Raw genomic sequence first — 115,343 nt, 5'->3', positions numbered from 1 at the left:
ACTCCGTTGCATTCTGGGACAACCGTTGCACCCAGCACCTGGCCATCTGGGACTACTATCCACAATTGCGTTCGGGCTATCGCGTCCAAATTCAGGATGATCAATAAATACAGGGCTACGCCTGCCGTATCAAACTTGGCAAGCCCCGTTCGCGGGGCTTGCCAAGTTCCAGCGGCAAAAACTTAAAACTGGACGACCTCCCTCCACATAACTTCCCTCCACATAACTTCCCTCCACACAACTTCCCTTCAGCCACTTAATAGCGAGTGAGTTTTTCCTCCAACTGGCCACACAATAAGCATGCATCCCGTAGCGAGTATCTAACCCGCATAGTATTGCTTAGTTTCAAGCTGCGCTGACCAGCAGTGAAAACGGCCGATTTTCACTCAATTAAATTTTTTGCTCAACCAGGATGCGAGCTATAGAGAAACGCATATTTGCTTCCAGGAACACGTCCTTTCCGACCTCTTAAAGGAACCTCTGATTTTTTGCGACTCCGACATCGACCCGGCATCCGGAGATTGCTCACAAGATTCGTTACAGGTGGATATTCTAAAAATGTAAATAGCTAATACTATTTCAGTACGCATGTTGTAGATCGAAAACATCGACAACAACGCGAATAATGCGCACAACAGACAAGGTCTTTTTATGGCAGACCCAGACCCAAACGTCTGCACCAGGATCAGCTTTTCGCAACATATTCACAGACGTAAATACGCGCGTTGTTTTTTCTCACCCAGGTTGGGTTGCTAATCAGGAATTAAAATTACACCGTGCTGCCAACACAACGGCTAAACAAAAAAGTGGGGAATCAGTCACGTCGACCTTACCCCCAAAGCTACTAACTATCTCAATAATACGATCGACACCCACAACTAATAAGTCCGCTTTACAGGACCAGGCTGAACTTGAAGTACTTGTTATCGCCTGATGTGCGAAAAAAATTTCACAGTTGCGGTTGGCAGCTGCACCTTAAGTCATAGACACAGGACCGCCACGGCGGCGTTGCGAATAGGGCCGTAGTGTGAGCAACATGATTACTGCAAAGACGCAAATCGGAATGCCGAGCATTAAAATAGACTGATAAGAGCCCGATGCATCAAACACCACGCCGAAAGCAAGTGGCCCTAATCCCATCGCCACCATGACTGCGGAAAACAGCACACTAAACACTTCGGCAAATGATCGCAGACCAAAATAGCGACTGGTCAGATACGCCAGCATATCCACCTCAGCTCCCAAGCTGCCCCCCAGTAAAATGGCAGCACAATAGAGTGTCCAGAACGGTAGGGGCAACAGGAAAATAGCAATGCCCAGTGCCGACAACGAGAAGAAAATAAAGGCGATTACACGAGCGTCATGCCGGTCGACCAAGAACCCGATCATCAATCGTCCAGCAAATGCAGCGGCACCAAAAGCGGAAGCCAACTGGGCAGCTTTAGACGCACTCACACCTCGATCCGTTAATAGAGGCACTAGGTGGGGAATTAAACCGTAAAGAACAAAAGCCAGCGCCATAAAAATGGTGACCAAACTCCAGAACTCGCGCTTAAAAATCGCCTCACGCAATGTATAACCCGACACTTGCTTAACAGCGCCATCAGTACCGGCTTCCTGTTCACTGTCATCAGTTTCGTGCGATGGCGACTCGCGCAACGCAAACGCCACCAGTGGCAAAGTCACGAGAAGAAGTATCACCCCTAAACCGATGTAGCCACCGCGCCAGCCGAAATGATTGACCAACACTTCTGTCAATATCGGTACATACGCGAAACCAAGACCGGTACCACTGCCCGCGATACCAATCGCCAAACCGCGCGACCGATCGAACCAGGTCGACAGCAGACGCATATACGGCACGCTGTTGGAGCCCACTGCAATCGTTCCAATCGCGATATAAATCGCAATAAACTGCCAGTACGACTGCATCAAAGGTGCAACAAGAAAACACAACGCCTGCAGCGCCACAGAGGGAATGAGTACCTTTTTAACACCGAACCGATCGATAAATCGGCCAATAACCGGCAGGGAAATCGCCGTGAACAACATCATCAACGACACCGCCAAACTGATACCTGTGCGGTCCCAGCCGAATTCACGGCTCAGCGGCTCAGAGAACAAACCAATCGACGCGAGGCAAAATGCCGCCGGACCACTGGATATCCCAAGTAAGCAAATAACAATAATAAACCACGCATGCGCGCCCCTTGCGTGATCCTGAGCAGGCGGCACCTCACGGGTGCCTCCTGCATCTTCACTATCGACATGAGTCATTACATCAGACATAGACCTAGAACCAGACTTTGTAGTTAACGCCAATTGTGCGCGGACGTGTGGTGTAAACGCGGTAGCCATCACCGGTTACACGCAGACCAATCTCAGGAATTTCGTCGGTGAGATTATCGATAAACATTCCCAGTTCCCAAGTATCGCGACGAATACCAGCGCGTGCAGACACCAAGTGATAGCTATGCAGCTCCTGATAATTACTGTCGTCCTCATTAAACGCCGTGTACGAATTACCGCGATAATTAAAATTGGTTGAGATAAAACCGTTGGAACCGAATTTGGGTAATTCAAATTCATATTGCACCTGACCGGAAAAAGCCACGCGTGCAGTGTAGGGCAGACGATCGCCGCTGTAGCCCGTCGTTTCCGCAGAATCTGGCAAGTCCTCAGCCAGTTTTGAATCGGTGTAGGTGATACCAATATTCCCGGTCCAGCCGTTGGAGAAATCCGCATTCAACATCGCTTCGACACCGTCCACCGTGCTTTCACCGGCGTTGGCGATGTACACAAACGTACCCTCAGGATCGGTAGCGGAAATCTGTTGACGCGACCAATCAATGTGGTAGAACGTTAACTCACCATAAAGGTGTTGGCCAAGGTAACTCTTAGCACCCACTTCGTAGTTCCACAACTCGTCCGAGTCATACTGCCCTGGAACCGTAATGCCGTACTGCGCAGCCGTGTCTGCGTTGTTGACACCGCCGGGGCGAAAACCAGAGGCCGCACGGGCGTAAAGTGTGGTGCTCTCGCTGAGCATGTAGGAAAGCGCCAAGTTGTAACTGACTTCGTCTTCAGTAATCTGCTCTTCCAACTGGACCACGTCGTCGGTTTGCACGGGAGAACTGGGGAATCGCAAGCCCTGGGTAGACACTCGCTTTTCGTCGATATCGGCTTCGTAATAACGCACACCAATAACACTGCTGAACCTGTCAGTAAAATCAATTGTGGTTTCGGCAAACGCAGCGAATTGATCGACTGTGCTGGAGCTCAAACCAGAGTTAATGTCGTCCATGGCAAAGCCCGACTCGACACAGTCTGCGTGAAAATTACAGGCGGCTTCGCCAGACTCCTGATCGGCGACCAGCGCAGCGTTACGCGCGTCCATTTCCTGACCGCCAAAAAACACACCCGATACCAATTGCACAGGACCGGCAAAATCCGAACTAAAACGGAACTCCGATGAGAACATTGAAAACTGTTGATCCTGGTGATAGGCCAGCCATGCGGGAATACCGAAAAATACCGCCGTAGGTGTACTGTCTCGAGACAAATACATATCGCGATCCAGGTAGGAACCGGTAGCAGTGAAGGTACCAAAATCCGCACTATAGTCAGCGACGACACTAAATAAATCGATTTCATCTTCAAAATTTTCAAGCGTAGGGGAAATATTGTTGTACGCGCCTTCGGAATACTCGTAGTACTGGGAATCCTCGGCTTCAGACTCCTGATGAATCACACTCGCCTTCACCACAAGATTCTCTGTCGGCTGTGCACCCACCAGCAGTTTGCCACCAGACACCGTCTGATCATTCACATTTTCATCGACATCCCCCGACTCAGAAACCTTATCGATATAACCACCGCCGAAATCACCCCATACAACACCGCGAACGGCAAGCTTATCTGTGACGATTGGCAGGTTCACCACGGCCTCACCGCGATAAAACGGATTTCCGTCAGAAACGCCCGCCGCTGAAAATGAAACACTTCCCTCAACATCGCTGAGATTGGCGTCGTTGGTAACGAGACGCAAAGTGCCGCTCATCGAACTGGCACCGAACAAAGTGCCCTGTGGGCCTTTCAGAATTTCCACCCGCTGTACGTCGTGCATCCCCAGATTGGGCTGGTTATCGCTGCCGCCGTCCAAACCAAGACCGGTGATAACTGCTTCATCGTAATAAAGGCCCACCGTAGGTTTGCCGGCGGAAGAAATGCCGCGAACAATAATCTGGTTGTCGCCAATACCGCGGTTGTTGATCTGAACAGAAGGGTCCATTCGAGACAGGCTTTCAACATCGAATGTTTGGGTCTGGGCGAGTTGGTCACCCTTCACAGCACTAATTGCCAAGGGCGTGTCCTGCTGAGACGTGGCACGCTTGGTGGCAGTAACCACCAGCTCCTCGATTTGCGTGCGGTGCGACCTATCCATTTGCTCGTCACTCGTCTCCGCCTGGGCGGAATGCATCGCTATCGCCTGAGCCAATATCGCGACACCGAATGATTTGGATTTCAAGTTGTTGAGACTAGTACTGTTGCGCTTGCATTTCATGTAAAGGCCTCCCAGAAGCCGTTGATTCTTGGGGGATGGTATACAGAATACAGGGCAACTTATGTGCCAGATGGCTGTGTATGAAAATGTCCTGGCATACTTTATGTTTGTATGACAATAATATTGTTATATATCAATATCGGAGGGCATTTTGTTTGATTCCAATCACTACCAGTCTAGTCACTGTACAAAATTTCTTAGGAGCCATATTTTGAGACACAACACTTTTCCAGGCACCACTTTAGTGCTTTTTTCCTATTTCAAAGGGGTTGCCTCAGTCGCATTTGCGCTACTGGCCGCCATAATGTTTAACCCGGCGGCAGCCCAATCCGTGGCTAAACTCGACAGCGCAATCACCGCAACAATGGATTGCGCTGCGCTGGTAAAAACCGATTTCACACACATACCTGGCGCACCGACATCCATTCTCGAGAGTACTATTATCGACGGACATAACCCGCCAGTTTGTGCGGTTAAAGGTGTGATTCAGCCCAACATTCAGTTCGAGATCCGGCTGCCGTTGAACGACTGGAACGGGCGTTATTTTCAGACTGGCTGCGGCGGCTTTTGCGGTCAGATCCGGATCAGTCACTGCAGTGACATGCTGGCCAATGGGTTCGTCGTTGGAGCCCACAATATGGGCCATGTGGGGCATTTCATTAAAGACCCAGTATGGGGCAGTGATGCGGCCGCGCGCGTCGATTACGGCGGTCGTTCTACGCATTTGATGTCGGTGGTGGCAAAAGCGGTCGCTACTCGCTTCTATGAAAAGTCGCCGGCGAAAAGCTACTACCGTGGATGTTCGACAGGCGGACGCGAAGGACTGACTCTAGCGCAGCGTTACCCTGAGGACTTCGACGGCATTGTTGCCGGTGACCCTGCATTCGCCGGACGACTAGGTGCGATCGCCAATAATTGGGACGCAAAGTTTTTGTTGCGCGACGACGGTAGCGAAGTGTTCGATAAGCCTGCGCTTTCAGTGCTGCATCAGGCAGTGCTGCAGGCCTGCGACGCAATAGATGGAGTGAAAGACGGCATTCTCATGGACCCGAGACAATGTGATTTCGATCCTGCCAGCATTCAATGTGACGACAACACCCGCGCCGGTTGCCTATCGGCCGAACAGGTCCATACCGCGAAGATGCTTTATCAGGGGCCCTTTAATAGCAAAGGTATCGCACTCATGCCCGGCGCCACCCCGTATGGCAGCGAGCCCTCCTGGAGCGGCGCAGGGCGTCGAACACTGGCGGAAGGCTATCTTCGCTTCCTGGCGTTCGAAACCAACCCGCCAGCCGACTACAATTACCGCTCGTTTAATTTCGATACCGATATCGCTAAGGTGGAGAAATCGGCAAAAATGTACGACCCGGTCGCCCCTTATGAAGACCCAGATCTCAGCGCGTTTGCCAGTCGCGGCGGTAAACTGATCGTCTACCACGGCTGGGCCGATGCCGGGGTATCCCCCATGGCGATGCTGGATTACTACGCACGGGTGACTCATAACCAGGGTGGCTTAGACGCGGTGCAAAACTGGTTTAGAGTATTTATGGTTCCTGGCATGTTCCATTGTCGTGGTGGCAATGCACCCAACACATTCAATTTCATGCCCCATATCATCGAGTGGGCTGAAAAGGGTAGCGCGCCACAATCTGTGCTCGCCACCCAGAGCGAAAATAACACCGTGGTGCGCACCCGCCCGCTTTACCCCTACCCCAGCTATGCCGAATACAAGGGTAAAGGCGATGTTAACAGTGCGGAAAACTGGCACAAGGCAACACCAACATCGGTACCAGACGATCGGCGAAGCTGGATCTGGGAAGCGAAATAAAAATATAGCTTATCGCGGGCGCACGCCTTAGTGCGCCCGCTAATAAATAAGATTCAGACGAGCGCTCCACACCCAGCGTTTAAGTGGTAACTTGCTGTCAGACAGAATACGTGGATATTCAAAATTAAGGAATCTCTCCCCCTCAGCAGCGCGACACAGCTAACCTGGCAATTAAATAGATGATTCCATCTATTTAATTGCGCGCCCTTGAAGTACTGGCGTAAATGTATGAATTTTCCAATACTTCAAGGGAATACAATGCCCTTCGGGCAATGGCTGTGTATCCATGCACCGCCTATTAACTTCGCAATTTTCATTGCCAGGTTAATCGAACCCCATACACACCAAAGAAAGCGCTAAAACCGAATGTAATTTCGAAAACAAGATAAAACAGAAAAAGCCAAAAAGCCAAAAAGCCAAAAAGCCAAAAAGCCAAAAAGCCAAAAAGCCAAAAAGAGTACCGCCAATCCAACAGAGTTTTTAACTATTTTAAAAAGCAGCCGGAAGCCCAAACAGTAGAAAAAGGAGCGCCCGTGAATGGTTCCGAGCGCTAAAGCGGTGGAGGAAATTGAAAAAGGTTTAGAGCTACACGCTAATTTAGAGATACACGGAAATTTAGAGTCACACGCTAATTTACGGTTACACAGTAAACTGAACGCCGGCCATGCCACTCGCCCAAAGCGGTATGGCTTCATAAAAAACAACCTCACCCTGGAGCCGGGGCAGCGCGGCGGCCAGGGTGATCCAAGCGTTAACTTCCAGTCCACCATTACCCGCTTGCGAAAGTATCTCTTTGTTGGTCAGCGTGTTGACCCGGCAGGGGACCTCGCCTAGCAATTGCCGCATGAAATTTCTGTCCCAGTCTTCGTTTACGTGCCCTTCCTCGGGCACACCAAGCCAGTGCGACAAACCACCACAGGCAAGTATCGCAATACGCTCCTCTGCCGCTCGATGTTTGCTTACATACTGTTGCAAGAGTTTACCCAACTGCCAACACTCTGTGGGTGTGGGTGAATCCGAATACACCGTATTGATATAAAGCGGCACCACCGGAATACTCCGCTGCGGATCGGTAATAGCTAAGGGAATCATGACCCCGTGATCTGGCCTGACATCATCCACCTGTGCAAGCGTCAGCCCACTGTTGCTACGTGCAACAAAATCGGCAAAACCTACGGCAAACTCGGAATGGCCACGAATTAATTCCGTGGGAATTCCCATGTCGCCATAAGGCTGCAGCGACGCAGCTGTCGCAATAGCCAGTGGCTTGGGGTCGCCAAGGTTAAAATTGTTGAGATGATCACTGCTAATTACAACCAGTACATCGGGTGAGCTGTCGCGAATAGCGCGACCAATTTCACGCATCCCCTGAAAAACCCGTTCCGCCTGTTCTTCAATATCTTTTGGCGTACCCAATACGTGCGACATCGCCGCAGCACACACTAACTTTCCCATTGCATTTACCGCCGATCAAAATAATAGCTGAGAGCAAAAAAAGGCATGGTCGGCCGCCCGGTCCAAATCAACCATTTAACGACATAATTGCCATGTACCCCTATGGCTGCCAGCGCATCACGTTCACTATTCAATAGCGCGGGGTAATGCTCTTCGGGAACCTGAAAGCGCGTAAACAATTGCTCTGGAGCCGACTTCAAAAGAGCCCGGTCCTCCGGCACAGAAATCAAGTGCTCGATCATTCGATGAATCGCCAGCGGCGACCCGACACTGGACTTCATTCGCTTGTCACCCGACTTAAAAAAAGCTGTACAGTCGAACAGAAATCTTCAGTCTGCTCGATCATCGCCCAGTGACCACAGTGCGGCATAATGTAGCCCCAACTATTGTCAAACAACTCCAGAAACCGATTCGCGCGAGCAATCGGCGATACTTTATCCTCTTTCCCATTGACCACGAGTACCGGTTGCTTGATGGTGCGCAACAATTCCTGATCGAAGTTGAGAGTACCTTTGCGGGTTTCCAAATTCACTGCCGCCAACGCTGCTTTGGTTGCCGGGTCCATCGTCAACTGATAGCGGTACTCCACCAGCTCTTCAGACGGTGTAAATGTGGGCGAAGCAAGACCGCCAATAACCCTACGCATACCCTCAACGGTAAAATCATAATTGAGGTTGTGCATCAGTTCGTTCGACGGACGCTCTGGAATCGGAAGCCCTGCGCTGCCCATCAATACCAGGCTGTTAGTGCGCGCGGGCTTGAGTAGAGTTGCGCCGATTGAAGCCGCCCCACCCATTGAATTTCCGATCAGGTTCACCTTCTCCAGTTTCATTACATCCAGAAAATCACTAAGATGCTGATTACGACCTGGCTGGTCGTAGGTAAAGGTTTCCGGGTCTGGCTTATCGGTTTTGCCAAAGCCAACCATGTCCACAGCAATAACGCGATAATCCTTGGCAAAGACAGGAATACAGTCACGCCAGTTACCATAACTGTCGGCACCCGCGCCGCCACCATGCACCAGCACGAGCACAGGCCCCTGCCCCACGTCATAATAATGGGTGCGAATATTGCCGACCTGAATAAATTGCGACTCAAATTGCATGCTGATCTCCACGATTTCAATTTGCTGAGAATGGCCAATCATCAACGCAAGTCTTTGCGCTTTTGAATACCGCGGTTTGCACGACTCGCCAAACGACGCCAGGCTAAAATACTACTGTCGGGCTCACATAACATTTCGTCCACCCAACCATAGTCGTCCTGATAAAACGGCTCGGTCACTTCCCGCGCCCAAATATCATCGCCATTGAATCCATCAAGGCCGTGGGGTTTCCAGGTCGTTTCGAAATTGTGGGCAAAATCGATGCGGTCTTCCTCGGTTTCCACTTTGCAACCGATAGTCTGCACATAAATATGTCGGGACTCATCAATAGGCACATACCACTCAAATTGCGTTAAGCCGGGAGCAGGAAAAGAATTCACCTTCAATACACCCGGAAGCCAAATAGAGGTTCCCACCGATGCGGAAGTGCCTTCCACGTTATTCGAGCGCGGACCGCGGATAACCACGTTGCCATCAATCAAGCCATCCCATATCGGGTTGTGTTTGGAAAAATCATCCTCCACGCCCTTTGGCCCCTCGGGATCTTCCACCAAGGTAATCGCGCCAGGCAAAGCCGTGTGACCGATTGGGAAGTTAAAGTCGCGGTAGTGTCGCAAGGTGGTATCTTTGTGAATAAAAATATGCAGCGTATCGAAACCGTTTTCAGCTCCCAGGCGCCAATTGGAATTAACGTCGCGATGTTTACCCAGCACCATCAAATCTTCATCGAGAAAACCCGGTGGTACATCCTGGGATAAAGGCGGCGTCGGCGACATATCGCCGATGAAAACAAAAATCAAACCCTGGGCTTCTTCCACAGGAAAGCTCTGAATTTTTCGCTTACCAATTAAGCGGCTGTCAGGTGCAGCGAGAATATTCACCAGTTCGCCCGTCTGGAAACGGTAGGTATAACCGTGGTACCAGCAAGTAATGGTATCTTTGGTGTAGCAGTCCGGCTTGCGGGAAAGCGGAACTCCGCGGTGCAGGCATCGATCGCGAATTGCATAGACTTTGCCGTCGATGCGACGCATGATCATTTGCTCGCCCAGTACGGTCACTGTCAGTATTTCACCTTCCGCCAGCTCTTTAGAGAATCGCACCGGATACCAATGGTTGCGAAAACCCAGTTTCGCTTCCACATAGCCACCCCAATCGCCGACCATTTTTACCACTTCTTCGTTGACACCTTCCGGCGTATCGTGCTCATCACTCATCTGCTTTTAACTCCAAAAAATAAATCGTTCGTACTTTCGGCATAAACCCATTAAGGGGTAAAGCGCACTTGCACATCACCTATACCCGCGATGCTCGCTTTAACTTCATCGCCCTGGCCAACACTGGACATAGGCCCCAGTGCGCCCGTAAGAATTATTTCGCCAGCCTTCAGCGGGCTGCCGACCTCAACCGCTTTACGCGCCAGCCAAACGGCAGCGTTGAGTGGCCCACCCAGGCAATCACGCCCCAGACCCGCAGAAACCTGCTCACCATTTTTCACCATCACCATTGGGCAATTGATCAGATCCAGATCATCGATTCGTCGCGCCGGACCACCCAGCACAACAGCACCTGCTGAGGCGTTGTCTGCAACGGTGTCGAAGATATTGATATCCCAATTGGCTATGCGGCTGTCGACAATTTCCAACGCAGGTATCACCCACTCAATGGCCGACAACAACTCCGCGTGAGTCACACAGTGCTGGGGGAGGTCTTTATTCAAAATCAGCGCAATCTCGGCTTCCACCCGCGGCTGCAGCAGGCTTGCCATAGAAACGGCCTCGCCAGTACCAAACACCATATCGGCAAACAAACGGCCAAAATCAGGCTCACTAACCCCGAGCTGCTGCTGCACTGCAGGTGAGGTCAAGCCTATTTTTCGCCCAACCGCCCGTCGACCGTCGTTCAGCCAGGCCAGCACCTGTGCGTTCTGCACCTCGTAAGCCTGTGCCAGGTCTCGCTCGGCGAACTGAGTGCGTACCGGTGCCACAGGGCCAGTTCGGTACGCCTCCAGGAGTTGCATTGCTGTAGATTCAATTTCAGTCATAGGTAACCCGTTTTTGCCTGCAAGTCTGGACATTGAAGGATCATCGTTTACGCACGCCTCAGGCGATCCATGCAGTAAAGAGTCGCTGTACCAGCGCCGTCATTAAACTCAACTTTATATGATTGTATGACAATAATTCAAGCAGTCAGAGTAAATTTCGCATCTGAAGTTCTGCCCCGAAAGAGAAAAACCCACTGAACGCCAGATCTCACGTATGCTGTAGCCCACTCCCTTTACGCGCAAACGGGAACCGTCATATACCTAAACACGCCAGAAAAAGCCGAACTTATTGCCCAATCAGGGCCGCCTTGAGTGCCTTACGACTAATTGAGTGGGGCTGCTACGGGAGAGTTGTGTCAGTCGTTCCGTCGGTGCGGTGAAGGGCGCAGTCTCACTAGCTGAGCCTTTCGGCCCGCTCCGTGACATACTGATGACTGTTACAACGCACCAAGGTTAGGAAACCACGGAGGTTCGGATGGTGTAGGTTCGAGGCAGCAGACACGTACCTGAATACGCGGAAAACCGGTGGACCCGGGACAAAGAACAGAAGCCGAGGCAACGCCTTACGGCAATAAACCTTCGCAGGATCATCAAAAAAAAACCGAATATCAGGCGGCGATTCGCGGAGAGTTTGAGTGCTTTCCATCACGCGTGCAGGAGTAGCGCATGATTAGTGGATGAATACGACAAGTGCTCCCCTTACACCAGGGGTATACCTATTCTAAAATTGACCGCACCGTCCACATCTCCGGTTTATGGGTTAGTTGGCGGCTTTTTTGAGTGTGTTTTATTCGACTGTTTCAGAAGTCAAAAGAGCAGCTAGCAGCCATAACGCTGACAACACGCTTGAACAGATCACCGGAAATATCCGGCCTTTCGGGTTGATCTTCTATTAACTTGGCAATGAAAATTGCGAAGTCAATAGGCTGGGCAGGGAAGCACCGCCATTGCCAGATGGGCAAGGTAAGCCGTTGAAATATTAAAAAAATTCACACATTTTCGTCAGTATTTTATGGGTGCACGATTAACAATTAAATAGATAGCATCATCTATTTAATCGCCGGGTTAATAGTATGCTCAGATAACACACTCGGGGTACCTATGGAATCCAAAACACGCACAATAATAACTCTGCTAACCTTCACATGCTTCTTGGTCGCATTTTATCTATTAGGCTACTGGCTGATATTTAGAACCGGCCAGGCAACGCCCTTGATACTATCTGTTGGCTTAGCGACTTTGGCCACATGCCTGGTGAGGCGCATCAGTATAGGCAGTCTTGGCTGGCATTGGGGAGAGTGGAAAGCCAAGTGGCAAAGCTACTTCACGCCCTTCGCGATCATCCTCGCAGCTTATCTAATAATCTGGCTCTCTGGTCTCGCCGGGTTCTACAATAGTGAATACCTCTCCGAACTTAAGGAAGACTACAATCTACCAGCTTGGAACGAACTCAATATTTTGTTATTTCACGTTATATTCGTGGCGACGATCAGCTTTTTTGTATCGCTCCCGTCCATTCTAGGGGAAGAAATAGGTTGGCGGGGCTTAGTTACCAGTGAACTTTCAAAAATCACCTCCTTTGGTGCTGTGGCACTTATCAGCGGAGTCGCCTGGTCAATTTTTCATTGGCCGCTAATCATTCGGGGATTGTACGGCAACGGCATAACCCCGCTGATCTATCAGCTGTTTATCTTTAGCCTGTTTATCGTATCAACCAGCGTAATAATGACCTACTATCGGCTAAAAACAGGGAGTGTGTGGACCGGTGTTATTTACCACGCAAGTTCAAATATATTTATACAAAAAGTGTTTACGCCCCTGACGGTGGAAACCAGCCGATCCGCCTGGTTTATCGATGAATTCGGAGCAATACCTGCTGTTGTTGCTTTTTGTTTAGCCCTCGTATTCTGGCGCAAAGGCAAGGCAGAACTAAGCACGTCAGCTGTATAAATTAGCAGGCACACAAAATATCAAAAATACAAAACAGCTATAATGGAAAATTTAAAGGGAGCAAAGATGAACCTCAGTTGTCATATTGATTTTGATGGTCGTTGTGAAGAAGCCTTTCATTTCTATGCTGAATATCTGGACGCCAAAATCGGATTGATAGTAAAAATCGCAGATTCACCACTTGCAAGCACTACCCCAGAAAACTGGCAAGGCAAAATTCTGCATGGCAATATTCACATTCAGGGAATCGACATCGCTGGCGCGGATGTACAACCAGATAGCTACGTTAAACCCCAGGGATTTAGTCTACTGCTTGGTTTGCAGAGCGAAGCGCAAGTAAAGTCCGTGTTTAATCAGTTATCATGTGGCGGAAAGGTAATTTTGCCACCGCAAAATACATTTTGGTCGCCTTGTTACGCTATAGTTATCGACCGCTTTAATGTACCTTGGAAACTTAACTGCGCAACCTGAGCGAGGAGCGCGCTATCCCGCCTGATTTGACAACGTAGACATGCGTAACTGACAGACAGCGATGAAAAAGCCAAGGGCTCGACCACTCCCACTATCATTCTAAAAACGTTCTTGATTCTCGTACCGCACCACACAACAGTACACAACACTACACAAAAGGGCTGGCTGGTGAAGATCACAAAGGAAAAACTCGTAAAAGCCGAGCGCGAAGGAATTATAACGAGCCGGCAAGTAGAAGACCTATATGCATTTTTTAACCGCGAATTTGAGAATACGCCTCAATTTACTTTTACTCACGTACTTTACTACCTCGGTGGCCTTGTCGCTATCGGTGCCATGACGCTGTTTATGACCTTGGGTTGGGAAACCTACGGTGGAGCCGGGATCGTTGTGATATCGGCGATATACGCATTTATTGGGTTGCTGCTGACCAATACGTTCTCGGCCCGTCAGCTTGTCATTCCGGCAGGTATTTGCGGTACGTTTGTGGTGTGTATTACACCGCTTGCTATCTACGGGCTCCAACAATGGCTTGGGGTCTGGCCCGACGAAAGTGTCTACCGGGACTATCATCGACAGGTAAAATGGCACTGGCTCTATATGGAACTGGGCACTCTCGCCGCAGGCGTTATTTTGGTCTGGCGACTTCAATATCCCTTCATGGTTATGCCCATCGCTGTGACCTTGTGGTACATGACAATGGATATTGCGGTAATAATTACTGGCGACGACTATTCCTGGGAATTGCGAAAAATTGTTTCGATGTATAGCGGGCTACTTATGCTCGGCCTGGCGTTTTGGATTGATATACGCTCCAAGCATAACGCCGACTACGCATTCTGGGTTTACTTATTTGGCGTAATAGCGTTTTGGGGAGGCTTATCACTGCAAAACTCAAGCAGTGAATGGTCCAAGTTTTTTTATTGCTGTACCAACCTGGCGATGATTGGCGTGGGCGCGCTACTGCTAAGACGGGTATTCGTTATATTCGGCGCTATCGGAATCTGTTTGTATCTCTCTCACCTGGCATCAGACGTGTTCAAAAACAGCTGGGGATTCCCAATATCATTAACATTGATTGGTTTAGGTGTTATCTACCTGGGCATTGTTTGGCAGAAGCACGAGAAAGCTATTACAGACAAGTGCCGGGTATTTTTGCCAACGCCTCTTAGAGAGCTACTGGAGTCCAGGCTTTAATTCGATTCATTCTTCAGCAAATTCACACCAACAGATATGGACTACATTATTTCAGCCGACGTGTACATCCAGCAGCTAAGTTTTGAACATACGCACGCGCTGTTCCGACTTACAGAAGCTAATCGCGACTACTTGCGAGAATGGTTGCCCTGGTTGGATACGATTCGATCCAGTGAGGATACGAGAAGTTATATTCGCTCCACTATCACAGAATCCAGCGCTGGCGGCGCTCCCAATTTTGCCGTTTTTTATAGGAGTCGGCTCTGCGGTGTTGCTGGTTTTCATCCCGTTGACAAGCATAACCGAACAAGCGCTATCGGCTATTGGCTCGCCGAAAAATATACCGGGCAAGGAATTATGACATCTGTGGTAAAAACGCTGCTCGACATCGGGTTCCAGCAGTACGCTTTAAATAAATTGGAAATACACTGTGCAGAAAATAACGCGCGAAGTCGCGCGATAGCGGAACGCCTTGGCTTTACCTATGAAGCGACTCTACGCGAGTGTGAATGGCTGTATTCCAAGTACGTAAACCACGCCATTTATTCTATGTTGGCAAGCGAATACGGCAGTGAATAGGGTTCGGCCCGACTGCCAGGCCATAGTACCCCCTGCTCCGTCAGGTTTCTCGCCCGAACCAAAATAAGCACTGCCACTGTCAAGTTCAGCAGTAACCCACCCCATATCAACAGCGCAATCGTAGAATCGGTAAGCCATCGCTCCCCGAAAAAAACGACCCTGGATATAACAACCAACCGTTATGTCGCAAGCACCGGCATCGCCAGATAGTGCTGTTCAGCGCCACAGCTCGCGTCACTGCCCACAGGCCGCAACATTAGATAGAATCGTAGTACGCCAAAAGCGATTACCGAAAGTCGCATGCTGGCTAACCATTCGGATACCACTGGTTAGCGTATTTTATGAAGCGCAACCTTGACCTGCCCCGATAAGGTTTAACATTCGCACAGGCTCACCATTCTTTTAGAGGCCCTATGAAAGTACTGTTAATATTAATCTGCGCAATTTCAGCTACCGCGACTGCCGCCGAGTTGAAGCCGTTTACTACCGATGGCTGTAGCCTTTTTCCAGATGGGGATACGAAAGACCATGTAAAGTGGATGGAGTGCTGTATTCGTCACGATTACGCTTACTGGAAAGGCGGCTCGGAAAACGAACGTATCCTAGCCGACGGACAGCTTCAGCGCTGCGTCGCTGATCTAGGCGAAGAAAACCTCTCCTATATTATGCATCTCGGAGTCCAACTGGGTGGAGCGCCCTATTTTCCTACCTGGTACCGCTGGGGCTATGGCTGGCCCTACATGCGCGGTTATAAAGAATTAAGTGGTGCAGAAAAAGCGCAAGTTAAAACCAGAATAATCCAACTGAATGAATTATTAACTGAATTTTTGACGGAAGAGAAATAATAGGAGTCGACTGGAATCGCATATTCGACTGAAACATCAGCCGCACGCTTGAGCCCAAATGGCTAACTAGAAAGCTGGTTCACTTTCTCCCAAAGCACCGTAAGCCAGAATATTAACTGATCCACCAGATCACCGTCGCGCAAGCGCTGGTCACTCGCGGACCACCCGGCAACAACGAGTTCAACGCAGCGCTGGTCAATTTGCGGGTGCCCCAGCGCAGCGTATTCCCAATCCAAAATCACTAAACCGGCGTCGGTTTCCAGTATATTATCCGGTATTAAATCGTGATGACTCAGCGTCGGCTCCCACGAAGGCAACGCCCGTTGCCACTGGCTACGAAACTTTTCGAGTGCCGCACCTTCAGCAAGCGTAAGCGGATGCCCTGCCCGCTTTAACTGTTGCAGGTAATTCTCCAGATACTGATAATAATCGCGAACAGGTACGCGTACCTGTTGGGACTGAATGCGCGCGAGCAGCTGTAATAATCGCTCTACCTTACGACCATCGCGCATGTCGGCGGCGGTCCAAACTCGGCCTTCCAAATAGGGGAGCAGTGCAAAACCAGACTGCCGATTGAAATAAAGAATGGGTGGTGTGCAAGCCAAGGGCCTTAACGCGTCTAAAATCGTGCGTTCAGATTCGCGATTAATACCCAACGCGTCGGCGTTGGTTGCATTTAGGCGCAACCGGTATTGCTCGCGACCGCATTGCAGCACATAGTTGCGATTGGTACGACCAGTGGTGAGTTCACAAACAATTGAGGGGACATCTGAAAGGGCAACAGGCCACTCACGCCAGGTGGCCAGTGCGCGCACTAAATGAGTGTTCACGACGCAGCGACACATTCGGTTTGTTGTTGCCACTGGCGATACCAGGTTACCGTGCCCACCACAATGAGCACCAGATAAACCACCATCAGCAGAGCAGCGCCATACAGCTCGCGGTCCCAATATAAAAACAAGGCAACGGAATCAATAACAAGCCAATACAACCAGTTTTCAAATATCTTGCGCGCAACCATAAAGGTAGTAATCACACTACCCCAAGTCGTAAAAGAGTCCAGGTAGGGCCAGGCAGCCTGGGTGTGCGACGTCAGCAAGTATCCACTTACCAGTGTAAGCAGTGCAATCCCGCCAATGGCAAGCGTGTGGGTGCGCAAAGGCCAGGTCGTAATAGGCAGTACCGGTACATCCCCTCGCCGTTGCCAACACCAGAAACCATAGGCCGCCATCGCCATGTAATACACGTTTAATACAGACTCCATTACCAGGGATACATCGAAAAACACCCACGCAAATAGCGCCGTGCTTAAAAACGCGCACGGCCAACACCAGATACTCTGACGCATCGCCAATATCAGGTAGGCCAAACCCAGTGCGACGGCTGCGAGTTCAGCTGCCGACTGTTGCAAAAAAGCGTGAAGCCCCTGTTGGAAAAACTCAACCACTATAGAGCCTCGTAGGAAGGCAGAAATTTAGCAACGAAGACACTGCGGCCAAACTGATTGTAACCCCAGGCAATAACCTCGTTAAGCATTGCCATTACAACGGGGTAATCGCCCATCACCACTGTTGCCGTCGGAAAGGTTTCAACTTTAATGTCGCTGTAGCTATTCAGTTTATCGATCACCTGTTTAATTGCGGCGATATGATCAGTTTGCTGCAAGGGGTAGTAGGTTAACTCAACACTAAGTTTCATAATCCAGGCTCCTTAAAATTCGTAGCTGATACTGGCACCCATAGTACGCGGCGCGCCTTTCTGGGTATACGGTTCGGGCGCGTAGCCATTACGCGGATCGTTGCCGTAGTCATGGCTGAAGTAAAACCCACGAGTTTCAACAGTTTCGTCGGTAATATTTTTAATCCACAGCGCCAGGGTCGCGGCACCAAGCGCATATTCAGCACGGGCGTTTAGCAATGTGTAGGCATCGCTTTGTTCGTTATGGCTTTCGGAAAAATAAAAGCTGTCTTTCCCTTCAACCTCCAAACGGAACATCAAACCCGCTGGCAACCGATAGTTTGCCGCTACAAAATATTGGGTTTTTGGCGCGTGGGCTTGCGGTCGTTGGCTCATATCGTAGCAGCGGCCATTGGCCAGATCAGAATCCACATGGCTGCAATTTAAATAGGTGTCATAACCGGTTTCGAGCAATGCGAGGGTACCGACAATTGACAACGCATCGGTAGCGTACCAGCGCAATTCGGTTTCCAGACCATAGTTTTCGCCACCGGGGGCATTATCAATTAAATCGACAAACTGCGTCGTGTTGTCGATTTGATAGGAACGCGACTGTTTTATTTGAATATCACTGCGTTCTTGATAAAACACGGCCGTGCTGAACTGCAGCGTGTTGTTCCAATGCGCTTTCCAACCCAGTTCATAGTTGTGCATGGTTTCGGTGTCGAATGTTTTATCGGCAGCGTTTAAGTCCGGATCTGGACTAAACCCCAGCACTTTGTAACCGCGCGATACCAACGCATAGACAAAATGGTTACTCGCTGCTTGATACTCAATAGCAATTTTGCCACCCCACAAATTGTCCTCCGGTGCAAACTGCTCATTCTGACTATCGCTAAAATCAGCGGTAAAGCGTTCTAAACGCGCACCGGTTATAAGGGTCAGCCGATCGCCCACGGGAATATCCAGCTGCCCGTAAACTGCAGTATTTTCGGTTTGGTAATCGCTGGAATAGGTAGAGATCTCAGGGGTCGCGACAGGCAGATAGGGATCGCCATCTGGGTCGTTATTAACGTAGGTCCGCAGTAAATCCACCGTTTGATCACGATGATACAGCCCCATCGCCCAGCGTACCCCTTGCTCTTCCGGCTTGGAGAGCAGGCGCAGGTCTATGGTGAGATTATCGTTATCACGTAAATAGTTATCGGTCGTGGAATATTGATAGTAAGCGCAGTCTGAGTCTATCGAGCAAATATCCCGGTAGGACCAATCTTCATCATACCCGTATTCAGTTTGGCTGTTTGCATAGCTCAATAATCCGGTAACATCGGCAAAGCTGAGACCTGTGTAGTCAGCTTTTAACGCATGAGCATGCGTTTCCTGACGGTCGTGGCCGGGTTCGTCGGATAGGGTTGTGCGGTTGTTATCCAGACTAAAGGCGTCGTAACCGTTATCGATATCGATGTAATAGCTGGTCAAGCTAAGACTCAACGTGCTCGAAATATCAAAACGCAAAAGGTTGCGCAGGTTTAACTCGTCGATATTATTGGTATCGTCGCGACCGAGATATGCATTCTCGATGTAGCCGTCACTCACATTGCGTTGCGCCGCCAATCGCCATCCGACATTTTCTGCCAGAGGCGCGTTGACCATGCCACTGACATCGTAGCTGCCGTAATTGCCAACACCGACGTTTATCCTCCCTTCGGTTGCATCCGCTGCGCCGTTACCGGTGACATTGATCATACCCGCTAACGCATTGGCTCCGTATAGTGTGCCCTGCGGGCCACGGAAAATTTCGACTTGTGCAGTATCCAGTGTGGCCACGCCAGTCGCCAGTCCAGTGAAGTCGATTCCATCGACGATTACCCCCACAGAAGGGTTCATCGGCGATTCAAACTGACTGCGTTCACCTATACCGCGAATCTGGATAAACCGGCCACGCGATGCGCCGGTCGAGAAGTTTACGTTGGGAGCTACATTCAATATATCTTCTAGATTTTTTGCATTGCGCTGAGCGATAGCATCCGCGCTGATAACACTAACACTGTTGGCCAGGGTGAGCTGATTGACCTGGCGCAGTTCACCGGTTACCAGGACTTCTTCCAATGCGGGGGGCGTGGCATAAACCACACCGGAAAGCAGGGACAAACACAGGGGAAAATACGAGCGATTCATTACAGGTCTTCCTAATAAATTTAACAGGAGACCCGGTAGTTTTCTAAGCGGGAAACTTCACTTACACAGAGGCAAATCCTATTCCTACGCCGGTACTAGCCGGATCAGGTTCAAAGGGTTCGGGTAATCCCGTCTCAGATTGCACCGTGCGACGGCCAATCACCCCTAAGGACAGCGCCATTGTACTATCAACGTCAATTGCTTCCAAATAATCCTGCGGGAGACTTATCCTGCCTCAAGGATCTTCCGGCCGCGGAACACGATTTACCGCACCGCAGCAAATCACCAGCCTGGGCTTAGCAATCTGCTTGGCACCCTCTTTTCGAGCACTTTTCATACATTTGGAGTCTAAGAACCCGGTAAACGCTATCTTTATTATTCCACCTCTCGATCAAACTCGCAGCCAGCCAAAGCTTGGCTATAGTTATATCGCGCAGCTTAAGCCCCAGGGCAGTATTAACCCTGTTATTCACGGCAAGGTTCAACCCCAGCTTTACCCCTCGAAGGAGGATGTTTGAGTTTTCAAAGCGGTGTTTCGAAAAGGCTCAATGCATCTGCATTTGCGCCACAGGCTCGCAGGGCGACTTTGACGATCCACGTGATTGCGTTTGCCGTCACCGTGACCTTTTCGCTACATCACCTGGTGTTCGACAGCCTGCTGATTGGCTGTTTTGCGACGCTCTCAGCCTTGGGCTGCAGTCTCTCCACTCTCGCCCTGTTTCACGGCAAACCGCGCGCTATCAACTATTACGTGTTCTTCCTATTTCAATACCTGGCGCTCACCGGTACTTGCTACCTGTACGGTCTGCGAGGCATTGTCCTTATTTACCCTATAACCGCGGCGCTGTTTTATATACTCACTTACAAACACGCCTACTTTTTAGCGCTCATATTTTTTGTTAGCGGAATGATTGCCTCCATCAATCATTTCCCGCTGGACATGCTATTGCGTATCAGTGTTGCGCTGCTTACCTCAATTATTATCTCAGGTGGATTCGCTTATGTGGTCGAACGCCAACGAGCGCGCCTGGCATACGATGCGAATCACGATGAGCTAACCCGGATACTCAATCGCAGGGGGTTTATTACCGAACTGGAAAAAAAAATTCGGGAGACCGCGGAGCGTCGACAGGAAATTGGATTGTTCTTTATCGACCTGAATAAGTTTAAGGCGATAAACGACAATTTCGGCCACCACGTTGGCGACGAAGTACTGCGTGTGTTCGCCCACCGGGTTTCCGGCACCTTACGTACGGAAATCAGCCGTGATCAACACCCTACCCCCTATTATTTTGGTCGTTTCTCTGGCGATGAATTCGTTATCGCTTACAGGTTGAAAAATAAAGCGCAGGCAACACCTATTGGAGAACGGCTACTGAGCGTGTGTAATTCGCCAATCAAAATTGGCGAGACAACTATCGAACTTAAAATCAGTGTGGGCGTGTGTTTCGCGTCGACAACCGGTTACGATGCGGATGCGCTAATCCGCAAGGCCGACGAAGGTATGTATGTTGCCAAAGCGCGCAATAGCGGTAGTGTTTATATATGTGACTAGTGTTTGAAGCTGCTTCACCTGGGTAACGGGGCCACAACAAGAGTCGCATGAACAAGAGTCACATAAACAAGAGTCGCATTGCGCGACGATCAAATGCGCATAACCCTTGTGTAGAAATACTTCGAACTTCAGGCGCCGCCGTCTACCTTTTGCAGATCTCAGTATTTCAGTCTCACTCCCAGCGAAGCGCTAAATTGGGTATCCGCAATTCCGCCTTCTGCGGAAGCTGCAGAGGGAAAGTAGTTCTCCTGATTAAGCAGGTTCTGAAAATTCAGATAAATTTCGTGCTGCTGTTTCGTGCTGTACCAGGTAAGCGTGAGATCCGTTCGCCAATAGTCGTCCAACCGCTCTGGGCTATCGACAAAAACCGTTACCGGCCCACTATAGGTATTAAAGTGCGCGCGATTGTGTAAATAGATGCGCGTGCGTACGCTTTTTAAATTGACCCCGACACCAATGTTCAGAATTGTTTCCGGGAACGCGATGTACTCCTGGTCATCCGTAACATCCCGGCTGCGAACATAAGAGCCGCCAGCATCAAACCGCAACGCTGGCCCCACATAATTCAACGACACCTCAATTCCAGTCGCTTCATTTTCGCCGGAATTTGAACGCGCCAACGGCGGCGAAGGTTCGGTGTTGGCAACCAACAAAATCGCATCCCGCCAGATGCTTTTAAACAAAACGAGATTTGCCCGATACCCCCTACTATGGCGCATGAACACAAGCTCGTAGGTATCAATTTTTTCCGCTGCCCCATTGGCCGGCCCGGCAAGGCTACTACCACTCATCTCCGCGGCCGTTGGCGGTCTAAAAGCATTGCCATAAAGTAGCTTTATCGCGGACGTTTTAGTGGGGTTAAATATAACTCCAGTGCGTGGCGAGAAATGAGCGCTTGCATCAGAATAGTAATCGTACCGCATCCCATACAGCAGTTGGATACGACTTTGCAACAAAGGGGTTTTCGCCTGAAAAATAGCACTGTTAACCCTGCGAAGCCTATCCTCCACCGGCTCTGGTGTTGATCCGTTTCTTGCCTCCAGCACTTTCATATAAGCAAACTCGTAGCCCACCAACCACTGGGTGGTGTCGGCACTTTGCGCGCTGGTAAGATGGATACGACTGCCCCCATGTAACTCTGCAAGGGTCGCGTCAGGAATAAACGAATTGCTACGCCGTTCAAAATTATCTCGCCAGACGTAGTTCTTAATATCGATTGTCATGGCATTATCGAGTTTCAATTTGAACCCTGCCGTGAGCATACCCACCTGGGTATCTATCTCACCAGTGTCATCAGGAAACATTACCGGGCCAGTTAGCCGACCAACACCCTGGAACTTGTTGAGATCCTGCCCCCGATAATAGAGCGCCACCTCTGATGACAATTGCTCGTCCTTCTGCGATTGCAGGCGCACAACTCCCATATAGCCATCATAATGGTTTTGGCGATAACTACTTGCTGTGTCGCCTGAGCCATCGGTGAAAAAGTATTTTTCATTTTGATCCCCCTGCCCGGAATAAGCCAGGCTGGCATTTAACCGCCAAGTATCCGAAACAGCGCGACTGATGCGCATACCAGTCTGTCTATAAGCGCTGCCACTAATTTCAGACTCAAGCGCCAGCTGGTCGGATGTGGCGGCAAAAGTGCGAAATGAGAGTACACCGTGAAAGGCATCGGCTCCGTACAAGGTGGATCCGGGCCCGCGGATCATTTCAATTCTATCTAAGGTGCCAAGCTGCAGCGCGTAGACATCGAACAAGCGTGACCCGAGGGTAAAGCTGTTGATGGGAACACCGTCCAAACGCATATTTATGCCGGTGTCAGAGGCAGCACTCGTGTAGCCTCGAATTGCAAGCGCTGAGTTGCCAAAAAAGCTGGGGGATTCCAGTAAACCTGGATAGGCATTGATTGCCTGCTGGAGTGTTTTTGCTCCACGCCGTTCGAAATTGGCACGCGTAATAATGTCTACCGTGGAGCCAACACCCAGTTCGCTTTCGCGTGAAAACGAGGCGATATCGGCCACTACCTTGAGCTCAATAAGCTCGGCGAGAGTCATAGCATAGAGATCGTCAGAGTTGGCGTCCGAAAAGGGATGCGCGGAGCAATACGAGGTGGTAAACGCTGCAATGGCGATATACCAGCTAAACGCACACAGGCAATCAAAAAATCGACGTGCCACCGCCCAGAATCTATCCATGTTCTATTCCGATTGCAGCTATACCGACGAGGTTTAAATAAACAGCAAGCTTATTACCTAGAAAGTGGATCAAATTTTCTATCGAATGCCCGCGTGGAATAACGTCTTTTATGTTACACCCTTTAAGGGTATACAAACACCGTTGAAATAACATCACCAAACAAAAGGCACGCAAAAGAAATTAAAAATGCCAAGAGTAGGTGTTTATTCTTTAAAATTTTCCTGACTACGCATCAGCAGACGTTATTTCAGATTATCACAACCGAGATTCCCAACCACCTCCTAGAGTAAAAAGGACCACCATCACAAAAACATCACGTTAATAGGAAAAAAGACATGGGAAGAAAGGACACACGTAGCGGATAGATCTGTAGCTTGCTAATGTTTTGCTACCTAATCTTTCCCGAATACTTATCGCCGAGATCGGTGTTTTGTACACAGGCCATTTCGCCGCAGCAACTCAAAATGCTTTACAAGCCGCATACACAATACCGATCTGTCTACAACCTGTTTCACAACAGAGAGAGTGCCGATTTTTTAATGCTCCCAGGAGACACCCCTATCACCCGTTTAAAGGCCCGGCAAAATGCAGCTTCCGAATGGTAGCCCAACTGATCCGCCAACTCTCCCATACTTATACCACTGTCAAGGAGTTTCGAGCGCGCTAACTGCATGCGCCAATGGGTAATGTAACGCTTCGCGGATTCACCCACCAATTCACTGAACCGCGCTGAAAAGCCAGAGCGGGAAAGCCCAACTTCTCGCGCCAAGGTGTCCACCGTCCAGTTCCGCTCGGGTTCCCGATGAATCGCAGCCAACGCACTGCCTATGTATTTGTCACGCAATGCGGCAAGCCAGCCAGCAGAGGTTTCTTCGGTAGCATCCAACCAGGCACGAATGGCTTGGATCACTAAAATATCGGCCAGATTCGCAATAATGGTTTGCCCGCCAGGCTTTTGTTCGCGCGCTTCTCTGGCGATAAAACGCAAGGTGGTTTGCAACCAGCTATCGACGTCTGTGTCCCAGCTATCGATATGCAGGTAGTCAGGTAAATGGGGGATCAGTTGTCGGCCCGTGAGCGGGTCGAAACTCATGACACAACAGGTGAGATGGGTCGAGGCTCCGCCACCACCGTAGTGCAGCTCTTCATAACGGTCAGTAATTCGTCGGATAGGAAGATCGAACAGCTTCGCCACCGGCGAGCCAGGCGCATCCATCACTCGATGACCGCGTCCGTGGGGCACCAGCACCAAGCTCCCTTGGCGCAGTAACACGGGCTCACCTCCTTCCACGTGCAGCCAGCACTGACCTTGGGTAATGATGTGAAACATCATCTTGCCTGGTAGTTCCGGCATCTCAACGCCCCATGGCGCGCTGAGGTAAGACTGCGCATAGAGACTGCCATCCATACGGAGTTGGTACAAAATCTCCCCCAAGGGGTCGCTTATTCGCGGGAAAGCGCCGTTTGCGATCACAAACACTCCTAATACATCATTCTGCCAACGAAATAGACGTTCTGCATAGTTTTATGGACATAATGGTATCATATATCCACCCATCAACACCGATAATGCTCCCCAGATTAAACAACACCTCACCCACAAGGAGCAAAGAATGAACGAGCAAACGATCCTGATTATTGGTAAATATGGTAAAACTGGCGCCCGTGTTGAAGCGAGCCTGCAACGCCAGGGGTACAATACGCGCGGTGTATCGCGCTCCACGCAACCCGCGTTCGACTGGCTGGACGAAAACACCTGGGCCAGCGCGCTGGCGGGCGTCACATCGGCTTATGTCACCTTCCAGCCCGACCTGGCCGTGCCCGGCGCCGATGAAATAATGCGTAACTTTGTTACCGCCGCGAAACGCGCTGGCGTGGCGCATCTAGTGTTGCTCTCCGGACGGGGCGAACCCGGCGCGCAGCGGGCAGAAGCGGTGATACAAAATAGTGGGCTTACCTGGAATGTTGTTCGAGCCAGTTGGTTTGCACAAAACTTCAGTGAGAATTTTATGCTCGAAGGCATCCAAAACGGTGCTCTGGTATTACCGGAGTGCAATACACCAGAGCCTTTTATCGACATTGACGACCTCGCTAACGTTGCCGTCGCGGCATTAACCCAACCAGAATTGCAAAACACCCTGTTCGAAGTGACGGGCCCCCGTTTGCTGACATTCGCGGAATGTATCAATGAAATATCGAACGCAACCGGCCGCAATATTCAATATTTGCCCGTACCCCTGGATACGTATATTGCAGGGATGCAGGAGATGGGCTTACCGGAAGAGTACCAATGGTTGCTAAACGAGCTATTCAGCGAAGTATTTGATGGTCGCAACCAATATATCGCGGATGGGGTGGAAAAAGCCCTTGGCCGCCCAGCAACAGATTTTAGTGACTATGTTAAAAAAACTGCCGCCAGCGGAGTTTGGAATTCAGCTGACAGTAAATCCGCCTAACCGAAAGGGCGGATGATAACTGGTCTGCGCAGTTAGCAACTGTTGTGCGTAAAGCAAGCGCAGTTGCTCAAAACATCCCGTCTTACCCACAAGAAACACCAACCAGCGCTATGCTCACGCGACCATGGCTCTGGTTGAATGACTGCAATACATCAACCAAATATACTTTTCCTGAGATTAAATACATTGCTTGAAGTTGTACAACCGCGTCACGCCAGATGCAGCCGCAACCAACTAGAAACTATCACATTAAATAATCCGTAAATTCGCAAACAGCCTGTTTTAGAGTGTAACGCTTAGGCTAAAATTACGCGCCAAATGACGCGTAAAATACAAGCGGCTTCAACGATATCTGGGATAAAGTAACGAAGCCAACACCTCAAAGGACAACACTATGGAAAAGAAAATCGAAGGCTCTTGCCTGTGTGGCAATGTTAAAATTTCCAGTGACGGTGAGCCACAAATGACGGCAGTTTGCCATTGTAAAAGCTGTCAAAAGCAAACCGGGACAGCTTTCTCCATTGTTGTCGGAGTTGCAGAACATTCGCTGCAGGTAGAGGGCGTGGAGTTCTTAGGCGAGTTCGCTGGCCAAGGGGATTCAGGTTCAAAAGTCTCCCGCAAATTCTGCAAAAATTGTGGTTCACCGGTTTTTTCTGTACTTGAAGCATTTCCCGGTGCCGCATTTATTAAAGCAGGCACTCTGGAAGATACATCCTGGTTAGCCCCCAATATGCATATGTGGTGTGATGCTTCGCAACCCTGGATTAGTTTTCCTGAAGATATTCCATGCTTTGCAAAGAATCCAGTGAGCGAATAGTTAAGCACTGGAACGGTAATATTTGCTCGCAATACGAACGTTGTGAAACCAATAAAATAAAACCGCCCCTCGATCCAGTTAGTGGGGCGGTTTCTTGCTTGCTACTGTTAATAGCTTGTAATAGCTTGGGCTAGTAAAAGGCGATGCTCCAGTCGTCTAAAATACCAACAGAGGTATCCGATCCAAAACACACTTTAAGACGCCAAACACCTTCACTATTAAACCCGGGAAATGCGAGCTTGTAGGTGTCAGATATATTCTTAGCGAACGCGGTTCCGCTCCAATCAAATTCACGAAGCACTACCTCTTCACCAAAAGGCGGTGCGAGCGAAATTTTAATTTCTTCGGGTGTTCGATGTTTAATTCTGACTTTTACCTCAACATCTGACGCTTCACCGGTGTAGTCAACCACCATGGGAACATCAAGCTCCTCGTGATAACAACCACCATCAGGAATACGATAATTTTGTTTATTCTCGTAATAATGTTCAGGGTTTTGTTTGAGCACTAAGTCTGCGACAACTTGGAGGTTCTCGACGTCCTCATTGGCGCGCACAAGAAAATACCACTTGCCCTGCCAAATCTCTTCCCCGGAAATACGACAGGTACTCTCGTTTTCTACGTCAGGTAAACCATAGGCGCAATAAGCACGTTTTTTAAGAACAGGAATAACTTTAAATTCAGCGCGTATCGTTAGATTTTCGACGTCATCCCCAATAACTTTAAAATCCAAATAATCTGCGGTAGGCGGTATGTTTGTCCAAAATATCATTTCCCCACCTTTAAACGCGCTCAGCCCCTGAAGCGGAACACCCGGTTCCAAAAAGCGTTCGCAGCCGCCGTGTTGCTCGATATAGTCCATAGCGCGCGATATGCGAATAAGTCCATGTCCGTAGCTCGTATCTTTGCCTGGTTCACCTAAATCGAAAGTCGATGCATCCAAAGCGAGACGTAATTGACCGCCGGTACAACCGGGATAGTTTGCCCACAACATAGCAATGGCCCCAGTTACATGGGCCGCTGCAATCGAAGTTCCACTCAATGTGGCATGATTATCCGATTCAACATAAACCGACCCCTCCTTGCCAAAGAAATAGGGTATATTTTTGTTGTCGATTCTATCCATGCTTAAAACGGGAACGTTGAGCCTTCCCAAAGGATCGAACAGCAACGGGGTTTGCAACGCCGGGTTGGCTTCGTTCGAATAAATCACAACGCCAGCCGCATTCGCATCGACACACGCCATCACATCGTTCCATTCCTGCTGGCTAATATTTTCCGGTGTCGCTTCACTACCTGCATGATTGACATAGGTTCGTTCTTTAAAGCAAATTTTTCCCGTCATATCGTTACAATGGTTAGTACCGTCTACCATTTCACAAAGCGTATAGGTTCCGGGAAATACGCCCTCAATATACGTTAAATCATTAATGTGTGCGGGGTCTCGAATAATGGGCAGTGGTACAACCGACCGATCTACTGTTTGCGGGCCTCTCTGACTCGTACTCACCAACAAACCCCCGATAGCACCATCGGCGGCAAGCACCGTTGATTTAACGCCTACGCCCGGAGCTGCAAGCTCAATTTGTGGATTGTGTTGCGCGAACGGGGCGATGCGATGATCTCTATCGACTGCGGTGACGGATATAACGTCATCATAGCCTGCGGGGTAGGACGTGCGGGAGCTCCCGTCATTGCCTGCCGCAGCAACCATCACCGCGCCTTTATCGCGGTAGTATCGAATCATACGCGCTTCAAAAGCTGTGGGCGCGCGCCCGCCAAATGACATATTCACCACCATTCGACGCCTCGCACTGTACAGCCTGTTATCTGAAACACAGGAATCTATAGCAGCCACGACTGATGAGCTATACGCCCACCCAGTATTGTCAAACGCATTAATAATTCGAAGCCTGATATGCCCTCCGGAGAGCACGCCCGCCTGTGGAGACGCTGTTGAAGCAATAACCCCAGCGATATGGGTGCCATGGGAGTTGGATGGTTCGTCCCACGCAACTTCATCTCCACTGGTATACGACGGGGAGCCGGAAGCCGTGTTATCGCTAAGGTCTGGGTGTGATGTGTCGTAACCGGAATCAATGATGCAAACAATTACGTTCTCCGCACCTTCATCACTGACCAGATTCGCTTGAATATCCCTGATGTTGTACAACACCTCCTGGCTAAAAAGCTGCCTGGGATTATCCGGCTCAACATATTCAATCGCCGGGTCCAAAGCCAGGCGCGCGAGCACTTGATCACTGGCTGACACGGAAACAACCCCAAGATGTGGATAGGACGCCTTAACTTCCGCACCAAACGCTGTCACAAGAGTATTCATACTGTCGGGCAACATGCCTTTACCGTGGGGAGTATCCCCCTCGGTTTTGAATTTAACAATGTAGCGCGGTTCGAGCGGCGAGCCCGACCACTTTTCAGACGAGAATGAATTGTTTGATAGCAGTAACAAAACTCCGGCTACTATATATGCGAAGTTAAGCGCGGCGCGTTTTCTTTTTAGATTAATTATTATCACTTTACCACCTCCATGCTTGTTTAAAGTGACAACAATATACGCCTACCACGCCGTCATTATGATGAAATTTACATCACTGTTAGTTATGACTTTACTTGGCGTTACTTCGATAACATATGAACTATTGCAGTAGTAAACGCTACGGTAAAAAATCACCTAATTACCGTATCAGCAGGCATATAAACACTTTAAGAACACTATGTGTCAACTGGAAGAACGTGCCTTTTTAGGTTAATGCGCGTTTCCATTGATGCGCATTTCCATAAAAAGGAGGGTCAAAGATAATAAAGCCGAAGTCAGTGTTAATAGAAAATTAAGCTTTCTGATAATCCACGATAGATTGTAGCGAAATAATTATTAAAACAAAAAAGCCCGCAAATCATCATAAAAATGCGATTTGCGGGCTTTATTTCTCTGTGATGCTAACAGACGTTTGCAGTTAACCTTGTAGTAGCTGCAACACCTGCTGCGGCTGTGCATTGGCCTGAGCCAGCATGGCTTGCGATGCTTGCTGGAGCACCTGCGAACGACTCAACTTAGACGTTTCAGAAGCGAAATCCGCATCGACAATCCGCGAGCGAGCGGCGGATGTTTTTTCGGAAATATTCGCCAGGTTACTCATGGTGAAATCGAGGCGGTTATTGATCGCACCCAAATCCGAGCGGGTGGAGTTAATTTGCTCTAAAGCCGTATCGATAATATCGATCGCTGCTTGCGCTCCCCGCGCTGTATCGATTTCAATTCCCGCAATTGAGCCGGTTCCCTCCGCCGCATTCATTTCCTGGAATCCAGTGATGGTTTCCACGTTCGCATTCACCGCACCATCGCCGTAACGAATTTGAATCGGCGACTGATCAGCAGCGCGCAGCCCTATTTGTGTCGTCGTTACTTCGTATGCGACCACACCGGTTTCATTGGACAGCTCATTAATCGCCGCGATAGTCAGGTCAACTTGCGCGGCCGCATCTGAGCCGGCTTCGATCGCGCCTATCGCGACATCATTGATAACAAGGTCGCCAGCATTGATCGCAGCGGTTGCGGTTACCGCAGTACCAATCCAGTTTTCGTTGTCATCCTGCATATTGAGACCCAGACCCTCTTGGATGGTCGCCGTCATGGCTGTACCGGCCTCAATTTTTACGCCGCGGTTTTCATTGCTGGTATCGGTGAACACCCAGGAAAAACTGGTAGTTGCGATACCACCTGTAGCAGACGACTGATCAGTGGTAATCGTTATCTGCGTTGCATTTTCCGCGGTTAAGACCAATTTCCCATCGGAATTAAGTTTCGCGGTAACCGCTGTACCTTCGTTAATGCGCGCAACTAAGTCGTCCATTGATGAGGTATCGGTAATAATATAATCCTGACTGTTGCCGTCGCCGTCCACCAAACTAAACGAAAAATTGGTGCCGGTGGGCAACACGCCATTACCGGCCGTGTCTGCAACTACAGAAACCAGCGTACTTACTTCAGCACCCTTGCCATCCAAATCGCTATTTAGAATTTCAAGCGCGTCGTTAACAGAAGTTGCCGCCGTGAGGCTACTAATTGCCACATCGTTTACTTCTAGCACGTTAGCCGCAATTGTTTGAATTAAACCCAGTGCCTGAGCCGGTGTTGCCGCCGTTAACGCTTCGCCAACATAATCGCCAGAATTGTTACCCAATGCGCTTGCGCTAAACCCTTGAATGGACAGATCGATAGTCTGATAGGCCTCTGAGCCTACCTGTAAAGAAACGTCGCTCAAGCTACCGTCCAGCAAAGGTTGACCATTAAAGGTGGTTGAACTGGCAATACGATCGACTTCCTCTTTCAGTTGCTGCACTTCCGCGTCCAGTGTGGAGCGGTCCAGATCGGAATAAATTCCGTTAGCAGACTGAATCGAGAGTTCACGCATACGCTGCAAAATATTGGTGACCTCATCCAGTGCGCCTTCAGCAGTCTGAATTAAGGATACCCCATCATTAGCGTTGCGAATCGCCTGATCGAGACCGCGAATCTGGGAAGTCTGTCGATTGGAAATTGCAAGGCCAGCGGCATCGTCGCGGGCATTGTTAATACGTTTTCCCGAAGCCAAACGCTCCATAGCCTGCGACATGTCGTTGCCAGATTTAACAAGTTGCCTTTGAGAATTTAACGCGGCAACGTTTGTGTTAATAACTAAAGGCATGTTTATTTCTCCTATTACGTAAGTCGCCAATCACCATGGAGGTGACAGCAGCAATAATTCTTGCTGTCACGGATATGGGCCAGCAGAGGATTACATTCAGGAAATTGCAACCAGTATGCCAAGTTAAAAAAACGGCTTTTTTATGGATTTTTTCGTCGCATCCGTCAATTAGGCTGCGTATTGCGGCAACTTTTGTCGGTGTGCGGAAAATCGGTTGCCGCTTATCGCCGTACCTATCGATCAGATACGTAAATCCTTCGCGCACAGACTTAAAACATTCTATCCACAAAACGAAATAAACCAGGAGCTGTTGACATCAAGCCAGCGGGAAATAATTTTCGAAGCACGCAAAAAACCAGCGGTACAACCGGCTGGTTTAACGGGTATTTAAAAAGTGCGGAAGTAACTTAAAGCTGTGAGAACAAATTGAGCTGGCTGACACGAATAAATGTCGACTGGGCAGCCTGAAGAATCATCGATTGCGCAGACAGTCGGGTTGTCGCCTCTGCGTAATCTAGATCACGCAACTCTCCCAGTACATCCCGGGTAACCAGTTCGGTATCCAGATGCAAATCACGGGTGCTCTCCAAAGTGTTGTAACGCGCTCCCAGCTTAGCGGTCACATCCAGAATACTGGTTTGCGCGTTTTTTAAATTATCGAGTGTAACGCCCACCATTTTATCCAATGACTCACGGGATTCATCAGAGCCATCGAAATGCTTCATGGCTTCGCTAAATCGCGCCAGGGTAGTCAGTACATCCTGCTTATTCGAAGAGTCGATAAACACACGGTCACCGGGTTTACCGGGGACACCATCCGCACTGGTGGATGAACCGTCAACTGTAAGCCCTGTCACCGCGTTTAAATTGCCGCTTCCGCCACCTAGCGTAATGGGAGCGCCACTGGCAACCTTAAACCCAGTCGCATCTACAGTAACACCCAACTCCGCAAGAATTTGCGCATTTCCATTCCCCGTTGAGTTCATTAGCGCTACAAAATCCGCCGCATTAGTCACCAGCCCATCCAGGGTAAGTGTTTCTGTTCGCCCACCTACTCGAATGGTGAAGGTTTCGTTAGCCGGTGGACTGAAATCATATGGATAAACTACGGCTCCCTGTGAGCCAAAATTGCGAGTCGATGGCAGCGCCGCCTCGCCGGAAACCGGATGCCCTGTTATCCGAAATCTGACACCGTTAACTTCTATATCGTTTCCGCCAATAAACGGCTGGTTCGCAACTACTATGCGGCCGGTGGTTCGTTCCGTAATCGTGTAATTCTTTCCCGCCGGCGATATTTGGTTATCCGAATTAAAGGTAACAACCATATCGCGGGGATAAAATTCATCGAAAGCTTCCTGGTCAATCACTTCACCAACAGATATCGCGATACCCGGCACCGATTTGTTCGCGCTGCTCGCGTAGGTGTGAATGGTGTTTTCGGCGCTTTCCACATCGACAAAAAGTTCTTTACCTGAATCGCTCGCCGCAATTGTGGTGTTATTCGCAATTTTCACATATTGCTGGCCTTCATCGCCGTTGTAGCGAAAGCCACTGGCCGCAGTACCCGAAAAAGGCTCTTGACCGCTTTTATAACCGCCAAAAATATAGTCGCCATTGGCATTCTGGCTATTCAATAAATTCAGCAACTCATCCAAGCGGGTATCGACTTCTGCCGCCAACGCATCGTATTCACTTTCAGAGAGCGTTGCGGTATTACCTGCTTGCACCGCCAGCTCCTGGATACGCTGTAACAGGTTGCCAACGCTGGTCATTGCTGACTCTTCTGCAACCAGGTTATTTTCAGCCAAATCGATATTTTTACGGTATTGATCGATATTCGCCAGGTCCGTTGTGAGCTGCATGATTTTTGTTGAAGCAACGGGGTCATCAGCCGGAGTTAGCACGCGAGCACCGGTGGAAAGCTGCTCTTGAGTGTGCACCATCTCTCGACTGGCGTCTGACATGCTCTTGTTGGCGATATTAAAAATTTGCAAAGATGAGATACGCATGATGGCTTGTCTTCACGAAAATATATCTATGGTATGCAGGCTAAGTTGCGTCAAAAAAGCAACTTTTTCTCAAGATTGCGAAAATCGTGCCGAATGTACAGCGAACGGTGACAAGCTTTAAAGGTGTGACAAAATGCTAAAAAGTATTAATTAATCGATCAAAGAGATCGCGGGCAACAGAAATGACCTGAGTGTTAGCGGAATACAATTGCTCAAAGCGGATTAAGTTTGCCGCCTCTTCATCGAGATTGACACCCGAGAGAGAGTCGCGCATTTGAGTCGTTTGGCTGAGCACCTGCTCTGCGGCTTCAGCATTTATTTTCGCAGCTGCAGCATCAATACCCACACTCTCGACCAGCGCGCCATAGCTCTCGGACAGGCTAGCCACACCACCGCCCACTAATTTGCCCGTGGCGAGGTTGACCAGGTCCATAGCATTGCGGCTGTCGGACGCCGCATCCCAATTAAAATCCAGCGTAAATGTATCGCCTGTGTCGGGAATTCCAGCGAGTTCAGCCTGTATTCCTACATAAGCGGACTTGGCGAAATCCGCAACCCGTGTATCGCCAAATATCATGCTTTCCGGTGGGAAGGTACCCAGGCTCATACCCTCTGCCAGGGTCACATCCAGACGACCGCCGACGGTCATTGCGGTGCCGATACCGTTGCCCGCACTGGTGAGTGCAATGTTCGGATTGTCGCCATCACTAATATCCACAGATTCACCCGCAGCGGCGGTCAGGGTAAATTGCAGATCGTCGCCTTCACTGGAGTGCACACGCAACTCTGCCTGACCTGTAATCGGATCAATCGCCGCTTGCGCATAAATTCCTGCCGCCGAAAGTTGTGGATCAGCGTTAATACGATCTGCAATATAGCTGTTAAATGCATCGGAATCAGTCTGTGGATCGGGAACCGCGTCAGCAAGCACTGGGTTACCGGAAGGGTCCGTCTCGTATTCGACCAGGTCACTACCGTTAATATTAAGTTGCAAGGGCGCTGCTTGGGTCAGCTTCAAATTACTTATTTCCATGTAATTAAATGCATTGGCCGAAACACCGGCGATGTTGTTCAATGCACTCGCCAGTTCTTTCACCGAGCCATTTTGATGCGTAAACAAACTTTGCGTTAACGGCGTGCCGCCGGCCATTTCCGCCGCCGTTGTGATGGTAATAGCTTCAGCCGGGTAGCCGTTGGTCATAAACCCGGTACCGGATGCGCCATTAATCCCGCCCACAGTCGTAAACGTTGCGCCTTCAATATTAAACCCAAGTAAATTGGACGCCTGTCCGGCGGGAGCGTTATCGCCGTTACCATCAGGGTCACTTGCGTAATTTTGCAGGGTTATATCACCGTAACCGGCGTGGTCTAACCGAAACGCCAAGGAACCGTTATCAGCCAGATATGCCGTGACACCACTGCCTTGCAACTGTGAATTCAGTTCTGCCAACAGACTGTTGTTATCCGCAATCGCCGCTCCGTCCACCAATATTGTACGAGTGCCATCCCAAGCTCCATCAGCGGTACCACTCACAACCACATCAAACGCAAATTGATTTGCAGAACCGCTAAAGTCCTGTACGGCAAAGTTGGGCGCATTTGCAATGGGGGGAGCCATGTGCAACGCAGCCTGTGTCGCTGGCTGCCTGCCGATCGGCAAACCAGTCATCTCGCCGTTGGCAGATACCCGGGTTGCTCCCGGGTCCGTCCCAAAAAGTGGATTGCTCATGCCCGGCACATAGCGCTGATTGCGAATGGGTGGATCGAGATCCACCGGATTACCTGGGTCTGAATTATCTAAAATATCGTAGCTGGTCGGAGAATTAAAACGAACGATAAGCGGTGGATTCATTGTGCCATCGTCACCGAATAACGGTAATGCATTGCCGTTTATATCGGTAAGTGATAAAACTTCGCCGGCGGAAATCACCCCGTTGCCCTGGTTGCTGATACTGGCATCGGTTACCAGCGGACTGCCAAATGCAATACTCTCGGCATTGACCAAAGCCGATCCAAAATCGCGACCACCGGTGTGCGTTGGCTGGAGCAGAAAATTATCACCATTTTGAAAGGTGCCACCGTCGAACATAAGTTCTAGGCCATCGAACTTCAGGCTAAAAGGAAACGAGCCGGGCATTAATCCGGTCGCCACTTCCTTGCCGTCACTCAACCGCTCCACTGTAATGACTCCGCCCCGCTCAATTTCGACGTGATAATCGCTGGTGGTCAGCTGAGAACTGTCCGCAATATTCAGCCGCATTTGACGATCATTGGGCATCGCATTATTGGAGTTGCCAATAACACGCCGCGCAGCGATTTGAGGGTCATTTACATCGTTAAAAAAATTCTCTCCAAAATTATTTTCGAGCGTCAGTCCCTGTTTATGCGCCTGATTAAAACTGTCCGCCATCACCAGGGCGATACGGCCAAATTCATTAAACACGTTTTGCAGAGTTTCGTCGCGAAATCTGAGCAACCCGCCTATTTCACCCCCCTGAACCAGGTCGGTAACCACCTCACTGCCCTGCTCACTTTTAAATACGGCATCCAGACGAGCGTAATTGTCATCTCCCGGCTGCAATGTCAGCTCACGTGCTTTAGCACCGACCACCAGATTTTGGCCGGAACCAAATACCACGTTAATCTGGTTCAATCCCTCTTCATACGTTTGGATGGGAACCAGCTCTGCCAACTGGCGCAACGCTTCGTCGCGTTTATCCAATAGATCGTTGGGCGGTGCGCCATTGCCAATAGCAGTAGCATCCGCAATGTTCAAATTAAACTCGGCGATATTAGCGACGAGCGCGTTCACTTGAGCGACCGCGGCTTTTAATGCCTCATCCACATTGTTCTCAATAGTTTGAAAGCGGTCGTACAGGGTATTAAAGCGGTCTGCGAGATTTTCCGATTCGCTCAAAATGAGCTGACGAGCGGGAATGGATGTCGGGTCGTCCTGTCCGTTTTGCATAGCGGCAAAGAAAGATTCAAATCCCGACGCAAGCCCGGTGGAGGTATCAGCTAAAAGGTTATCGAGCTGGCGCACGTAGTCGTAGTAAATATTCATGTCCGCGGCCAACGCACTGTCCTGCCGCAGCTGCTCAGAAACGAAGTCGTTGGCGAACCGTTCGATCTCCTGGATGTTTGCACCGGAACCGATGTAATGGCTACCGTTAAACGTCGCGGGGTTAGTCTCAATATTAACGCGCTGTCGGCTATACCCCTCTACTCCAGCGTTGGAAATATTGTGGCCCGTCGTACTAAGCGATGCCTGCGCGGCGCGCAGCCCGGTAATGCTGATCCCGAGGAGATTCGATGTCATAACGAGCCTCTTCCGTCCGGTTGTCCAAGCGACGCCAGCTCCGTTGCCACGCGTTCATGCGTGTGCATGATTTTTTCCGCATATGCGGGATCTGTGGCATAGCCGGCTTCTGCCAATTCCTCTATGTAGCGTTGACCGTCGGCACTGGCTGCCAACGCCTGCTGATAACGGGGGTTGTTCTTAATAAACGCAACGTAATCATCCACTGCTGCCGCCAGGGACTCATAACTGCGAAAGCGTGATTTTTGCGGTACAAAACTACTACCGTCAAATTCCAAGGAACGCAGCTCCACACTGTCGCCCTGCCATCGATCATCGGCCTTTATATTAAAAATATTGAATGTGCTGCGGCCGTCACTGTGGGCTAACACCGAGTTGCCCCAACCGGTTTCCAACGCAGACTGAGCGGCAAGCACGCTGACGGGAACATCCAGCTTGTCGGCAGCTTTTTGCACGGCAGGTAACACTGTGGCGACAAATTCTTCGGGCGACTGGCTCAAAGGTATACGCGTACCCGCCGAATCATTCGAGGTTGAAACACTTGACGTAGAAACATTGGGTGTTGAAACATTGGACGGAGGAACACCGGCGGCTGGGTTTGGTCTGATCGATCTTTTCAGTTCAGAAAGTGACGCTTCTCCGCCAACAGGCGCAAACTCTTTTTCATAGCGCCTCGCCATTTGGCGATACAGGGTATCCGCGATACCGATGCCACCATTGCGTTGTGACAGGGTGAGAGAAAGTTGCTGATCGTACATGTCGCGATAAAAATTGCTTTCCGAGCTGTTGAACATGCTGTCTTTTTCAAACACCGCGTTAGCGTCGCGCATACTTTTGAGCATCATGTTCAGAAACATGGATTCAAATTGCTCGGCAACCTTACGCAAAGCCTCGTCTTTATCTTCGGTGATTTTTAGCTTTTGTAAGCTATTCAGGTCGGTATAGGCATCGACGTTTTTTTGCAACAATGCCGGGTCCATGAAACGCGCTGAGTTTAAACTGTTCATCAGATCACCACGATCTCGGCTTTTAATGCACCGGCCTGCTTAAGCGCTTCGAGAATAGCCATTAAATCGCCGGGCGCAGCGCCCACCTCATTCACCGCCCGCACAATGTCATTCAGCGTTGGGCCTGGGCTAAACTCGAACATAGGTCCACTTTTCTCTTCGATAGAAACAGCACTATCGGGTACGACTACCGTCTCGCCTTCACCCAGCGGGTTGGGTTGGCTTATCTCTACACCTTCGCGCACGGTAACGGTAAGTGAACCGTGAGTGACGGCGACCGGGGCAACACGTACATGCTGGCCAACCACAATAGTGCCAGTGCGGGAATTAATAATAATTTTTGCGGCAGACTCTCCTGGGGTAACATCGATGTTTTCCAGTAGCGATAAATAATCGACGCGATGCGCCGGATTTTGCGGCGCCTGTACCGCGATTGATGCCGCGTCCATTGGCGTTGCCACACCGGGCCCAACCAGTTCGTTAATACTGTCGGCCACTCTTTTCGCCGTGGTGAAATCCGGGGTGTGCAGGTTGAAGACAATGCGATCGTTGCCACCGAACGCCGTCGGCACAGACCGCTCTACCATAGCGCCACCCGGCACGCGACCAACGCTGGGAACGTTGACCGTAATCCGCGAGCCGTCCTGCCCTTCGGCACCAAAGCCACCGACAATCAAATTGCCCTGCGCCACCGCATAGATCCGACCGTCGATCCCCTTGAGAGGAGTCAGTAACAACACGCCACCACGCAAGCTTTTGGCATTGGCGATGGAGGAAACGGTAACGTCAATTGCCTGACCGGGTTTGGAAAATGGTGGCAGCTCTGCATGTACCGCCACGGCCGCGACATTTTTTAATTGGAACCCTGCGCCCTCGGGAACGGTAATACCAAACTGCTTAAGCATGGTATTGAAGGACTGCGTAGTAAACGGCGTTTGGTTGGTTTGGTCGCCGGAACCATCGAGCCCCACGACCAAGCCGTACCCAACAAGCTGGTTCGTGCGCACACCTTCAACAGTGGTTATATCTTTAATCCGCTCGGCGACTGCCAAGCTGCAAAAAAAAGAAACGCAGATGCAGCCAAGAAAAAACAACCGGTTCAGGTAAGGGTACGACATTAGAAAGGCCACACTGGGTTGTGAAAGAAGCGTGTCAGCCATCCCATTTGCTGCGAGTCGGCGAACTCTCCTGTGCCCGAGTAGGTTATCCGAGCGTTGGCTAACTTGGTTGAGACCACCGTATTATCAGGCTCTACGTCGTCTGGGCGCACAAGGCCGCTCAACCGGATATACTCATTACCTTGATTAAGCGTAATCCACTTTTCGCCGCGAACCAGTAAGGTTCCGTTGGGATAAACATCCACCACAGTAACGGAAATATTGCCTGTTAGCTGATTACTCTGGTCCGCACCCGCTTCACCTTTGAATTCCTTCGCCGACGATAAGTCTGCGGTTAAACCCAAATTCCCTAGCCCTGGTACTGTACCAAAAACAACGGGGTCTCCGGCAGAGCCACCTACAGATACATCGTTGTTCTTTTTAAGATCCATATTGGAGGATTTTGAAGACGTGGTGCGCTCTTGCAATACCACATTGATAATGTCGCCAACACGGGTCGCTTTTCTATCGTTGAACAGGCTCATGGCCGTGCTTTCTGCAAACAGAGAACCGTTCTGCGGCATGTCCGGAGCGGGTTTTGGTTGCATCACGGGCGCGTAATAGGGATCGTCTGGTAGCGGTGGCTGACCCACACAACCGGCGAGGAGCCAGCCACCGAACAAAGCGGTAGCACACAAGCGCAATACGGCGGGCCAGTTACTCATAATGCAATGTCCTAACAAAAAAGGGCTACCAGTGTTTATCGGTTTCGCGTTACAGATTCTGCGTGACAAACTGCAGCATCTGATCCGCAGTGGAAACAATTTTTGAATTCATTTCGTAGGCGCGCTGGGTGGTTATCATGTTTACCATTTCTTCAACAATATCCACGTTTGAGTTTTCCAGCATACCCTGCTCTACTTGTCCCAAGCCGTTTTGCCCGGGAATTCCCTGAATAGGGTTACCACTTGCAGCCGTCTCGAGAAAGAGATTACCGCCAATCGCCTGCAGGCCAGCGGGGTTAACAAAATCAACGGTTTGAATGTTGCCCAGGATCGCGGGCGCTGCTACACCGGCAATTCTCGCGCTCACAGTTCCATCTGTACCAATGGTCACGCTCTCCGCATTATCAGGAATAGTGATGGCAGGTTGTAGCAACAAACCGGTTGGATCGACAATTTCGCCTTGGTTACTCAAATGAAACTGACCTGCCCGGGTGTAACCAATAGTGCCGTCTGGCTGCAAAATTTGAAAAAATCCGCGCCCATCAATGGCGACATCCAACGGCTGGTTGGTCACCTGCAGGCTGCCGTAATCGAACTGTTTTTGCGTGCCGACCACGCGCACCCCTGTACCCAACTGCAGGCCAGAAGGAAGTTGCGTGTCTTCCGTATTTTGTGCGCCTGGCTGTCGCTGAATTTGATAGAGCAGGTCTTCAAACACCGCACGATCACGCTTAAAGCCCACAGTCGACGCATTAGCTAAATTATTCGCAACAGTGGTTAATTTGGTATCTTGCGCGGCAAGACCCGTTTTACTGACATAAAGTGCGGCGTGCATTCTTCACCTCAACAACAGGGTTAAATCAAATTTCGTCGTTTAACTGGCAGGTTGCAACAGACGTGCCGATGCTTCGGAATCTTCTTTTACCGTCTGCATAATTTTTACCTGCATTTCGTATTGCCGAGCCAGACTCATTACACTCGTCAATTCATTCACAGCGTTAACGTTACTGCCTTCGACAAATCCGGAAATAATTCGCACGTTGCCATCAGCAGGCAGCTCACCCTGTGCATCATCAAGCAGATGGATTAAACCATCGATACCGCGCTGTATTGTATCCGTCGGCGGGTTGACCAATTTGATGCGATCAACCTGAACGGGCGCATCCACTCCCTGACCAAGCGCAATAACCGTAATACTGCCATCACCGGAAATTTCTACTTTTTCTGCCGCAGGGATCGCGATAGGCCCGCCGTTGCCGAGCACCGGCAATCCGTTGCCGGTGCGTAACATACCAAGCGCATCGATAAACAAGGAGCCGGCTCGGGTATAAGCTTCGCTACCATCCGGGCTTTGAACCGCTATAAAACCGTCACCTTCTACCGCCACATCTAAGTCGCGACCGGTCTCAACCAGGGGACCCTGACGGAAATCCGTCGCGGGTATCTCCTCAAGCGCGTAGGCACGGGTGGGGTGCCCCTCACCAAAATAAATCGGCATACTACGAGCTCGCGCAAAATCGGCTTTAAAACCAGTGGTATTTACGTTCGCAAGATTGTTAGCATGCACGGTCTGCGCGCGCATGTTGTGTTTTGCTCCGCTCATCGCTATGTAAAGTGCTTTATCCATTGATAATGCCTTGGCTACACATGAATTAAGGCCAAAAACTGCTGGAAAATTGGCAGCTTTGGCTATTAATGGTGAAAGAGCAATAACGATGCCAAATAAATGGACAGTATTAAACCTGGGTTTTTCAGCATGCTATGCGATATTGATCTACTATGTAGTTATATGTAATCAACCATTACACCCTTATGTGAAATATGAAATCGAGTACTCTTAAACTTATCTACAAATGCCGCGTTGCTATCACTTCGCTGGCGATAGTCACAGGACTTACCAGTCCTATTGCAAGCGCAGAGACCCTGCGCATGGTTAATGGCAACGATGGTGTTGCCGCTTATGCCAAAGGCGTATTAAAAATCGTCTTAAGCAAACTTCCAGAAAGTTACGACTGGGACGAAAGCACCGAAGCGAGCACCGAAGCGCGGGTTACCCAGATGCTGGCAGATAATGATCTGGACATAGTCTGGTACGCCACGACCAAGGATTTCGAGCAGCGCATGCGGCCAATTCGAATTCCACTTTACAAAGGTTTGTTCGGCTACCGTATTTTCATGATTAAGCAGGGAACCCAATCAAAGTTTGATGGTATAGAAACACTGACCGATTTAAATCGAATTTCTATGGGGCAAGGCCGCTTCTGGGCGGATGCAGATATTCTCGAGGCCAACGGCCTGAACGTCGTTAAAGTTACCAAATATGAAAGCCTGTTCTATATGCTGGACGGTGGCCGATTTGATGCCTTCCCGCGGGGTGTACATGAACCCTGGTACGAAATGCCTCGCTACCCCGATCTGGATTTAACCGTAGAAAAAAACTTAATGGTGTCTTATACCAACCCATTTTATTTTTTCGTAAATAAAGACAACACCGATCTTGCAGAAAAAATTGAACGCGGATTTCGCGAAGCTATTGCTGATGGCAGTTTCGACGATTATTTTTTCAACGACCCTACCGTAACCAATGTGCTAAAGAAAGCGAATCTGGCTGCGCGTACAGTTATCAACATACGCAACCCTCTGCTGCCATCAGGCACACCGGTTGATGACCCAACACTCTGGATAGATCCATCCAAGCTCTAAGGCGTTGCCAGGCATTGCCCTGATGCGATATTTTTGAGAGGGGCCGCAATGTTAAATTGCGGCCTTTTTTTGTACCCGGCGTATCCGTTCTTTGCGGGATCATAGAAAGTAGATTTCAATTCCACAAAACAGCAACGCCGTTACTTAAAATTCCGACCAGCATCCAATATAAACGAGAGGCTCTTTCATCGCGCTGCCCAGTTAGCTCAATTCACCTCCAATAAAATCTCAATACCGATTCCCTGGAATCATGTCGCCGATGCTAAAGACGACTTTCGTAACATGAGTGAGATTCAAGGTCAGTTAATGCTCGTAAGCACTCAAGCAATTAACGTCAGGCAGCACAAAGTCGGCTAAAAATGAAATAAACGAAATATATATTACGGCTAAATATGCGCGTGGTTTTTTTATTAAAGCTCTCACCGCAAAGCGGCGCTTGCAATTAGTAAATCGCCAAGGCGGTAACAGCAAAATAATTTGTGGGGGTAAACGAGGGGGGAAAACAGCCCCAAAGTCACAGCCGTTACCGGTGCGACTATGAGACCATAGACTAAATATACCGCTAATATAATTAGCGCAGATTGATGATGGTTTGTGTCACTTGATCCGCAGTTTCAATGGTTTTGGCAGACGCCTGGAAATTTCGCTGCGCAATGATTAATCGCACCAATTCTTCTGAGAGGTCGACATTGGATTCCTCCAATGCCCCAGACTGTATTGCTCCCAAAGCGCCGCTTTGCGGTGTGCCCACATTGGGGGGGCCAGACGCAAAACTTTCTGCCCACATAGTGTTACCAATGGGTTGTAAGCCCTGCTGATTGGTAAAATCCGCCAGCGCCACCTGTGCTAAAGGCTGACCTTCACCGTTGGTGTAACGCGCAAATATCACACCATTTTCATCAATGGCCAATCCGGACAGCCGGCCCGAAGCGTAGCCATCCTGATCCGTATCATCTACAGAAAAATCGGTTCCCGACTGACTGGTGCCCGCGAGTTCGATAACAAAGTTAGAGGAAGTTGGCGGCTCAGGTATAACAATACTGCCTCCAGCAAGTACATTTTGTGGCCCCATAGCGCCGGTGGGATTGCCCTGTTGATCAAGCACGACCCAGTTTGAAATCAGCATATCCTCAGTGAGAAGCTCATTGAGCGTGCCGTTCTCATTAAAGAAGACGTTGAAACTTGCCAAAGTCGGCTCGATGTTTGCGGGCGGTGGCAACGATGTATCAGGATCACCCACATTACGTCCATCAATTTGTACGTGCATCACCCAATGGTTCGGCGAGGTCGTAGGATCGTTGGGATCGTACTCCTGGCGAACAAAATACTGGGTCATAATGTGGCTCACCCCCAGGCTGTCGTACACATTCATACTGGTCGCGCTGTTGTAGGTGCCCTGGTCTGTTGGATCAAACGCATTCAGAGTAACGTCGGTGAATTCAGGATCTGCCGGGTCACTGGTAAACGGCTGAAAAATACCGACCGCGTCAGGTACAGCGTTTTGCATGCTGTAACCTTCATCCAGGGTCAGCTCGATGGAGCCTCCGACAACAATGGAGTTGTTATCCGCATCGTAATTGCCTGCGGATACCGGCGGCACCTGTAGAATTTGTGCTGGTGCTGCTTGATCACCGCGTACGGTGATTGAGTCGCCTGGATCTGTACTCGTAATACTGACCCGGATATCGTCGCCCACCGCGGACGTAATAACCAAAGCACCGCCAGATGGATCAAGTGCGGCGCTAATACCTGGCAGCGTTGAATTGGTTAAGCTGTTAATTTCTGCCTCCAGCGCCTGCAGAGAATCTCCGCTGAGCTGAACGCTGTTGAGTGTAACCGTGAGATTGTCGTTCGCGCTGTTTAGGTTCGACAGAGTGGCTGTTGTAGTTGCACTGGCAGAAATACCCTGAATTGCATTCATTTCTGAAGCGGTACGCGCGGCAGTAGCGCCGGCGAGCGCAGTGTAGGTAACGATATCACCATCGGGATCAACAAAATCCACGCTCTGTTGCGGGTAGCCGTTGTCTACGGCAGGTATTCCCGCGACCGACGTAGTTGCCGGGTTCAAACCAATCTGATTCATGTTGGCGGATGGGGTGTTAATTTGAATCTGCGATCCTTCCCCTTCCTGCAAGGCAGTAAACTCGATACCGTACACGCCCCCGCCATAATCCACGGCGTTAGCAACAACATCAATGGCCGTTTGTGGCAACGTGGGAGAGAAAATTTGCGAATTAATCACGCCAGTCAGGGTTCGCAAATCATTGAACGCGTTAATTGTTGCCGGTACGCCTTCGCCTATATCCAGATTTATACTGACAGTGCCATTTTTGCCCGACGAGGCACCAGAAAGCTGGATGTCGAATGTCATCGGGGTGGTGGCAAAATCATTGGCCAGCGGCAAGGTAAAGGTATTGCTAGTTAAATTAGTCGTGGTAGCGTCGCGTAGTCCTGCTTGGGTAACCCCAATAACATTACCTAGGGTAGTAAAACGCCGACCGGTAGATTGCAGTACGGGCTCTGTTGAGTCGAGGGTGAGTACGGATTCGACCAAGGTTGTTTGACGCGGTGGCAAATTACTCGTTTGAATTAAAATATCGTCTGAAATACCACTGATATTTCCTGTTGAGTCGGCCTGAAACCCTTGCAAGCGCGCACCCACGTTGTTAGTAACGTAGCCCTGATCATCCAACCCAAACGTACCCGCTCGAGAATAAACCGGCGTACCCTGATCACTTAATACAAAGAACCCATTGCCATTTATTGCCAGGTCCAATTCGTTTTGGGTGAACGCGACATTACCCTGTTTAAAATTTTGTGCAACGTCTTCCACTTGCACACCGCTACCAATCGCATTGGCTCCCGCGCCCAAAACTGACGTGGCGAACACATCGCCAAATTCTGCTCGCGATCGTTTAAAACCAATGGTTGACGCGTTGGCTATATTGTTGCCAGTGACGGTCAGATCCGTTGAAGCGGCGCGAATGCCGCTCAGCGCGGTGTTGAAAGGCATAACTCTCTCCTACTACTGGGTACTCTGCGGGAGTACTCGTTAGGCGTCGGACTCACGTCTGGCGCATTACATCTAAAGCCGCTTGGCTATTAATTTTGGGTGCTTTTTTACTCGTTAAACTGTTTTACTGAACCGATATCCACCGCACCAATTCCTGCAAGGTTCAGAACCAGCCCTCCGTTGGTACCAACGGTCACGCTGTTAACATTCGCGCTCACCGCGGTATCCAGCTGTGTGCTTTCTCCATCCAGTTGCGCGGTCACCTCGAAGCGGTAAAGCCCAGGCGGCACACCTTCTTCAGCAGAACTTTGCCAGTCGAGCAGTTCACCATTGACTTCGGCATTGAGCCCGTCCCAACGCACAACCATCTCGCCAGCAGGCTGTGAACCCAGCGGAATCTGTTCCACCAATGCGCCACTTTCCGAATAAATATTCATGTTCACAGAAGAGGTGCTGCTGGGAATTTCTACGCTGGTAGTCACCAGATCATTGGCTTGCAAATATGTTTGCTCTGCGGGCACGGTTACCGAGCGACCGACCAGCGTCGATGCCTGCAAGGCCTGGTTTGCCATAAAGTTATTGGTAAAACTATCAAAATTGTTATTTAACTTATCCAACGCTTCTACCGAACTGAACTGCGCGAGCTGGGCAATAAATTCGGTGTTTTCCTGTGGGCTTAACGGGTCCTGGTTTTCCATCTGCGTAATCATTAATTCCAAAAACGCACTTTGCCCCAACTCATTACTTTTGGGCTCCTCCTTGGTTTTATTCGCGATGGAATAGTCGCTGAGAGGATTGTTGTTTACGCTTGATACGTCATTCATTTATCGGAACTCCTCTCCGGCTATTGGCCAAGCGTCAATACACGCTGGACCATTTGTTTTGCCGAATTCATCACCTCTACGTTTACCTGGAACGAACGTGAGGCAGAAATCATGTTAGTCATTTCTTCAACCACGTTAACATTCGGATAGTAGACATAGCCGTCTTCATCCGCATTTGGGCTCTCCGGCTCATAGCGTGGCTGCAGCGGTGCCTGACTTTCAACTATGCCGTCCACCCTAACACCCACCGCGCTCTGGTCTTCGCTATAGAGTGCATCACCACCGTTTAACATGGCTGCCTGCACACTGGCGAACACCGGATGGCGACCTCGGTAGGTGGTATCTGCGCTGGCACTGGACGCCTCAGCGTTGGCGATATTACTGGCAGTTGTGTTCAAGCGAATACTCTGTGCGTTCATGCCAGAGCCTGCAACGTTAAAAATATTGGATAAGCTCATTACACTAACCTCATTCGCCCTTAATGGCCTTGCTCAAGCCTTTGAACTTGCTATTTAAAAACGTGAAACTGGCTTGGAATTCCAGATTATTTTTCATGAATTCGGCGTGCTCTACCTGTTCTTCAACGGTGTTGCCATCGATCGACGGCTGATTCGGAACACGGTACAACGCGTCTACACTACCCAATCCTTTTACTCCACCGCGAATATGCGCGTGCTGGGTAGTTTGCAAAGAGAAATCTCCGTTGCGACCAGTCATTTGTCGATCGAGTGCTTCTTGAAAGTTAAAATCGCGGGCCTTGTAGCCAGGAGTATCGGTGTTAGCAAGATTACTTGCGAGCATACCTGCGCGCTCACCACGCAAGCGCATAGCGGACTCGTGAATTCCCAATGCTTTCTCAAAAGTGATTGCCATGTTGTGTTAGCTCCAGCAGCGATACCGTGAATAACCATCTACTGAGCAAGCCTTGTGCCAAGCACTACAACTGCACTTAACGCATTGAATTATATGGAATTAATACGGAAGAACTAACCTAGACCCACGCTCCTGGCGGCAAGAGCGGCAAGGGTTGTCCGTGGGCGGCAGGGAGGGGAAATTACGGCGGCAGAGGGAACGGATGTAGCCAGAAATAACCGCGGCTAGATCGCGCGGTACACGACCCCTGGGTTACAGTGCACCATTTCAAATAAATCATTGGCGCCGGAGAGACTCTCGGACGAGCCGAGAAATAAATATCCTCCGGGTTTCATCGCACCGTGAATGCGGGTGAGAATATCTTTTTTCAATTCTGGCGAAAAATAGATAAGCACGTTACGGCAGAATACGATATCAAAGCGCCCCAACAAAACGAAAGATTCCTGCAAGTTGAGCGGCTTGAAACTGATACGCTGTTTAACCGTATTTTTAACCCGCCAGGTGTCGGTATCCGGCTGGTCGAAATAGGTCTTTAAGCGCTGCTCTGACAACCCGCGTGCGATTGACAAGCGGTCGTATTCGCCATTGCGGGCGTTTTCCAACACTTTACTCGATAAGTCTGTGGCGACGATTTCCAGCGGCAGCGACGAAAGTCCTAACTGAGAGCGAATAAACTCTTCCACCACAATGCTGAGCGAGTAGGGTTCCTGTCCAGAGGAGCATGCAGCGGACCAAATGCGGATTCGGTTGTTGGTTTTATTTTGTGTAAGTTCCGGCAACAACGTATTGCGAAAATATTCAAACGGGTACAGATCGCGAAACCAAAAAGTCTCGTTAGTGGTCATTGCATCAACCACTTTTTGGCGCAACTCTTTATTGACAGGGCTTTTTATTTTGGTGGTGAGTTCACCGAGGGTCTCGCATTGATAATCGATCATTATCCGGCGAATGCGGGTCGACACCAGGTATTGCTTATTATGCCCCAGGTCGATACCGGCAATTTTCTGGAGGTAATCACGAAAATCGTTAAATTCCCGTGAGTCCAGTTGTAACCGGCCAGAGTGATGGCTGTCTGAATTTGCTGTCATGATAGTCGGAACGCCTAGCGCGAACACTCAGGTCCGCGCCCTTATTGCTCAACTTTTTCACCTTCACCAGTAAGCTGAGCGATACGGAGATTCACCCGTTTCGCCAACTCATCGGGATGGAATTTAGCAAGGAAATCGTCCGCTCCAACCTTCTTCACCATGGCTTCGTTAAACACCCCACTTAGGGATGTATGCAGAATAACATGAAGATTTTTTAGTCGGCTGTTAGCGCGCAACTCGGCAGTAAAGGTGTAGCCATCCATTTCAGGCATTTCAATATCTGAAATCACCAGCAGTAATTCATGGTACGGATCTTTACCTTCAGAAAGCATTTCTTCGAGAAACTGCAAGGCTTCGCTACCGTCTTTTCTAAGGGTGGTTTTACACCCCAGCGACTGCATAACCTTTTGTATTTGCTTGCGGGCGATAGTCGAGTCATCCACGATAAGCACGTGTTTACACACCACAGTTTCGCGCTTGGAGTCCTCAATGACTTCGGCACTAACATCTTCTGGAAGAGGAGACACTTCCGCCAGAATTTTTTCTACGTCGATAATTTCTACTAATTTTCCTTCCACCTCGGTGACGGCGGTAAGGTAATTTTCTTTGCCTGCGCCACGGGGTGGTGGGTGAATATCACCCCAGTTCATGTTAACAATACGCTCCACACCGCGGACCAGGAAACCCTGAGTCGAGCGATTATATTCAGTAATAATAACAAAGCAATCTTCGATGTTTTCCAATGGTCGGTGACCAGTGGCCTGGCGCATATCCATAATGGGGATTGTTCCCCCACGGATGTGTGCAACCCCGCGAATCACCGGGTTGCGTTTGGGAATTTCACTGAGTGGCGGGCACTGTAAAACTTCCTTCACTTTAAAAACGTTTATACCGTATTTCTGTGCTCCGCCCAGATTAAATAACAACAACTCCAGTCGGTTTTGCCCTACTAATTGTGTCCGCTGGTTGACGCTGTCTAATACCCCTGCCATAGGTGGCCCTCTTAAATCATTTGGTCTAACGACACCCGGCGTCCGGCACAGGCTTTGCTATTACTCTGTCACTAAGCAAAAATTAACGTTGTTTCCCGGGTAAACGCCAAATTTTTGTCATTTTCGTGAGCAGACTCGACTTGGAACCCGCGCCAAGATTACTTACAGCATAGGACAAGAATAGCAATGCGACGCTTTTTTTTGAAAAGTAATAAGGCCGTAAAATCGGCTGGCCTGCGCGTTGTAAACCGGTGCCTCCTAGTCGTTGTCGGCATCGGAGTGATTTTCATTAGTCGCGCATTTGCGCAGCAAAATCTCATGGATATCAACCAATTACGCACTGAGGTCCAAAACTTTGCCAAGTCGGAATTAACACCGCTCTACCCTCACCTGGTGGTCGGCGACACCCTTAGAATTGAAGCAGGTAACCTCGATCCACGCCTGCAATTGCGCCCCTGTGACGGCAAACTGACGATGACCATGAACACACCCACAGCCAACGCGTCGAATATCAGCGTTAAAACACGCTGTACAGGAACGGCCCGCTGGACAATCTATGTGCCAGTCCAGGTCGAAACCTTCGAGGAAGTCGTGATTGCGGCGGGCGCCATAGGCCGCGGTGCACAGATTACCGCGGGCGATGTGGTGACCCAAAGAATGAACACCAGCCACCTTACAGGCGGCTATCTTCGTGACCCTGCGCGGGTCGTGGGGCTGGAAGCCAGGCGAATGCTCCGCCCCGGCGAGATCATCAAGCTCAATCAGGTCAAGGCGCCAGATGTGGTAAAAAAAGGCCAGACAGTGGTGCTCGAAGCGCGCTCCAGCGCGCTGCGCGTGGTTACCGAAGCCACGGCCCTCACCAACGGCGGAGTGGGCGAACAGATAAAAGTTCGCAACAATCGGTCGCAGAGAATAGTTGATGCGCAGGTTACCGGGCCTGGTACTGTGCGGGTGGCACACTGGTGATGTGCTGCGCACAAATTATTGCTAAAGTTTCAGGTGTGGTGGCCGATGTTACAGGTACAGCACATCATATTGGCGGTTCGTCCGCCAAACTAATACGTGGATACGCACATGGTCATTGATACTGGCAACAACTTGAATCCGGCATCTGGCGCGGCCTCCGGTTCTGCCAAAGCCCGCGCGACACCGACTGGACGCAATGCGCCGGCAGCGGAGTACAGTCCCGCGCCAGCTGCGCAAGATAGCGTCTCGCTGAGCCCCCAGGGACAAACCCTTGCCAAGCTTTCAACGGCACTTTCGCAGAGTCCGGACGTTGATCAGGACAAAGTCGCTGCAATACGCGCTGCTCTGGCTGAAGGGCGATACCAGGTCGATGCACAGGCCATCGCAGGTAAAATGCTCGAACAAGACGATTTACTTGGCTAGTGAGCGGCACTGGCCGCTTGCTTCTTCCCGGTTTGCCCCTCCGCCTGACTCAGGCATAAAAAATGCACTTTCCCATCATATGAACCCTGGCAGCCAGCCAAGCGACAAACTTTTGTCAGGTTGCCAGATTGCGGAATGATTTTCGAGCGAGTCCAGCTATGTTTCTTAACGCCAAACAAGTCCACAGCCAATTAAGCAGCGATATCGCCTCCTGCGAGACCTTACTCCATTTGTTGCAGGAAGAGCGTCAGGCTCTGGCAGAGCGAGACTTGGCCGCACTTGACACAATCATTGAAAAAAAATCGGAAGCGCTTTCCAATCTGGAAAGCAGCGCCAAGGTCCGCGCAAGCTGGGTAAAAACTTTTGTCGATAACCACAACCTTCAAGTCCATGATGCGAAAAGCATATGGGATGCATTGATCGAGGAAACAGCCCCAGCGATGCTTCAGACATGGCAGAAGCTCAAAGAACTCCAGCAAAAATGCAAACAGGAAAATGAGGTGAATGGGAAAATTATTGCCAGGAACCAGAAAACCTTTGCCCGTTTACTGGAGATTATGCGCGGCCAGACGGCGGCACCTAACTTGTATTCCTCGAGCGGTAAATCCACCGGCGGCGGCCTGTCAAATATTGTCGGCGAAGCCTGACAGCGGCTGAGCAAAGCCAATACAGCGGTGAATAAAAAAGGCCTGGGTATCGCTACCCAGGCCTTTTCAGTTTAAAGCGCGGTTACTGGATACTTACCAGATAACAACGCGGTCTTCTTCTGGCAGGTAATGTTCGTCGCCTTCTTTAACTCCAAACGCCTCGTAAAACGCTGCCACGTTTGGTACGACACCTTCAATGCGATAACGCGCAGGTGAATGCGGATCAGTTTTTACCTGGTCACGCAAAGCTTCATCGCGCGACTTGCCCAGGAACGCCTGTGCCGTGCCAAGGAAGAAACGCTGATCACCAGTAAGCCCGTCGATTACCGGCGCTTCTTTACCGTGTAGAGAACGCTTGTAGGCTTTGTAAGCGATAGAGGTGCCGGCCAGATCCCCGATGTTTTCGCCCTGAGTTAACTCACCGTTTACATGCAGGCCAGGCAGTGGTTCAAACGCGTCATACTGCTTAACCAGCTTGGCGGTAAGCTTTTCGAATGCGGCACGATCTTCATCAGTCCACCAGTTTTGCAGCTGGCCTTGGCCATTGAACTTGGAGCCCTGATCGTCGAAGCCGTGACCGATTTCATGACCGATTACCATCCCGATTGCACCGTAGTTCACTGCATCATCAGCAGCCATATTGAAAAACGGTGGCTGCAGGATGGCCGCAGGGAAATTAATCGTGTTTTGCATTGGGTGGTAGTATGCATTCACCACTTGTGGAGCCATACCCCACTCGCGACGGTCTGCAGGTTTGCCCAGCTTGTCGAGCTCGTACTGGTGATTCCAGCGGGTTGCACTGGCGACACTTTCTACCAGAGAGTCATTAACTACAGCGGTATCGTAGCTTTTCCAGGTGTCGGGGTAACCGATTTTTGGCAGAAAGTTTTCAAGTTTCTCGAGAGCTTTTTGCTTGGTGGTATCGCTCATCCAATCAATATTTTTTATCGAATCCCGGTAGGCATCCACCAGGTTGTCCACCAGTTCCATCATCCGCGCTTTATATTCTGGCGGGAAGTAATCTTTCACATAGATCTGTCCAACCAGTTCGCCAAAGCTCGCGTTCACCAGTGCGACACCACGCTGCCAGCGGGGCAGAGGCTCTTCCTGGCCACGCAGGGTTTTGTCGTAAAACGCAAAGTGAATCGCGTAGATGTCGTCGCTCAAGAGCGGCGCAGCATCAGCCAATAAACGCAATTTCAGGTAGTCGCGCCAAACATTCAGTGGAGTCTTGTTGATGGTGTTATTCAGAGAGGCGAAGTACTCGGGTTGAGCGGCAGTGACTTGTTTCTGATCCGCAACGCCGGCAGCATTCAGATAAACAGCCCAGTCAAAATCCGCCATTAAGGCAGCGAGATTATCCGTCGCGTATTTGTTGTCCCAGCGATCATACTGACGGTTTTCCACTGGACCACGCTGGTGCTGAGCAAGACGCTTCTCAAGTGAATAGGTCGCATCCGCTTTTGCGGAAGCCTGCTTGCCGGTGTAACCCAGTTTACCGAACATTGCGGTGAGGTAGGATTTATAAGCGGCAATATACTCTATGCCTTTATCGCTTTCGTCGTAGTAATAATCGCGGTTTGGCATGCCGAGGCCGCTCTGCACGATAAATACAACGTTCTGGGTCGGATCTTTAAAGTCCTCATTCACACCCAGACCAATAGGTGTTTCTGACTCAAGATAGGTGGATTCCCCGAGATAGCGAGCCAGATCTGTCTTGGATTTGATCGCATCAATCTTCGCGAGGTAAGGCTTCAATGGAGTAATGCCAGCGCTGTTCAGGGTATCGACATCCATAAAGTTGGCGAAAAGGCCACCCACTTTTTGATCGGCGCTGCCCTCTGCGGCACTTTCATTTGCCGCTGCGGTCTCAATAATACCGCGCACTTCAGCATCCACTTTATCGCGCAATGTGTAGAAGGTTCCAATACGTACCTTATCCGCGGGAATTTCCGTGGTCTTGATCCAGGATCCGTTAGCGTAATCATAAAATGCATCTTGTGGACGCACGCTGGTATCCATGTTGGTAAGGTCGATGCCGCTGACTTTCGAGTCCGGGATGTCCGCTTTCTGATTGCACGCCGATAGCGCCGCAATGAAAGCCAGTAAAACAATTTTCTTCATTAATGTCTCCAGAAGCGTGGGTAACAGGCTGATGTTACTCCGTATTGACTGTGGTAGCGGTGAACTTTTCACCAGGCCTTTTGGGCCCAACCCGAGTCTGACAACTATAACCCGAAATAGTTTTAAAACCCCAGTACCATGGGCTATCGCGATTTAGTCAGACATCGCAATTTTTTGCCCGTTGGGTTTGGTCTTTGGGTTTGGTATAGTTTCGCCGCTGCCGAGTCCCCATCGATTAACAGGATAAATCCCGCGCCTCCTAAGCGCGAGCTCCAGGTTCGAGTCCTGGTGGGGACGCCACCTACTCTGCGATGCTTTCGTTACGAAGATGGCCAGCAGTCCCCTCTACCAAACACCACGACCCTGCACATGAATCTTCTGCTGCTCGAAGCCCACCAGTTTCAATCCGCCACTGAGGCCACGCTGAGTGAGCGCCAAACCAGGCACATTCAACAAGTACTAAAGGCCAGAACCGGTAGTCTGCTGAAGGTTGGTGTGATAGACGGAAAGCTTGGCTACGGCTGTCTGCACCAAACCGACGGCGGATGGGGGCTGACGGATATTCAGCTGGAAACCGCACCACCCGCGCCACTACCACTGAGCCTGGTGCTGGCACTTCCCCGGCCACAGATGATCAAACGCATCCTGCAAACTGCTGCGTGTATGGGGGTTGCGAGAATTCACCTGTTGCAAACCGCAAAAGTGGAAAAGAGCTTCTGGCAATCCCCCGCGGTCACGGAATCAGCCATTCGCGAGCAACTGATACTTGGGCTTGAGCAAGCTGGCGCGACCCAGCTGCCACAGGTGGAAAAGCACTGCCGTTTCCGCCCATTCGCAGAGGACGCTTTGCCGGGCATAGCGGATGGTCACACCAAACTTATCGCGCATCCAGGAGACTACCCGGCGTGCCCGAGGCTAGCAAAAAACGAAACAGCAGTATTAGCAATCGGCCCCGAGGGCGGATTTACTGAAGGTGAAGTGAGTTATTTTCTTAATGAAGGGTTCGCAGCTTTTCAATTAGGTGCACGTATTCTCAAGGTGGAAACGGCGGTGCCGGTAACCCTGGCCAAGTTGTATTAGGACTGCTGAAAAGCCCCCACCACTCAGTGACTTGAACGATCAATACGTCCTACTGTGGAGCAATGACCTTCTTCTCGAGCATCAGCTCAAACGCATTGGGGTCGACAGGCCTGCTGGCCAGGTAGCCCTGGTAATAACGACAGCCGTACTGGGAGATCAGCTCAAGTTGGTCCTGAGTCTCAACACCCTCAGCAACAACCTCCAGACCCAGCATATTGCCCATAGCACTGATAGTTTCTACGAGCACACGATCGTTGCGATCAACTGTGATATCTCGGACAAAGCTTTGGTCGATTTTTAGGATAGATACGGGCAGCTTCTTTAAATAGCTGATCGAAGAGTAACCCGTACCAAAATCATCAAGCGCGAAGTTGATTCCCTGAGTCTGCAGGGTGGTCATCGTATTAATGGTTTCTTCCAGATTGTGAATCACGATTCCTTCGGTAATCTCCATCTCAAGCATCTCTGCCGAAAATTCGATGTCTCGCAGTGCGCGTTTCACGTCGTCAACAAATTGCGAGCTCCGGAACTGGCGCGGACTAATGTTGACACCCAAACGCATGTTGCGCGTCCAGAGCCCCATCCGCTGCCATTCTTTTACCTGCTGCAGTGAGCGCTCGATAACCCACATACCGACATCCACGATAAGCCCGGATGTTTCCAGCACGGGAATAAACACCGCAGGAGACACCGCACCACGCTCTGGATGATTCCAGCGCAATAAGGCTTCTGCACCGACTATTTCGCCAGTAAGCACATTAACCCTGGGCTGAAACTGTAAACTGAAAGCTTCCATTTCCAGCGCGCGGTGGAGGTCGCCTTCCATAACCAGCACATTGCGTGCTTTATCGGCCATGTATTTATTGAAGAACTGAATCGCATCGCGCCCCTGCTCTTTAACCTGATACATGGCAGTATCTGCAAAACGCAGCAACTCGTGCACCCCCGCTTCCTCGTCAGGGTAAATAACAATGCCCACACTGCAAGTAACATGCAGTTCGAGATCGTGATAATAATGTGGTTCGGACACGTGGGAACGAATTCGCTCGGCAATTTCTTCAGCTTTTAAAATCGCACCTGAGATATCCTCGCCAAGGTTCGTAAGCACTACCACGAACTCATCGCCACCAAGGCGCACCACGACATCGTTTTCGGAGGCTATCGCCATTAAACGTTGTGCGACATGCTTCAGTACGCCATCGCCAGCGGGGTGTCCCAATGAATCGTTGATATATTTGAACTGGTCCAGATCGATAAACAATAAGGCGCCGAAGAAGTTCTGACGATCGGATTTACGTATTTCTTCTTCAAGCCGCTCAACCAGATAACTCCGGTTGGGCAAATCAGTAAGCGCATCGTGATAAGCCATGTGTTCCATCTGCGCCTGCGCTTTTTTCAGTTCTGTAATATCCGACGAAACCACCAGTGCCACGACTTCATCATAAAATTCCATCGGCATCACATGCGTGTGCATACTGTGCTCTTCACCGCCCGCATTGAGCCATTTTTCTTCCCAGATTTGCGCGCTTAAGCGGGTGCTGATGACTTCGTTATCGAGTGCAATCACTTCCGCCGGGTCCGTCAAAAAATAACTGGCGAAATCGCTGATATGAGAGCCGCGCATGGCTTCCGGTGACGTGTTAAGAAAGTCCGCTAGCGCCTTATTGGCGAAAATATAGTGGCCGTCTTTGTTACGCGCCCCAACCCACACAGGCAAACTATCGATAATTTGGCGTACATGCTCTTCACTTTTGCGCAACACCACTTCGACGGCACGCCGCTTGGCAAGCGCCAGATCCACTGCGTCAAGTAACTGGTTGCCGCTGTTAACCAGTTGCTTCAATTCGTCGTCGCGGCGCAGGCCACGCAAAGACAATCGCTGCTCACCGGGGCTGCCCGGGTTAATTTGTTTAATCTGGCTGGCAATACTGATCAGTGGTTTAGTGAGCAGATAATGAAACGCGAAAAATAGTATCAGCACCAGAAAAAAGCTGCGGATCAAACCAATGCTGATAACCACGGCGGAATGCTTGTAGAACGACGCCAAGGCTGCGTCCATGTCTACCACAAAATTGATCAGGCCGTGATCATCCTGGCCAGGAATATAGAGCGGGGCACTGTGCACAACTAAGTGCTGCGTAATCTGCTTGGTTACCCAGACCGTGCTGCTATTTACCGGAATGCGCCGAGACTCGGCAATTTCATTGCCTAGCTCGTCCTCAATAGTCACTGCGACAATAAAGTCGAACCCCATAAGGCCCTCGGCGACCTCATTGGCTAACATGTTATCGAGCGTGTGGATAGCGCGCGCCGCAGGCGGCGTAGACACATCGGTTGCCAGCGCGATCAAATTATTGACATCTTTCGACTGCGCCTGAAAATCGATGTAAATCTGAACAGCACTCATCAACGAGCCGACCAAAAGAGCGACGATTACGCCGACCTTTGCCAGACGGAATGAAATACCTTGAAAAAAGCCCTGCACCGTATACCTTTCTATATAAACAAAACCCTGCCCACTAGCGTACTGTTGAGGCAAGGTCTCGGATGTGAAATGCGTGTTGTGGGTTTGTGTGAGGAGGCGGGATAAGCGCGCCAGGAACAGCGCGTAGCTGTCGTAGCTATAGCTGCAATTGCAGCCTTAGCGCACTGACCCGCAGACTGCACGCGGGAACCTCCTGCAGAGCGAAATCCGTACAGCAAAATATCCCTCGACATAACAATGGAAAAACCATTATCAGGCCAAGTACCAGCACAGTTTACCCAGGTGCCTGCGAACTAACGATCCGGCAGCACCTTTCGGATGACTTCCGCCAGCAGTGCTGCGGCTGTCGTGGCAGCAATCTAACCTCAAACACAGTGTGATACGCTCTCCTGATTCACAGCCCCGCCATTTTTGGGATCGTTGGCTCAGACCGGCATGAGCTAATTCCCTGATAGCCAGCGTATGGCATAGTGCCAAAGGTTCACAGACCCTTTTCTATTTCTTAAGCTTAGCTGCATTTATGGAATCTGGCACCCTAAAAAGTCATTCTTATAACCATCAACCAATATTGACTGCATTTATTATGTTAACGGCGTCGGTTGTATCTTCTGTAGTTGCCAGGTCAGACCATGAGAGAGGAGCGTCGTCTTCAATCGCGGCAGGCGCACTGCGGTCCAAGGTTAAATCCGTAAAATTAAACAACGCGTTGTCTGCCAACTGCGATGGCGAAACCCGCTGCAGCGCTGCGAAAATAGTTTCCACTCGGCCCGGGAACTGTTTATCCCAGCCGCGCAACATTTCTTTGATCACCTGCCGCTGTAAATTTTCCTGAGATCCGCACAGGTTGCACGGAATAATAGGGAATGCCCTTGCCTGTGCGAACGCCTCAAGATCCTCTTCCGGGCAATAAGCCAAGGGCCGAATAATAATATTTCGCTTGTCATCAGACCGCAGCTTAGGCGGCATGGCCTTGAGCCTGCCCGCATAAAACAAATTCAAAAACAGGGTTTCGACGATATCGTCCCGGTGATGCCCGAGTGCAATTTTGGTCGCGCCGATTTTTTCAGCAAAGCCGTAGAGTGTGCCGCGACGCAGGCGGGAACATAAACCACAAGTGGTTTTACCCTCCGGCACTACTGATTTCACAATACTGTAGGTATCGCGCTCAACGATATGGTATTCGATATCAAGGGTATCTAAATAGGCAGGCAACACGTGCTCCGGGAAGCCCGGTTGCTTTTGGTCCAGATTCACCGCCACCAACTCAAACTTCACCGGCGCAGTGCGCTGTAAGCTCAACAGTATGTCGAGCATACCGTAGGAATCTTTGCCACCCGACAGGCACACCATCACGCGATCCCCTTCTTCAATCATGTTGTAGTCGGCAATGGCGCGACCCACATGGCGGCGCAGGCGCTTCTGCAACTTGTTGAATTCGAGACGGTTCTTACGGGTGAGTTGATCCACGGTGGCTCCAGAGGTTCGAGCAGATACAGCGCTCGCTCATTATGCAGGTTCAAAAAAGGGCGGCCATTGTACGGTTTTTATCCACAAGTGTGAATCTCGTGGACAGGAAATTGCCGCCTGCTGATGTCAAAAAGTACTTACCTGGGGCAATGGGTTGCCGCCTGCAGCGCAATGTCACCTCGGCTGCCGCATGGGCCGTGATTGTGACGACCGGGCACAGGCTTTGCAATCTTCAGAATTGAGCGACATCAGGATTATGTAAGTTGTTATGTTGAAATTTCCCACCCTCAGAAAGAAAACCCCACCGCCACCGCCCCCGTACAAAACGGACTGGAAAGAGTGGGAGGCCGACCTCCTGGTACAGTGCGGACTAAAACGGCAGTTGGTGTCTGTCTACCACTCTGCCAGCGGCGAAACCCGGCAATCGTTCGTACACGGGTTTGACCTCGCCAGCGGGGAGCTTCTTCTTGATGGGCTCTACCCGAACACAGGCCAGCCACTGAATGAAGGTGAGCAGTGTTGGCTGCAAATTAACAGTGCTGCAGGCATCTACAACCTGCACGTGATGCTGCAGGAAATTCTCGGAGGCGATGCCCACCCACTTCTCAGCGTGCGCGTGCTGGAAAGCGGCTTAGTCACCAACCGTCGCTGGCGCAAGCGCGTGTATTTCGAGCGCGGACAAATGCCGCAGGTCTCAATTAAACTCGGGGGCTTTCCCGCGCTCCAGGGGCAAGTACTCAACCTCAGCCAACAAGGCGCAATGCTGGAAGTTTGCGGCGAAAATTTACGCGCATCCAGCCAGCTCGGGCGTACCTTACGCACCCGAATCGACTTTTCGCCCGGCTTCTGTCTCGAACTGCGCGCATCGCTCAAACAGTGCCGATTTACCCGCGAGCCCTATTGCCACAATCTGCTGCGAGTGCAATTTCAGCTTATGTCGGCGGATAATCGCGGTCTGTTGGATAACTACATAGATTCTCTAGCCTGACACAACACGGGTTACCTTCCCCCGGCGGACGCTACCCGGATGGCCTGTTAGAATAGTCGCCCTTTTCCCTGCAATACCCGATTGGCGACACCTGAGCTATGCAAAAGACACCTTACTCCCCCGCAGAATTACTGGCGCTCGACAAACAGCACGTGTGGCACCCTTACGCCTCAGTCCACTCAGACGTGCCGGTGTTTCCCGTGGCACGCTGCGAGGGTGTTGAAATTGTGCTTGCTACCGGGGAGCGTCTTATCGACGGCATGGCATCCTGGTGGAGCGCTATTCACGGCTACAATCACCCGACACTGAACGCCGCCCTAACCGAACAGATGGCAGATATGTCGCACGTAATGTTCGGCGGGCTCACCCATCAGCCTGCTGTTCACCTGTCAAAATTACTCGTGGACATCACACCAGGCGACCTCTCCCGAGTTTTCTTTAGCGACTCCGGCTCGGTTGCTGTGGAAGTTGCGCTCAAGATGGCACTGCAATTCTGGCAGGCCCAGGGTCAAGCCAACAAACAGCGCATTTTGAGCTTTCGCAACGGTTACCACGGCGACACTTTTGCGGCCATGTCTGTATGTGATCCAGTCACCGGCATGCACCGCCTTTTTGAGGGTGTGTTGGCAAAGCAGTTATTTGCTCCAGCACCACCCGCAGGCTTTAGCGAAGCACTGCCTCCAAATGCGCTTGACGATGTCGAGCAGCTCCTGGCGAGCCATCACGAAGAACTCGCCGCAGTCATTATTGAGCCAATCGTACAGGGGGCTGGAGGAATGCGGTTCTACTCCCCAGAATTTCTGGCCGGTTTACATGCCCTGTGCCGAAAGTACAACGTGTTGTTTATTGCTGACGAAATCGCCACCGGCCTGGGCCGTACAGGAAAATGGTTCGCCTGCGAGCACGCAGGCATTAGCCCCGACATTCTGTGCCTGGGTAAAACTTTAACTGCCGGGTATATCACACTCGCGGCGACGCTCTGTAACGACACCATCGCTGACATTATTTGCAGCGGGGATGCAGGCTGTTTTATGCATGGCCCGACTTATATGGGCAATCCGCTGGCTTGTGCAGTTGCCGCCCGCAATATTGAAATGCTCCAGCAATCCGACTGGCAACGGGAAGTCGCGCGGATAAGCGCCCAGCTAAGCGCAGGCCTCGCGCCCTGCCGTTCACTGCCGGGCGTTGTGGATGTGCGCGTGCTGGGAGCCATTGGCGTAATAGAATTGGCAGAGCCAGTGGATATGGCCCAGATAGAACCTGCGTTTGTAGAAGCCGGCATATGGTTACGCCCCTTCGGCAAGCTGGTGTACATGATGCCACCGTACATCATCACCGATGCGCAAATAGAAAAATTAACCTCGGCTACTTACAGCGTGCTCCAGGGGCAATTGCGACACCGATAGCGAAAACAAGAGCGAAACCGAAAGCAATACATAGCCAACTGGAACACACCGCGGCTTCAGGCTGGTATCAACTCTTACAAACTCCAGCGTTGAAGACTAACAGCGTTGAAGAATTGCAGCGCTAAAGCTAAATGCACAAATCGTACACCGCTGTAACCGAACGGCCCCCCAGGCTGTACTCCAATCGCGAGCACAAGCTGTGTAGCAGGTTAATACCACGCCCAAACGGCGTATCGTCATCGGCGCAGCGGGTTAACGTTTTATCGATATCGAAACCTTCGCCGCTATCGGTAATCACCAACTGCACTCGATTGGTCGCGCCGCGAATATAGCTGAAATCCAATTCGATAAACTGCCCACTAACCGCTGCAAGGCGCTCTTGTCTTTCACGGTAATAGGTTTCGAAACCGGCAGGGGTGTCTTTGAGATCGGAGGCAAGCCCCAGTACTCCGTGCTCCAACGAATTACTGTACAACTCACTCACAATGGTAAAAATTTTATCCTGATGTAATTCGATGCCGCGGATGCTGGCAACGAAGCCGAGAATTTCATCAACAATATTCACATTGCGCAAATCCTCGTCTTCGAGTCGCATATGCAGATGCCATGGAAAAGAATGCGCGCGATGAAATTCACTGCGCACATCCACTACGCTGCTGTCTGAGGTGCGGCGATGCACGAGCGGCCCGCCGGTCAGCTCGACAATGGAAAGATCATCCGATTGACCGCTATCGCGATGAAAGTCTTTAACCGATGCCGTTATTTTCGCAACCACATTGTCACCTCCAGCGGCAACCAGTCTCTCCAGCCGTTCAAGCCCGAATTCTTCGCCTTGCGGATTAACCGCTTCATTCACCCCATCGGTGTAAATATACAAACGCTCACCAGCATCAATTTCAAACAGCTGGGGCGTGTTATCAAATTCCGATTTGCTGAGAATACCCAATGGCATGTGCTGCGCCGCCACTTTAGCTACAGCGCCTGTGCCGGGCTTCACCCGCAAGACATCGTTCATGCCGCCAGACCAGACCGTACACTGGGTACCAGACGCATCAATAAACAACAGCGTCGCGCAACAAAACATACTGGTAGGCAAAAGTTCGGTGAGTCGCTCGTTGAGATCTTCAGCCAGCTGCGAGATGCTGGCCTGGCGTTCGGTCAAGCTGTAAAAAATTTCCGTCACCGGTAGAGAACCAATAGCCGCAGCCAATCCATGCCCGGTAAAATCGCCAACCATTAAATAATTGCCTCCGGCCGGCGAAGGGCCAGACAAAACGACATCGCCGTCAAACATGGAAACCGGAGAGGTGTAGTGTTGAATGTTTTCACAGAAGGTTTTGTTGCGGCGGCTGGAGTTCGCGAAAATGTGCTCCACAATCGCGTGCTCCCGGTTCATCACTTGCTGATGGTATCGCAAGGATTTGTGCGCGTCCTGTAAGGTTACATACAATGTTTGCGCGCGCGCGTGCGCATCTATTTTCGCCATAAGGACAGTTTCGTTCACAGGTTTCGGAACGAAATCATCGCCGCCGGCATCAAGGCAGCGCACAAGTATTTCGGTGTTATCCAGTGCGGTAACAAATATTATCGGAACAAAACGCTCTTCACTTTCCTGTTTAATCACTCGCGTTGCGGTGATGCCGTCCATCAGTGGCATGTTCACGTCCATCAAGATAAGATTTATGTCCATATCGGCCCGAAATAACTCACACGCCTGTATTCCGTCGGCGGCCTCGACACAGCTGTGCCCTTCGTCCTCCAAAATCATCAGCAGCAGCTCGCGATTTTGCGGGTAGTCGTCGACGACGAGTATCTTCATAGCGATCCTTCCAGGGTGAAGAGCTAGGGCCTGTTAAAACCTATTAACTAATCTCGAACTTTGTTTCAAAACGGGAAATTGCGAAAATTTTTCGAACCTGCTCGTTCGTCTTTACCAGGCGGATGCTCGTCTCCCGTGAGTCGAAATAACGCTTTGCATTAATCAGCATGCCAAGCGCAGAGCTGTCGATATAGCGGGTTTTAGCGAAGTCGATGACCAGAATTTTCCCTTCTACATTGATTAAACTCTCGTAACACTTGCGAAAATTTTCGACTTCGGCAAAATCGAAGCGCTCGCCCAGACTGATGGTAAATGGGCTGTGGCCACCGTGAGCGCCATCAATGTTATCTACAGTTATGCTCATGAAAAAATCCGGTTATGCGCAAGTTCATTTTCAGTGCTACTCATAAAGTTCTATGTCTCCCGCACGGGGTGAAGCTTCTGGTTTGCTCATCATCGCCTGCGGATTAAGAGAAGCCATGTGCAGGAGCTGTGCATCGAGTATCGCTTCTGATTCTGCATGTTCGCGGTTTGCGCGCAGGTAACCTTCCAGGAATTGAGAAAGAAATGCTGTGTGGGATGATATTTTTCGCGCATCCTGTGCAACCCGATCTGCGAACTGCATAGCGGTGATCGCACGACCAATTTCCCTATTGATTTCCTCGCCTATCTCCGCTCCACGACTTACTCCAGTTGCCACCTGGTTATTCACGTCCTCCAGCGCATCGATCATGCCGTCCAAATGGCCTTTGGCATCGATGGCAATGTTCATATCCAGAGAGGCGATATTCCCAACCACCCGCTCTACCTTGGTCACCGTTTGTTTGGTGCGCTCCGCACTTTCACGAATTTGTTCGTTCAAGGTGCTGGATACATTCGAAAGTTTTCGAACTTCATCTGCCACCACCGCAAAGCCGCGTCCTGCCTCACCAGCCCGCGCCGCTTCGATCGCAGCGTTAAGCGCCAGAAGGTTAGTTTGGTCAGCGATATTGCGTATCTCATCGATCAATACAAACATGCCGTCCAGGTGTTTGATCATGTCTTGAATATTGTGTACCGCCTGCACACTCTTATCGCTAATGTCTACGAAGAGACTGACGTAATCATCAAGCACATACCCAACTTCATTGGCAAATTTATTCAGGCTGATCGCATCCTCGTTCTCACCTTCCTTGCGGGTGAGGCGATCCGCAATATCCATGAGCAGCTCTTTCTCCGCATTGGCGGATTTAGACAAGCCCTGAAAGCTGTGGTGTACTTGAATAGTGGCGTCCTCTACCAGCGATTCCACCTTGGCCGAAAGACGTGACAGGTCGGTACACACGGGCAGTAGCAGATCGTGCATGTATTTGCTGAACCGTCGTTGCTTAAACAACTGGGAACCTACTTCCTCGGCAATATCGCTCTCGCGCGGCTTGGTGACCGCCACCCCCAAACCGAATGACAGACCAGAGGCGATCACCAGAAGTATTGCCGCACTGTGCTGTGAGTTAAAAAAATAGCAGCCCACAACACCAATCACGCTGACACCGGCTAAAACAGTAATGTGTCGCCCAAACCTATTCACTCTGTGCCTCTAAAGACGAAAACTACTCCGTTTAACCGGAGCCCACTGTGTGTAAAGCCTAGTCGCGAGCGCGCGCAGGTGCCACACGCCAGCACAGAAAGTGAGCGATAGCTTTTAGAAAGAACGAAGGGAGGGGAAGTGGCGACGCAGCGATGATCCGCAGAGCGTCGCGACCAAAGAGGAATATCTAAAGACGGCCTATGCCGATTGCAGAACGTACCTTCTCAAGCATTGGAGCGCTGATTTCCCGGGCTTTTTTAGCCCCGTTTTGCAGCACATCTTCAATGGTGTCCGGGTCTGCGAGTAACGTGTTGTAGCGTTCCCGAGCCTCGCCGATCTCATCGTTGACCAGCTCGAACAGCTGCTTCTTGGCCTCGCCCCACGCGATTCCCTGGGCAAACTGCTCGCGCATGTACACGCTCTTTTCTTCGCTGGCAAACGCCTGCCACACCTGAAATACCGTGGAATCGTCCGGATCTTTAGGGTCTCCCGGTTCCAGCAGGTTGGTTTTGATTTTATTGATGTGCTTCTTCAGCTGCTTTTCCGGAAGAAACAACGGAATTGTGTTGTTATAACTTTTACTCATTTTGCGGCCATCCAAGCCCTGCAACACCGCGACGTTGTCGTCCACCTGAGCTTCGGGTAACACAAAGACTTCGGCAAAATGATGATTAAAACGAGCAGCAATATCTCGCGCCATTTCCACGTGTTGAATTTGATCCTTACCCACCGGCACTGTGTTGGCATTGAACATTAAAATGTCCGCGGCCATTAGCACCGGGTAGCTGTACAAGCCCATAGTAATGCCAAAATCCGGATCTTCACCTTCTTCCACATTCTTTGCGACTGCTGCCTTGTAGGCGTGAGCGCGATTCATCAAGCCCTTGGCCGCCATACAGGTGAGAACCCAACTGAGTTCGGTGATTTCGGGAATATCTGACTGGCGATAGAAAGTCGCCTTGTCGGTATCCAGTCCCAACGCCAGCCAGGTCGCAGCGATTTCCCGCGCAGACTGCCGAATAAGCTCCGGCTCGTGACACTTAATCAGCGCGTGTAAATCCGCTAAAAAATAAAATGACTCGCTGTTTGAATTTCGGCTGGCTTCGATTGCTGGACGAATAGCGCCCACATAGTTACCCAGATGGGGGGTACCGGTGGTTGTGATACCGGTCAGAATGCGGTTGACAGACATGGTGGATTCCGTTTTTTTGCTTTTTTAGACCGGGGCGATTGTACCTTCTGGCCCGCCGTTTGTCTTTTTGACCGCCACAGATTTGACCAGATGCCGGTAGTGTTTAGCCTGTTCGGCAGGTGAGAGCCAATCCAGCGAAGGTGCTGTTGGCAGTTGTGCCCGCATCCACTCCTCCACTCGCAGGCGAACCATGCGTGCGCAAGCGTCAGCCTCGCTGAATTCCGGGCCTTGCCCTTCAGTATCGGCGATACTGTAGCACCACTGTGTAGACAGCAGTTCCGGATATGCCAGGCGGTTGGGCACAATGGGCACGCAGCCGGCAGCAACGGCTTCCAATACCGATAAACCCTGAAAGTCGTGCAAGCTGGTCGACAACACCGCGTGCGCATTAGAGAGCAGGTTTTCGTAACACTCGCGCTTCGTCAAATAGCCCCACTCCCCAAGCCATGCGCGCTCGTCGAGCAGGCGTCGGATATCAGAAAAAACGGCAGGTTCCCGGCGAAATCGCTGCCCGACAACATGTACCCGTAACGGCAGCTCCACGGGTAACCGGGCAAGCGCATAATAGAGATTTTCCGGGCCCTTGTCGTACTCCCACCGGTGGTTCCATACCAGGTGGAAAGCATCGTCCGGCTTTTTGCCCGAAACGCCCGCTATGGCCACCGGCACAGGAATTACGTCGGATTTGTCCGCGATTCGCTCAACCACGCCAGGCGGTACCCCATCGGGCAATTTGTCGAGGAGCGCAGCCACGCCCGCCAAGAAGCTGGCGCGGTTGTAGTGGGTATTGAACACGACCCGATCTGCGGTGAGAGCGGCGTAGAGCGTTACCATCTGCGGCTCGACGCTCGCATGCTGCGCCCGGCTCGCGGGGTAGGCGAACTGGTTTTCGTGAAAGTAGACAATCGCTGGCACTTTGGCCAGTTCAGGCACCAAACCCCGAAGGGTGGCCAGATCGACCATCGAGGTGGCAACGACAAGATCCCATGGCTTGCAGAGCGTCGCGTGTTGCGCGAGCGCCCAGGTAAGCGCATTACCCCGGATACGCCAACTGAAATGACGTGGTGGTAACGCGAGAGATGTGCAACTGGCAAATGGCAGCATATCCACAAGGTGCTGGCGCCAGGCCTTGTGACTTTCGGCATCGTACGCAGAGAGAATGAGAATTTTCATGGCGCGAGTTTACGCCAGAGAAGGCTTCAGACTGAAGCCTCAGACATCGAGATTGCAGCTCGCACGCATCCGCAAAGTCGGATTGCTATTAACCCGGCGCCCTTCGGGCAATGGGGCTGCATCCATGCACCGCCTGTTAACTTCGCAATTTTCGTTGCCGAGTTATTAGTGGCAACAGACTCTAGGCCGTTTTAAGAATCATTGCGTCAAACCCCGCCTGACACAACAGATGTGCGGCTATGTCCGCACGACTGCCTGCATCCCCTGAAACCACATAAACGCTGGTGCGGCCCAGGTCAGACATGGAGTTGCGCAACCGAGAGAGAGGAATGTTGATCGCGCCCGGCACATGCTGAAACCGGTATTCCATTGGCATTTTGACATCGAGGAGCTTGTACGGCTTTTCCAGTTTGGCCAGCAGATGGTCTTCCACATAGCGCACCACCGGAGCTTTGAGCAACGCGTTAAAGTCTTCAGAGTTCAAGCGTTTCAGTTGCCCGGAGGTCAACATTTCTACCGAGGCGTTGCGCGGAGTATCACCCAGTAACGCTTCTTCACCAAAGAAGTGACCTGGTTGGATCAACAGGTCAACGCTCTCCGAGCGATTAAAGACTCGAGCAGAGCCGGCCACCAACACATAAAAGTAGTCACCGGTCTCACCTTCTTTAACCACTAAGTCGCCCTTGCTATAGCGGACGTTTTCGAAGCGAGCGAACAGTTCCTGCACCTGGGTGAGCGGAATTTTGGAAAAGAGTGGCGCCTGCAGCAGTGCCGCCATCCAGTCGCTGTGTTGGCCGTCCAGCTCTTCTACTTCGAAGGGTGACCCGTTGAACATGGCTTCGTCGATGCTGGTAGACAGCATCGATTGACTCCACGCAATGATGCGGTCCAAAACCTCGACATCAATCGAAAACACGCGCACCGACGGCGACTTGGCCACAGCAGAGTTCGACGATGGGGATTCTGCATTCAGTGCAGACTGTGCGGTTGCGGAGTCATCCAGCACGGTAGAAACATAGAAGGCGCTATTGATCAAGTCCACCTGCCCTTCAAGCAGAAAGTACTTTTTCGCGAGCGAGCGGCCGCGCTTAAAAATCATCTGCCCACGGGTGTACTCTTCCACATGAATATTGGCGAGGGCTTCTTGCAGGTATTCATCTTCCAATCCATTGAAAGGAACAAACGATTTAAGTAACTCTTGAGTAATCATCACCATTCCTCTTAATGCGAGCCAATTTTTGCACACTCAAAAGGAATGGTACTGTTCTCAAAATCACGGTTTGATCTAAAGCCTGACGCGCCAGGTCACAATTTAATTAGAGTGATATGTCCGTCACAGACACAAAGCGGGTCAGCAAGCTGGCCATTTGCTCGAGATCGCTCACCCCGGCTGTTTCGCGGATAGAGTGCATACCGAAAGTAGGGATTCCCAGGTCCACCGCTCGCACACCAATTTCGGCGGAGGTGATCGGCCCGATAGTACTACCACAGCGCATGTCAGCGCGCATAATGAATGACTGCAAGGGTATAGCCTCACGGCCTTCCGCCGCTCGCGCCAACCAACGCACCAGCGCGGCGGTATCAGCGCCCGTCGCGTAGGACTGGTTCGCGTCAAACTTCACCACCGGACCGGCGTTTAACAGCGGGCCATGTTTATCGTCATGCTTGTCGGCAAAATTTGGGTGAACCCCGTGGGCGTTGTCGACAGAGAGCATTAACGAACGGCGCAAGGTGAGCTGACGGCTCTGGGCATCGCCTGATACCAGCCGATCGATCAACTCACCGAGCATAGGGCCTTGTGCTCCGAGATCGGTGTTGCTGCCAATTTCCTCGTGATCGTTACAAATGAGGATACTGGTAACGTCGGTGTTGGCATTGAGCATCGCTTCAGCACCCAGAAAACAACTCGCCAGATTATCCAGGCGGGCGCCGACAAAAAGCTCATCCTTCAAACCCACTGTCGCCGAAGGCTGTGTATCGTAAAAACTCAGGTTGTAGTCGAGAACTTCAACAGCTTCAGGGTGTGACTGCTGCAATTCATTTAGCAAAATATCCGCAAAGCGTGCGTCCGCTGGTGCGTGTTGCAGGATCGCGTTCATCTGGGTTTGCGGGTTGATCGCTCGCCCCTCGTTAGCGCTGCGATCCAGGTGAATCGCCAGACTGGGAATCAACGCAACGGCACGTCCAAAATTCACTAAGGCTGCTTTAAGTGCACCCTCGCCGTCCAAGTAGGTAACCCGTCCAGCAATCGATAAATCACGATCAAACCAGGGGGCCAGCAGCGCGCCGCCATACACGGCCACTCCCAACTGGTGGTAGCCCTTCGTCACCCTATCGGCGTTCGGTTTAATTTTCAGACAAGGGCTATCGGTGTGCGCACCAATAATGCGAACGCCAGTCTCTTCCAGTGGCCGTTCACCAACGACAAAAGCTGCAAATGAGGAATCACCCCGCGTAAAAAAATATTTTTTACCGGGCTCCAGTTGCCAGCGAGTATTCTCATCCAAGCGAGTGAAGCCTTCTGCGGCAAACAGTAATGAGAGGTTTTCACACGCATGATAGGGCGTGGGTGACGCATCGAGAAAATCAGCGAACTTTCGCGTTAAAGACATAGCAACAACCGTTAAACAGCAATAAATAACAGAACACCGAGCAGCAGCCGGTAGATAACAAATGGCAGCATACCAATTCGGTTAATAAAATTCAGGAAGTAGTGAATACAGATATAAGCGCTGACAGCAGACAGTGCAATACCCAGCCCTATCGCCAGCCAATCGACTGCCGCGGCCGACAGCACGAGCTGCAACCCCTTGTATCCGCCGCTAAGCACAATCACCGGAATTGAGAGCAAAAACGAAAACCGCGCGGCGTCAGTGCGGCACAAGCCTAGAAACAGGGCTGCGGTAATAGTAATACCTGACCGCGACGTGCCGGGGATGAGAGCGACGGCCTGGGCCAGCCCGATAATCATCGCCGTCGACAGTGCGATATCCCGCAATTGCTTGGTTTCCGCTGGTTTGCGGTCAGCCACCCACAATAAAACACCAAATACCAGGGTCGTTGTTGCGATCACGTCGGTGGAGCGCAGATGGGTCTCAATCAAATCGTCAAATATGAGACCAAACAAAGCTGCGGGGATGGTGGCGGCAATCAGGTACCAGCCAAGACGACCGCTCTCATCGGTACCACGACCAGTTACAGAAGAGAGCCAGCCTATAATTATCTTGCCGATGTCGTTGCGGAAGTACACCGCCACCGCCGTGAGCGTACCTACGTGAACAGCCACATCAAACGCAAGGCCCTGATCGGGCCAGCCAAGAATTTCTTTGGGCAGAATAAGGTGCGCGGAGCTCGAGATCGGGAGAAATTCGGTGATGCCCTGAATCAGAGCCAATACAACGACGTGAATTAAATCCATGCAAAGCATTCCAGATGAGTAAAAATTCTTATTGTCCCCGAATCCGCTCGCGCTTGTTCCAGGAAATTTCATTACGCAGGTAAAGTGGTTCGACACTCACAAGGCCGACCAGGTTGGCCTCCGTACTCGGTGCTGCCGCCGGTAGTTGGGCCGCAGCGGCAGTGGCCAGGGCCAGTGCGCTCGGAGTTTCGCCGGTGTAAACTTCAGCCAATACTGCGGTGTCGGCAACCTGCCAGCCATGGCCCAGGCCAACCAGCTCTCGCCCCGCGCTAATAGCGCTGAGGCGATCAAGCATGGCTTCCGGTGCGGCCACTGCTGGCGCTAAAGCTACCGACAAACCACTTTCTGTCAGTTCGTACGCCGCCCAATAGACTTCTGCCATGCGCGCGTCCAACGCGGGCACTAAAGTCAGACTCGTCCGCTCCGGGTGCGACATACTGAAGCCCTGCGCCAATACACTGAGCGTATCTATGCTGACTACGGGTAGTTTCGCGCCATAGGCGAGGCCCTGTGCAATCCCCAGTCCAATTCGAATACCGGTGAATGAACCTGGGCCGTTGGTAACTGCAACAGCGTCCAGTTCAGCGAGTTCGAGCCCCGATGCTTTCAGCAGTCGGTCAACCATCGGCAAAAGTACCTTCGCATGCGAGCGAGGCTGATCGCAGGTCTCAGTCCAATTTTTGTCAGCACAGGTAAGTGCCACAGAGCAGACTTCAGTCGATGCATCGAGTGCAAGGATTTTCGGCATAGGCAGACTCTCCTGGTAAAATCTTTTCGTAATAACTTCTTGCTAGTAACCGCTTGGTGCTAACTTCTTGTTGGGGACAAGGGTATTTTTGGTGAGTATTGTCAGGTGTTCAGCCCGCACAGGCAAATACTGCAACAAAAAAGCCCCGAAAAGATCGGGGCTTTTTTGTTGCACAGACTAAACCTTTTACTTGCCTAGCGCAGACAGAACCTTGTCTTTGATCTCCGCGAGCGGGCCAACGCCTGCGATGCGAGTAAATTTAACAGTGCCAGGGTTCTCCGCTTCCTGCTTCTGGTAGTACTCAACCAGAGGTTCGGTTTGATCGTGGTAGATAGACAAGCGATTGCGCACAGTGTCTTCCTGATCATCATCACGTTGTACCAGAGGTTCACCGGTAATATCGTCGACACCTTCGGTTTTGGGCGGATTGTGAGTCACATGATAGATCCGGCCGGACGCCTCATGTACACGGCGACCACTTAAACGTGCAACGATTTCTTCGTCATCAACGTGAATTTCCATTACGTGCTCAATTTCCACGCCGGATTCGGTCAGTGCTTCCGCTTGAGGAATCGTGCGAGGGAAACCGTCGAAGAGAAAGCCGTTGGCACAGTCTGGCTTGCTAATACGCTCTTTCACCAGATCGATGATGATGTCATCCGACACCAGCTGGCCAGACGCCATTATATCCTTCACTTTCACCCCCAAAGGGGACCCCGCTTTCACCGCAGCACGCAGCATATCGCCGGTGGAAATCTGCGGAATTTCGAAAGCTTCCATAATAAATTTAGCCTGGGTGCCCTTGCCTGCGCCCGGTGCACCCAAAAGAATAATTCGCATTAGTGAGACCTCATGATTCAAAGCCGGCACTCGACGGTTGTTACGATAAAAACCGTTGAGCCAGTGGGGGCTGCCCGGGGTCTGTTTTTGGTCAGTGGCACGACCAGACACTGGATTGCCGAACGTGCACCAAAGCTTGGCAACTGCGATCGCCGAATAATTAAACAGCACCACCGCAGATTCGGACGATCGGCTAGCTATACGCCGGAGACTCCCCCACAAAAGAGGGCGTTAAGATACACGCCGCCTGTTATGGAAACAAGTCAATTCCCCCCTGAAGCCCCCTTCAACTGGCGTTGAATTAGCTTTTGCTGACACCAAAAAAGACTTAACCAGCGGGGTTGCATGAGCTATAACCAATACAAACCCCAACGCTTTTTGCTTGCCTCGTCGGGGACGCCCGTACCAAAAAATACACGGGCGTGCTTTTTGCTAGCCATTCATAGAGAGCTACAGAGCAAGCAAAGCTTCTAAATGAATTTTATTGTTGGATTAAGAGGGGCATATGACCGTCAAAGAACTCGTCAGCAACTGGTTGCAGCAAGCGCAGTGCAAACTCACTGAGGAGACCTACCAGGTAAACCTCACCTTAGAGGACGCTGCCAAAATTGATGCGCTGGCAGAGATGTATCCGCGGCGCACCAAAGAACAGCTCGTCAGCGAATTGGTGTCTGCCGCGCTGGCAGAGCTGGAAATCAGCTTTCCCTATGTGCAGGGCACCAGGGTTATTTCAATCGATGAATTAGGCGAACCTGTGTACGAAGATGTTGGCCCAACGCCGCAGTTCCTTGAAAAAACCAAGGAAAACCTGCAAAAACAGCGGTTGCAAAAAACCGCTTAGGTGGTGGTAAGGCCAGTTTGGGCAGATGCCCTGGGTTAGATCCAGGGCAACTGCCCAACCAATAAAGTTGAGTCAGGGCGTTGACGGGCCGTCACTGATGCGTGTGTGCTCAAGAAACCTGCCATTGCTCGCGCCATTTCATCGCAGCCAACCTATCTGTGATCAACGGCCAGAGTACCCGCCAGCAGCCAAACAACTTGGCCAGTTACTTCGCGCCCTTTTCGATGCGCTTGACGCGCTCCCAGGCAGACTCCAACTGCGCCTCACTGGCCTCTTCCGGCGATAACCCCTGGGCTCCCAAATCCGCTTCCAGCGCAGCAAAGCGGTTCTCGAACTTTTGATTGGCCGCCCGCAGCGCCTGCTCACTGGAAATCCGGCAATGTCTTGTAAGGTTTACACAGGTAAACAGTAAGTCGCCCAGCTCTTCTTCGATATGCGCAGCGTCTTTAGATGCAATTGCCTGTTCAACTTCTGCGAGCTCCTCACGGATTTTGTCGATCACTCCCGCGTGATCCGGCCAGTCAAACCCCACTTTTGCCACCCGCTTTTGCAACTTTTCCGCGCGGATCACCGCAGGCAGAGCCCGGGGCACATCATCGAGTAGCCCGAGTTTGCCCTTCTCCGCCCGCTCTTGTTGCTTAATCGCTTCCCAGTTTTGCTTGATTGTGGCCTGTTCTGGCTCGGCAACACTGCTGCGCCGGCTGGCCAGGGTGCCATCGGGAAACACGTGGGGGTGGCGGCGAACCAGTTTGGAGGTAATTGCCGATGCCACGTCATCGAAATCCCAGCGCCCCTCTTCGCTGGCAAGCTGGCTGTAGAACACTACCTGAAACAGCAGATCACCAAGCTCTTCTTTGAGGTGCTCGTAATCGTCCCGGTCAATGGCATCTACCACCTCGTAGGCTTCTTCGATTGTCGACGCTGTAATGGTGCGATAAGTCTGCGCCAGATCCCAGGGGCAGCCAGTATCCGGCTCTCGCAATCGCGCCATTAGATGAATAAGATCACTCAAGGTGTATTTCTGCGGCATTAGCTGACCTTGCGGCGGACCGCAGACACGTTGGGCAGGTGGTTCAACTTGGCGATCACTCTGCTTAATTCGCTGTAATCCGTGATTTCGATTTGAAGGGTCATATCCACGGTATTTTTGCTCTTATTCGACAGAGTTTGCATCGCACTGACGTTTATCTTTTCACGATCCAGGAGCGTGGTTATGTCGCGCAATAGGCCGTGGCGGTCAAACGCTTCCAGCGCAATCGTCACCGAATAGCTCTGCGACGGCTCCTCAGCCCAATCGACGGTGATAATCCGCTCCGGCTCAATGGCCTGGCGCTGCATAAAGTTAATGCAGTCGAGCCTGTGGATGGACACACCGCGCCCCTGGGTGATGTAGCCTGCGATGCGATCACCCGGTATTGGGCGGCAGCAATGGGCAATATGTGACATGAGATTACCGACACCGTCGATAAACACATCAGCACCGCCGCCGTCGCTCGTTGCGCGCCCCACCAGCGACGCGACTGGGTGCTCATGCTTGTCGATATTAAGCAGCCGCTGTGCAGCGTGAATAACCTTTTCGACCCCCAGGTCAGCGGCGCCAACCGCCGCGTAGAGATCGTCCAGATTACGCAAGTTGAGTTTTTGCGCCAACTCCTGAAAGTCCAGGTTTTCAACCGCGAGCGCTTTGAACTCCCGATCCAGAAGCGCGCGGCCGTCGGCAATGTTCTGGTCCCGGTCGAGCTGCTTAAACCAGTGTTGTAAGCGGCTGCGCGCGCGCGACGTGGTGATATAGCCCAAGTTGGAATTGAGCCAGTCACGACTTGGCGCCTCTCGCTTGCCAGTAAGAATCTCCACCTGATCTGCGGTGTGCAGCGGGTGGTTAAGCGGGACTATCCGACCATTGACCTTGGCACCGCGACAGCGGATGCCAATATCTGAGTGGATGCGAAACGCAAAGTCCACCGGCGTTGCGTCCGCCGGCAAATCGACCACGTGGCCGTCGGGGGTGAAAACATAGATTCGGTCTTGCTGTATCGCTTTTGGCAGATACTCGTCCCAGGGGTTACCGCCAATTTCTTCGTGCCACTCGAGTACCTGACGCAACCACTCGATTTTTTGCTCGTAACTGCCAGTGCTGTTGTCTTTATCGGTATCTTTGTAACGCCAGTGTGCACACACGCCATACTCCGCCTCATCGTGCATTGTGCGCGTCCGGATCTGCACCTCGAGAACCTGGTTGTTCGGGCCATTGACTGCCGTGTGCAAAGAGCGGTAACCGTTTTCTTTAGGGTTGGCGATGTAGTCGTCAAATTCCCTCGGAATATTGCGCCAAAGGGCGTGAACAATGCCCAGCACCGTGTAGCATTCACGCTCGGAGTTCACCAGAATACGCACAGCGCGAATATCATAGACTTCCGAAAAGCCTATGTTTTTCCGCCGCATTTTCCGCCAAATACTGTAAATATGCTTGGCGCGGCCGTATATGTGGGCTTCGACACCCTCCGTGGCCAGAGACTCTTCCAAAATTGAAATCACGCGGTCGATATAGGCCTGCCTGTCGACCCGCCGCTCGTCCAACAATTTGGCGATATATTTGTAGTCAAACGGGTGCAGATACCGAAAGGAGAGATCCTCCAGTTCCCATTTAATGTGACCAATACCCAGGCGATGGGCAAGTGGCGCGTATACTTCCGAAACCTCTTTTGCCACCTTTTGGCGCCGCTCAACGGGCGCCCCTTTTACCGCACGAATAGCGCACGTACGCTCAGACAATTTGATCAGCGCGACTCGAACATCGTCCACCATCGCGACAAGCATCTTGCGCACATTTTCTGATTGCTCGGCCGACTCCTGACCGAAAACATGTTCGTTGGAGTGGTTGGACAGCCCACTAATGGCCGCCATTTTCTGCACGCCCTGGATAAGCCCAACGACTGTCTTACCAAACTTTTCCTCGACCACGTCGGCGGCGAGTTTCCGCTCGCGGACACTGCGATAGAGCACAGCTGCAACCAGGGTGTCTTCGTCCAGTTGCAGCTCGGCGAGAATTTCCGCCATTTCCAGACCGGCGCTGAGCGACGAGTAGCCCTCCCCCCACCAACTGTTGTTCATCCCTTCGAGCGCCACCACAGACTCAGCCAGCTCACAACTGGCGCAAAGCCTGGTCAGGGCGGTATCGGGAACATGAGCCACCGCACCAATACGACTCGCCCAGGCGGCAATGTCCAGGCGGCCGTCGGCTAAACGGGGGCGGTCTTCTCTGACTTTAACCATGAATCAAAAAACCTGTCAGGGATTAAATACACCGGAAGATAGGTAGCGATCCCCGCGGTCGCAAACAATGGCGACAATCAGGGCGCCGCGCTCTGTACGCGCGATATCAAGTGCGGCCGCGACAGCGCCGCCAGAGGAGACACCGCAAAAAATACCTTCCTGGCGGGCGAGATCCCGCATGGTATTTTCTGCTGTGTCCTGCGACATATTGACGATTTGATCGATATGCGAGTCGTCAAAAATTGCTGGCAAATACTCCTGAGGCCAGCGTCGGATACCGGGAATACTTGCCCCTTCCGACGGCTGCAAGCCGACAACCTGAATCGCCTGATTTTGGGATTTCAAATAGCGGGACACGCCAACAATGGTGCCGGTGGTGCCCATCGAGCTGACAAAATGAGTGACCTTGCCAGTCGTCTGTTGCCAGATCTCAGGGCCAGTGGTATCGAAATGCGCTTGCGGATTGTCAAGATTGGCGAATTGGTTCAGCTGCAGGCCTTTACCCTCGGAAACCATAGCCTGTGCCAGATCGCGCGCGCCTTCCATCCCCTGTTCACGGGTCACCAGGACCAACTCAGCACCATAGGCTGCCATCGCAGCCTTGCGCTCCTCTGTCGCGTTATCTGGCATGATAAGTATCATGCGGTAACCCTTGATAGCAGCGGCCATCGCCAGTGCTATACCCGTGTTGCCACTGGTCGCTTCAATTAGGGTATCGCCGGGTTTGATATCGCCGCGCGCTTCAGCGCGCGCGATCATCGAGAGTGCTGGCCTGTCTTTTACTGATCCTGCGGGGTTATTACCTTCAAGCTTGACCAGTACGGTACTGTCGAGCCCTGCAGTAAGACGCTGCAGTTTGACGAGCGGCGTATTGCCAATACAGGATTCAATTGTGGGAAAGTCCATCAAACCGTGACTCCGTGGTAATCACATTGGTTGGCTAACTACAGTTTGGTCGTATAGACACTGGTCGCGCATTCTAACAGTTCTGCTTCCTAATTATCTGCTTTTTGCCTATCCTATGGCTGTAAAATCAACACGTCGCCGCAGCCGAATACAAGCACTCACGTTGCATGAACGAAGGTCATATAGAACGATCGCGTCAATTCGGAAATATTCAAATAATTTAACTGCACAAGCAGCACGTCTTTTTTATGAGCACACACAGAGCCCTCAGGAGTCGGATCAACAAGTTGCTACTGGCGCCGGCGGTAATTATGTGTCTGCTGTTATCGCTTTGCTTTATCGTAATCACCGGCCAGTTTATTCATCAACAACAACTGCAAAGAACATCCTTTGTGGCAACCGTGTTCGATGGAATACAAGACACCCGCCTGGTAGATCAGTCGCTACTCAATCAAATTTCGATGTCATTGCTCGCCGTAGACGGCTTTCGCACAGTGATGCTGATCAACAATGAGGGCAATATTTTATGGGCCAGAGGGCTTCCGCTCGGGCAAGATAAATTACGCCGTGTTGTACAGGCGCCAGAGCTACAAACCAGCGTGTGTGAAATGCGCCGCTGCTATACCAGAATTCCAATAAAACGCGGTGTCAAAGTTATTCTGAGCAACCGCAACATTGGCAACACCGGCCATAGCATTCTTGTCGTTACCGATAATTACCATTTAAACATACTCAATTACGATGCGCTGATCGCCGTCATAGGCACTCTCGCACTGTGTCTTGCCGTTGCTGTTTTTTTTGCACAGCGGTTTCGCGATGAAATTACACGCCCGCTTGTCATTATTCAAAGTGGCGTACAAAAGTATTCGCAGGGAAAATTTGATAGCCCGATTTCACCAAAAGAGGGCCGCTACTACAGCAAGTTAATTAACAGTATTAATGAACTCGCAGCCAAACTTAAAGGCGCACAGGACAACCTGAATTACAGTATTGAGCAGACCACGGCGGAACTGCGTGAAACCCTGGAAACCGTCGAAATCCAAAATATCGAACTGGATATTGCGCGCAAAGGCGCCATCCAGGCGAGCAAGGTGAAATCTGAATTTCTCGCCAATACCAGCCACGAAATTCGAACACCATTAAACGGTATATTAGGCTTTTCCGAACTGCTCAAAAAAACCGAGCTCAACCCGCTGCAGGAAGATTATCTCGAGACGATTTACGAGTCGGCGAAAGGCCTGCTCACCATTATCAACGATATTCTCGACTTCTCGCGCCTTGAAACCGGCAAGCTCACCCTGGAATACAAACCGGTACGGCTGCGCCAGGTTCTCGAAGAAGCGCTGCGCTTACAAGCGCCTGCGGCGCACGAGAAAAAACTGCGCTTGTTAACCATTGTGGATCACGATATTCCAGAACATTTGCTGGGAGACCCGTTGCGCCTTAAACAAGTGCTTACTAATCTGCTCTCAAACGCCATAAAATTCACCAATGTAGGCCACATACTTATCAGTGTCAGCAAGGAAGATCGTGCAGATAATCAGATCACCCTTCAGTTTCGCATCACCGACAGTGGTATTGGGCTAAACCAGGATCAACAGGAAAAGCTGTTCGACGCGTTCACTCAATTGGACGCGAGTGACAGCCGCACTCACGGCGGCACTGGCCTGGGGCTGGCAATCGCCAAGGGGCTGGTTGATCGAATGCATGGCGAAATAGGCGTAGAAAGCGAGCCAGGCAAGGGCGCTACGTTCTGGTTTACCTCCATACTTGGTCGCAACCCGAATGCTGCCAGTTCCGCTGGCTACCTAATGGGAACCCTGCGCAATACCCGCACTCTGGTCTATGACTGTTCACTGATGAGCCGCACGGAAATCACACATTACCTTCGAGGCTGGGGCGCATCGGTGACTGAAATTGCGGTGTTTGAGGATATCGAGCATAAAACCGAAGAGGCCTGTCGCTCCGGGCAGATCCACCTTGCGGTATTGGACGCGCAAAGTGACGACAACAGTTTCGACAAGGGCCGCCTGCGAAAAATTGTCGATTGCTTGAACCAGGATTATTCAATTCCGGTCGTGATACTCGCCTCCCCCTCGCTGGAAAGGCTAATCACCCCGGAAATGACAGGCACCCATGCAACTATTATGCAGCGGCCAATTTTCTGCAACCGACTTCACCAGGTTGTGTGTGAACAACTGGGTATCATTATTCCACGCTCGGATCGAGATAGCCCAGAGGCACTTGTAGAGCGTTTACAAGAGGATATTCGAGTTTTGGCGGTCGACGACAACCCGGCGAATTTACGCCTTGTCTCCGAACTGCTGAAAGAGATGCACGTTAAGGTGGTAACAGTGGACAACGGTGCGGACGCTATTCGCCTGAGCCAAACGTCGCAATTCGACCTGATATTAATGGATATTCAGATGCCGGGAATGGATGGACTGGAAGCGACCAAGCGCTTGCGCAGCAGTGAGTCCAGAGAAGAGCGCACGCCCGTGGTGGCACTTACCGCGCACGCTGCGAATGAGCAAAAATCGCGATTTTTACTGGCCGGAATGGACGATTATCTCACCAAGCCAGTGAGTGAAAACGAGTTGCGTCATATCATCGACCGTTGGGTCACCCGCAATCCGTTCACACAGCGAACCCCGTCGCAGCTTTCCGCACCACCCGCAGAGTTCACCCCCGCGCCGACAATACACATCAATAAACCGGTTGACCTGAAACTGTCGCTGCATCTGGCGAAAAACAAACCGGATCTCGCTGAAGAGATGCTCTCGATGCTTCTGGTATCACTGCCAGATACTGCTGCAGCCATTGAACAGGCAATGACTGACAGCAATAAGCTCAACCTACTGGAGGTAGTGCATAAACTTCATGGCGGTTGCTGCTATTGCGGTGTCCCGAGGTTGAAGCGCCTCAGCGAAGAACTGGACCAGCAACTGCAAAACGCGGTCGAGCAAGGCACACCGGTTGAACCACTGATGCCAAAACTGCGCGAACTTATTGTCGCCATTCAGGAACTGATCACCTGGAGCGATGGAATCGACCTGAAAGAATTGTTTGCTGTCGACCCAGGCTAGGGCCTGTTAACACTAATTCGATTCAATCTGTTGCGGCTAAAATTTCGCTATCGAGTGATGCGGCACCCCGACGTTTAGAGCATAGTTTGATTGTTCCAAATGAGCGATAAACAACGCTGAGAGCGGGATTTTAGCCGCAACCCGCAGGGCTGGGCCTGTATTTCCAGGCTGATGCGTTATTTTTCGCTCGTTTAGCCCGCTAAACAACGCCAAAAATGCCTTTCATCCTGAAAATACAGGCTCCAGCAGAGCGAATTGAATTAGTGTTAACAGGCCCTAGGGAACCTCTGTGCAAAGTGTTTGGCCGATAATTCAGGTTTGTCTCCAGTATAGAGCGTGGGTGAGCTCGCCACTGCAAACCCCTCGACCAAAGATGTCGCGTGGCTGCGACTTGCCGACGCGGCCATAAGCCAACTACAAAAACAATTCTCGGCTTTTTAGCTCGCGGCCGCCAAGCACCATGTTCACGGCCAGGCGGCACACCCGTTTCGCTATACGACGAGTCTCCTCCTGCTGCCACTGCCCCTCCCCCAGCATTGCAATCTCCGCTCCGGAGCAAATCAACGCGCGCCTGTCATTATTAAGGGCAGTGGGTGTGAATCCATCAGCAGGATCAAACCGGTAGAAGCGTTCAGAATTGCACCCTATCGCCTCGCCCAAAGTATCCATCGAAAAATTTATACCGTAACCCAGCTCTGCCAAAAGCTGTAATTCAAACTCCCGTAGAGGAATATCCTCTTCGCCTGGTACCGCCTGGGACAAACTCAGCAGTGCCCGTTGATAGCTGGCAAACAAACCGGCGTACTCAAACTCTACGGGAAGTAGTTTCTGTAACAGCTCGTTTAAATACAGACCGCAAAAAAGTGAGGTCCCAGCCCCAAGAATAGGGGCAGATAAGGTTTCCAGGTCAGACAGGTTTTTTAATTCGCCACTACCGCTGTAGTGAACCACTAGCGGAATAAACGGTTGGGGTTTAGTCGTCGCCTGCCGCTTGCGCGACGGTAAGCGGTGAACAGCTTTCAACTTGCCGTGCTGCCGTGTAAATAATTCCAGAATAATACGGCTATCGGTGAAGCTGCGGGAATGCAGCAGAAACCCGACCTCCTGCTCCACCGCATGCTTCATTAACTGTCGAAGCCCAAACTGCGCAATGCACGCTCGTCATCAGACCAGCCGCTTTTTACCTTAACCCAAAGTTTGAGCATTACTTTGCAGTCGAAAAGCTTTTCCATATCCAGACGCGCCTGCTGACCAATCTGCTTTATGCGCTCACCCTTTTCGCCAATAATCATTTTTTTCTGGCCGTCGCGCTCTACCAGAATCAGCCCGTGAATAGTAATCAGGCGTGGTGTTTCTTCGTATTGCTCAATTTCAACCGCCGATTGATAGGGAACCTCATCGCCAAGCTGGCGCATTATTTTTTCACGAATAATTTCTGCGGCGAGGTAGCGGGAATTTTTGTCGGTAATTTCATCCTCCGCAAACATGTGCGGCGCCTCGGGCAAAAAGCTCGCAACCAGTTGCTCCAACCGCTCCAGATTCTGGTGACGCAAAGCCGAAACAGGCACCAACTCTGCCTTGGGCAACGCAGTTTCCAATTGCTTCAAGTGCGGCAGCAGTACGGATTTATCATCGAGCTGATCGACCTTGTTTACCGCAACGATGATCGGCGATTCACACCGTTGCAGCTGTTCCAGGACCCATTCGTCTTCATCCGTCCAGATATTTTTATCGACAACAAACACAACGACGTCTACATCCTTAATGGCGGAGGAGGCAGATTTGTTCATATAACGATTGATCGCTTTGCCGTGACCTTTATGAATACCTGGTGTATCCACGAAAATCATCTGCACATCACCAACAGTTTTAATCCCCAGCATATTGTTGCGGGTCGTTTGGGGCTTGCGCGATGTAATCGCAAGCTTTTGTTCAATAAGATGGTTAAGTAGGGTCGATTTACCCACGTTCGGACGCCCGACTATGGCGATGTATCCCGAATATTGCGTGCCCATAAGCGCCTCAAAATAAATTGGATGTCGTGAGCGCTAAGCGCCCAGGGGAGAGAAAACTGCAGTTTGCGGGAAACGAAGCTTGTTACCTTACGCCCAGCTGCTTCAGCATAGCTGCTGCCGCGAGCTTTTCTGCGTTGCGCTTGCTGCTACTGGTTGCAACCGTTTTGCCCTGACTGCGGCCAATATCGCAGGAAACCTGAAACTCGGGCGAATGCGCCTGTCCCAACTGGCTCTCTACGGTGTACACGGGCAGCGGCTGGCGCAATTCCTGTAAGTACTCTTGTAGCCGGGTTTTAGGGTCTTTAACAGATGAGTTCAAATCGATGGCATCCAAGCGCTCGCCAAACCAGTGCAGTACAGTATCGCGACACCTATCCATCCCTGATTCGAGGTAAATAGCCCCAATCAGCGCCTCTACGGCATCTGCCAGAATAGAGGCACGGCGAAACCCACCACTTTTGAGTTCACCTTCGCCCAAGTACAAAAATTCACCGAGATCAAAGTCCTTCGCTAATTCCGCCAGGGTTTCCCCTTTAACCAGACTAGCACGTAACCGGCTAAGGTCGCCCTCGCGAGCTTTTGGGAATCGCTGGTACAGATTCTCAGCAATAAGAAAGTTCAATAACGAGTCGCCTAAAAATTCGAGACGTTCGTTATTATTGCTGCCAACGCTTCGATGAGAGAGGGCTTTTTCAAGTAAAGAAATGTCACTGAAAGTGTAGTTCAGCGCTTTACTCAGCTGGTTTAGTTTCGTTTTCGACAAGGAACTCACAACAGGCTTCCGGGTTTGAACTGTCCAGCTGGCTTCTGAACTTAAGAACAACGTCAATATTCAGCATCAAAGGTACGCGCACTTCGTATTCACTGTTTACCAGGGTTCTATCTTTTTTCCGCACGATTTTGATGGAGTTAGCTTCTTGACCGCGAACATTGTTGATCATCATGTAGTTCGACAATATTTTGCTGATCTCGCCTTTGTCCATCGTGTTGATGTCACGCGGCTGTTCGGTCAACGATTTGAGCGCGTCTTTAATCGACATGTTATCAATATAGTGCGGGCCAAGCTTAAACGCGCAGGTTAATACGAACCCGGCAACAGCCAGAATCAACAACCAGCTGATGGAACCCAAGCCGGATTGCCGCCGCATGATTCTCTCAGGTGCTTTCACAGGTTACTCCTCTCTGCTTTTATCAGGACTATATACTACCGATACGGGAGAAGCTGGGAATACTCAAGAGCTTGTCCCAGTGCATCCAAATCGCGAAAGCTTTGCCTACGATCCGCTCTTCCGGTACAAAACCCCACTCCCGGCCATCGGAGCTGTTGTCTCGATTATCGCCCATCATCAAGTAATGGCCTTCGGGCACCTGCCACACGCCGTTACGACTCAAGCGACCAGGAACTGTACATTTACGGCTGTGGTAGCTGACCCCGTCCAATGTTTCTTCAAACACCTGGTAGTGCGCAGAACCATAAGCGCAGGCACTCTCCGTTTCGTCTTTTACCAGCTTCTGCGGTACCTGTTCGCCATTGACGAACAGAACATTATTCACATAGCGAATTTCGTCGCCAGGAAGCCCGATCACTCGCTTGATGTAATACACATCTTTATGGGGGGGAAAGAACACCATCACCTCGCCCCGCTTTGGTTCCCCCACAGGAACCAGTTTATTGCGAAACACCGGCATACGAACGCCGTAAGAAAATTTGCTCACCGCAATAAAGTCACCCACCAGCAAAGTTGGCACCATGGACTCAGACGGGATTTGAAAGGGTTCGATCAAAAACGAACGCAAGGCAAACACCAGAAAAAGCACCGGGAAAAACGACTTTGAGTACTCCACCAGAGCGGGCTCGGCAGCCACAGCAGCTCGCGCCTGCACAAAACCAGGGTCATTCGTGTCGCCTTCACCGGAATGGCTGAACTGCGCCTCAACGGCAGCGATCGCGGCGTTTCGCCCTTTGCGCAAAAACGCGATATCGTAAAGCCAAACCAGCCCAGTACCGGCTACTAAGAGCATTAAAATCAGCGGTAAATTAATATCCATTGAGTCCCCGTTCTACAGGTTTGCCAGCAAGTATTTTTGACAGATCGCGCCGCTAGCTGTGATGACTGTCGTAACTGTTTATATTTTTTATCTCAGCACAGAGCAACAAAGCTCGGCCGAGAAAGCCTGATTTTTTGGCCCAGCTTAACTGTCGACTTTCAGCACTGCTAAAAAAGCCTCTTGTGGAATTTCCACGCGACCAACCTGCTTCATGCGTTTTTTACCGGCTTTCTGTTTCTCCAAGAGCTTCTTCTTGCGCGTTACATCGCCGCCATAGCATTTCGCGGTAACGTTTTTGCGTAATGCTTTTACTGTAGTTCGAGCAACAATTTGGCCACCAATCGCCGCTTGAATAGCGACATCAAACATTTGCCGCGGAATCAACTCCTTCATTTTGTCTGCCAGCGCTCGCCCTTTATAAGGGGCGTTATCGCGGTGAACAATAAGCGCAAGCGCGTCAACCTTTTCTGAGTTGATAAGCACATCCAAACGCACCAGTTTGGCAGCTTCAAAGCGAACAAAATTGTAATCGAGCGATGCGAAACCGCGGCTCACAGATTTAAGGCGGTCGAAGAAATCCATGACCACTTCGTTCATTGGAAGTTCGTAGGAAACAGACACCTGACTGCCGACATACTGCAGATTTTTCTGGATGCCGCGCTTCTCGACACAGAGCGTAATAACCGCACCCAGGTAATCGGACGGAACCAGAATATTGGCTTCACAAATCGGCTCACGCATCTCATCAATAAACCCGACATCCGGCAACTTGGAGGGGTTATCGACATAGATGGTAGTCCCATCACTGGTCACCACTTCGTAAACTACAGTCGGCGCGGTGGTGATCAGATCGAGGTCATATTCGCGTTCCAGGCGCTCCTGGATAATCTCCATATGGAGCATGCCGAGGAAGCCACAACGAAAACCGAAACCCAAAGCATCGGAGCTTTCCGGTTCGTAAAACAGCGACGCGTCGTTCAGCGTCAATTTGGCCAGCGCCTCACGAAAGGATTCATAATCATCGGAGCTTACCGGGAACAAACCCGCATATACCTGCGGTTTGACTTTCTGGAAACCGGGCAGCGCCTTCACATCGGCGGTGTTCGAGTGGGTAATAGTATCCCCCACCGGGGCGCCCAAAATCTCCTTAATACCAGCGACGACAAAGCCCACTTCACCGGCCCTCAGCACACCGGTCACATGGCGTTTGGGCGTGAAGACCCCAACCATATCAACCACATGGGCCTTACCAATAGATTTAGATATGATTTTATCTTTGGTCTTCAAAGTGCCCTGCGTGACCCGCACCAGCGAAACCACCCCGAGATAGTTGTCGAACCAGGAATCGATAATCAGCGCTTGTAGCGGCGCATCAATATCCCCGACTGGCGCGGGAATCCCGTTCACCAGCGCTTCCAACACATCTTCAATACCCAAACCGGATTTGGCGCTGCAGCGCACAGCCTCAGTCGCGTCTATACCGATGATGTCTTCCACTTCCTGGGCCACCTTATCTGGCTCGGCCTGCGGCAAATCCATCTTGTTAAGTACAGGGATTACTTCCAAGCCTTGCTCAATTGCGGTGTAGCAGTTGGCTACCGATTGAGCTTCCACACCTTGTGCGGCGTCCACCACCAGCAGCGCCCCCTCACAGGCAGCAAGCGAACGGGAAACCTCGTAAGAGAAGTCCACATGCCCGGGAGTGTCGATGAAATTGAGCTGGTAGGTTTTGCCGTCGCGCGCTTGATAATTGAGCGTCACACTCTGCGCTTTAATAGTGATTCCACGCTCGCGCTCCAGTTCCATAGAATCGAGCACCTGCTCAGCCATCTCCCGGTCGGAAAGGCCTCCGCAATGCTGAATAAACCGATCGGCAAGGGTCGACTTACCATGGTCAATGTGGGCAATAATTGAGAAATTTCGAATATGACTCAGGTCTGACACTAGTGGCTGCAACTCGCGAGGGTTAGGTTAAATTTCAGGGCGGCAAGTCTACAGTAATTGCTCAGCCTAAGCCATGCGCCAAACCTGCCATAGATAAGGCGCGCAAGCATTATTCGATCCGGATTGTGCGGAAGGTGGGGCTTCCGTCACGGAAGAAGCGAATTGGGACCAAGTCGTCCGCTGGCAGCGCCTTCATGACGCGGGTGTAATCGTCCACAGTCGCAATCTGTTCGAAGCCCAGTTGGGCAATCACATCACCGGGGCTGATGCCTGCATCCGCAGCCGCGCCTTGAGGATCAACCTGAGTAACCAGGACACCGCCCACTAAATGCCACTTTTCCTCTACGGTGGCATCCACCGGTTCAACCACTAAGCCAAGCCGATCCGTCACTACGTTGCCATCGGCCAGCACCTGAGCTGGCGCGTCTGACTCATGACCGGACAGACGCCCGACTTTAACATCCAGTGTTTTGCGCTTACCTTTGCGCATTACCAATACGGGTACTTCTGTATCCGGCGGCGTTGCTCCAACGGCGTGGGGCAAATCGCCGGAAGACAAAATTTCCTGGTCATCGAAGCGCAAAATAATATCGCCAACCAACAAGCCCGACATTGCAGCAGGCCCTGTCGGCTCGAGTTGCGCAACCAGTGCGCCCGCAGGTTTTTTAAGGCCAAACGAGTCAGCGAGGTCTTTGTCTACCTCCTGAATCACTACCCCGAGCCAGCCTCTGTCGACCCGCCCCTTCTCTTTCAGCTGGGACACGACATTGAGTGCCACGCTGGACGGTATCGCGAATGATAAACCAATAGAACCACCGGACCGGGTGTAGATTTGAGAATTAACCCCCACAACTTTGCCATCCAAATTAAACAAAGGGCCACCGGAGTTACCTGGGTTTATTGCGACATCCGTTTGAATAAACGGCACATAATTCTCGTTGCGCTCGGTAGGAATACTGCGGCCAATCGCACTTACAATCCCGGCACTGGCGGAAAAATCCAGCCCGAAAGGCGACCCTATAGCGACTACCCACTCGCCAATTTGAATATCATCTTTTGCGGCCAGTTCGAGGTATGGCAGCTTATCTTCGTCTACCTTAAGTAGCGCCAGATCTGACCGAGGATCGCGACCAATGACGATGGCCTTATATTCACGGCGGTCGACCAGGCGAACGACGATCTGATCAGCATCTTCGACAACATGATTGTTGGTTAAAAGGTAACCGTCGGCAGATATAAAAAAGCCTGACCCCATCGAGTGCATCTCGCGCCGGGGCAAATCACGCGGTTCGAGCAGGTGGCGAAAAATATCAGGGATCTGGTGGCCAGGGGGCAATTCAATCTCGCTTTGCCTGGCTTTAGTTGTAGTGTTTATTTTCACCACAGCAGGAGATGTTTTTTCTATGAGAGGGCGAAAGTCTGGCAGGTTATAGCTGGCAGCATTGACATCAATCGCCAGCGCGACGGTTAAAACACAGACAAATCGGAAAAAGCTTGCAGCGCGCAATTTCGGGCCCCTATTAATCGAGCATGTTTAAAGTCTGTACTATAGCGTTTTCTGCGCGGGAAATTAATCGCGCTCTAAAACATTGGTTGAGCGCCATGTTGCTTGCTGTCAACCGCACTACCGCGCCGCCGGTGATCAAGCCAGTAATAGCGGCCAACATCAAGACCCATTCTTCGGTAAAAAACTGTGCCGCCGACGCCACCGCGACTAGCATCGCCACCAGAGGTAAACCGTACGCCAGAAAAACGCCTTTCAGGAAGGAAGATTCGTCAATACCTAGAGTGACTTCATCGCCCGGCTGCAAATTACCGTACTCTGCAGGTAATGCGACTCTAACGCGGGTATAGTCATCGGAAGCGGCGAGCATACGCTGGCCACACCCGTGGCGCGCCCTGCAAGCTCCGCACGTGGATGTTTTGAGCGTTTCAACCCAAACGTTATGATCTTCTACGGCTAACACCTTACCGTTTTCGGTAATCATTCAGGCCACCAGACACTCAGTTGGTTGCGGTCTTAGTCAAACTAACAGACTTCAATACCTGCGCGGCAGTCACCTGGGGGACTTCGCCGACCACAGCAACATGCACGACCTTCTCACCGGACGCCTGAAGCGACATTACCACTAGAGTCGCGCCCCGCTGCGCTGCGCCTTGCGGTATACGTGCACTCTCGTCATCGCTGGCGACCACCTCGCTATTGATAAACACCGAGTAAGATGCGAGGCCATCCGTGTAAGTATGGACTATACCGTCCTGCTCGGTGCGCTTGCTGCTCACATGCACAAAGCCGGGGGGAGCCCAGCTTGGCATCCACTCCGAAAGTGCCTCTGGCACTTGCGCTTGCGGTTCTGGTTCGGCGCACGGCTGAAGACCGTTTGCATTCGCGGTGATGCTGGCGATTTCGTCAGGAGAAAACGTGGGATTCAGCTCAAACGCCACAAACTGTATTCGTTCGAGTGCACGATTCGGCTGCATCACCAGATATTTTAGAAGCACGCCGGATTCCACATCCACACCAAGACTGATGCCGTAGCGGAAGTTGTCTTTGGGCAGAATTTGCATAACAACGACTTTACGCCCTGCAACACGGTCATACCCTTTGACGTAGAACTGATAGTGGTCGTGAAAACGTGCGATGGCCGACCCCGCGGCGAACTTACCACCACTAAGCAGTTGGCCACCAAGCGTCTGGCAGGAGACGAGCCTGCCCATTCGCGCGTGCTGGCGTTCAGGCCCGTTAAGATGGGAATAACTTTCGAATTCCACTCCATCTAATACAAGATGTGTCGCTTGCATCGTTTCGAGCCGGCCACCGTGTTCGTAGGTGACCACACCCTGGTAGTTCTGCTCTCGCATCGACTGAGAGAGGCGTGAAAGCACTTGCTCCGCGCTCATTTCAGTTTCCACAGAGAGCGCACGAGAGGACAATAAAAGAAGAAAGAAAGAGGCGATAATGAACCTTACCGCCGACAGGGATTCACTCATTAGTGAGCCTTTACGCTATGTCGCCGGACGAGCACCCGGCGATATCTGTTACTCTGCAGCGCCTACCGCAGCTTCGGTTTCAACAGCCTCGCTGTCCAATGCATTTAAGTCCGTCAAACGAGCGAAAGGCATTACACTTAGATCACTGCTCGCTGACACTTCCTGCGCATGAATCATTAACAGCCTATCGAAGTGCGCCTGTAGCTGCGGGTCGGAAATAAACGTATCCGGCCGTTGGCTCGGCAGCCCCTGGATCTGAGCAGAGGGAGAGCTGTAGACGGTATTTGACGGACCTGTGCTCACAGTTCTTGCTGAAAGCTGCGGCGAGTCAAAGCCCGCTGGAATCACAGCAGAATTCAGATCTGGCGCCTGGAACGGCTCAGCTTCTGCAATTGCGCCATCGTTTACCGCATTCGGCGACTGACCTAGCTGTTGCACACCCACCAAAAAACCCACAGCTACAGTCGCAGCAATAGAGGTTTTACCCAGGAGATGCAGCCAGGAACGCGAAGTCGCGACCTGGGGTTGGCCAGCCAATGTCTGCTCAGAAGCAATCGCTGCGCGGATACCTGCAGAGAGGTCGATGGCAGCGAAGGATGTATCTTCGCTTCGCATTGTTGCACTTATTTGGTGGTAACGCTGCCATTGGCTGCGTGCATGAACGTCGCTGTCGGACGCCTTGAGTACACGGGCTAAATCGAGCTCGTTACCCTGATTATCGACCAACGCCGAAATGGATTCACCCAAAACAGAATCGGTAGAAAAGTTATCTCTATCCGCAGTGGAAACCATAGAACGAATACCTGGAGTCTGAAAATAACCGCTTAAGCGGATTCATAATTAAAAGCGTAGAGCGTCTGGTTGCGGCACCTGTGCGCAAATGAAGCGCTCGGTCGGTAAAACAGGGCGTTTCGCATCCGCCCTATATGACACCCAGTTCTGCTGTTTGTTTCACATTGTAAACGGAATTTATGCGGATTTATCCATCCCGTCTAAAAGTGGGGAAATTTGGCGGTCGATAGACTCGCGAGCGCGAAATATACGCGACCGAACTGTGCCCACTGGGCACTCCATGACCTCAGCAATTTCCTCGTAACTCAATCCTTCCATCTCTCGAAGAGTAACCGCAGTTCGCAAATCCTCAGGCAGATCTCTAATCGCCCGATTGACCACCTCCTCCAACTGATCACGCATAAGTTGGCGCTCCGGAGACGCGATATCTTTTAATTGGTCGCCACCGCCATAGTACTCAGCATCGTCCACCTCCACGTCGGAGGATGGCGGCCTTCTACCACGAGACACAAGGTGATTCTTCGCTGTGTTCACGGCTATACGGTAAATCCAGGTGTAAAAGGCACTCTCGCCACGGAAATTGGCGAGTGCTCGGTAGGCCTTGATAAAAGTTTCCTGGGCAACGTCTTGCACTTCAGCGCTGTCTTTAACGAAACGGCTGATGATCGAAAGGATTTTGTGCTGATATTTCAATACCAGCAAATCAAACGCGCGTTTATCGCCTTTCTGAACGCGCGCAACGAGCTCTTCGTCGGTTTGTGATGCGGGCTGAACCGCCATCTAGCTACTCCAAATCGCGCTTAATGCGCGCTACTTTATTGTCAAACTTTAAACGTATACGCAACGTTTACGGTCAGCCTGGACACTTCATCAACAGACACAGCATTGTTGAAAAAGTTCCTTCATGGACACTATGGCCTCATGCGCCAGCGATACGCTCATTTGTTCGTAAGCGCTTCCTTCTAAATTTGGTCAATACCCAGAATATCAACGTCTGCATGCGCGCTATACACGTAAATTGTTGTCAAACTTATGACAAATCCCAAATAATTAGGGTTTGACGGTAACAGATACTAAGATCATGGCGACAACCACTCCCCAAACTAGCTCCCACCAGTATGACGTCCTTATTATTGGAAGTGGCGCAGCAGGACTCTCTCTAGCGCTCCACCTCCCTAGCAATGTGAACATTGCCGTGCTCAGTAAAGCATCTCTCAGCGAGGGCTCCACCTGGTACGCTCAAGGTGGCATTGCTGCGGTACTTGATGACAATGACACTGTCGAGTCCCATGTGGCAGATACGCTCGAGGCCGGCGCGGGCCTGTGTCATACCGATGCGGTTGAATTCACCATCAGTCACAGTAGACAGGCGATTGATTGGCTGATTGAGTTAGGGGTGGACTTCACGCGAGATGCTGGTAATGGAGACTACCATCTCACTCGTGAGGGTGGGCACAGTAAACGGCGGGTGATACACAGTGCCGATGCGACCGGTAAGGCGCTACACACCGCACTGATGGATAAGGTTAAGACGCACACCAATATCACCCTGTTTGACCACTACATCGCCGTCGACCTTATTAAGCAGGTCGACCCCATGAGTAAGAAACGCCGCTGTGCTGGTGCGTATGTGTACAACCGCAATACAGACCGGGTAGAAACTTTTGCCGCCCGCAGCGTCGCATTAGCAACCGGCGGAGCGAGCAAGGTGTACCTCTATTCGTCAAACCCTGACGGCGCCAGCGGCGACGGTATCGCGATGGCATGGCGCGCAGGGTGCCGGGTAGCCAACATGGAGTTTAACCAATTTCATCCGACCTGCCTGTTTCACCCGAAAGCAAAATCTTTTCTTATCACCGAAGCATTGCGTGGTGAAGGAGGACACTTGTTGCTGCCTAGTGGCGAACGCTTTATGGACAAATTCCATGAACGGGGAGAGCTGGCTCCTCGCGACGTTGTGGCACGGGCCATCGACCATGAAATGAAACGTTTAGGCAGCGATTGCATTTACCTGGACATCAGCCACAAATCCGAAGAGTTCATTCGCTCTCATTTCCCCACCATCTACCAGGAGTGCCTCACCTTTGGTATCGACATTACCAAAGAACCGATTCCCGTGGTTCCCGCCGCACACTACACCTGTGGCGGCATTATGGTGGACAAACACGGGCAAACTGATCTGAAAAACCTGTACGCCATAGGCGAATCGTCCTTCACCGGGCTACATGGCGCCAACCGTATGGCCAGTAACTCCCTGCTCGAATGTCTGGTATATGCCCGATCCGCAGCGGAATCCATTTCGGCACAGCTGGACACAATCCCTCCAGTTGCAGAAATTGCCCCTTGGGACGAGTCTCGCGTAACCAACTCAGACGAAGACGTTGTAATTTCGCATAACTGGGAAGAACTGCGCCGATTTATGTGGGACTACGTCGGGATTGTGCGTACCCAAAAGCGGCTGGAGCGCGCCACCCATCGCATCAAGCTACTGCAAAAAGAAATTCACGAATACTACTCGAATTACAAAGTAGGCAACGACTTGATCGAGCTGCGCAATCTGGCACTGGTGGCCGAGCTAATCATCCGCTCCGCAACCCAAAGAAAGGAAAGTCGTGGCCTGCACTACTCGCTGGATTACCCTGCGCGCGCAGAGATTGCCACCGACACGGTGTTAGTACCGATGAACTTTGCCAGCCAGGATATTTTCGTTCGCTAGCGCGGCCAGCCGCGCCGCAAGCGCATATAGACCTGCCTGTACGCCGTTTGGTCAGCGAATCCAGACGGCGTCAGTATCAATGACTGCACCCCCTTAGAATCCCCGCGAAAACCTAACACCATCACTCGACCACTCAAAAATCGCTTGCCAAGCCTGGCGCGACAACTGGACTGGTCGCGATAGTGCAACACAATGTAGTCCGGCTCAAAGGTCAAATAAGCTAGCCGACGATAGCCACCCCAAGCACGGAGTAACTGTATAAGACTCCAACAGAGTACAAGCATAGCCACGCACTTGGCCCAGAGCTCGCATGGATAAGGCAGGAGAAGAAAAATCAAACAAATGTGTAGCAAAAGCAACACACGATAAAGCGGTTGTGGCGCGATTCTGTAGGAGTCCGCCCGGTTAGATGGTAGTAATGGATGGGCCGCATTAGCGGCCATCTTGCAAGCCGGTGTGCGAAAGAATAATTGTGACGATTCGCCGCAGATTTTCGTCGTCTGGCAGGTTTTTGCGTAGAAACCAGTTGAACAGGTCTTGATCTTCGCACTCGAGCAGAGTTTCGAAAAGCTGTTGATCCTCTGCGTTGAGTGAATGAAAGTGATTTTCCAGAAACGGTAAAAGTACTAAATCGAGTTCGAGCATGCCTCTTCGGCTCGCCCAGCGCAATCTGTTAATATCCATCAAAACTGTCTTCTCTGTATTTTTTGACGAGTATAAACAATTCTCCGGCCGCACGTCTGCGCCAGATAACACGCCTATATCAGAGGAAAAACCATGTGGAGTGAATTACCTCAACTGCCCGCTCCGGAAATCGACTTGTTACCAGACACGATTCAGCAACCGGTTCTAATACACTTAAGCGATTATCGGCTTATTGTCATTACCGGCCCGGATGGCGAAAAATTTCTTCAAGGCCAAACCACCTGTGATTTTCGCCGATTTGAGAAACACCAATGGCTTCGTGGAGCACATTGCAACGCTAAAGGCAGAATGCACAGCACATTTGTCGCCGCCAAAATTGGCGATCAGCAAATCGGGCTGCGAGTACACGCCAGCATTGCCGAGTCCGCTCTCAAAGCCTTGCAAAAATATATTGTCTTCTCCAAAGCAGAAGCCAGGGTTCACACGGCCTTGCTAGTTGGAGTGCTCGGCGACGCAGCCGAGACGACGCTACCGTTTTCACTCCCCGATGTTGGCCATTGTGACACCAGCGCGGGCTTTCCCGTCCTGAGACTGGAGGCAGCCGCCGCTGAACTTTGGCTGTTGAACGACACCCACGCGGGCATCCCTGATCAACTCCCCGGCGTATGGGCGCACCCCGAATGCTGGCAGCAATACCTCCTGGATAAGGGCATTGCCGATGTTACCGCAGAATCCGTGGAAGAGCTGTTGCCTCAGGAACTCAACTACCAGCTTGTCGATGCAGTATCTTTTGACAAAGGCTGCTACACCGGCCAGGAAATCGTTGCGCGCATGCACTATCGAGGGAAGCTTAAAAAACACCTTTATCTAGCTGAGACAGACTTGTCCGCAGATAGCACGCTAGGGTTTGGGATGGACGTTGTCGGCGAGAAAGGAAGTGTCGGCAAGGTAATAACCGCGACCAGGCTTGGGCAAAACCGCTGGCGATTACTGGCACTGGTGCAGGATGACGCAACGCAAAATAGTGCCCATCTAGCCTTAGCCGGGCAGCCGATTCTGACGTGGAAACCCCTTCCATATGCTATACCTAATGAAAGCAGTTGAGGGGTTAGCTGAGGATGGCACCCAACAGAAGAACCGCAGATTGGGTGCTCTTAGCAAATTGACTATTTCCCATCCAACCTGTTCGCCGAGCATCCAACCAGTGCCGCTCTTCTGGCCCCACGCGATTTGCGTGGGGGAGGCCTACTGAAGCCACTCTCAACAAATAACGATACCGGCACAGGTGAATTGGTGCCGGCAATTACCCATGATGAGGACAGTTGAATGAGTGCGCTTGCAGCGAAAATTACGCAAGACATAACCACGGCGATCGACCAAGACAAACTTGTACTACCCACCCTGCCTGAAATCGCCCTGAAAGTGCGGGAAGTGGCCGATGACGACGATGCCAGCATCAAACAACTGTCCGATGTGATCAGCACCGATGCAGCACTGACCGCCCGGATCATCAAAGTTGCCAACAGCCCAATTTTTCGCGCCCCACGAGAAATTGAAGATCTAAACATGGCCCTCGCCAGATTGGGCATGCAGTACACCTGTAACCTGGCAACTGGCTTGGCCATGGAGCAAATGTTCCAGGCGACTTCCGATATTGTCGACAAAAGGTTGCGCGACACCTGGCATCGCTCCAGCGAAATCGCCGGCATGTGTCACGTGCTGTGCAAGCACCGCACACGACTTCGGCCTGACCAGGCAGCGCTTGCGGGTCTGATTCATCAAATCGGCGTGCTGCCCATTTTATCCTACGCTGAAGATTTCCCATCCATTCTCCGCGACAGCCTGACTCTGGACCAGGTCATCGAACAAGCCCACCCGATAATTGGTGTAAAAATTCTTAAAGCCTGGGAATTTCCCAGCGAATTACAGCAAATCCCGCAACAACACCTGGATTTTACGCGTTCCATTGCGAGTGCTGACTACGCGGATATCGTCACTGTCGCCATGCTCCAGGCATATGCCGACACCAAACGCTTCGAAGGCCTGGACTACAGCACCGTGGGTGCGTTTAACCGTCTTGGTCTGGACCCGAGTATTGAATCCGCGGAGGCAGAGGATCTGAGCGAGGACATGGAAGCCGCGATGGCAATGTTGCAAGCCTAAGCTTGCAGGCTTGAGTTCCAGCTGCAGGCTTAAGTTCAAAATCCAAGCCCCGGTTCGAATCGCTCTGCAGCTAATCTAAACGAGACCTCACCTGCTGCGGGGTCTTTTTTTTAAGCAAAAAAAACCATGGGGTTTAACCCATGGCTTTTCAGTGAATCCGTTGAAGCTTTTTGATTAGAGTTTGGGACCCGCTTCAACCAAGGCTTTACCTTCTGCGTTGTCGGTGAATTTCTCGAAATTGTCGACAAACAGTTTTGCAAGTTTCTCGGCTTTTTCAGTCCATTCAGCTTCACTGGCATAAGTGTCGCGAGGGTCGAGAATACCGCCGTCAACACCTGGCAGCGCTGTTGGTACTTCAAGGTTAAAGATAGGCACGGATTTGCTTTCAGCGCTGTCCACACTGCCATCCAGAATCGCGTCAATAATCCCGCGAGTATCTTTGATGGAAATACGTTTGCCAGTACCGTTCCAACCAGTATTTACCAGGTACGCAGTCGCTCCCGCCGCCTTCATACGCGCAACCAGCTCTTCTCCGTATTTCACTGGGTGCAGAGTGAGGAACGCTTTACCAAAGCACGCAGAGAAAGTAGGTGTTGGCTCAGTAATACCACGTTCAGTACCGGCCAGCTTCGCAGTAAAACCAGAGAGGAAATGATACTGAGTTTGCTCTGGAGTCAGCTTAGACACTGGAGGTAACACACCGAAAGCATCCGCTGTCAGGAAGATAACTTTCTTCGCGTGCCCGGCGCGTGATACGGGCTTAACAATGTTTTCAATGTGGTAAATTGGGTAAGAAACACGAGTGTTTTCAGTTACTGAACCGTCATTGAAATCAATTTTACCACTTTCATCAACAGTCACGTTTTCAAGCAGTGCATCGCGCTTGATAGCATTGTAAATATCTGGCTCGCTTTCTGGATCAAGATTGATGGTTTTTGCATAGCATCCACCTTCAAAGTTGAACACACCGTTGTCGTCCCAGCCGTGCTCGTCGTCACCAATCAGTTTACGTTTTGGATCTGTAGACAGTGTGGTTTTACCAGTACCGGACAGACCGAAGAAAATCGCTACGTCGCCAGCTTCGCCCACGTTGGCAGAGCAGTGCATAGAGGCGATGTGGTTCAGAGGCAGGTAGTAGTTCATCATCGCGAACATACCTTTTTTCATTTCGCCGCCGTACCATGTACCGCCGATTACCTGCATTTTTTCAGTCATATTGAACACGGTAAATACTTCGGAATTCATGCCGTGCTCTTTCCATTTTGGATTGGATGTTTTAGATCCGTTCATTACCACAAAGTCAGGCTCGCCGTAGTTCGCCAGCTCTTCTTCAGTGGGGCGAATAAACATGTTGGTAACAAAGTGAGCCTGCCAGGCAACTTCAACAATAAAACGCACTTTCATGCGGGTATCTTCGTTGGCACCGCAGAAAGTATCTACAACAAACAGACGCTTCCCGGATAATTCTTCAACAACCAGACTTTTCAGATCTTTCCACACTTCAGGAGTGACTGGTTTGTTGTCGTTGTGAGCGATATTAGAATCCCACCACAGGTGCTCTTTGCTCACATCATCGTATACGATGAATTTATCTTTCGGGGAGCGACCAGTAAAAATACCTGTGTTAACAGATACTGCGCCTAACTCGGTAACCACACCGCGCTCATAACCTTCCAGGTTAGGATTGGTTTCTTCTTCAAACAGTTGATCGTAGGAAGGGTTGTGCACGATTTCCTGAACGTCTTGGATACCATACTTCGATAGGTCGATATTTACAGCCATTGCTTTTCTCCCATTTACATTAGTGGGTAAATAAAAATTCCTTGTTTTGCTCACCGGAATAACCGCTGAGACTCGATTCGGCCGCGGGCTGGAATGTGCTGAAACCTATTCAGCAGATTTATCTTTTGGCCCTGAGGTACTTCATGGGTTCTATTATAGGGAAGCGACTTATAGCAGGGATGACGCACGTCAAGAAAGCTTCCGGCTCTCTCCAAAAAGGCGTTGAATAGCTGATTTTTACGCCATAGGCTGAGGCGAAAAACCTGAGAAATAATAAGGAAAATCAGCGATATGTGACTATTTGTGTTCCAGTGTCACAGCACCGAAACACAATACTACAATAGCGCTAAAGAGACGGTAGGGACCAATCGATTGGTGCTATACCAAAGGACTCCAAATAACGATTTGTGCAGGAGAAGTGGTGACAACCAAAAAAGCCGCGATGCGCTGATAGCGGTGAAGGATGAGGACTTTTCAGAACGTAATGCCGTTTAGCGTCTATAATTGCGCCCTTGCGCTGAGCGTAACTACCCCACAGCAAAAACACTACGTGCTCCCTGCCATTCAATGCTGTAATCACGGCATCGGTGAAGGTTTCCCAGCCCTTGTTTTGGTGTGAACCCGCTCGCCCCTGCTCAACGGTGAGGGTCGCGTTCAGCAGCAATACACCCTGCTCGGCCCAGCTCTGCAAATAACCGTGCGTCGCAACAGGCAAGCCGAGATCCTGGTGAATTTCCTTAAAAATATTTTGTAAAGAAGGTGGCGTAGGCACACCCGGCAAAACGGAAAAACACAAGCCGTGTGCCTGACCCGGCCCATGATAAGGGTCCTGGCCAAGAATGACGACCTTCACCTGATCAAACGGCGTTGTATTTAACGCATTAAATATGTGGTTGCCAGCGGGAAAAACCACTTTCCCCGCGCGCTTTTCCTCACGCAAAAACGCTTTCAACGATTTCATATAGGGCTGGTCGAACTCACCACCCACCTGCTCCAGCCAGGTGGGGTCGAGCTGTACTTTGCTGGACATAACGGTCATGCCTGCAATTTATTCCGGACGCATATGAGGAAACAGAAGTACATCGCGAATGGATGCAGAATCCGTCAGCAACATCACCAGGCGATCAATGCCGATGCCCTCTCCTGCAGTGGGCGGTAACCCATACTCCAGCGCGCGAACGTAATCTGCATCGTAATGCATGGCTTCATCGTCACCCGCATTTTTTTCGGCAACTTGCTGTTTAAAGCGGTCAGCCTGGTCTTCCGCATCATTCAGCTCGGAGAAACCGTTGGCAATTTCTCGGCCACCCACAAAAAATTCAAACCGGTCTGTGACGAACGGGTTATCGTCATTGCGACGGGCGAGCGGCGATACCTCGGTGGGGTATTCGGTAATAAAGGTAGGCTGAATCAAGCGGTGCTCAACGGTCTTCTCGAAAATCTCGATTTGGACTTTACCCAGCCCCCAATTGTCTTTCATCGGAATACCGAGGTTCTTCGCGACAGCGCGAGCAGACTCCGGGCTGTCGATATCCTCTGCCTTAAGATCGGGATTAAAGTGCAATATGGAATCGAAGACGCTCAGTCGAACAAACGGCTTTGCGAAATCATAAGTCACGCTCTCGTCCTCACCGAGTGTCGCAGTGACTTCGGTGCTACCCAGAACAGTTTGAGCCAAGTTGCGCAGCATATCTTCAGTCAGATCCATCAGGTCGTTGTAATCTGCGTAAGCCTGGTAAAACTCGAGCATGGTAAATTCCGGATTGTGACGGGTACTCAAGCCCTCGTTACGGAAATTACGATTTATTTCGTACACACGCTCGAAACCACCGACCACAAGGCGCTTCAAATAGAGCTCTGGGGCAATACGTAAATACATATCGATATCCAGCGCGTTGTGGTGGGTTTCAAACGGACGCGCCGTCGCACCGCCGGGAATTGCCTGCAGCATCGGTGTTTCCACTTCGAGAAATTCACGCCCATTCAGGTAGTCTCGAATAAACTGCACAATCCGTGAGCGGAGCAAAAACGTTTTGCGCACTTCCGGGTTGGCGATCAGATCCACATACCGCTGACGATAACGCAACTCCTGGTCTGCCAGGCCATGGTATTTATCTGGCAGAGGACGCAGGGCTTTGGTCAGCAGCTTGTATTCATCCAAGTTTACATAAAGGTCGCCTTTACCCGACTTATGCAGGACACCGGACACACCGATAATGTCGCCGAGATCCAGCGATTTAGCGAAGCCCCGCGCCTCTTTGGTCACGTACAACTGAATCTGGCCACTGCCATCCTGCAACACCATAAAAGCACCACGATTGCGGATGACACGACCGGCAACCGAGACAACCATCGCAGCCTCTTCTAACGCCGCTTTCTCTTTACTGCCGTGCGCCTGTTGCAAAGCGTCCGCGTGATGAGTCGGTCTGAAATCGTTGGGAAATGGGTTGCCGACAGCGCGCAGCTCAGCGAGCTTTGCACGCCGCTCTGCAATTAGCTTGTTTTCATCCTGCTGCGCGTCGGCTGCTTGATTTTGTTCGCTCATGTATCAGTGAATCCTGTGTACAAGGTTGTAAATAAATATGAGGGAGAATTGCGCGATCTTTTTACAGACCAGACTTCAGGCTGGCTTCGATAAAGTCGTCCAGTTTGCCATCCAACACGGCTTGGCAATTACTGGTTTGGATGCCTGTACGCAAATCCTTAATACGCTGGTCGTCGAGTACGTAGGACCGAATCTGACTGCCCCAGCCTATATCCGATTTACTGTCTTCCAGCGCCTGCTTTTCCGCATTACGTTTTAGAATCTCGTGCTCGTACATGCGCGCACGAAGCATTTTCATGGCTTTGTCGCGGTTGGAGTGCTGTGAGCGTTCACTCTGACACTGCACGACTATACCTGTCGGCTCGTGGGTTATACGCACAGCAGAATCGGTTTTATTAACATGCTGACCACCGGCGCCGCTGGCACGATAGGTATCGACCCGTAAATCGGCGGGGTTAATATCGATTTCAATATCGTCGTCAATTTCTGGCGAAACAAACACAGACGCGAATGATGTATGACGGCGATTACCGGAATCGAAAGGCGACTTACGTACCAGTCGGTGCACCCCAGTCTCTGTGCGCAGCCAGCCGAAAGCGTACTCGCCCTCAAAACGGATTGTCGCACTTTTAATGCCGGCTACTTCGCCCGCAGAGGCTTCTTCCAGCGTGGTTTTAAAACCCTTGTCTTCGCCCCAACGCAGGTACATCCGCAGAATCATTTCTGCCCAATCCTGCGCCTCTGTGCCGCCGGAGCCGGACTGAATATCCAGAAACGCGTTATTTGCGTCCATCTCCCCGCTGAACATGCGGCGGAACTCAAGAATTGCCAGTTGGGCTTCAAGGCTATCGATTTCACTCTGGACGTCTTCGAGACTGTCCTCGTCGTTTTCTTCCACCGCCAAGTCGATCAAATCGCGGCAATCGGTGACTCCGTGGTCCAGGTTTTCGATGGTTTCAACCACTAACTCGAGCGACGATCGTTCGCGGCCCAGCGCTTGCGCCCGCTCGGGATGATTCCAGACATCAGGCTCTGCCAGCTCAAGCTCAACTTCGGCTAAACGCTCTTTCTTTTCAGCGTATTCAAAGATACCCCCTAAGCACGTCGGTGCGCGCCTGAAGATCAGCCAGTTTATTTACTAGGGGGTTAACTTCCATACCAGTTCGCTACCTGTCGGTTTGAGGTGAAAAATGCGCGCGCATTGTACCTCAGGCCGCGGACTTTGGGAAAATTGGCGCCATTTGCCCGCAAATTAGCCCGCCAAAGACGGCGTTGAGGTTCCTTATCGCCCACCACCCTTGGTACCATAGCCGGCCGTTCGCACCGCAACCAGGACGCATTGTGAACACAGGACAGGGATGGCGCGCTGTGGCTCGTCTAAACTCAATAAAATAATAACTTCAGGGGTTTCAACCATGCTGAAACAAGCGAAGCTTCTCGCGCTACTGATAGCGACCTCGCTCACCGGTGGCTGCTTTGATGACGACGATGACAATTCCAACGCAGACCGCGACCCGATACCGGTAGAAAAAACGTATGTGGTGTTCAGTCCGGCAACCAGCGAAACCCCGATTCCCAACGACCTGCTGTTCAGCTCTGAACCGCTGGCCGATGGCACTATGTACGCGGGCAATGACCCAAGCAACCCTGTTATTACCGGTATCGATTTTCTGGATGGCAGCTCCGTTATTGCGCCACTTGATATCAAGTTCTCAGGGCCCTTGGACGACAGCCAGACTTTAGACGCCAACAGTTTTATTGCTGTTGACGGTGCTGTCATCCCCAACCCTAACCAAAACGTTTTTCTGCTACCCCTGACCTACCCCAGTGGCGACCCGCTGCAGCAGGCCAAGGTCAATGGCGTGGCGGTTGAAGTGCCAACCTTCTCGGCGGCGGCAGCCTATCAAACCGCAGTCAGCACGAGTGATATAACCACACTGCAAGCACTGGCAGTGCCTTCGGTTCGCGCAGAGCTGCTCAGCCTTGATGGCGATTTCAATAATGTAATTCGCATTTCCCCACTCAAGCCTCTCCAACCAGAAACCAAGTACCTGGTGGTTCTCACCCAAATCAGTGACCGCAACGGCAATCAGGTGTACCCGTCAATTGCCTACGATTACATCAAAAACCCGGAGTCGAATCTTGGTGACCTGGGATTGGATGCGCTGCGCGTTGCGATCCAGGGTTGGGAGCGGCTAGCGGCTGGGTACTTCTCGTTTAAGGACGCAGTGTATACCGCGGCTGGCATACCGGCGGCGGCCCCGGCGAGTGAAGACATTGTGCTGGCGTTGACATTTACTACTGGCGGAACTGACAGTGTGCTCAAAAGTCTGGTCGCCCCAGAGACATTTTTTGCCAAGAGTCTGACCACAAGCCTCAAACAGGATGCGATCTCCAAGCTCGTTGATGGAACTTACAATTTACAAGCAGACGCAGGCAACCTCTCCAGCGCCACCGACATCGCGGTTAATACGACGCTTCACGCGCTACTTACCACCCCCACGTTCGGCACAGCGCCGAACCCGCTGTATAACACCAGCATCGCGACTGCGATAACCGGTGGGGCCACCTACACAACTATTGCGCAAGACGCCACTGCGGCTCACCTGATGCAAAGGGCTGCTGCCGAAGCCGCCTATCAGGTTCACAACAGCGGTAGCGCGGCGATGGGCGACACCCCGCCCTATGTCGATATTAAGACCGAAGCGCAAGGTACTGTGGCTGCGCTTGCTCAGGGCGCCCAGGTCGCACCCAGTCAGCTATTCCCGATACCTTCGCCACGTTCAACCGGCTTCTACCGCGTAGATCTCGCCAGCAGTGTAAACCCCGCCCTGGCGGCGCCAGCCTTGGTCTACCAAGGCCAAATTACATTGCCTCTCTATCAGCAACCACCGTCAGAAATGGACGGAACCAACATCGTAAATGCGCGCTGGCAAGCAGATGCCAATGGCGTAGGTGCATTAATCGACATCGCGCGTGGCAACGAAATGGGCACCACGCCACCATCCAGCATGGTCACCTATCGCTACCCGTTCCCGGCCAAGCAGGCCGAGGTGACCGTGCCACTGCTGGCCACGCTGCCAGAACCTACCACCCTGGCCAACTTTGGTATCAACAAGCCTGAAAACGGCTGGCCGGTAATAATTTTCCAGCACGGCATTACTTCTGACCGCTCCACAGCGTTACCCATGGCCGATGCATTGGCGTTTGCCTGCGTTAAACCCGACCTCAGTGGCCCGAGTGGTGCGCCCTGTTTTGCGACAGTCGCTATTGACCAGCCTTTACATGGTGTCGCTGCCGGCGGTTCGCGCGTGCCTGGGCTCACGAGTGTCTCAGCTCCAGAACCCAACTTCGCGGCCAACCTGCCGGTCACGCCCTCGGCCGAACTCACCGAACGCCACTACAACTTCACTGCCAACGGAGCTAATCTGCCGATCCCAATGGACTACGCCGCAGAATTCGGCGAATCCGGAAGTCTGTTTGTGAATCTGGCGAACTTCGCCAATGCCCGTGACTCGCTCCGCCAGGCATCACTGGATTTACTGAATTTAAATGCCTCTTTGGCAACGATGGACGTCGATGGTGACGGCAGCGCGAACGATCTCGATACCAGTCGTGTCTACTTTATTGGACACTCCTTGGGCGCTATCGACGGGTTGCCCTTCGTTGCGCTGAATAACGCAGCGGAAATTCAGGACAGCCCTTTTAACGGGCTACCGCGGATTCAGGCCGCATCCGCCATGTTCGCTGGCAGTGGCTACACTCGGCTGCTGGCAAACTCGCCCAGCTTCGCGCCGGTAATCATGCCCGGACTGGCGCAAGCCAGTGACGAATTAGTGCAGGGTAAAAGCGGCCTTGAGGCGTACTTAAACATTTTCCAAGGCGTAATGGATAGCGCAGACCCGATCAACTATGCAAGCTACCTCCATGCAGCGACTGGCTCCACCGCTATCCTGTTTAGCGAAATTGTAGGTGATGGCACGCCTGACCATTTGTCTGACCGCGTCATTCCCAACGCTGCTGACGCGATGTGGGGAGCAGAAAACGGGCCTTTGCTAGCCGTGCTTGACGGTGGCTTTGCCATCGATGGCTTCCCGGCCCCGCTTTCCGGCAGCGAGCCGCTTATTGACAGCTTCGGTGCGAGCAAATCAGCCGAAGTGTCCGCATCCATCGCCCCCGCGGTGTTAATCACCCGCTACACCGAAGGATCGCACCTCACCCCTATTGTTGGCTCGAATGTGGAGATAGACCCGACCACCAGCGGTGCTGTTTTTTACGAACTACTTCACCAAACGACGATTTTCTTTGCCACTAACGGCGTTCCATCAGGCTCAATCGTAGATAATAGTGACATTATCGAGGATTAAACAGTCGAAAAACAGTCATAAATCCATATAAAACAATAAGTTAAATGGTTTAATTGACAAAATACTTTAACTTACTAGAATAGGGTTTCACGACCCTATTCACAGTGAGCTTATGTCATGGAATTTCTAGAGGCCAATCATCCTGAGTGGATGCAGATGTGGCAGGCACTGGCAAACTACCCCATTAACCAGGGCGATCCAATATGTCTGTTTGAGGGGCATTGTTGGGAGTATATGGGTTCCAGCGCAGACCACCATCACTTTCACCATCGCGGACACCCCAAAACCGGGCATGGCGAATTTGCTTATATTGAACGGCGTTGCGCTGGCGTTGGCTGGGCGCAAACGGCTTAAACTCGAACTTAACGAGAGCGCGTCTGCCACCCATTCAATTTTCATTGGAACCTTATAGCGGCGTTATTTGTTCGACCATCAACTGCAAACTCTCCTCACCGCGAAACTCGTTCACGTTAAGCTGATAGACAAGCTCGACCCATTGTATCGACGAGTCCGGCCATACATTTAAATCCACATTAAAAGCAATCGCATCCAACACCAAACCGGAATAGTCACCGGGAGTCACGACCAGCTTGAGGTGTTTTTCACCAACAATGCGCTGGTTTACAACCCGGAATTTGCCATCGAAACAGGGTTCAGGAAACGCCTGCCCCCAAGGGCCGAGCTCTGCGAGCGATCGAGCTACAGCGAGAGAAAAGTCCTCTGCCTGAAGCTCACCATCAGTAAGAATTTCGGCCGCAGGCGCCTCGCCTTCGAGCAGCCGTGATGTTTCTTCCACAAGCGCCAGCCGAAACCTGTCCAGATCCCGTTTTGCGAGCGATAGCCCTGCCGCCATTGCGTGCCCACCGAATTTGGTGAGCAGGCCGGGATGCCGCGTTGCCACCGCATCCAGCAGGTCGCGCAGGTGTATGCCAGGAATCGAACGCCCCGAGCCCTTGAGCGTTGCATCGTCAGCCTCGGCAAACACAATCGTCGGGCGATGGGCACGGTCTTTAATACGCGAGGCCAGAATCCCGATAACACCCTGGTGCCAATCCTCCTGGTACAGGCAGATCGCCAATGGCCAGTCGCGCTCCGCAGCCAACAACTTATCGAGATGCAGCAGCGCCTCCCGTTGCATTGATTGTTCAATTGAACGCCGCTCGCGATTGAGTTCATCCAGCTCTGCGGCAAGTTCGCGTGCCTCAGACTCGCTGTCAGCGAGCAGGCAACGAATACCGAGGGACATGTCATCCAAACGGCCAGCAGCATTGAGACGTGGACCAGCCACAAAACCGAGATCGGAAGCCTGCAGCCGCGCAAGCGGGCGTCGACCTATTTCAAACAAGGCGCGAATGCCAGCACAGCAGCGCCCAGCTCGAATACGATTGAGCCCCTGTGCCACTAGCGTGCGATTATTACTATCCAAGGGAACCACATCGGCAACCGTACCCAAAGCGACTAAGTCGAGGAACTGCGCCATATTTGGTTCTTGCAGGCCTTTGCGCGCGAACCAACCCTGGGCACGCAGATGCGCCCGCAAACCATTCATCACATAGAAGATAACCCCAACGCCCGCCAGATTTTTACTGGCAAAATCGCAGTGTAGTTGGTTAGGATTCACTATCACCTCGGCGCTCGGCAATATCTCGCCTGGCAAATGGTGGTCAGTCACCAACACCTGCATACCATAGGCCTGCGCGGCGGCGACTCCGTCCAGGCTCGCAATGCCGTTATCCACCGTTATTAATAGATCCGGTGCCAACGTCTTCACCACTTCGACAATTTCTGGCGTTAACCCATAGCCAAACTCAAAGCGGTTAGGTACCAAAAAGTCTACATGCTGGCATCCAAACGCCCGCAAGCAACGAACCGCCAACGCAGTGCTGGTGGCACCATCCGCATCAAAATCTCCCAGGATACAGACCCTTCCCCCACGCGTGAGAATGTCCGCTAAAAGTGCAACTGCAGCCTCCAGCCCGCGCATCGCCCCAGGTTTTAGTAGATTTGCAAGCTGGTAATCTAGCTGTTGCGGATGAGTGATGCCGCGAGAACTGAGCACTCGCTGCAGTAGCGGGGCATAAACGTTAAGGTGATTTAGTTGTTGAGGGGCGGACTGGCGACGACGAATAATTTTGCTGGTGGCTTGCATTGATAATTGTGGTTGCTGTTCTGTGGCAAAAGTGAATCTATTGGTTTGGCAATGAAAATTGCGAAGTCAATAGGCGGGGAGCGGAAGCACCGCCACTGCCCGACGGGAAATGTAAACCATTGAAATATATGAAAATTTACACATTTTTGTCAGTATTTCAAGGGCGCGCGATTGAACAGATAGGATCATCTATTTAATCGCCGGGTTAACAGGTGCAGAGTCTACGCTAAATAGCGCCCTAAAAGTGGACCTATGGTTCAGTTAGCCTACGAGGCGGCGATGAAGGGTGCGCATCTCACTATCGAACCGCTGATACACAATTTCAATCGCATCTGTCGCTTCCTGATAGTAGCCCATCACCGAGAGATTGGGTTCAGGCATCGCAAGCTGGGCACGCAAATTCGTTACAAACCGCAGCATCTGGGTTTGCTCTTTTTCACTCAATTGATCGACAAACCCTGACGACTGGAGCATTTGCTCCAACGCGCTTAAATGGGTATTAAGCAAGTTAACTTGCCTGCTGCGTTCGTCGCGGTGCACGCTTGTAAAAACCTGAACGCCAAGCGCCCGGCATTGACCGACCACCTCACCGAGCTTGAGGTAATCACGCCAGTTGGACCAAGTGTCCAGATATCGCTGCGAATTTGCCAAACCGTGATGGCGCGCAATCGATTCGAACAATTCGATCAACGCGACTATTAATCGTGAGTGCTGGCTGAAACTGTCCTCTGGTCGCAACTCGCGGCCGCGAGCAGACAGGCTGGCCCAATGTCGAGTGATACCTTGCCAGTCTTCGTTGTCGGCAAGCCACTCGTCGAGACCACTCATGTGGCGCATATCGATCACCACCTGATGACGCAGAATGTCGAGCTGCTGCAACGAAGAACTGATTCCCGCATGTCGCGCAATGCTCTGGCCGCGGTGCTGTTGTATGTGAGTAAGCAGCACTCTTCCTGCCTGCAGGAGCTGAATCCCCAATAATAAACGGCGGCGACGCTGGTCTCGCATACTGAAAACCAGTGTTAGAAAAGACAACGCCAGTACCGATCCTATCAATATGGCGGCAAATAGAAATGACTCAAACATGGTGGCTCCGCAGCTCGATCCTCAAGCATTGGGCAAAAATTGTTCCACTAACGCGCGACCGAAAGAGTATCAGTGGGCACGGCGAAAAATCAGGGGAGGGATAGGAAGGCAGTCACTCTGCCTTCCTAAAGTTGGTTTTAGTTTAGCCTGAAATGTTTTCGCGGATAAACAATTGAACCTGAGACAGATCATCTGCAATTACCTGATACCGCTCTTCGCGAGTGAACAGGTCCTGCATATGAAACGGGAGCGCAGGGTCCGAGGTCTGCCCTGCTTGTTTTACTGCTTCTGGGAACTTCGCCGGATGGGCAGTTGCTAGGCAAACCATGGGCGTACTGTTATTGCGACGCGTCTGACGCGCCGCCTGCACGCCAATCGCAGTGTGCGGGTCGAGCAGATATTCGGTCGACTCAAATACAGATCGAATCACATCGACTGTTTCATCATCGCCTACGCGATAACTGCTGAACAAAGCACGAGCCTCAGCCAGCACCGCATCATCCAACACCATGGAGCCTTCAGATTTAAATGTTTCCATCAAAGCGCCGATTTTGTTGCCGTCTCTACCGTGCAAATCGAACAACATACGTTCAAAGTTACTGGAAACCATGATATCCATACTAGGCGACAGCGAGTGCACCAAAGCTTGCTTCGAGTGATCGTTCTCACTGATACAGCGATGAAGAATGTCGTTGCTGTTGGTGGCAATAACCAGCTGCTCGATTGGCAGGCCCATACGCTTGGCAAGATAACCCGCGAATATATCGCCGAAATTTCCCGTAGGTACAGAAAAAGACACAGGCCGATGAGGCGCGCCCAATGCCAGGCCAGCGTAAAAGTAGTAAACAATTTGCGCCATGATGCGCGCCCAGTTGATGGAGTTTACCGCGACCAGCTGGCGCCCTTCAGGTAAAAACGATTGATCCGCAAAACTGGCCTTCACCATGTTCTGGCAATCGTCAAAGTTGCCCTGCAAGGCAATATTGTGCACGTTGTCTTCAAGCACCGTGGTCATTTGACGACGCTGCACATCCGACACTTTTTGATAGGGGTGAAGGATAAAAATATCCACATTCTCGCAATCACGGCAACCTTCGATTGCTGCAGACCCGGTATCGCCGGAGGTGGCACCCATAATTACGACTTTCTGATCCCGTTTTTTCAGCACGTAATCAAGCAGGTGCCCCAAAAACTGCAGTGCGAAGTCTTTGAATGCCAGAGTAGGCCCTTGGAACAGCTCTAGCACCCACTCGTTGTGCCCGGTTTGCACCAAAGGTGCGATCGCCTCATGACGAAAGCCCTTGTCTGCACTGGTTTTGTATGATGCGGCGATGAGCCTTTTTAGGTCGGCTTCAGGTATTTCGCCCTCTACAAACGGACTGATAATTTTTAATGCAAGTGCTTCGTAGCTGAGGCCCGCCCACGAGGCGATCTCTTCCTGCGAGAACTCCGGTAGCGTTTCTGGAACGTAAAGGCCGCCGTCGGTCGCCAGCCCGGTTAAAACCACATCTTCAAAATTGAGCGCAGGAGCCTGCCCACGCGTGCTGATATATTTCACCTGACAATCCTTATTTTAATGATTCAACTCGGATACGAACGACATTCCCCTGAATGGGTGACAGACTTTCAATTTGCTCAATCGCCTTGTTCACTTGCTTCTCTATTGTGCGATTGGTCAGCAGGATAACGGAAACATGCTCTTGCCCTTCTTTGGGCTCTTTTTGAATCAACGCTTCGATGCTGATGCCGGCTTCGCTAAAGATCTGTGTCACGCGTGACAAAACACCTGGCTGGTCCAGTGCAGAAAGCCGCAGGTAGTAAGCCGACTCGATCTCTTCAATCGGTAAGATGGTGTAGTCGTGCAGGTGATCTTCGCCGTACCCTAAATGAGGCACCGCAGTTGCGTCCTCGCTAACGTAACTGGAGTTAACCATGCGGCTAACATGCACGATATCTGAAATAACGGCGGAAGCTGTTGGCTCTGCACCGGCACCAGCACCGTAGTATAGGGTTGGCCCCACTGCGTCACCCTTAACAACCACCGCATTCATAACCCCATTCACATTGGCGAGCAGCCGCGACTGCGGGATCATCGTTGGGTGTACCCGCAACTCAATGCCCTTACCCGGCAGCCGGCGGGTAATGCCTAAATGTTTGATGCGATAGCCGAGTTCGTCTGCGTAAGCCACGTCCTCCGGCCGAATTTGGCTGATTCCCTCAGTAAAGACTTTGTCGAATTGCAACGGCATACCGAAGGCAATCGAGGCGAGGATCACTAGTTTGTGCGCAGCATCGATACCTTCTACGTCAAACGTCGGGTCGGCTTCCGCGTAGCCTAACGCCTGCGCTTCTTTAAGCACATCATCGAACTGGCGTCCTTTGTCGCGCATTTCGGTCAAAATGAAATTACCTGTGCCATTGATAATGCCCGCCAACCACTCAACCTTGTTTGCTGCGAGACCTTCGCGCAGAGAGCGAATGATAGGAATACCACCGGCAACCGCGGCTTCATAGGAGATAGTGACGTTATTACTTACCGCTTCGGCGAACAGCTCATTGCCGTACTCAGCAATAAGCGCCTTGTTCGCGGTTACCACATGCTTGCCATTGCGAACGGCCTGGAGTACCAGGTCTTTGGCGACCGTGGTGCCACCAATCAGCTCCACAAGAATGTCGACATTGGGGTCATTTACAACAGCGAAAATATCGTTGCTCACGGTTACGCCAGTCAAATCGCAATCCTCTCGGGTGCGACGTGCGCCAATATGGGTAATTTTAATCTCGCGTCCTGCTTTGGCGTTAATATCTTTGTTGTTCCGCGTCAGAACGTTAAACGTCCCACTGCCAACTGTACCCAGGCCACATATGCCGACATTTACCGGTTTCAAAGCATTATCCTCAATGAATAGCGTGGAGCACTCTGCCCCTCTAAAAAAGAAACGCAACCTTACTGACGCGAAGATAGCCTGTCAATGCGCCGCAACAAGCGTTTCCAGACTATTTCCAATGCCTTCCAGGCACAAAAAAGGGGCCTTATCGGCCCCTTAATGAACTCATACAGGATTATTAGCTGCCGCTTGTTACACCAATGCGCTCAGCCAGGTTTTTGGCAGGCATATAACCAGGGATCAGCACGCCAGAATCCAGAACTATGGCGGGGGTACCCGTAACGCCCATTTGCTGGCCCAACTCGTATTCGCTGGCGACCGGGTTGCCTTCACATACGTTCATAGCAATATCCTCACGGTTCTTCAGCGCAGTCAACGCTTTGCGAGGATCGTCAGCACACCAGGCTGAAGCGATTTTTTGATAGGACATAGAATTAAGTCCAGCGCGGGGATATGCCAGATAACGCACTTCAATGCCCATATCGTTCAACGCAGGCACTTCACGATGCAGCTTCTGACAATAGCCACAATCCACGTCAGTGAATACGGAAATACTGGCCTTTACCTCTCCTTTAGGCGAGAAAACAATGGCATCATCTTTATTAACGGTAGCCAGAAGGTCCTTGCGCAGCCCTGTCATGGACTCGTCGGTCACATTAACAATTTTTTTGCCATCAAGGTGCAGCATTTGGCCATCAATGAAGTACTGGCCGTTCTCCTCCATGTAAATAATCCCTTTGCCCATGATCTGGACTTCATACATGCCAGGAATAACCGATGGTTGAATTTTACGAATGCGCAGATTTTCGTTCGCCACCATCAGGCTCTTACGGATATTTTCTTCCGCCTGAGTAGCAGATACTTGCGTTGCAGAAGCTGCAGGTGCCGGGTCTTTGGCAGATGCTTGGCTGCTCTCTGCTTCGCTTTTGCACGATATCAGTCCTGCCAGAGATAAACCCAGCAGGGCCACCATGGTTCGTGAGAAATATGGGGTTAAAGTGTTCATACAGTCCTCTTAAATCGTTTCGTCGTTATTATTCTTGTCGAAGGGTCACGCCGGGCTACTAACAAAAGGCCGAAGTTGTGTTGTTGGAACCTCGAAGTCTACCATGGTTCCATTGCTAGCCGTCTATGCTAACAAGTTTCCTCAGGGGGGGAGAATCTGTGCTGCAGAGCGAGAAGTAACGCACACAAAAAAGGCGGCCAATGGCCGCCTTCGATAAACTTAGTTGAGCTTCTCTTTGATTCGAGCAGCCTTACCGGTCAGTTCACGCAAGTAGTACAACTTAGCCTGACGCACATCGCCGCGACGCTTCACAGTGATGCTCTCAACCTGCTTGCTGTGGGTCTGGAAAGTACGCTCAACACCAACACCGTGAGAAATTTTACGCACAGTGAAAGCGGAGTTCAGGCCGCGGTTGCGAATACCGATTACAACGCCTTCATATGCCTGCAAGCGCTCGCGGTTACCTTCAGTTACCTTCACTTGAACAACCACGGTATCACCGGGGCTGAACTCTGGAAGCTCTTGCTTGAGCTGCTCGTTTTCCAGCTCCTGGATAATTTTGTTCTTAGAACTCATGGTGTGCTCCTGATTTCTGTGTAGCCTCGCGGCTAGAAAAGGTTAATTCAATTAACGCCGTTGTGCTGACTGATAAACTCGTCTAGGAGCTTCTGCTCAAGCTCGGTCAACGCCAGCGCCTCTAGTAAATCCGGCCTTCGCAGCCAGGTTCGCCCAAGCGACTGCTGCAAACGCCAAAGTTCAATTCTTTTATGATCCCCACTCATCAACACAGCGGGAACCTCATCCTCACCCACTTTTTCCGGGCGGGTGTAGTGCGGGCAATCCAATAAACCCGTCTCGAACGAGTCCTGCTGAGCAGAAAGCTCGTCACCGAGCGCACCAGGCAATTTGCGGATTAAAGCATCCAACAGCACCATTGCCGGCAATTCACCACCGCTCAGCACATAGTCGCCAATCGAGAGCTCTTCATCGACATAACGCTGGATAAAACGTTCATCAATGCCCTCATAGCGGCCGGCGACCAAAATAAGGTTTTGCTGGCAAGACTCTGTGTCAGCGTTCGCAAGCTCATCGACCTTGGCTTTGCCCAGCCGCTGCCCCTGTGGAGACAGATATATCACCCATGCTTGCTCTCTACGCACATTGAGACGCTCGCAAGCATGCTCAACTGCCAGCGCCAGAGGGCCAACGCGCATTACCATTCCTGGGCCACCGCCATATGGGCGATCATCCACTGTCTGATGCTTGTCCGAGGAGAACTCCCGCGGATTGATCAGTGTCAGTTCAAGCAGCCCCTGCTCGAGTGCTCGTCGCGTGATGCCGCTGTCGCTAATCGCCCGAAACATTTCGGGAAACAGCGTAATGACCGCAACTTTGCGCAGGTTTCGACTCAAAACGCCGGGTCCCAACTCACCAGGATTTCCGCGCGCTCAAGATCCACAGCCAACACGTAGGTCTCCCACACATAGGGAATTAACCGCTCGCGCCGGTCAGCACTACTGTCGTCACCAACAACAACCAAAACGTCGTTCGCGCCGGTTTCAAGCAGCTCTTTAACAACGCCTAAGTCGCATTCCTGGCCTTCAAAGCGGTTTTTTACCCGCAAACCAACAAGCTCATGCCAGTAAAAATCGGTATCACCCAGTTGGGGAAGCTGACTCTTTTCTACCGCAATATCGACGTTTGTTAACAGCGCAGCCTCATCGCGATCATCAACGCCAGGCAGGTGGACGATAATTCCGTTTGCCCGCGCTTCAAACCCATCAATTTCGACCGGCTTTACCCCATGGCGCGTTTTCAACCACCAGGGGGAGTACTGCAAAATGTTGTCTTCAGGGCTGGTAAACGATTTAACTTTTATCCAACCCTTAATACCAAAAACGCCAGTGAGCCTGCCAACCGATATCAGGTTAGAGCGTTTGGCTGTCACTGGCGCAGTCGTATCAATCAGGGCGCTGAATTAAGCAGCGGCCGCGTCTTTGATCAACTTGGCAACGCGGTCGGACATTTGTGCGCCCTGACCTTTCCAGTATTCCAAACGCTCGTTGTCAACACGAAGACGCTCTTCCTGGCCACGTGCGATAGGGTTAAAGAAACCCAAGCGCTCGATGAACGCACCATCACGTGCGGAACGACTGTCAGTCACAGTCAGATGATAAAATGGACGCTTCTTGGAACCGCCACGGGATAAACGAATGCTTACCATGTAAGTCTTTCCTGTTTGTCGTTCTTTGTAACCAGGCGCCTGCAACGTTGAATCGCTGCCATTTACTGGGGCACCTGCGAAAGGCGGCGTATTTTAATGGAAAGGTTCCACCTTGTATAGGCCTAAATTACACCAAATTTTGTTTATTTACTGACCAAATCCGGGTGGCAATCCGCCGCCACCCATTGGGGGCATCCCGCCGGGGCCACCGCCGGGAAACATCCCTCCCATACCGCGCATCATTTTCTTCATGCCGCCGCCTTTCATTTTCTTCATTACCTTGCTCATTTGCTTGTGCTGCTTGAGCAAGCGATTCAGATCCTGAATCTGGGTGCCAGACCCGAGTGTGATACGGCGTTTACGAGAACCGTTGAGCAGATCAGGGTTGCGCCGCTCCGCCGGGGTCATTGAACCTATGATGGCGTCCATTTGCTTGAACTGTTTAGACACGTTGGCCTGGTCAACCATCTGTGCCATGTTCCCCATACCGGGCAATTTCTCGAGCATTGCTCCCATACCGCCCATGCTCTGCATCTGCTGCAACTGATCGCGCAAATCTTCCAGATCGAAGCGCTTGCCTTCCTGCACTTTCTTGGCGAACTTTTCAGCCTTCGCCTTATCAATTTTCTGCTCGGCTTCCTCGATCAGCGACATAATGTCGCCCATTCCCAGAATACGCGAGGCTACCCGCTCGGGGTGGAAGGGTTCGAGCGCTTCGGTTTTTTCCCCAACGCCCATAAACTTAATAGGTTTACCGGTGATATGCCGCACAGACAGCGCCGCACCGCCTCGCGCATCGCCGTCAGTTTTCGTCAAAACCACGCCCGTCAACGGCAGCGCGTCGTTAAACGCTTTGGCGGTATTGACCGCATCCTGACCAATCATCGAATCAATAACGAACAAGGTTTCAACAGGGTTTACCGCCTTGTGCAGCCCCTGTATCTCAGCCATAAGCTGTTCGTCGATATGTAAACGCCCTGCGGTATCCACGAGCAGCACATCCATATGCGATTTTTTGGCCTGCTCGATGGCGGCTTTGGCAATCGCAACTGGCTGCTGATCAGACGACGAGGGAAAAAACTCAGCTTCAACTTCGGCTGCCAGTGTCTCCAACTGCTTAATTGCCGCTGGCCGATATACATCAGCACTGACAACCATGACCTTTTTCTTGTGCTTCTCTTGCAGAAAGCGAGCGAGTTTAGCCACAGTGGTGGTTTTACCCGCTCCCTGTAAACCGGCCATCAGCACAACCGCTGGCGGCTGGGTCGCCAGGTTCAGGCTCTCGTTAGCGGCCCCCATCAACTCGGTGAGCTCGCTTTCAACAATTTTTAAGAACTGCTGACCAGGGTTCAACGCGCGCGACACTTCCTGCCCCTGGGCACGCTTGCGCACGTGGTTGATGAAATCCTTTACCACCGGGAGGGCGACGTCGGCTTCCAGCAAGGCTTTGCGCACATCGCGCAGCGCGTCCTGAATGTTGTCGTGGTTGAGGCGCGACTTCCCGGTAATTTTCTTGAGGGAACGCGTTAAGCGATCAGACAGATTGTCAAACATAGCGAATTGTCGGTTGCGATGAAGGTTTTCGGTGGCCCGATGTTGGGAAAAGCCGGCAAGTATAATGGCTCGCCCGCACAAATACGACCGCACTTTCTTTATAATGTCACCCTTTACCCGGCCGATATCGCCACGAAGGCGACCGCAACGCAGATAACTCCACATGTACAGTGCTTCTACCGTCGTTTTATATCTCGCCGCCTGGGCGTTTCTCCTGCATTCGTTATTGCGCCGCGAAACCATTCAAGAGAAGCGCTTGTTAGTTTTGATCGCACTGGGCACAGCGGTTCATTTCATCGCCGCACTACTCTCCATAAAGACCAGCCAAGGTTATCACTTCGGCTTTTTTAAGGTGCCGTCACTCTTTTTCGCCGTAATAAACTTGGTGGTATTACTCAGCAGCCTGCGCAAACCCTTACACAACCTGTTCTTGTTTCTTTTGCCGCTAAGCGTGACATCTATCTTGGTTTCCAGTATCGAGGACGCCAGCAAGGTGACACACCACCTGACCCTGGAAGTAATAACGCACATTATGCTGTCGGTTCTGGCCTACAGCATGCTGACAATCGCCAGTTTGCAGGCCCTTTTGCTGGCATACCAGAACTACCAGTTGCGCCATAAACATCTGCGCGGGGTGATGGGGTTGCTTCCGCCGCTACAAACAATGGAAACGCTACTGTTCGAGCTGGTTTGGGCTGGAGAGAT

General features: G+C 51.3%; 96 protein-coding genes, 1 tRNA gene and 1 riboswitch (2 of these 98 cut by a window edge). Of the genes, 26 read left to right on the top strand and 71 right to left on the bottom strand.

Features of this window, described 5'->3' with window-relative positions; translation table 11 throughout:
- On the top strand, window positions 1-107 hold the 3' portion of the coding sequence (locus TERTU_RS05630; protein ID WP_015817091.1) for a TauD/TfdA dioxygenase family protein. Its footprint begins 694 nt before the window's first position; the window shows 107 of its 801 coding nt (coding positions 695-801); its start codon lies beyond the left edge, outside the window; its stop codon occupies window positions 105-107.
- Window positions 108-975: 868 nt separating this feature from the next.
- Here TERTU_RS05630 and TERTU_RS05625 read toward each other — a convergent pair.
- Together TERTU_RS05625 and TERTU_RS05620 are read right to left on the bottom strand one after the other, a co-directional pair.
- Window positions 976-2,289: an MFS transporter gene (locus TERTU_RS05625; protein WP_041590076.1), complete on the bottom strand. Its 1,314-nt coding sequence runs from the start codon at window positions 2,287-2,289 to the stop codon at window positions 976-978.
- Window positions 2,290-2,293: 4 nt separating this feature from the next.
- On the bottom strand, window positions 2,294-4,564 hold the full coding sequence (locus tag TERTU_RS05620; protein ID WP_015818988.1) for a TonB-dependent receptor: 2,271 nt from the start codon (window positions 4,562-4,564) through the stop codon (window positions 2,294-2,296).
- A gap of 211 nt (window positions 4,565-4,775) precedes the next feature.
- On the opposite strand from TERTU_RS05620, the gene TERTU_RS05615 reads away from it, so the two are divergent.
- Window positions 4,776-6,392, top strand: coding sequence for a tannase/feruloyl esterase family alpha/beta hydrolase (locus TERTU_RS05615; RefSeq protein WP_228378275.1), 1,617 nt, complete (start codon window positions 4,776-4,778; stop codon window positions 6,390-6,392).
- A 639-nt stretch (window positions 6,393-7,031) separates the two neighbouring features.
- Here TERTU_RS05615 and TERTU_RS05610 read toward each other — a convergent pair.
- The 5 genes from TERTU_RS05610 to TERTU_RS05590 are packed head-to-tail and all read right to left on the bottom strand — an operon-like array spanning window position 7,032 to window position 10,993.
- Window positions 7,032-7,847, bottom strand: coding sequence for a DODA-type extradiol aromatic ring-opening family dioxygenase (locus tag TERTU_RS05610; protein WP_015818100.1), 816 nt, complete (start codon window positions 7,845-7,847; stop codon window positions 7,032-7,034).
- Window positions 7,848-7,852: 5 nt separating this feature from the next.
- Window positions 7,853-8,128, bottom strand: coding sequence for a hypothetical protein (locus tag TERTU_RS05605; RefSeq protein WP_015817613.1), 276 nt, complete (start codon window positions 8,126-8,128; stop codon window positions 7,853-7,855).
- Window positions 8,125-8,952, bottom strand: coding sequence for an alpha/beta fold hydrolase (locus TERTU_RS05600; RefSeq protein ID WP_228378274.1), 828 nt, complete (start codon window positions 8,950-8,952; stop codon window positions 8,125-8,127). Before TERTU_RS05600 ends, TERTU_RS05605 begins: the two co-directional genes overlap by 4 nt.
- Before the next feature lie 41 nt (window positions 8,953-8,993).
- The gene (locus TERTU_RS05595; protein WP_015820292.1) at window positions 8,994-10,166 is read right to left on the bottom strand and encodes a Rieske 2Fe-2S domain-containing protein; all 1,173 of its coding nucleotides are present in this window, start codon (window positions 10,164-10,166) and stop codon (window positions 8,994-8,996) included.
- Window positions 10,167-10,216: 50 nt separating this feature from the next.
- Entirely contained in the window at window positions 10,217-10,993 is a 777-nt protein-coding gene (locus tag TERTU_RS05590) for a 2-keto-4-pentenoate hydratase (RefSeq protein WP_041590075.1), read from the bottom strand.
- A 1,101-nt stretch (window positions 10,994-12,094) separates the two neighbouring features.
- On the opposite strand from TERTU_RS05590, the gene TERTU_RS05585 reads away from it, so the two are divergent.
- From TERTU_RS05585 to TERTU_RS05570, 4 genes are all read left to right on the top strand, one after another.
- A complete protein-coding gene (locus TERTU_RS05585; RefSeq protein ID WP_015818764.1) occupies window positions 12,095-12,943 on the top strand; it encodes a CPBP family intramembrane glutamic endopeptidase in 849 nt (282 codons plus the stop codon).
- A gap of 42 nt (window positions 12,944-12,985) precedes the next feature.
- Complete coding sequence (locus TERTU_RS05580) at window positions 12,986-13,414, top strand: VOC family protein (protein ID WP_228378273.1); 429 nt, start codon at window positions 12,986-12,988, stop codon at window positions 13,412-13,414.
- 168 nt (window positions 13,415-13,582) lie between these two features.
- Window positions 13,583-14,611 (top strand): hypothetical protein, encoded by a 1,029-nt coding sequence (locus TERTU_RS05575; RefSeq protein WP_015819106.1) that lies wholly within the window; start codon window positions 13,583-13,585, stop codon window positions 14,609-14,611.
- A 36-nt stretch (window positions 14,612-14,647) separates the two neighbouring features.
- Entirely contained in the window at window positions 14,648-15,190 is a 543-nt protein-coding gene (locus TERTU_RS05570) for a GNAT family N-acetyltransferase (protein ID WP_015819508.1), read from the top strand.
- Window positions 15,191-15,369: 179 nt separating this feature from the next.
- Here TERTU_RS05570 and TERTU_RS22345 read toward each other — a convergent pair whose 3' ends face one another.
- The gene (locus TERTU_RS22345) at window positions 15,370-15,492 is read right to left on the bottom strand and encodes a hypothetical protein (protein WP_266352085.1); all 123 of its coding nucleotides are present in this window, start codon (window positions 15,490-15,492) and stop codon (window positions 15,370-15,372) included.
- Between the two features lie 111 nt (window positions 15,493-15,603).
- Here TERTU_RS22345 and TERTU_RS05565 point away from each other — a divergent pair, with 111 nt between their 5' ends.
- A complete protein-coding gene (locus TERTU_RS05565) occupies window positions 15,604-16,035 on the top strand; it encodes a hypothetical protein (RefSeq protein ID WP_015820432.1) in 432 nt (143 codons plus the stop codon).
- A 62-nt stretch (window positions 16,036-16,097) separates the two neighbouring features.
- On the opposite strand, the gene TERTU_RS05560 is transcribed toward TERTU_RS05565, so the two are convergent.
- The 4 genes from TERTU_RS05560 to TERTU_RS05545 are packed head-to-tail and all read right to left on the bottom strand — an operon-like array spanning window position 16,098 to window position 19,890.
- A complete protein-coding gene (locus TERTU_RS05560) occupies window positions 16,098-16,865 on the bottom strand; it encodes a choline/ethanolamine kinase family protein (protein ID WP_041590074.1) in 768 nt (255 codons plus the stop codon).
- Window positions 16,862-17,482, bottom strand: coding sequence for a nicotinamide riboside transporter PnuC (gene pnuC / locus TERTU_RS05555; RefSeq protein WP_015817438.1), 621 nt, complete (start codon window positions 17,480-17,482; stop codon window positions 16,862-16,864). Before pnuC ends, TERTU_RS05560 begins: the two co-directional genes overlap by 4 nt.
- A complete protein-coding gene (locus TERTU_RS05550; RefSeq protein ID WP_015818300.1) occupies window positions 17,482-17,733 on the bottom strand; it encodes a histidine kinase in 252 nt (83 codons plus the stop codon). Before TERTU_RS05550 ends, pnuC begins: the two co-directional genes overlap by 1 nt.
- Before the next feature lie 12 nt (window positions 17,734-17,745).
- A complete protein-coding gene (locus TERTU_RS05545) occupies window positions 17,746-19,890 on the bottom strand; it encodes a TonB-dependent receptor (RefSeq protein ID WP_015818769.1) in 2,145 nt (714 codons plus the stop codon).
- A gap of 64 nt (window positions 19,891-19,954) precedes the next feature.
- A riboswitch (TPP riboswitch) is annotated at window positions 19,955-20,067 on the bottom strand.
- A gap of 337 nt (window positions 20,068-20,404) precedes the next feature.
- On the opposite strand from TERTU_RS05545, the gene TERTU_RS05535 reads away from it, so the two are divergent.
- A complete protein-coding gene (locus TERTU_RS05535) occupies window positions 20,405-21,445 on the top strand; it encodes a GGDEF domain-containing protein (RefSeq protein ID WP_015819444.1) in 1,041 nt (346 codons plus the stop codon).
- A gap of 158 nt (window positions 21,446-21,603) precedes the next feature.
- On the opposite strand, the gene TERTU_RS05530 is transcribed toward TERTU_RS05535, so the two are convergent.
- Together TERTU_RS05530 and TERTU_RS05525 are read right to left on the bottom strand one after the other, a co-directional pair.
- Window positions 21,604-23,643 (bottom strand): TonB-dependent receptor plug domain-containing protein, encoded by a 2,040-nt coding sequence (locus tag TERTU_RS05530; RefSeq protein ID WP_015820860.1) that lies wholly within the window; start codon window positions 23,641-23,643, stop codon window positions 21,604-21,606.
- A gap of 512 nt (window positions 23,644-24,155) precedes the next feature.
- Complete coding sequence (locus tag TERTU_RS05525; RefSeq protein ID WP_015819212.1) at window positions 24,156-25,118, bottom strand: AraC family transcriptional regulator; 963 nt, start codon at window positions 25,116-25,118, stop codon at window positions 24,156-24,158.
- A gap of 139 nt (window positions 25,119-25,257) precedes the next feature.
- On the opposite strand from TERTU_RS05525, the gene TERTU_RS05520 reads away from it, so the two are divergent.
- Together TERTU_RS05520 and TERTU_RS05515 are read left to right on the top strand one after the other, a co-directional pair.
- Entirely contained in the window at window positions 25,258-26,100 is an 843-nt protein-coding gene (locus TERTU_RS05520) for an SDR family oxidoreductase (RefSeq protein ID WP_015817588.1), read from the top strand.
- 394 nt (window positions 26,101-26,494) lie between these two features.
- On the top strand, window positions 26,495-26,917 hold the full coding sequence (locus tag TERTU_RS05515) for a GFA family protein (RefSeq protein WP_015819815.1): 423 nt from the start codon (window positions 26,495-26,497) through the stop codon (window positions 26,915-26,917).
- A gap of 130 nt (window positions 26,918-27,047) precedes the next feature.
- On the opposite strand, the gene TERTU_RS05510 is transcribed toward TERTU_RS05515, so the two are convergent.
- The 9 genes from TERTU_RS05510 to flgF all read right to left on the bottom strand — a co-directional run bounded on the left by TERTU_RS05510 (window position 27,048) and on the right by flgF (window position 41,407).
- Window positions 27,048-29,453: a S8 family serine peptidase gene (locus TERTU_RS05510; protein ID WP_015817837.1), complete on the bottom strand. Its 2,406-nt coding sequence runs from the start codon at window positions 29,451-29,453 to the stop codon at window positions 27,048-27,050.
- Window positions 29,454-29,892: 439 nt separating this feature from the next.
- Window positions 29,893-31,623, bottom strand: a complete 1,731-nt coding sequence (locus TERTU_RS05505; RefSeq protein WP_015820299.1) for a flagellin N-terminal helical domain-containing protein — start codon at window positions 31,621-31,623, stop codon at window positions 29,893-29,895.
- A gap of 407 nt (window positions 31,624-32,030) precedes the next feature.
- A complete protein-coding gene (gene flgL / locus TERTU_RS05495) occupies window positions 32,031-33,632 on the bottom strand; it encodes a flagellar hook-associated protein FlgL (protein ID WP_015820824.1) in 1,602 nt (533 codons plus the stop codon).
- Between the two features lie 136 nt (window positions 33,633-33,768).
- Window positions 33,769-36,951 carry a flagellar hook-associated protein FlgK gene (gene flgK / locus TERTU_RS05490; RefSeq protein WP_015818534.1) on the bottom strand — a complete coding sequence of 1,061 codons (3,183 nt, stop codon included), beginning with the start codon at window positions 36,949-36,951 and terminating at the stop codon, window positions 33,769-33,771.
- Window positions 36,948-37,958, bottom strand: a complete 1,011-nt coding sequence (flgJ, locus tag TERTU_RS05485; protein WP_015819662.1) for a flagellar assembly peptidoglycan hydrolase FlgJ — start codon at window positions 37,956-37,958, stop codon at window positions 36,948-36,950. Before flgJ ends, flgK begins: the two co-directional genes overlap by 4 nt.
- Window positions 37,958-39,076 carry a flagellar basal body P-ring protein FlgI gene (locus TERTU_RS05480; RefSeq protein WP_015818063.1) on the bottom strand — a complete coding sequence of 373 codons (1,119 nt, stop codon included), beginning with the start codon at window positions 39,074-39,076 and terminating at the stop codon, window positions 37,958-37,960. The genes flgJ and TERTU_RS05480 overlap by 1 nt, the downstream gene beginning before the upstream one ends.
- Window positions 39,076-39,780, bottom strand: coding sequence for a flagellar basal body L-ring protein FlgH (gene flgH / locus TERTU_RS05475; protein WP_015818535.1), 705 nt, complete (start codon window positions 39,778-39,780; stop codon window positions 39,076-39,078). Before flgH ends, TERTU_RS05480 begins: the two co-directional genes overlap by 1 nt.
- 49 nt (window positions 39,781-39,829) lie before the next feature.
- The gene (gene flgG / locus TERTU_RS05470; RefSeq protein WP_015816831.1) at window positions 39,830-40,615 is read right to left on the bottom strand and encodes a flagellar basal-body rod protein FlgG; all 786 of its coding nucleotides are present in this window, start codon (window positions 40,613-40,615) and stop codon (window positions 39,830-39,832) included.
- 39 nt (window positions 40,616-40,654) lie between these two features.
- Window positions 40,655-41,407, bottom strand: a complete 753-nt coding sequence (flgF, locus tag TERTU_RS05465) for a flagellar basal-body rod protein FlgF (protein ID WP_015817326.1) — start codon at window positions 41,405-41,407, stop codon at window positions 40,655-40,657.
- 302 nt (window positions 41,408-41,709) lie between these two features.
- Between flgF and TERTU_RS05460 the strand changes: the two genes are divergently transcribed.
- Window positions 41,710-42,483, top strand: coding sequence for a transporter substrate-binding domain-containing protein (locus tag TERTU_RS05460; protein ID WP_041590073.1), 774 nt, complete (start codon window positions 41,710-41,712; stop codon window positions 42,481-42,483).
- Window positions 42,484-43,054: 571 nt separating this feature from the next.
- Here TERTU_RS05460 and TERTU_RS05455 read toward each other — a convergent pair.
- The 6 genes from TERTU_RS05455 to TERTU_RS05430 form a co-directional block, all read right to left on the bottom strand.
- A complete protein-coding gene (locus tag TERTU_RS05455; RefSeq protein ID WP_015818495.1) occupies window positions 43,055-45,496 on the bottom strand; it encodes a flagellar hook-basal body complex protein in 2,442 nt (813 codons plus the stop codon).
- A gap of 107 nt (window positions 45,497-45,603) precedes the next feature.
- Complete coding sequence (locus TERTU_RS05450; RefSeq protein WP_015820711.1) at window positions 45,604-46,320, bottom strand: flagellar hook assembly protein FlgD; 717 nt, start codon at window positions 46,318-46,320, stop codon at window positions 45,604-45,606.
- A 20-nt stretch (window positions 46,321-46,340) separates the two neighbouring features.
- Window positions 46,341-46,778, bottom strand: coding sequence for a flagellar basal body rod protein FlgC (flgC, locus tag TERTU_RS05445; protein ID WP_015819369.1), 438 nt, complete (start codon window positions 46,776-46,778; stop codon window positions 46,341-46,343).
- 10 nt (window positions 46,779-46,788) lie between these two features.
- Entirely contained in the window at window positions 46,789-47,193 is a 405-nt protein-coding gene (gene flgB / locus TERTU_RS05440; RefSeq protein ID WP_015820398.1) for a flagellar basal body rod protein FlgB, read from the bottom strand.
- A 224-nt stretch (window positions 47,194-47,417) separates the two neighbouring features.
- Entirely contained in the window at window positions 47,418-48,281 is an 864-nt protein-coding gene (locus TERTU_RS05435; RefSeq protein ID WP_015820833.1) for a CheR family methyltransferase, read from the bottom strand.
- A gap of 41 nt (window positions 48,282-48,322) precedes the next feature.
- Window positions 48,323-49,273 (bottom strand): chemotaxis protein CheV, encoded by a 951-nt coding sequence (locus TERTU_RS05430; protein WP_015816862.1) that lies wholly within the window; start codon window positions 49,271-49,273, stop codon window positions 48,323-48,325.
- Window positions 49,274-49,591: 318 nt separating this feature from the next.
- Between TERTU_RS05430 and flgA the strand changes: the two genes are divergently transcribed.
- The 3 genes from flgA (at window position 49,592) to TERTU_RS05415 (ending at window position 51,309) form a co-directional block, all read left to right on the top strand.
- Window positions 49,592-50,239 (top strand): flagellar basal body P-ring formation chaperone FlgA, encoded by a 648-nt coding sequence (gene flgA, locus TERTU_RS05425; protein ID WP_266352084.1) that lies wholly within the window; start codon window positions 49,592-49,594, stop codon window positions 50,237-50,239.
- Window positions 50,240-50,347: 108 nt separating this feature from the next.
- A complete protein-coding gene (gene flgM / locus TERTU_RS05420) occupies window positions 50,348-50,662 on the top strand; it encodes a flagellar biosynthesis anti-sigma factor FlgM (RefSeq protein WP_015817433.1) in 315 nt (104 codons plus the stop codon).
- A 158-nt stretch (window positions 50,663-50,820) separates the two neighbouring features.
- Window positions 50,821-51,309: a flagella synthesis protein FlgN gene (locus tag TERTU_RS05415; RefSeq protein ID WP_015816833.1), complete on the top strand. Its 489-nt coding sequence runs from the start codon at window positions 50,821-50,823 to the stop codon at window positions 51,307-51,309.
- 93 nt (window positions 51,310-51,402) lie between these two features.
- On the opposite strand, the gene TERTU_RS05410 is transcribed toward TERTU_RS05415, so the two are convergent.
- On the bottom strand, window positions 51,403-53,433 hold the full coding sequence (locus TERTU_RS05410) for a M13 family metallopeptidase (protein ID WP_015820903.1): 2,031 nt from the start codon (window positions 53,431-53,433) through the stop codon (window positions 51,403-51,405).
- 224 nt (window positions 53,434-53,657) lie between these two features.
- On the opposite strand from TERTU_RS05410, the gene TERTU_RS05405 reads away from it, so the two are divergent.
- Together TERTU_RS05405 and TERTU_RS05400 are read left to right on the top strand one after the other, a co-directional pair.
- Window positions 53,658-53,733: transfer RNA gene (locus TERTU_RS05405), tRNA-Arg, on the top strand.
- A 69-nt stretch (window positions 53,734-53,802) separates the two neighbouring features.
- The gene (locus TERTU_RS05400) at window positions 53,803-54,513 is read left to right on the top strand and encodes a 16S rRNA (uracil(1498)-N(3))-methyltransferase (RefSeq protein WP_015820341.1); all 711 of its coding nucleotides are present in this window, start codon (window positions 53,803-53,805) and stop codon (window positions 54,511-54,513) included.
- A gap of 49 nt (window positions 54,514-54,562) precedes the next feature.
- Here TERTU_RS05400 and TERTU_RS05395 read toward each other — a convergent pair whose 3' ends face one another.
- Both TERTU_RS05395 and ttcA read right to left on the bottom strand, forming a co-directional pair.
- Window positions 54,563-56,998: a putative bifunctional diguanylate cyclase/phosphodiesterase gene (locus TERTU_RS05395; protein WP_015819300.1), complete on the bottom strand. Its 2,436-nt coding sequence runs from the start codon at window positions 56,996-56,998 to the stop codon at window positions 54,563-54,565.
- A 558-nt stretch (window positions 56,999-57,556) separates the two neighbouring features.
- Complete coding sequence (gene ttcA / locus TERTU_RS05390) at window positions 57,557-58,465, bottom strand: tRNA 2-thiocytidine(32) synthetase TtcA (protein ID WP_015820796.1); 909 nt, start codon at window positions 58,463-58,465, stop codon at window positions 57,557-57,559.
- 268 nt (window positions 58,466-58,733) lie between these two features.
- On the opposite strand from ttcA, the gene TERTU_RS05385 reads away from it, so the two are divergent.
- A complete protein-coding gene (locus tag TERTU_RS05385) occupies window positions 58,734-59,453 on the top strand; it encodes a PilZ domain-containing protein (RefSeq protein WP_015817937.1) in 720 nt (239 codons plus the stop codon).
- 98 nt (window positions 59,454-59,551) lie between these two features.
- The gene (gene bioA / locus TERTU_RS05380; RefSeq protein ID WP_015819708.1) at window positions 59,552-60,859 is read left to right on the top strand and encodes an adenosylmethionine--8-amino-7-oxononanoate transaminase; all 1,308 of its coding nucleotides are present in this window, start codon (window positions 59,552-59,554) and stop codon (window positions 60,857-60,859) included.
- A 127-nt stretch (window positions 60,860-60,986) separates the two neighbouring features.
- Here the strand turns inward: bioA and TERTU_RS05375 are convergent, their stop codons facing one another.
- The 10 genes from TERTU_RS05375 to adk form a co-directional block, all read right to left on the bottom strand.
- Window positions 60,987-62,678 carry an ATP-binding SpoIIE family protein phosphatase gene (locus TERTU_RS05375; RefSeq protein ID WP_015819364.1) on the bottom strand — a complete coding sequence of 564 codons (1,692 nt, stop codon included), beginning with the start codon at window positions 62,676-62,678 and terminating at the stop codon, window positions 60,987-60,989.
- A 43-nt stretch (window positions 62,679-62,721) separates the two neighbouring features.
- Window positions 62,722-63,042 carry an STAS domain-containing protein gene (locus TERTU_RS05370; RefSeq protein ID WP_015817130.1) on the bottom strand — a complete coding sequence of 107 codons (321 nt, stop codon included), beginning with the start codon at window positions 63,040-63,042 and terminating at the stop codon, window positions 62,722-62,724.
- A gap of 36 nt (window positions 63,043-63,078) precedes the next feature.
- The gene (locus TERTU_RS05365) at window positions 63,079-63,879 is read right to left on the bottom strand and encodes a methyl-accepting chemotaxis protein (protein WP_420834824.1); all 801 of its coding nucleotides are present in this window, start codon (window positions 63,877-63,879) and stop codon (window positions 63,079-63,081) included.
- Between the two features lie 553 nt (window positions 63,880-64,432).
- Window positions 64,433-65,437: a tryptophan--tRNA ligase gene (locus tag TERTU_RS05360; protein WP_015818096.1), complete on the bottom strand. Its 1,005-nt coding sequence runs from the start codon at window positions 65,435-65,437 to the stop codon at window positions 64,433-64,435.
- Between the two features lie 24 nt (window positions 65,438-65,461).
- Window positions 65,462-66,610 carry a tRNA-queuosine alpha-mannosyltransferase domain-containing protein gene (locus TERTU_RS05355; RefSeq protein ID WP_015816962.1) on the bottom strand — a complete coding sequence of 383 codons (1,149 nt, stop codon included), beginning with the start codon at window positions 66,608-66,610 and terminating at the stop codon, window positions 65,462-65,464.
- A 181-nt stretch (window positions 66,611-66,791) separates the two neighbouring features.
- Window positions 66,792-67,820, bottom strand: a complete 1,029-nt coding sequence (locus tag TERTU_RS05350; protein WP_015819080.1) for a cyclic nucleotide-binding domain-containing protein — start codon at window positions 67,818-67,820, stop codon at window positions 66,792-66,794.
- A gap of 106 nt (window positions 67,821-67,926) precedes the next feature.
- A complete protein-coding gene (locus TERTU_RS05345; RefSeq protein WP_015819528.1) occupies window positions 67,927-69,222 on the bottom strand; it encodes a M18 family aminopeptidase in 1,296 nt (431 codons plus the stop codon).
- Window positions 69,223-69,233: 11 nt separating this feature from the next.
- Window positions 69,234-70,028 carry an undecaprenyl-diphosphate phosphatase gene (locus TERTU_RS05340; protein ID WP_015820034.1) on the bottom strand — a complete coding sequence of 265 codons (795 nt, stop codon included), beginning with the start codon at window positions 70,026-70,028 and terminating at the stop codon, window positions 69,234-69,236.
- A 28-nt stretch (window positions 70,029-70,056) separates the two neighbouring features.
- Window positions 70,057-70,776, bottom strand: a complete 720-nt coding sequence (gene tsaB, locus TERTU_RS05335; protein WP_015820481.1) for a tRNA (adenosine(37)-N6)-threonylcarbamoyltransferase complex dimerization subunit type 1 TsaB — start codon at window positions 70,774-70,776, stop codon at window positions 70,057-70,059.
- A 186-nt stretch (window positions 70,777-70,962) separates the two neighbouring features.
- Complete coding sequence (gene adk / locus TERTU_RS05330) at window positions 70,963-71,616, bottom strand: adenylate kinase (RefSeq protein ID WP_015817917.1); 654 nt, start codon at window positions 71,614-71,616, stop codon at window positions 70,963-70,965.
- Between the two features lie 505 nt (window positions 71,617-72,121).
- Between adk and TERTU_RS05325 the strand changes: the two genes are divergently transcribed.
- Window positions 72,122-72,457 (top strand): hypothetical protein, encoded by a 336-nt coding sequence (locus tag TERTU_RS05325; RefSeq protein WP_015819201.1) that lies wholly within the window; start codon window positions 72,122-72,124, stop codon window positions 72,455-72,457.
- A gap of 205 nt (window positions 72,458-72,662) precedes the next feature.
- Here the strand turns inward: TERTU_RS05325 and mazG are convergent, their stop codons facing one another.
- Genes mazG through cysM form a run of 3 tightly spaced genes read right to left on the bottom strand, consistent with a single transcriptional unit; the run spans window position 72,663 to window position 76,636 of the window.
- Window positions 72,663-73,487: a nucleoside triphosphate pyrophosphohydrolase gene (mazG, locus tag TERTU_RS05320; protein ID WP_015820819.1), complete on the bottom strand. Its 825-nt coding sequence runs from the start codon at window positions 73,485-73,487 to the stop codon at window positions 72,663-72,665.
- A complete protein-coding gene (relA, locus tag TERTU_RS05315; protein WP_015820155.1) occupies window positions 73,487-75,730 on the bottom strand; it encodes a GTP diphosphokinase in 2,244 nt (747 codons plus the stop codon). The genes mazG and relA overlap by 1 nt, the downstream gene beginning before the upstream one ends.
- Window positions 75,731-75,745: 15 nt before the next feature.
- The gene (gene cysM, locus TERTU_RS05310) at window positions 75,746-76,636 is read right to left on the bottom strand and encodes a cysteine synthase CysM (protein WP_015817634.1); all 891 of its coding nucleotides are present in this window, start codon (window positions 76,634-76,636) and stop codon (window positions 75,746-75,748) included.
- A 311-nt stretch (window positions 76,637-76,947) separates the two neighbouring features.
- Between cysM and TERTU_RS05305 the strand changes: the two genes are divergently transcribed.
- Complete coding sequence (locus tag TERTU_RS05305; RefSeq protein WP_041590071.1) at window positions 76,948-79,722, top strand: response regulator; 2,775 nt, start codon at window positions 76,948-76,950, stop codon at window positions 79,720-79,722.
- A gap of 414 nt (window positions 79,723-80,136) precedes the next feature.
- Here TERTU_RS05305 and recO read toward each other — a convergent pair whose 3' ends face one another.
- The 11 genes from recO to rpoE all read right to left on the bottom strand — a co-directional run bounded on the left by recO (window position 80,137) and on the right by rpoE (window position 90,293).
- Window positions 80,137-80,847, bottom strand: a complete 711-nt coding sequence (recO, locus tag TERTU_RS05300) for a DNA repair protein RecO (RefSeq protein ID WP_015819352.1) — start codon at window positions 80,845-80,847, stop codon at window positions 80,137-80,139.
- Window positions 80,847-81,737, bottom strand: a complete 891-nt coding sequence (era, locus tag TERTU_RS05295) for a GTPase Era (RefSeq protein ID WP_015819822.1) — start codon at window positions 81,735-81,737, stop codon at window positions 80,847-80,849. Before era ends, recO begins: the two co-directional genes overlap by 1 nt.
- 82 nt (window positions 81,738-81,819) lie before the next feature.
- A complete protein-coding gene (gene rnc, locus TERTU_RS05290; protein WP_015817923.1) occupies window positions 81,820-82,509 on the bottom strand; it encodes a ribonuclease III in 690 nt (229 codons plus the stop codon).
- Window positions 82,469-82,906: a DUF4845 domain-containing protein gene (locus TERTU_RS05285; RefSeq protein ID WP_015820519.1), complete on the bottom strand. Its 438-nt coding sequence runs from the start codon at window positions 82,904-82,906 to the stop codon at window positions 82,469-82,471. The genes rnc and TERTU_RS05285 overlap by 41 nt, the downstream gene beginning before the upstream one ends.
- Window positions 82,907-82,934: 28 nt before the next feature.
- Window positions 82,935-83,786 (bottom strand): signal peptidase I, encoded by an 852-nt coding sequence (gene lepB / locus TERTU_RS05280; RefSeq protein ID WP_015818997.1) that lies wholly within the window; start codon window positions 83,784-83,786, stop codon window positions 82,935-82,937.
- 144 nt (window positions 83,787-83,930) lie between these two features.
- Window positions 83,931-85,730, bottom strand: coding sequence for a translation elongation factor 4 (lepA, locus tag TERTU_RS05275; protein ID WP_015819417.1), 1,800 nt, complete (start codon window positions 85,728-85,730; stop codon window positions 83,931-83,933).
- 109 nt (window positions 85,731-85,839) lie between these two features.
- Window positions 85,840-87,237, bottom strand: a complete 1,398-nt coding sequence (locus tag TERTU_RS05270) for a trypsin-like peptidase domain-containing protein (RefSeq protein ID WP_015819562.1) — start codon at window positions 87,235-87,237, stop codon at window positions 85,840-85,842.
- Window positions 87,238-87,250: 13 nt separating this feature from the next.
- Window positions 87,251-87,718, bottom strand: coding sequence for a SoxR reducing system RseC family protein (locus tag TERTU_RS05265; RefSeq protein ID WP_015818734.1), 468 nt, complete (start codon window positions 87,716-87,718; stop codon window positions 87,251-87,253).
- 16 nt (window positions 87,719-87,734) lie between these two features.
- The gene (locus TERTU_RS05260) at window positions 87,735-88,631 is read right to left on the bottom strand and encodes a MucB/RseB C-terminal domain-containing protein (protein ID WP_228378271.1); all 897 of its coding nucleotides are present in this window, start codon (window positions 88,629-88,631) and stop codon (window positions 87,735-87,737) included.
- Window positions 88,632-88,769: 138 nt separating this feature from the next.
- A complete protein-coding gene (locus tag TERTU_RS05255) occupies window positions 88,770-89,513 on the bottom strand; it encodes a sigma-E factor negative regulatory protein (RefSeq protein WP_015817773.1) in 744 nt (247 codons plus the stop codon).
- A gap of 177 nt (window positions 89,514-89,690) precedes the next feature.
- Window positions 89,691-90,293, bottom strand: a complete 603-nt coding sequence (gene rpoE / locus TERTU_RS05250; RefSeq protein ID WP_015817864.1) for an RNA polymerase sigma factor RpoE — start codon at window positions 90,291-90,293, stop codon at window positions 89,691-89,693.
- A 277-nt stretch (window positions 90,294-90,570) separates the two neighbouring features.
- Between rpoE and nadB the strand changes: the two genes are divergently transcribed.
- Window positions 90,571-92,229: an L-aspartate oxidase gene (nadB, locus tag TERTU_RS05245; protein WP_015817052.1), complete on the top strand. Its 1,659-nt coding sequence runs from the start codon at window positions 90,571-90,573 to the stop codon at window positions 92,227-92,229.
- Window positions 92,230-92,661: 432 nt separating this feature from the next.
- Here nadB and TERTU_RS05235 read toward each other — a convergent pair whose 3' ends face one another.
- Window positions 92,662-92,913 (bottom strand): FAD assembly factor SdhE, encoded by a 252-nt coding sequence (locus TERTU_RS05235; RefSeq protein ID WP_019602942.1) that lies wholly within the window; start codon window positions 92,911-92,913, stop codon window positions 92,662-92,664.
- Window positions 92,914-93,006: 93 nt separating this feature from the next.
- Here TERTU_RS05235 and ygfZ point away from each other — a divergent pair, with 93 nt between their 5' ends.
- Both ygfZ and TERTU_RS05225 read left to right on the top strand, forming a co-directional pair.
- Window positions 93,007-93,978: a CAF17-like 4Fe-4S cluster assembly/insertion protein YgfZ gene (gene ygfZ / locus TERTU_RS05230; protein WP_015818367.1), complete on the top strand. Its 972-nt coding sequence runs from the start codon at window positions 93,007-93,009 to the stop codon at window positions 93,976-93,978.
- A 222-nt stretch (window positions 93,979-94,200) separates the two neighbouring features.
- Complete coding sequence (locus TERTU_RS05225; protein WP_015817922.1) at window positions 94,201-95,037, top strand: HDOD domain-containing protein; 837 nt, start codon at window positions 94,201-94,203, stop codon at window positions 95,035-95,037.
- A 174-nt stretch (window positions 95,038-95,211) separates the two neighbouring features.
- Here TERTU_RS05225 and pckA read toward each other — a convergent pair whose 3' ends face one another.
- From pckA to prfB, 4 genes are all read right to left on the bottom strand, one after another.
- On the bottom strand, window positions 95,212-96,819 hold the full coding sequence (gene pckA, locus TERTU_RS05220) for a phosphoenolpyruvate carboxykinase (ATP) (protein WP_015817371.1): 1,608 nt from the start codon (window positions 96,817-96,819) through the stop codon (window positions 95,212-95,214).
- A gap of 346 nt (window positions 96,820-97,165) precedes the next feature.
- Window positions 97,166-97,849 (bottom strand): uracil-DNA glycosylase, encoded by a 684-nt coding sequence (gene ung / locus TERTU_RS05215; protein ID WP_015817599.1) that lies wholly within the window; start codon window positions 97,847-97,849, stop codon window positions 97,166-97,168.
- 18 nt (window positions 97,850-97,867) lie between these two features.
- Window positions 97,868-99,364: a lysine--tRNA ligase gene (lysS, locus tag TERTU_RS05210; RefSeq protein ID WP_015820518.1), complete on the bottom strand. Its 1,497-nt coding sequence runs from the start codon at window positions 99,362-99,364 to the stop codon at window positions 97,868-97,870.
- 61 nt (window positions 99,365-99,425) lie between these two features.
- A protein-coding gene (gene prfB / locus TERTU_RS05205; protein WP_143876269.1) for a peptide chain release factor 2 occupies window positions 99,426-100,521 on the bottom strand; the annotation gives its coding sequence in 2 pieces (ribosomal slippage) (window positions 99,426-100,448 and window positions 100,450-100,521; 1,095 coding nt in all).
- A gap of 258 nt (window positions 100,522-100,779) precedes the next feature.
- On the opposite strand from prfB, the gene TERTU_RS05200 reads away from it, so the two are divergent.
- Window positions 100,780-103,731: a lipoprotein gene (locus TERTU_RS05200; RefSeq protein WP_015818385.1), complete on the top strand. Its 2,952-nt coding sequence runs from the start codon at window positions 100,780-100,782 to the stop codon at window positions 103,729-103,731.
- A gap of 117 nt (window positions 103,732-103,848) precedes the next feature.
- Entirely contained in the window at window positions 103,849-104,085 is a 237-nt protein-coding gene (locus TERTU_RS05195) for a hypothetical protein (RefSeq protein WP_018015164.1), read from the top strand.
- A 52-nt stretch (window positions 104,086-104,137) separates the two neighbouring features.
- Here the strand turns inward: TERTU_RS05195 and recJ are convergent, their stop codons facing one another.
- The 10 genes from recJ to ffh form a co-directional block, all read right to left on the bottom strand.
- A complete protein-coding gene (gene recJ / locus TERTU_RS05190) occupies window positions 104,138-105,880 on the bottom strand; it encodes a single-stranded-DNA-specific exonuclease RecJ (RefSeq protein WP_015818567.1) in 1,743 nt (580 codons plus the stop codon).
- 261 nt (window positions 105,881-106,141) lie between these two features.
- Window positions 106,142-106,966, bottom strand: a complete 825-nt coding sequence (locus TERTU_RS05185; RefSeq protein ID WP_015816791.1) for a hypothetical protein — start codon at window positions 106,964-106,966, stop codon at window positions 106,142-106,144.
- 142 nt (window positions 106,967-107,108) lie between these two features.
- On the bottom strand, window positions 107,109-108,524 hold the full coding sequence (gene thrC, locus TERTU_RS05180; protein ID WP_015817374.1) for a threonine synthase: 1,416 nt from the start codon (window positions 108,522-108,524) through the stop codon (window positions 107,109-107,111).
- Between the two features lie 10 nt (window positions 108,525-108,534).
- Window positions 108,535-109,854 carry a homoserine dehydrogenase gene (locus tag TERTU_RS05175; RefSeq protein ID WP_015817208.1) on the bottom strand — a complete coding sequence of 440 codons (1,320 nt, stop codon included), beginning with the start codon at window positions 109,852-109,854 and terminating at the stop codon, window positions 108,535-108,537.
- Between the two features lie 178 nt (window positions 109,855-110,032).
- Window positions 110,033-110,860 (bottom strand): DsbC family protein, encoded by an 828-nt coding sequence (locus TERTU_RS05170; protein WP_018015168.1) that lies wholly within the window; start codon window positions 110,858-110,860, stop codon window positions 110,033-110,035.
- A 219-nt stretch (window positions 110,861-111,079) separates the two neighbouring features.
- Window positions 111,080-111,436, bottom strand: a complete 357-nt coding sequence (gene rplS, locus TERTU_RS05165) for a 50S ribosomal protein L19 (RefSeq protein ID WP_015820141.1) — start codon at window positions 111,434-111,436, stop codon at window positions 111,080-111,082.
- 47 nt (window positions 111,437-111,483) lie between these two features.
- Window positions 111,484-112,272 carry a tRNA (guanosine(37)-N1)-methyltransferase TrmD gene (gene trmD / locus TERTU_RS05160; RefSeq protein WP_015820598.1) on the bottom strand — a complete coding sequence of 263 codons (789 nt, stop codon included), beginning with the start codon at window positions 112,270-112,272 and terminating at the stop codon, window positions 111,484-111,486.
- Window positions 112,269-112,808 (bottom strand): ribosome maturation factor RimM, encoded by a 540-nt coding sequence (gene rimM, locus TERTU_RS05155; RefSeq protein WP_015818427.1) that lies wholly within the window; start codon window positions 112,806-112,808, stop codon window positions 112,269-112,271. Before rimM ends, trmD begins: the two co-directional genes overlap by 4 nt.
- A 30-nt stretch (window positions 112,809-112,838) precedes the next feature.
- Window positions 112,839-113,084 (bottom strand): 30S ribosomal protein S16, encoded by a 246-nt coding sequence (gene rpsP, locus TERTU_RS05150; RefSeq protein ID WP_015819072.1) that lies wholly within the window; start codon window positions 113,082-113,084, stop codon window positions 112,839-112,841.
- A 147-nt stretch (window positions 113,085-113,231) separates the two neighbouring features.
- A complete protein-coding gene (ffh, locus tag TERTU_RS05145; RefSeq protein ID WP_026160570.1) occupies window positions 113,232-114,638 on the bottom strand; it encodes a signal recognition particle protein in 1,407 nt (468 codons plus the stop codon).
- 163 nt (window positions 114,639-114,801) lie between these two features.
- Here ffh and TERTU_RS05140 point away from each other — a divergent pair, with 163 nt between their 5' ends.
- On the top strand, window positions 114,802-115,343 hold the 5' portion of the coding sequence (locus TERTU_RS05140; RefSeq protein ID WP_015818321.1) for a cytochrome C assembly family protein. The gene runs 247 nt beyond the window's last position; only the first 542 of its 789 coding nucleotides appear in the window; its start codon is at window positions 114,802-114,804; its stop codon lies off the right edge, out of view.

Origin of the sequence: Teredinibacter turnerae T7901 (genome assembly GCF_000023025.1) — a bacterium.
Lineage (GTDB): Bacteria > Pseudomonadota > Gammaproteobacteria > Pseudomonadales > Cellvibrionaceae > Teredinibacter > Teredinibacter turnerae_B.
The sequence above is the reverse complement of the archived record's forward strand: the minus strand, read 5'-3'. Positions and strand labels throughout refer to the sequence as shown.

Excerpts from the sequence above, each read along its gene's own strand:
- TERTU_RS05625 (WP_041590076.1), bottom strand. The coding sequence starts at position 2,289 with ATGTCTGATGTAATGACTCATGTCGATAGTGAAGATGCAGGAGGCACC.
- TERTU_RS05620 (WP_015818988.1), bottom strand. The coding sequence starts at position 4,564 with ATGAAATGCAAGCGCAACAGTACTAGTCTCAACAACTTGAAATCCAAA.
- TERTU_RS05610 (WP_015818100.1), bottom strand. The coding sequence starts at position 7,847 with ATGGGAAAGTTAGTGTGTGCTGCGGCGATGTCGCACGTATTGGGTACG.
- TERTU_RS05605 (WP_015817613.1), bottom strand. The coding sequence starts at position 8,128 with ATGAAGTCCAGTGTCGGGTCGCCGCTGGCGATTCATCGAATGATCGAG.
- TERTU_RS05600 (WP_228378274.1), bottom strand. The coding sequence starts at position 8,952 with ATGCAATTTGAGTCGCAATTTATTCAGGTCGGCAATATTCGCACCCAT.
- TERTU_RS05595 (WP_015820292.1), bottom strand. The coding sequence starts at position 10,166 with ATGAGTGATGAGCACGATACGCCGGAAGGTGTCAACGAAGAAGTGGTA.
- TERTU_RS05590 (WP_041590075.1), bottom strand. The coding sequence starts at position 10,993 with ATGACTGAAATTGAATCTACAGCAATGCAACTCCTGGAGGCGTACCGA.
- TERTU_RS05585 (WP_015818764.1), top strand. The coding sequence starts at position 12,095 with ATGGAATCCAAAACACGCACAATAATAACTCTGCTAACCTTCACATGC.
- TERTU_RS05580 (WP_228378273.1), top strand. The coding sequence starts at position 12,986 with ATGGAAAATTTAAAGGGAGCAAAGATGAACCTCAGTTGTCATATTGAT.
- TERTU_RS05570 (WP_015819508.1), top strand. The coding sequence starts at position 14,648 with ATGGACTACATTATTTCAGCCGACGTGTACATCCAGCAGCTAAGTTTT.
- TERTU_RS22345 (WP_266352085.1), bottom strand. The coding sequence starts at position 15,492 with ATGCGACTTTCGGTAATCGCTTTTGGCGTACTACGATTCTATCTAATG.
- TERTU_RS05565 (WP_015820432.1), top strand. The coding sequence starts at position 15,604 with ATGAAAGTACTGTTAATATTAATCTGCGCAATTTCAGCTACCGCGACT.
- TERTU_RS05550 (WP_015818300.1), bottom strand. The coding sequence starts at position 17,733 with ATGAAACTTAGTGTTGAGTTAACCTACTACCCCTTGCAGCAAACTGAT.
- TERTU_RS05545 (WP_015818769.1), bottom strand. The coding sequence starts at position 19,890 with ATGAATCGCTCGTATTTTCCCCTGTGTTTGTCCCTGCTTTCCGGTGTG.
- TERTU_RS05530 (WP_015820860.1), bottom strand. The coding sequence starts at position 23,643 with ATGGATAGATTCTGGGCGGTGGCACGTCGATTTTTTGATTGCCTGTGT.
- TERTU_RS05520 (WP_015817588.1), top strand. The coding sequence starts at position 25,258 with ATGAACGAGCAAACGATCCTGATTATTGGTAAATATGGTAAAACTGGC.
- TERTU_RS05515 (WP_015819815.1), top strand. The coding sequence starts at position 26,495 with ATGGAAAAGAAAATCGAAGGCTCTTGCCTGTGTGGCAATGTTAAAATT.
- TERTU_RS05505 (WP_015820299.1), bottom strand. The coding sequence starts at position 31,623 with ATGCCTTTAGTTATTAACACAAACGTTGCCGCGTTAAATTCTCAAAGG.
- flgL (WP_015820824.1), bottom strand. The coding sequence starts at position 33,632 with ATGCGTATCTCATCTTTGCAAATTTTTAATATCGCCAACAAGAGCATG.
- flgK (WP_015818534.1), bottom strand. The coding sequence starts at position 36,951 with ATGACATCGAATCTCCTCGGGATCAGCATTACCGGGCTGCGCGCCGCG.
- flgJ (WP_015819662.1), bottom strand. The coding sequence starts at position 37,958 with ATGAACAGTTTAAACTCAGCGCGTTTCATGGACCCGGCATTGTTGCAA.
- TERTU_RS05480 (WP_015818063.1), bottom strand. The coding sequence starts at position 39,076 with ATGTCGTACCCTTACCTGAACCGGTTGTTTTTTCTTGGCTGCATCTGC.
- flgH (WP_015818535.1), bottom strand. The coding sequence starts at position 39,780 with ATGAGTAACTGGCCCGCCGTATTGCGCTTGTGTGCTACCGCTTTGTTC.
- flgG (WP_015816831.1), bottom strand. The coding sequence starts at position 40,615 with ATGCACGCCGCACTTTATGTCAGTAAAACGGGTCTTGCCGCGCAAGAT.
- flgF (WP_015817326.1), bottom strand. The coding sequence starts at position 41,407 with ATGGATAAAGCACTTTACATAGCGATGAGCGGAGCAAAACACAACATG.
- TERTU_RS05460 (WP_041590073.1), top strand. The coding sequence starts at position 41,710 with ATGGTTAATGGCAACGATGGTGTTGCCGCTTATGCCAAAGGCGTATTA.
- TERTU_RS05455 (WP_015818495.1), bottom strand. The coding sequence starts at position 45,496 with ATGCCTTTCAACACCGCGCTGAGCGGCATTCGCGCCGCTTCAACGGAT.
- TERTU_RS05450 (WP_015820711.1), bottom strand. The coding sequence starts at position 46,320 with ATGAATGACGTATCAAGCGTAAACAACAATCCTCTCAGCGACTATTCC.
- flgC (WP_015819369.1), bottom strand. The coding sequence starts at position 46,778 with ATGAGCTTATCCAATATTTTTAACGTTGCAGGCTCTGGCATGAACGCA.
- flgB (WP_015820398.1), bottom strand. The coding sequence starts at position 47,193 with ATGGCAATCACTTTTGAGAAAGCATTGGGAATTCACGAGTCCGCTATG.
- TERTU_RS05435 (WP_015820833.1), bottom strand. The coding sequence starts at position 48,281 with ATGACAGCAAATTCAGACAGCCATCACTCTGGCCGGTTACAACTGGAC.
- TERTU_RS05430 (WP_015816862.1), bottom strand. The coding sequence starts at position 49,273 with ATGGCAGGGGTATTAGACAGCGTCAACCAGCGGACACAATTAGTAGGG.
- flgA (WP_266352084.1), top strand. The coding sequence starts at position 49,592 with ATGGATATCAACCAATTACGCACTGAGGTCCAAAACTTTGCCAAGTCG.
- flgM (WP_015817433.1), top strand. The coding sequence starts at position 50,348 with ATGGTCATTGATACTGGCAACAACTTGAATCCGGCATCTGGCGCGGCC.
- TERTU_RS05415 (WP_015816833.1), top strand. The coding sequence starts at position 50,821 with ATGTTTCTTAACGCCAAACAAGTCCACAGCCAATTAAGCAGCGATATC.
- TERTU_RS05410 (WP_015820903.1), bottom strand. The coding sequence starts at position 53,433 with ATGAAGAAAATTGTTTTACTGGCTTTCATTGCGGCGCTATCGGCGTGC.
- TERTU_RS05400 (WP_015820341.1), top strand. The coding sequence starts at position 53,803 with ATGAATCTTCTGCTGCTCGAAGCCCACCAGTTTCAATCCGCCACTGAG.
- TERTU_RS05385 (WP_015817937.1), top strand. The coding sequence starts at position 58,734 with ATGTTGAAATTTCCCACCCTCAGAAAGAAAACCCCACCGCCACCGCCC.
- bioA (WP_015819708.1), top strand. The coding sequence starts at position 59,552 with ATGCAAAAGACACCTTACTCCCCCGCAGAATTACTGGCGCTCGACAAA.
- TERTU_RS05375 (WP_015819364.1), bottom strand. The coding sequence starts at position 62,678 with ATGAAGATACTCGTCGTCGACGACTACCCGCAAAATCGCGAGCTGCTG.
- TERTU_RS05370 (WP_015817130.1), bottom strand. The coding sequence starts at position 63,042 with ATGAGCATAACTGTAGATAACATTGATGGCGCTCACGGTGGCCACAGC.
- TERTU_RS05365 (WP_420834824.1), bottom strand. The coding sequence starts at position 63,879 with ATGGATATTGCGGATCGCCTCACCCGCAAGGAAGGTGAGAACGAGGAT.
- TERTU_RS05360 (WP_015818096.1), bottom strand. The coding sequence starts at position 65,437 with ATGTCTGTCAACCGCATTCTGACCGGTATCACAACCACCGGTACCCCC.
- TERTU_RS05355 (WP_015816962.1), bottom strand. The coding sequence starts at position 66,610 with ATGAAAATTCTCATTCTCTCTGCGTACGATGCCGAAAGTCACAAGGCC.
- TERTU_RS05350 (WP_015819080.1), bottom strand. The coding sequence starts at position 67,820 with ATGATTACTCAAGAGTTACTTAAATCGTTTGTTCCTTTCAATGGATTG.
- TERTU_RS05345 (WP_015819528.1), bottom strand. The coding sequence starts at position 69,222 with ATGTCTTTAACGCGAAAGTTCGCTGATTTTCTCGATGCGTCACCCACG.
- TERTU_RS05340 (WP_015820034.1), bottom strand. The coding sequence starts at position 70,028 with ATGGATTTAATTCACGTCGTTGTATTGGCTCTGATTCAGGGCATCACC.
- tsaB (WP_015820481.1), bottom strand. The coding sequence starts at position 70,776 with ATGCCGAAAATCCTTGCACTCGATGCATCGACTGAAGTCTGCTCTGTG.
- adk (WP_015817917.1), bottom strand. The coding sequence starts at position 71,616 with ATGCGAATTATTCTTTTGGGTGCACCGGGCGCAGGCAAGGGCACCCAG.
- TERTU_RS05325 (WP_015819201.1), top strand. The coding sequence starts at position 72,122 with ATGACCGTCAAAGAACTCGTCAGCAACTGGTTGCAGCAAGCGCAGTGC.
- mazG (WP_015820819.1), bottom strand. The coding sequence starts at position 73,487 with ATGCCGCAGAAATACACCTTGAGTGATCTTATTCATCTAATGGCGCGA.
- relA (WP_015820155.1), bottom strand. The coding sequence starts at position 75,730 with ATGGTTAAAGTCAGAGAAGACCGCCCCCGTTTAGCCGACGGCCGCCTG.
- cysM (WP_015817634.1), bottom strand. The coding sequence starts at position 76,636 with ATGGACTTTCCCACAATTGAATCCTGTATTGGCAATACGCCGCTCGTC.
- TERTU_RS05305 (WP_041590071.1), top strand. The coding sequence starts at position 76,948 with ATGTGTCTGCTGTTATCGCTTTGCTTTATCGTAATCACCGGCCAGTTT.
- recO (WP_015819352.1), bottom strand. The coding sequence starts at position 80,847 with ATGAAGCATGCGGTGGAGCAGGAGGTCGGGTTTCTGCTGCATTCCCGC.
- era (WP_015819822.1), bottom strand. The coding sequence starts at position 81,737 with ATGGGCACGCAATATTCGGGATACATCGCCATAGTCGGGCGTCCGAAC.
- lepB (WP_015818997.1), bottom strand. The coding sequence starts at position 83,786 with ATGGATATTAATTTACCGCTGATTTTAATGCTCTTAGTAGCCGGTACT.
- TERTU_RS05265 (WP_015818734.1), bottom strand. The coding sequence starts at position 87,718 with ATGATTACCGAAAACGGTAAGGTGTTAGCCGTAGAAGATCATAACGTT.
- TERTU_RS05260 (WP_228378271.1), bottom strand. The coding sequence starts at position 88,631 with ATGAGCGCGGAGCAAGTGCTTTCACGCCTCTCTCAGTCGATGCGAGAG.
- TERTU_RS05255 (WP_015817773.1), bottom strand. The coding sequence starts at position 89,513 with ATGGTTTCCACTGCGGATAGAGATAACTTTTCTACCGATTCTGTTTTG.
- rpoE (WP_015817864.1), bottom strand. The coding sequence starts at position 90,293 with ATGGCGGTTCAGCCCGCATCACAAACCGACGAAGAGCTCGTTGCGCGC.
- TERTU_RS05235 (WP_019602942.1), bottom strand. The coding sequence starts at position 92,913 with ATGGATATTAACAGATTGCGCTGGGCGAGCCGAAGAGGCATGCTCGAA.
- ygfZ (WP_015818367.1), top strand. The coding sequence starts at position 93,007 with ATGTGGAGTGAATTACCTCAACTGCCCGCTCCGGAAATCGACTTGTTA.
- TERTU_RS05225 (WP_015817922.1), top strand. The coding sequence starts at position 94,201 with ATGAGTGCGCTTGCAGCGAAAATTACGCAAGACATAACCACGGCGATC.
- pckA (WP_015817371.1), bottom strand. The coding sequence starts at position 96,819 with ATGGCTGTAAATATCGACCTATCGAAGTATGGTATCCAAGACGTTCAG.
- ung (WP_015817599.1), bottom strand. The coding sequence starts at position 97,849 with ATGTCCAGCAAAGTACAGCTCGACCCCACCTGGCTGGAGCAGGTGGGT.
- lysS (WP_015820518.1), bottom strand. The coding sequence starts at position 99,364 with ATGAGCGAACAAAATCAAGCAGCCGACGCGCAGCAGGATGAAAACAAG.
- TERTU_RS05200 (WP_015818385.1), top strand. The coding sequence starts at position 100,780 with ATGCTGAAACAAGCGAAGCTTCTCGCGCTACTGATAGCGACCTCGCTC.
- TERTU_RS05195 (WP_018015164.1), top strand. The coding sequence starts at position 103,849 with ATGGAATTTCTAGAGGCCAATCATCCTGAGTGGATGCAGATGTGGCAG.
- recJ (WP_015818567.1), bottom strand. The coding sequence starts at position 105,880 with ATGCAAGCCACCAGCAAAATTATTCGTCGTCGCCAGTCCGCCCCTCAA.
- TERTU_RS05185 (WP_015816791.1), bottom strand. The coding sequence starts at position 106,966 with ATGTTTGAGTCATTTCTATTTGCCGCCATATTGATAGGATCGGTACTG.
- TERTU_RS05170 (WP_018015168.1), bottom strand. The coding sequence starts at position 110,860 with ATGAACACTTTAACCCCATATTTCTCACGAACCATGGTGGCCCTGCTG.
- rplS (WP_015820141.1), bottom strand. The coding sequence starts at position 111,436 with ATGAGTTCTAAGAACAAAATTATCCAGGAGCTGGAAAACGAGCAGCTC.
- rpsP (WP_015819072.1), bottom strand. The coding sequence starts at position 113,084 with ATGGTAAGCATTCGTTTATCCCGTGGCGGTTCCAAGAAGCGTCCATTT.
- ffh (WP_026160570.1), bottom strand. The coding sequence starts at position 114,638 with ATGTTTGACAATCTGTCTGATCGCTTAACGCGTTCCCTCAAGAAAATT.